At 71.8% G+C, this 115,213-nt stretch carries 96 protein-coding genes; 56 read left to right on the top strand and 40 right to left on the bottom strand.

Annotated elements, in window-relative coordinates; genetic code table 11:
• Positions 1-213: 213 nt before the first annotated feature.
• From IF67_RS0127340 to IF67_RS0127305, 8 genes are all read left to right on the top strand, one after another.
• Positions 214-1,260, top strand: a complete 1,047-nt coding sequence (locus IF67_RS0127340) for a polyprenyl synthetase family protein (RefSeq protein ID WP_051818656.1) — start codon at positions 214-216, stop codon at positions 1,258-1,260.
• Entirely contained in the window at positions 1,260-2,606 is a 1,347-nt protein-coding gene (gene ispH, locus IF67_RS39560) for a 4-hydroxy-3-methylbut-2-enyl diphosphate reductase (RefSeq protein WP_078889659.1), read from the top strand. Before IF67_RS0127340 ends, ispH begins: the two co-directional genes overlap by 1 nt.
• Positions 2,593-3,714: a flavodoxin-dependent (E)-4-hydroxy-3-methylbut-2-enyl-diphosphate synthase gene (ispG, locus tag IF67_RS0127330; RefSeq protein ID WP_030990036.1), complete on the top strand. Its 1,122-nt coding sequence runs from the start codon at positions 2,593-2,595 to the stop codon at positions 3,712-3,714. Before ispH ends, ispG begins: the two co-directional genes overlap by 14 nt.
• Positions 3,701-5,464, top strand: a complete 1,764-nt coding sequence (locus IF67_RS0127325) for a 1-deoxy-D-xylulose-5-phosphate synthase (protein WP_037839917.1) — start codon at positions 3,701-3,703, stop codon at positions 5,462-5,464. The genes ispG and IF67_RS0127325 overlap by 14 nt, the downstream gene beginning before the upstream one ends.
• Positions 5,465-5,541: 77 nt before the next feature.
• Positions 5,542-6,375: a 2-amino-3,7-dideoxy-D-threo-hept-6-ulosonate synthase gene (locus tag IF67_RS0127320; protein ID WP_051818651.1), complete on the top strand. Its 834-nt coding sequence runs from the start codon at positions 5,542-5,544 to the stop codon at positions 6,373-6,375.
• Between the two features lie 51 nt (positions 6,376-6,426).
• The gene (locus IF67_RS0127315; protein WP_030990029.1) at positions 6,427-7,533 is read left to right on the top strand and encodes a 3-dehydroquinate synthase II family protein; all 1,107 of its coding nucleotides are present in this window, start codon (positions 6,427-6,429) and stop codon (positions 7,531-7,533) included.
• A gap of 5 nt (positions 7,534-7,538) precedes the next feature.
• A complete protein-coding gene (locus tag IF67_RS0127310) occupies positions 7,539-8,729 on the top strand; it encodes an FAD-dependent monooxygenase (RefSeq protein ID WP_234341363.1) in 1,191 nt (396 codons plus the stop codon).
• A gap of 58 nt (positions 8,730-8,787) precedes the next feature.
• Positions 8,788-9,663, top strand: coding sequence for an arylamine N-acetyltransferase family protein (locus IF67_RS0127305; RefSeq protein ID WP_051818650.1), 876 nt, complete (start codon positions 8,788-8,790; stop codon positions 9,661-9,663).
• A gap of 79 nt (positions 9,664-9,742) precedes the next feature.
• Here the strand turns inward: IF67_RS0127305 and IF67_RS0127300 are convergent, their stop codons facing one another.
• Positions 9,743-11,167, bottom strand: a complete 1,425-nt coding sequence (locus IF67_RS0127300) for an OB-fold domain-containing protein (RefSeq protein ID WP_030990023.1) — start codon at positions 11,165-11,167, stop codon at positions 9,743-9,745.
• Positions 11,168-11,239: 72 nt separating this feature from the next.
• On the opposite strand from IF67_RS0127300, the gene IF67_RS0127295 reads away from it, so the two are divergent.
• Together IF67_RS0127295 and IF67_RS0127290 are read left to right on the top strand one after the other, a co-directional pair.
• The gene (locus IF67_RS0127295) at positions 11,240-12,484 is read left to right on the top strand and encodes an acetyl-CoA acetyltransferase (RefSeq protein ID WP_051818648.1); all 1,245 of its coding nucleotides are present in this window, start codon (positions 11,240-11,242) and stop codon (positions 12,482-12,484) included.
• A 14-nt stretch (positions 12,485-12,498) separates the two neighbouring features.
• Entirely contained in the window at positions 12,499-13,404 is a 906-nt protein-coding gene (locus IF67_RS0127290; RefSeq protein WP_030990019.1) for an SDR family oxidoreductase, read from the top strand.
• A gap of 32 nt (positions 13,405-13,436) precedes the next feature.
• On the opposite strand, the gene IF67_RS0127285 is transcribed toward IF67_RS0127290, so the two are convergent.
• The gene (locus tag IF67_RS0127285; RefSeq protein ID WP_037839915.1) at positions 13,437-14,153 is read right to left on the bottom strand and encodes a FadR/GntR family transcriptional regulator; all 717 of its coding nucleotides are present in this window, start codon (positions 14,151-14,153) and stop codon (positions 13,437-13,439) included.
• Positions 14,154-14,493: 340 nt separating this feature from the next.
• Here IF67_RS0127285 and IF67_RS0127280 point away from each other — a divergent pair, with 340 nt between their 5' ends.
• The 6 genes from IF67_RS0127280 (at position 14,494) to fdxA (ending at position 22,172) form a co-directional block, all read left to right on the top strand.
• Entirely contained in the window at positions 14,494-15,282 is a 789-nt protein-coding gene (locus IF67_RS0127280) for an SDR family NAD(P)-dependent oxidoreductase (protein WP_030990016.1), read from the top strand.
• Entirely contained in the window at positions 15,279-17,069 is a 1,791-nt protein-coding gene (locus tag IF67_RS0127275) for a CoA transferase (RefSeq protein ID WP_051818646.1), read from the top strand. Before IF67_RS0127280 ends, IF67_RS0127275 begins: the two co-directional genes overlap by 4 nt.
• 38 nt (positions 17,070-17,107) lie before the next feature.
• Positions 17,108-18,691, top strand: coding sequence for a class I adenylate-forming enzyme family protein (locus IF67_RS0127270; protein WP_030990012.1), 1,584 nt, complete (start codon positions 17,108-17,110; stop codon positions 18,689-18,691).
• A 167-nt stretch (positions 18,692-18,858) separates the two neighbouring features.
• Entirely contained in the window at positions 18,859-20,073 is a 1,215-nt protein-coding gene (locus tag IF67_RS0127265) for a beta-ketoacyl-[acyl-carrier-protein] synthase family protein (RefSeq protein WP_030990010.1), read from the top strand.
• A 117-nt stretch (positions 20,074-20,190) separates the two neighbouring features.
• Positions 20,191-21,813, top strand: a complete 1,623-nt coding sequence (locus IF67_RS0127260; RefSeq protein ID WP_051818645.1) for an MFS transporter — start codon at positions 20,191-20,193, stop codon at positions 21,811-21,813.
• A gap of 23 nt (positions 21,814-21,836) precedes the next feature.
• Positions 21,837-22,172 carry a ferredoxin gene (fdxA, locus tag IF67_RS0127255; RefSeq protein ID WP_030990007.1) on the top strand — a complete coding sequence of 112 codons (336 nt, stop codon included), beginning with the start codon at positions 21,837-21,839 and terminating at the stop codon, positions 22,170-22,172.
• 147 nt (positions 22,173-22,319) lie between these two features.
• Here fdxA and IF67_RS0127250 read toward each other — a convergent pair whose 3' ends face one another.
• Entirely contained in the window at positions 22,320-23,489 is a 1,170-nt protein-coding gene (locus tag IF67_RS0127250; RefSeq protein ID WP_030990005.1) for a glycosyltransferase, read from the bottom strand.
• Positions 23,489-26,335, bottom strand: coding sequence for a bifunctional glycosyltransferase/CDP-glycerol:glycerophosphate glycerophosphotransferase (locus tag IF67_RS0127245; protein ID WP_030990003.1), 2,847 nt, complete (start codon positions 26,333-26,335; stop codon positions 23,489-23,491). Before IF67_RS0127245 ends, IF67_RS0127250 begins: the two co-directional genes overlap by 1 nt.
• A 680-nt stretch (positions 26,336-27,015) precedes the next feature.
• On the opposite strand from IF67_RS0127245, the gene IF67_RS0127240 reads away from it, so the two are divergent.
• Complete coding sequence (locus IF67_RS0127240; RefSeq protein WP_030990002.1) at positions 27,016-27,879, top strand: Bax inhibitor-1/YccA family membrane protein; 864 nt, start codon at positions 27,016-27,018, stop codon at positions 27,877-27,879.
• Positions 27,880-28,011: 132 nt separating this feature from the next.
• Here the strand turns inward: IF67_RS0127240 and IF67_RS0127235 are convergent, their stop codons facing one another.
• Positions 28,012-28,239: a DUF4287 domain-containing protein gene (locus tag IF67_RS0127235; protein WP_030088455.1), complete on the bottom strand. Its 228-nt coding sequence runs from the start codon at positions 28,237-28,239 to the stop codon at positions 28,012-28,014.
• A gap of 98 nt (positions 28,240-28,337) precedes the next feature.
• Between IF67_RS0127235 and IF67_RS0127230 the strand changes: the two genes are divergently transcribed.
• Entirely contained in the window at positions 28,338-28,697 is a 360-nt protein-coding gene (locus IF67_RS0127230) for a hypothetical protein (RefSeq protein ID WP_030989999.1), read from the top strand.
• Between the two features lie 87 nt (positions 28,698-28,784).
• Here IF67_RS0127230 and IF67_RS0127225 read toward each other — a convergent pair whose 3' ends face one another.
• The 3 genes from IF67_RS0127225 to IF67_RS0127215 form a co-directional block, all read right to left on the bottom strand.
• On the bottom strand, positions 28,785-29,738 hold the full coding sequence (locus IF67_RS0127225; protein ID WP_030989998.1) for a hypothetical protein: 954 nt from the start codon (positions 29,736-29,738) through the stop codon (positions 28,785-28,787).
• Between the two features lie 757 nt (positions 29,739-30,495).
• A complete protein-coding gene (locus IF67_RS0127220; protein WP_030989996.1) occupies positions 30,496-31,716 on the bottom strand; it encodes an acetyl-CoA C-acetyltransferase in 1,221 nt (406 codons plus the stop codon).
• 204 nt (positions 31,717-31,920) lie between these two features.
• A complete protein-coding gene (locus tag IF67_RS0127215; protein WP_030989994.1) occupies positions 31,921-32,934 on the bottom strand; it encodes an SGNH/GDSL hydrolase family protein in 1,014 nt (337 codons plus the stop codon).
• A 203-nt stretch (positions 32,935-33,137) separates the two neighbouring features.
• Between IF67_RS0127215 and IF67_RS0127210 the strand changes: the two genes are divergently transcribed.
• Complete coding sequence (locus IF67_RS0127210) at positions 33,138-34,526, top strand: cystathionine beta-synthase (protein ID WP_030989992.1); 1,389 nt, start codon at positions 33,138-33,140, stop codon at positions 34,524-34,526.
• Between the two features lie 364 nt (positions 34,527-34,890).
• Here IF67_RS0127210 and IF67_RS0127205 read toward each other — a convergent pair whose 3' ends face one another.
• From IF67_RS0127205 to IF67_RS0127190, 4 genes are all read right to left on the bottom strand, one after another.
• Positions 34,891-35,313, bottom strand: a complete 423-nt coding sequence (locus tag IF67_RS0127205) for a hypothetical protein (RefSeq protein WP_037839913.1) — start codon at positions 35,311-35,313, stop codon at positions 34,891-34,893.
• Positions 35,314-35,354: 41 nt separating this feature from the next.
• The gene (locus tag IF67_RS0127200) at positions 35,355-36,767 is read right to left on the bottom strand and encodes a purine-cytosine permease family protein (RefSeq protein ID WP_030989988.1); all 1,413 of its coding nucleotides are present in this window, start codon (positions 36,765-36,767) and stop codon (positions 35,355-35,357) included.
• A 167-nt stretch (positions 36,768-36,934) separates the two neighbouring features.
• Entirely contained in the window at positions 36,935-37,492 is a 558-nt protein-coding gene (locus IF67_RS0127195) for a cysteine dioxygenase (RefSeq protein WP_030989986.1), read from the bottom strand.
• Positions 37,489-38,406, bottom strand: coding sequence for an amidohydrolase family protein (locus tag IF67_RS0127190; RefSeq protein ID WP_030989984.1), 918 nt, complete (start codon positions 38,404-38,406; stop codon positions 37,489-37,491). The genes IF67_RS0127195 and IF67_RS0127190 overlap by 4 nt, the downstream gene beginning before the upstream one ends.
• Before the next feature lie 232 nt (positions 38,407-38,638).
• On the opposite strand from IF67_RS0127190, the gene IF67_RS0127185 reads away from it, so the two are divergent.
• From IF67_RS0127185 to IF67_RS0127175, 3 genes are all read left to right on the top strand, one after another.
• On the top strand, positions 38,639-39,676 hold the full coding sequence (locus tag IF67_RS0127185) for a LacI family DNA-binding transcriptional regulator (RefSeq protein ID WP_030989982.1): 1,038 nt from the start codon (positions 38,639-38,641) through the stop codon (positions 39,674-39,676).
• 79 nt (positions 39,677-39,755) lie between these two features.
• The gene (locus IF67_RS0127180; RefSeq protein WP_158713174.1) at positions 39,756-40,166 is read left to right on the top strand and encodes a hypothetical protein; all 411 of its coding nucleotides are present in this window, start codon (positions 39,756-39,758) and stop codon (positions 40,164-40,166) included.
• A 261-nt stretch (positions 40,167-40,427) separates the two neighbouring features.
• On the top strand, positions 40,428-41,537 hold the full coding sequence (locus IF67_RS0127175; RefSeq protein WP_420708721.1) for a sigma-70 family RNA polymerase sigma factor: 1,110 nt from the start codon (positions 40,428-40,430) through the stop codon (positions 41,535-41,537).
• A gap of 149 nt (positions 41,538-41,686) precedes the next feature.
• On the opposite strand, the gene IF67_RS0127170 is transcribed toward IF67_RS0127175, so the two are convergent.
• From IF67_RS0127170 to IF67_RS0127155, 4 genes are read right to left on the bottom strand one after another with little or no spacing between them, the layout of a single operon-like run.
• The gene (locus tag IF67_RS0127170) at positions 41,687-42,619 is read right to left on the bottom strand and encodes an ABC transporter substrate-binding protein (RefSeq protein ID WP_030989976.1); all 933 of its coding nucleotides are present in this window, start codon (positions 42,617-42,619) and stop codon (positions 41,687-41,689) included.
• A 47-nt stretch (positions 42,620-42,666) separates the two neighbouring features.
• Positions 42,667-43,338 carry an ABC transporter permease gene (locus IF67_RS0127165; protein WP_030989975.1) on the bottom strand — a complete coding sequence of 224 codons (672 nt, stop codon included), beginning with the start codon at positions 43,336-43,338 and terminating at the stop codon, positions 42,667-42,669.
• A gap of 7 nt (positions 43,339-43,345) precedes the next feature.
• Positions 43,346-44,020 carry an ABC transporter permease gene (locus IF67_RS0127160; RefSeq protein ID WP_030088429.1) on the bottom strand — a complete coding sequence of 225 codons (675 nt, stop codon included), beginning with the start codon at positions 44,018-44,020 and terminating at the stop codon, positions 43,346-43,348.
• Positions 44,017-45,246: an ABC transporter ATP-binding protein gene (locus IF67_RS0127155; RefSeq protein ID WP_037839910.1), complete on the bottom strand. Its 1,230-nt coding sequence runs from the start codon at positions 45,244-45,246 to the stop codon at positions 44,017-44,019. Before IF67_RS0127155 ends, IF67_RS0127160 begins: the two co-directional genes overlap by 4 nt.
• Before the next feature lie 185 nt (positions 45,247-45,431).
• Here IF67_RS0127155 and IF67_RS0127150 point away from each other — a divergent pair, with 185 nt between their 5' ends.
• The 3 genes from IF67_RS0127150 to IF67_RS0127135 all read left to right on the top strand — a co-directional run bounded on the left by IF67_RS0127150 (position 45,432) and on the right by IF67_RS0127135 (position 49,389).
• On the top strand, positions 45,432-46,916 hold the full coding sequence (locus IF67_RS0127150; RefSeq protein WP_030989971.1) for an aromatic amino acid ammonia-lyase: 1,485 nt from the start codon (positions 45,432-45,434) through the stop codon (positions 46,914-46,916).
• Between the two features lie 402 nt (positions 46,917-47,318).
• Entirely contained in the window at positions 47,319-48,302 is a 984-nt protein-coding gene (locus tag IF67_RS0127140) for a MurR/RpiR family transcriptional regulator (RefSeq protein WP_234341369.1), read from the top strand.
• Between the two features lie 475 nt (positions 48,303-48,777).
• Positions 48,778-49,389 carry a hypothetical protein gene (locus IF67_RS0127135; RefSeq protein WP_030989968.1) on the top strand — a complete coding sequence of 204 codons (612 nt, stop codon included), beginning with the start codon at positions 48,778-48,780 and terminating at the stop codon, positions 49,387-49,389.
• Between the two features lie 222 nt (positions 49,390-49,611).
• On the opposite strand, the gene IF67_RS0127130 is transcribed toward IF67_RS0127135, so the two are convergent.
• From IF67_RS0127130 to IF67_RS0127110, 5 genes are all read right to left on the bottom strand, one after another.
• The gene (locus IF67_RS0127130) at positions 49,612-50,946 is read right to left on the bottom strand and encodes a diaminopimelate decarboxylase (protein WP_030989966.1); all 1,335 of its coding nucleotides are present in this window, start codon (positions 50,944-50,946) and stop codon (positions 49,612-49,614) included.
• Positions 50,947-51,124: 178 nt separating this feature from the next.
• Complete coding sequence (locus IF67_RS0127125) at positions 51,125-52,102, bottom strand: ABC transporter permease (protein ID WP_234341359.1); 978 nt, start codon at positions 52,100-52,102, stop codon at positions 51,125-51,127.
• Between the two features lie 11 nt (positions 52,103-52,113).
• Positions 52,114-53,169, bottom strand: coding sequence for an ABC transporter ATP-binding protein (locus IF67_RS0127120; RefSeq protein WP_078889654.1), 1,056 nt, complete (start codon positions 53,167-53,169; stop codon positions 52,114-52,116).
• Positions 53,166-53,549, bottom strand: coding sequence for a transcriptional regulator (locus tag IF67_RS0127115; RefSeq protein WP_037839909.1), 384 nt, complete (start codon positions 53,547-53,549; stop codon positions 53,166-53,168). The genes IF67_RS0127120 and IF67_RS0127115 overlap by 4 nt, the downstream gene beginning before the upstream one ends.
• Positions 53,546-54,052, bottom strand: a complete 507-nt coding sequence (locus IF67_RS0127110; RefSeq protein ID WP_199812790.1) for a hypothetical protein — start codon at positions 54,050-54,052, stop codon at positions 53,546-53,548. The genes IF67_RS0127115 and IF67_RS0127110 overlap by 4 nt, the downstream gene beginning before the upstream one ends.
• 243 nt (positions 54,053-54,295) lie before the next feature.
• On the opposite strand from IF67_RS0127110, the gene hutU reads away from it, so the two are divergent.
• The 4 genes from hutU to hutI are packed head-to-tail and all read left to right on the top strand — an operon-like array spanning position 54,296 to position 59,749.
• Positions 54,296-55,966 (top strand): urocanate hydratase, encoded by a 1,671-nt coding sequence (hutU, locus tag IF67_RS0127105; protein ID WP_030989955.1) that lies wholly within the window; start codon positions 54,296-54,298, stop codon positions 55,964-55,966.
• A 17-nt stretch (positions 55,967-55,983) separates the two neighbouring features.
• Entirely contained in the window at positions 55,984-57,201 is a 1,218-nt protein-coding gene (locus IF67_RS0127100; RefSeq protein WP_234341366.1) for an allantoate amidohydrolase, read from the top strand.
• On the top strand, positions 57,192-58,547 hold the full coding sequence (locus tag IF67_RS0127095; protein ID WP_030989951.1) for a formimidoylglutamate deiminase: 1,356 nt from the start codon (positions 57,192-57,194) through the stop codon (positions 58,545-58,547). The genes IF67_RS0127100 and IF67_RS0127095 overlap by 10 nt, the downstream gene beginning before the upstream one ends.
• A gap of 17 nt (positions 58,548-58,564) precedes the next feature.
• Positions 58,565-59,749: an imidazolonepropionase gene (gene hutI, locus IF67_RS0127090; protein ID WP_030989949.1), complete on the top strand. Its 1,185-nt coding sequence runs from the start codon at positions 58,565-58,567 to the stop codon at positions 59,747-59,749.
• Between the two features lie 177 nt (positions 59,750-59,926).
• On the opposite strand, the gene IF67_RS0127085 is transcribed toward hutI, so the two are convergent.
• Positions 59,927-60,739, bottom strand: coding sequence for an RNA polymerase sigma factor SigF (locus IF67_RS0127085; protein WP_234341365.1), 813 nt, complete (start codon positions 60,737-60,739; stop codon positions 59,927-59,929).
• 385 nt (positions 60,740-61,124) lie between these two features.
• Between IF67_RS0127085 and IF67_RS0127080 the strand changes: the two genes are divergently transcribed.
• From IF67_RS0127080 to IF67_RS0127055, 6 genes are all read left to right on the top strand, one after another.
• A complete protein-coding gene (locus tag IF67_RS0127080; RefSeq protein WP_018093152.1) occupies positions 61,125-61,493 on the top strand; it encodes an STAS domain-containing protein in 369 nt (122 codons plus the stop codon).
• Positions 61,494-61,664: 171 nt separating this feature from the next.
• A complete protein-coding gene (locus IF67_RS0127075; protein ID WP_030989943.1) occupies positions 61,665-62,165 on the top strand; it encodes an ATP-binding protein in 501 nt (166 codons plus the stop codon).
• Between the two features lie 256 nt (positions 62,166-62,421).
• Positions 62,422-63,135: an LPXTG cell wall anchor domain-containing protein gene (locus IF67_RS0127070; protein ID WP_030989941.1), complete on the top strand. Its 714-nt coding sequence runs from the start codon at positions 62,422-62,424 to the stop codon at positions 63,133-63,135.
• Positions 63,136-63,239: 104 nt separating this feature from the next.
• Positions 63,240-64,238, top strand: a complete 999-nt coding sequence (locus tag IF67_RS0127065) for a hypothetical protein (protein WP_030989939.1) — start codon at positions 63,240-63,242, stop codon at positions 64,236-64,238.
• A 122-nt stretch (positions 64,239-64,360) separates the two neighbouring features.
• Positions 64,361-65,458 carry a hypothetical protein gene (locus IF67_RS0127060; RefSeq protein ID WP_037839905.1) on the top strand — a complete coding sequence of 366 codons (1,098 nt, stop codon included), beginning with the start codon at positions 64,361-64,363 and terminating at the stop codon, positions 65,456-65,458.
• Positions 65,458-66,876 carry a hypothetical protein gene (locus IF67_RS0127055; protein WP_037839904.1) on the top strand — a complete coding sequence of 473 codons (1,419 nt, stop codon included), beginning with the start codon at positions 65,458-65,460 and terminating at the stop codon, positions 66,874-66,876. The genes IF67_RS0127060 and IF67_RS0127055 overlap by 1 nt, the downstream gene beginning before the upstream one ends.
• A gap of 777 nt (positions 66,877-67,653) precedes the next feature.
• Here IF67_RS0127055 and IF67_RS0127050 read toward each other — a convergent pair.
• Entirely contained in the window at positions 67,654-69,186 is a 1,533-nt protein-coding gene (locus tag IF67_RS0127050; protein WP_030989933.1) for a peptide MFS transporter, read from the bottom strand.
• A 502-nt stretch (positions 69,187-69,688) separates the two neighbouring features.
• Here IF67_RS0127050 and IF67_RS0127045 point away from each other — a divergent pair.
• Both IF67_RS0127045 and IF67_RS0127040 read left to right on the top strand, forming a co-directional pair.
• Positions 69,689-70,369, top strand: a complete 681-nt coding sequence (locus tag IF67_RS0127045; protein ID WP_030086430.1) for a response regulator transcription factor — start codon at positions 69,689-69,691, stop codon at positions 70,367-70,369.
• Between the two features lie 6 nt (positions 70,370-70,375).
• Positions 70,376-71,623 carry an ATP-binding protein gene (locus IF67_RS0127040; protein WP_030989931.1) on the top strand — a complete coding sequence of 416 codons (1,248 nt, stop codon included), beginning with the start codon at positions 70,376-70,378 and terminating at the stop codon, positions 71,621-71,623.
• Between the two features lie 64 nt (positions 71,624-71,687).
• Here IF67_RS0127040 and IF67_RS0127035 read toward each other — a convergent pair whose 3' ends face one another.
• The gene (locus IF67_RS0127035) at positions 71,688-72,197 is read right to left on the bottom strand and encodes a GtrA family protein (RefSeq protein WP_030989930.1); all 510 of its coding nucleotides are present in this window, start codon (positions 72,195-72,197) and stop codon (positions 71,688-71,690) included.
• Between the two features lie 155 nt (positions 72,198-72,352).
• Complete coding sequence (locus tag IF67_RS0127030; protein WP_234341358.1) at positions 72,353-72,784, bottom strand: protease inhibitor I42 family protein; 432 nt, start codon at positions 72,782-72,784, stop codon at positions 72,353-72,355.
• 165 nt (positions 72,785-72,949) lie between these two features.
• On the opposite strand from IF67_RS0127030, the gene IF67_RS0127025 reads away from it, so the two are divergent.
• The 3 genes from IF67_RS0127025 to IF67_RS0127015 are packed head-to-tail and all read left to right on the top strand — an operon-like array spanning position 72,950 to position 75,839.
• Positions 72,950-74,089: a 5-(carboxyamino)imidazole ribonucleotide synthase gene (locus tag IF67_RS0127025; RefSeq protein WP_037839902.1), complete on the top strand. Its 1,140-nt coding sequence runs from the start codon at positions 72,950-72,952 to the stop codon at positions 74,087-74,089.
• Entirely contained in the window at positions 74,086-74,655 is a 570-nt protein-coding gene (purE, locus tag IF67_RS0127020) for a 5-(carboxyamino)imidazole ribonucleotide mutase (RefSeq protein WP_030989927.1), read from the top strand. The genes IF67_RS0127025 and purE overlap by 4 nt, the downstream gene beginning before the upstream one ends.
• A complete protein-coding gene (locus tag IF67_RS0127015) occupies positions 74,652-75,839 on the top strand; it encodes a dipeptidase (RefSeq protein WP_030989925.1) in 1,188 nt (395 codons plus the stop codon). Before purE ends, IF67_RS0127015 begins: the two co-directional genes overlap by 4 nt.
• 18 nt (positions 75,840-75,857) lie before the next feature.
• Here the strand turns inward: IF67_RS0127015 and IF67_RS0127010 are convergent, their stop codons facing one another.
• On the bottom strand, positions 75,858-76,226 hold the full coding sequence (locus IF67_RS0127010) for a VOC family protein (protein WP_030989923.1): 369 nt from the start codon (positions 76,224-76,226) through the stop codon (positions 75,858-75,860).
• Between the two features lie 85 nt (positions 76,227-76,311).
• Positions 76,312-77,652, bottom strand: a complete 1,341-nt coding sequence (locus IF67_RS0127005; RefSeq protein WP_030989921.1) for a UDP-glucose dehydrogenase family protein — start codon at positions 77,650-77,652, stop codon at positions 76,312-76,314.
• A gap of 255 nt (positions 77,653-77,907) precedes the next feature.
• On the opposite strand from IF67_RS0127005, the gene IF67_RS0127000 reads away from it, so the two are divergent.
• Positions 77,908-79,083 carry an acyl-CoA dehydrogenase family protein gene (locus IF67_RS0127000; RefSeq protein WP_030989919.1) on the top strand — a complete coding sequence of 392 codons (1,176 nt, stop codon included), beginning with the start codon at positions 77,908-77,910 and terminating at the stop codon, positions 79,081-79,083.
• Between the two features lie 97 nt (positions 79,084-79,180).
• Here the strand turns inward: IF67_RS0127000 and IF67_RS0126995 are convergent, their stop codons facing one another.
• Entirely contained in the window at positions 79,181-80,470 is a 1,290-nt protein-coding gene (locus IF67_RS0126995; RefSeq protein WP_030989918.1) for an LCP family protein, read from the bottom strand.
• Positions 80,471-80,742: 272 nt separating this feature from the next.
• Here IF67_RS0126995 and IF67_RS0126990 point away from each other — a divergent pair, with 272 nt between their 5' ends.
• Positions 80,743-81,297: an acyl-CoA thioesterase gene (locus IF67_RS0126990; RefSeq protein ID WP_030989916.1), complete on the top strand. Its 555-nt coding sequence runs from the start codon at positions 80,743-80,745 to the stop codon at positions 81,295-81,297.
• On the opposite strand, the gene IF67_RS0126985 is transcribed toward IF67_RS0126990, so the two are convergent.
• The 3 genes from IF67_RS0126985 to IF67_RS0126975 form a co-directional block, all read right to left on the bottom strand.
• A complete protein-coding gene (locus tag IF67_RS0126985; protein ID WP_030989913.1) occupies positions 81,248-81,829 on the bottom strand; it encodes a VanZ family protein in 582 nt (193 codons plus the stop codon). The two genes, IF67_RS0126990 and IF67_RS0126985, sit on opposite strands and share 50 nt — an antisense overlap.
• Positions 81,830-81,903: 74 nt before the next feature.
• Positions 81,904-82,413, bottom strand: a complete 510-nt coding sequence (locus IF67_RS0126980) for a hypothetical protein (protein WP_030989911.1) — start codon at positions 82,411-82,413, stop codon at positions 81,904-81,906.
• Between the two features lie 70 nt (positions 82,414-82,483).
• Entirely contained in the window at positions 82,484-83,953 is a 1,470-nt protein-coding gene (locus IF67_RS0126975) for an LCP family protein (protein WP_037839900.1), read from the bottom strand.
• 275 nt (positions 83,954-84,228) lie between these two features.
• Here IF67_RS0126975 and IF67_RS0126970 point away from each other — a divergent pair, with 275 nt between their 5' ends.
• Positions 84,229-85,275: a glycosyltransferase family 2 protein gene (locus IF67_RS0126970; RefSeq protein ID WP_030989906.1), complete on the top strand. Its 1,047-nt coding sequence runs from the start codon at positions 84,229-84,231 to the stop codon at positions 85,273-85,275.
• A 324-nt stretch (positions 85,276-85,599) separates the two neighbouring features.
• Here the strand turns inward: IF67_RS0126970 and IF67_RS0126965 are convergent, their stop codons facing one another.
• From IF67_RS0126965 to IF67_RS0126950, 4 genes are all read right to left on the bottom strand, one after another.
• Entirely contained in the window at positions 85,600-87,294 is a 1,695-nt protein-coding gene (locus IF67_RS0126965; protein ID WP_030989904.1) for an LCP family protein, read from the bottom strand.
• 71 nt (positions 87,295-87,365) lie between these two features.
• A complete protein-coding gene (locus tag IF67_RS0126960) occupies positions 87,366-89,117 on the bottom strand; it encodes an LCP family protein (RefSeq protein ID WP_030989902.1) in 1,752 nt (583 codons plus the stop codon).
• A 224-nt stretch (positions 89,118-89,341) separates the two neighbouring features.
• Positions 89,342-90,568, bottom strand: coding sequence for an LCP family protein (locus IF67_RS0126955; RefSeq protein ID WP_420708720.1), 1,227 nt, complete (start codon positions 90,566-90,568; stop codon positions 89,342-89,344).
• Positions 90,569-90,736: 168 nt separating this feature from the next.
• Positions 90,737-91,498 (bottom strand): TIGR03089 family protein, encoded by a 762-nt coding sequence (locus tag IF67_RS0126950; RefSeq protein WP_030989899.1) that lies wholly within the window; start codon positions 91,496-91,498, stop codon positions 90,737-90,739.
• A gap of 129 nt (positions 91,499-91,627) precedes the next feature.
• Here IF67_RS0126950 and IF67_RS0126945 point away from each other — a divergent pair, with 129 nt between their 5' ends.
• The 3 genes from IF67_RS0126945 to IF67_RS0126935 all read left to right on the top strand — a co-directional run bounded on the left by IF67_RS0126945 (position 91,628) and on the right by IF67_RS0126935 (position 95,408).
• Entirely contained in the window at positions 91,628-92,977 is a 1,350-nt protein-coding gene (locus IF67_RS0126945; RefSeq protein ID WP_030989897.1) for a peptidoglycan recognition protein, read from the top strand.
• A gap of 367 nt (positions 92,978-93,344) precedes the next feature.
• Positions 93,345-94,427: a nucleotidyltransferase family protein gene (locus IF67_RS0126940; RefSeq protein ID WP_030989896.1), complete on the top strand. Its 1,083-nt coding sequence runs from the start codon at positions 93,345-93,347 to the stop codon at positions 94,425-94,427.
• 75 nt (positions 94,428-94,502) lie between these two features.
• The gene (locus tag IF67_RS0126935) at positions 94,503-95,408 is read left to right on the top strand and encodes a DNA-3-methyladenine glycosylase family protein (protein WP_030989894.1); all 906 of its coding nucleotides are present in this window, start codon (positions 94,503-94,505) and stop codon (positions 95,406-95,408) included.
• A gap of 91 nt (positions 95,409-95,499) precedes the next feature.
• Here IF67_RS0126935 and IF67_RS0126930 read toward each other — a convergent pair whose 3' ends face one another.
• The 3 genes from IF67_RS0126930 to IF67_RS0126920 are packed head-to-tail and all read right to left on the bottom strand — an operon-like array spanning position 95,500 to position 98,369.
• Entirely contained in the window at positions 95,500-96,831 is a 1,332-nt protein-coding gene (locus tag IF67_RS0126930; RefSeq protein ID WP_030989892.1) for a coenzyme F420-0:L-glutamate ligase, read from the bottom strand.
• Positions 96,828-97,787, bottom strand: coding sequence for a 2-phospho-L-lactate transferase (gene cofD, locus IF67_RS0126925; RefSeq protein WP_030989890.1), 960 nt, complete (start codon positions 97,785-97,787; stop codon positions 96,828-96,830). The genes IF67_RS0126930 and cofD overlap by 4 nt, the downstream gene beginning before the upstream one ends.
• Before the next feature lie 33 nt (positions 97,788-97,820).
• Positions 97,821-98,369: a cysteine dioxygenase gene (locus tag IF67_RS0126920; RefSeq protein ID WP_030989889.1), complete on the bottom strand. Its 549-nt coding sequence runs from the start codon at positions 98,367-98,369 to the stop codon at positions 97,821-97,823.
• A 684-nt stretch (positions 98,370-99,053) separates the two neighbouring features.
• Here IF67_RS0126920 and IF67_RS0126915 point away from each other — a divergent pair.
• From IF67_RS0126915 to IF67_RS0126905, 3 genes are all read left to right on the top strand, one after another.
• The gene (locus tag IF67_RS0126915; RefSeq protein WP_003983763.1) at positions 99,054-99,317 is read left to right on the top strand and encodes a WhiB family transcriptional regulator; all 264 of its coding nucleotides are present in this window, start codon (positions 99,054-99,056) and stop codon (positions 99,315-99,317) included.
• A 313-nt stretch (positions 99,318-99,630) separates the two neighbouring features.
• Positions 99,631-103,446, top strand: a complete 3,816-nt coding sequence (locus IF67_RS0126910) for a glycosyltransferase family 2 protein (RefSeq protein WP_030989886.1) — start codon at positions 99,631-99,633, stop codon at positions 103,444-103,446.
• Entirely contained in the window at positions 103,443-105,038 is a 1,596-nt protein-coding gene (locus IF67_RS0126905; protein WP_030989885.1) for a DUF5719 family protein, read from the top strand. Before IF67_RS0126910 ends, IF67_RS0126905 begins: the two co-directional genes overlap by 4 nt.
• Before the next feature lie 33 nt (positions 105,039-105,071).
• On the opposite strand, the gene IF67_RS0126900 is transcribed toward IF67_RS0126905, so the two are convergent.
• A complete protein-coding gene (locus tag IF67_RS0126900; protein ID WP_199812789.1) occupies positions 105,072-105,530 on the bottom strand; it encodes a metallopeptidase family protein in 459 nt (152 codons plus the stop codon).
• A gap of 259 nt (positions 105,531-105,789) precedes the next feature.
• Between IF67_RS0126900 and IF67_RS0126895 the strand changes: the two genes are divergently transcribed.
• From IF67_RS0126895 to IF67_RS0126870, 6 genes are all read left to right on the top strand, one after another.
• Positions 105,790-106,236 carry a DUF3499 domain-containing protein gene (locus IF67_RS0126895; protein WP_078889653.1) on the top strand — a complete coding sequence of 149 codons (447 nt, stop codon included), beginning with the start codon at positions 105,790-105,792 and terminating at the stop codon, positions 106,234-106,236.
• Positions 106,237-106,413: 177 nt separating this feature from the next.
• Positions 106,414-107,772, top strand: a complete 1,359-nt coding sequence (locus IF67_RS0126890; RefSeq protein ID WP_030989879.1) for a phosphomannomutase/phosphoglucomutase — start codon at positions 106,414-106,416, stop codon at positions 107,770-107,772.
• 200 nt (positions 107,773-107,972) lie between these two features.
• A complete protein-coding gene (locus IF67_RS0126885) occupies positions 107,973-108,203 on the top strand; it encodes a Trm112 family protein (protein WP_030989877.1) in 231 nt (76 codons plus the stop codon).
• A 76-nt stretch (positions 108,204-108,279) separates the two neighbouring features.
• On the top strand, positions 108,280-109,416 hold the full coding sequence (locus IF67_RS0126880; RefSeq protein ID WP_030989876.1) for an SIS domain-containing protein: 1,137 nt from the start codon (positions 108,280-108,282) through the stop codon (positions 109,414-109,416).
• A gap of 79 nt (positions 109,417-109,495) precedes the next feature.
• A complete protein-coding gene (manA, locus tag IF67_RS0126875) occupies positions 109,496-110,713 on the top strand; it encodes a mannose-6-phosphate isomerase, class I (protein WP_030989874.1) in 1,218 nt (405 codons plus the stop codon).
• A gap of 321 nt (positions 110,714-111,034) precedes the next feature.
• Positions 111,035-111,994, top strand: coding sequence for a cation diffusion facilitator family transporter (locus tag IF67_RS0126870; RefSeq protein ID WP_030989872.1), 960 nt, complete (start codon positions 111,035-111,037; stop codon positions 111,992-111,994).
• A 382-nt stretch (positions 111,995-112,376) separates the two neighbouring features.
• Here IF67_RS0126870 and IF67_RS0126865 read toward each other — a convergent pair whose 3' ends face one another.
• Positions 112,377-114,605, bottom strand: a complete 2,229-nt coding sequence (locus IF67_RS0126865; RefSeq protein ID WP_234341364.1) for a fructose-specific PTS transporter subunit EIIC — start codon at positions 114,603-114,605, stop codon at positions 112,377-112,379.
• Between the two features lie 524 nt (positions 114,606-115,129).
• On the opposite strand from IF67_RS0126865, the gene IF67_RS45245 reads away from it, so the two are divergent.
• Positions 115,130-115,213, top strand: an 84-nt coding sequence (locus IF67_RS45245; RefSeq protein ID WP_234341066.1) for an adenosylhomocysteinase, incomplete at its 3' end; no start/stop codon positions are given.

Genomic DNA, 115,213 nt, shown 5'->3' with positions numbered 1-115,213 from the left:
TGGCGGTTCAGCATGCGCGGGGTGGCCTGGAAGGTAATGGCCGGCGGACTCTGCGCCGGGTGGCGTTGGGTGAGAAGGGGTTTTGGGAGCAGTGCCCGACCCTGCGTTACGCCGATTTCAAAAACCAGCAGAACACCGCCGCGTAGACCGCGTCGCGCCGTCGCTCACCTTTCTGTCGGATTTCCGTCGGACCGAACCAAGAGGAAGAGTTCAGTGCACGCTGACACAGTCCAGCCCCTCGAGAGCAGTGTCGACCTGGCCCACCGCAACGCCTCGCGGGCCGCCGGCCTCGTCACGCCCGCCCTGCGGGCCACCGTCGACACCTTCGACAACCGCATCCGCCCCATCGTCGCCTACCACTTCGGCTGGATGGACACCAGCGGACGCCCCACGGCGAACAGCGGCGGCAAGATGATCCGGGCGGCACTGACCATCCTTGCCGCCGAGGCCTGCGGCGGCGACGCCCAGCAGGCCGTACCCGGCGCCGCCGCCGTCGAACTGGTCCACAACTTCTCGCTGTTGCACGACGACGTCATGGACCGCGATCTGGAGCGGCGCGGCCGGCCCACGGTATGGAGCAAGTTCGGCACCCCCGCGGCGATCCTGGCGGGCGACATCCTGCTGGCGCGCGCCTGCGGCATGTTCGACGAGGCCTCCGGCCACCAGGGCTGGGCGACCAAGGCCCTGATCGACGCGATCGCCGAGCTGGCCGCGGGCCAGATGGCCGACCTCGCGCTGGAGCGCCGCGCCACGGTGACCCTGGAAGAGGCCCTCACCGTCTCCGAGCAGAAGACCGCGGCGCTGCTGCGCTGCGCCTGCACGCTGGGCGCGGGACTCGTCGGCGCACCCGACGGGACCAGCCGCCGCTTCGGCGCCTTCGGTATGCACCTGGGCATGGCGTTCCAGCTGGTCGACGACGTACTCGGCATATGGGGCGACCCGGCCGTCACCGGCAAGCCGGTCCGCTCCGACCTGCACAACAAGAAGAAGAGCATTCCCGTCGTCGCCGCCCTCCACAGCGGCCGGCCCGGCTCCGCGGAACTGGCCGCGCTCTACGCGGACACCGACCCCATGACGGAGGACGGCGCCCGGCGCGCCGCCGAGCTGGTCGAGCTGGCCGGCGGCCGCGCCTGGACCGAGAGCGAGATCGAGCGGCACCGCGGCCTCGCCGTGGCGCAGCTCGACGCCCTCGGGCTGACGGAGGCGCAGCGGGCACCCCTGCTCGCCCTCGCCGACTACGTCGCCTTCAGGAAGCACTGATGACCGCCGCCATCGTGAGTGTCGCCGCCCGCCCGCTGAGCACGGCGGTGCGCCACGGCGACGTGGTGCTCGCCGACCGGCTGCACCTGGCGTCGGGCGCCCGCGAGGGCCGGGTCCACCGGCTGCTCGCCGGGGCCCTCAGGGCACAGGGGCTGACGGTCCACACCGGCGGGGCCGCCGTCGCCGGCGCCGAGGCACCCCAGGGCGCCGACGCACCGCTGGTGGAGATCGCCGCGCCGGTCCGGCTCCCGGAGGCGGACGGTGACGCGCTGCTGTGCCTGGTGCGCGACGACACCGGATCGGACGCCGTCGACCGCGCCGAGGAGGCCCTGGCCCGGGTCCTGGGCGACTGGGAAGCCGCGAAGGGGGACCGAGCGGTGGCCCTGGCCGCCCCCCGGTCGTTCTGCGCCGGTGTGGACCGTGCCATCGAGATCGTCGAACGCGCCCTCGACCAGTACGGCGCCCCCGTCTACGTACGCAAGCAGATCGTCCACAACCGGCATGTCGTCGAGGACCTCGCCCGCCGCGGCGCGGTCTTCGTCGAGGAGCTTGACGAGGTGCCGGAGGGCGAGCTGGTCGTCTTCTCCGCCCACGGGGTCGCCCCGGCGGTACGTGACGCGGCGGGCGAGCGCGGTCTGCGAGTGATCGACGCGACCTGCCCGCTGGTCACCAAGGTCCATGCCGAGGCCAAGCGGTTCGCGGGCCGCGGCGACACCGTCGTCCTGATCGGGCACGCCGGTCACGAGGAGGTCGAGGGCACGCTGGGCGAGGCGCCCGACCGCACGGTGCTGGTGCAGAACGCGGCGGAGGCGGCGCGCCTGGAGGTCGAGGACCCCGAGGCGGTCTCCTTCCTCATGCAGACCACGCTGGCGATGTCCGAGGCCACCGAGGTGGCCCAGGCCCTGGCCGGCCGCTTCCCGTCGATCAAGGCACCGCAGTCCGAGGACATCTGCTACGCCTCGACCAACCGGCAGCGCGCCGTCGAGGAGATCGCCGGGCGGGTCGATCTGCTCCTGGTGGTCGGATCGCCCAACTCCTCCAACTCCGTACGCCTGAAGGAACTCGCGGAGCGGATGGGCACCCCCGCCCAGCTGGTGGACGACGCCTCGTACGTCGGTCTGGAGCAGCTGCACGGGGCCCGGCGGATCGGCCTGACGGCCGGCGCCTCGGCCCCGGACACCCTCGTCCAGGAAATCGTCGCCAATCTCCGTGCCCTCGGACCCGTCACGGTCACCGAGCACCAAGTCGCGACGGAGAACGTCACCTTCCAGCTGCCCAAAGAGCTGAGGAGCGCCCGGAAAGACCGCGCCCGCAAAGACTTGGAGAAGACCGTTGACAGCTGTTGACCTTGCCGTGCCGACGACACCGCTGCGTCGTCCCACCCGGCAGCTGATGCTCGGCGGCATGGGCGTCGGCAGCCGCCACCCCGTCTCGGTGCAGTCGATGACGACCACGGTGACGGCCGATGCCCAGGCCACCCTTCAGCAGATAGCCGAACTCACCGCGGCGGGCTGCGACATCGTCCGGGTCGCCTGCCCCAGCCGGGACGACGCCGAAGCCCTCGCGGAGATCGCCCAGAAGTCGAAGATCCCCGTCATCGCGGACATCCACTTCCAGCCGCGCTATGTCTTCGCCGCGATCGAGGCGGGCTGCGCCGGTGTCCGGGTCAACCCGGGCAACATCAAGGAATTCGACGACAAGATCAAGGAGATCGCGCAGGCCGCGAAGGAGGCCGGCACCCCGATCCGCATCGGGGTCAACGCGGGCTCGCTCGACCCGAGGATCCTGCGGAAGTTCGGCAAGGCGACCCCGGAGGCCCTGGCCGAATCGGCGCTGCGCGAGGCGGAGCTCTTCGCGGAGCACGACTTCCACGACTTCAAGATCTCGGTGAAGCACCACGACCCGATGGTGATGATCCGGGCGTACGAGCTGCTGGCCGCGCAGTGCGACTACCCGCTCCACCTCGGCGTCACCGAGGCGGGACCGGCCTTCCAGGGCACGGTCAAGTCCTCGGTGGCCTTCGGCGCGCTGCTGCGCCAGGGCATCGGCGACACCATCCGCGTCTCGCTGTCCGCACCGCCCGTGGAGGAGGTCAAGGTCGGCATCCAGATCCTCCAGTCGCTCGGCCTGCGCCCCCGGCGCCTGGAGATCGTCTCCTGCCCGTCCTGCGGCCGCGCCCAGGTGGACGTCTACAAGCTCGCCGAAGAGGTGAGCGCCGGGCTCGAAGGGCTTCCGGTGCCGCTGCGGGTCGCCGTCATGGGCTGTGTCGTCAACGGTCCCGGCGAGGCCCGCGAGGCCGACCTCGGTGTCGCCTCCGGCAACGGCAAGGGGCAGATCTTCGTCAAGGGCGAGGTCGTCAAGACCGTCCCCGAGTCGAAGATCGTCGAGACCCTCATCGAAGAGGCACTGCGCCTCGCGGACGAGATGGGGGTGGACCTCGATGAGACTGGCTGACCTCACCGGTCCGGGCGATCTCGCCGCACTGACGGAGGATCAACTCCAGGCGCTGGCCGCGGACATCCGCTCCTTTCTCGTGGAGTCCGTTTCGAAGGTCGGCGGACACCTGGGCCCCAACCTCGGCGTCGTCGAGCTCACCCTCGCCCTGCACCGGGTCTTCGAGTCCCCCAAGGACACCCTGCTCTTCGACACCGGCCACCAGGCCTACGTCCACAAGCTGCTCACCGGCCGGATGAAGGCCTTCTCGACGCTGCGCCAGGAAGGCGGGCTCTCCGGCTATCCCGACCGCAGCGAGTCCGAGCACGATGTCATCGAGAACTCCCATGCCTCCACGGCCCTTTCGTACGCAGACGGCATCGCCAAGGGCTTCGGCCTGGCCGGCGCCGCGCACCGCAGGGTGGTCGCCGTCGTCGGCGACGGCGCGCTGACCGGCGGGATGAGCTGGGAGGCGCTCAACAACATCGGCGGCGCCCCGGACCGCCCGGTGATCATCGTCCTGAACGACAACGGCCGTTCCTACGCCCCCACCGCCGGCGCCCTCGCCACCCACCTCGGCGAGCTCCGGGCGGGCCGCGGCGGGGCCGGTCTCTTCGCGAACCTGGGCCTCGCCTACCTGGGCCCGGTCGACGGCCACGACCGCCCGGCACTCGAGCGCGCACTGCGCCGGGCGGCCGCACTCGACCGCCCCGTGGTGGTGCACTGTGTGACGCAGAAGGGCCACGGTTACGCACCGGCCGCCGAGGACCCCGACGACTGCTGGCACGCGGTGGGCACCTTCGACCCCGAGACCGGCGGCAAGTCCGCTTCCGGCGGCCGCTCCTGGACCGCGGTGTTCGGTGCGGAGATGACGGAACTCGGTGCGCAGCGGCCCGACGTGGTCGCCCTCACCGCCGCGATGCTCCAGCCCGTGGGCCTGGCCGACTTCGCCCGCCGCTTCCCCGACCGGGTCTTCGACGTCGGCATCGGCGAACAGCATGCCGCCGTCTCCGCCGCCGGGCTGGCGCACACCGGGCTGCACCCCGTCGTGGCCGTCTACTCCACCTTCCTCAACCGCGCCTTCGACCAGGTGCTGATGGATGTGGCGCTGCACCGGCAGCCGGTGACCTTCGTACTCGACCGGGCGGGTGTCACCGGCCCCGATGGCCCCAGCCATCACGGGATCTGGGACGCCTCCTGGCTGTCGCTGGTACCGGGGCTGCGCCTGGCGGTGCCGCGCGATGCCGAGGAACTCAGGACGCTGCTGCGGGAGGCGGTCGCCGTCACGGACGGGCCCACCGTCCTCCGCTTCCCGAAGGCACAGGCCGGCCCGGCCGTGCCGGCGCTCCGCCGGGAGGGGGGCATGGACGTGCTGCACGAGGCGCCCGGCGCCCGGGTGCTGCTGGTCCCGACCGGTCCGCTCGCCGACCCGTGCCTTCAGGCCGCGGCCGCGCTGGACGCCCTGGGCATCCCGTCGACGGTGGTGGACCCGCGCTGGTCCGTCCCCGTACCGGAGGGGCTGCCGGAGCTGGCCGCACGGCACGAACTCGTGGTGACCGTCGAGGACAACCTGAGCGACGGCGGGCTCGGCGCGCGCCTGCTGCGACAGCTGTCCGAGGCCGGCACGCCCACCCCCGTACGGACCGTCGGCCTGCCGACGGAGTTCCTTCCCCACGGCAGCAGGACGGCCCTCCTGCGCCGGCATGGGCTCACCGCCGACGGCCTGGTCGCACGGGTCGGCGGATGGCTGCCACAAGCGGCCCCCCGCTGACCCGGGAGCCCGGGCGGCCATCCCTCGCCCACATTCGGCCACATGGCGTCAAGCCAGCCTGTAAGGAGTCGTATCCCATGCCTTCGCACCTTCCTTTCGCACGTCAGCTCAGGCTGCGGCGGCTTCACCGGCACGATGACGACAGACTCGTGATCGTGCCGCTCGACCACTCCGTCACCGACGGTCCGATCACCGGCGGGCGCCATGTCGACCGGCTCATCGGGGAGTTGGCCGTCAGCGGCGTCGACGCGGCCATCGTCCACAAGGGGACGCTGCGCTGTATCGACCCCATGCGCTTCACGCAGATGTCGCTCATCGTGCACCTGAGCGCGAGCACTGTGCACGCCCCCGACCCCAACGCCAAGTACCTCGTCGCCGGCGTCGAGGAAGCGGTGCGGCACGGTGCCGACGCGGTCAGCGTGCACGTCAACATCGGCTCCGACGAGGAGAAGCAGCAGATCGCCGACCTGGCCGCGGTGGCTGAGGCCTGCGACCGGTGGAACGTGCCGCTGCTCGCGATGATGTACCCGCGCGGCCCCCGTATCGACAACCCCCGTGACCCCGGGCTGATCGCCCATGCGGCCTCGCTCGCCGCGGACCTGGGTGCCGACATCGTCAAGACCCTCTACACGGGCTCGCCCGACACCATGGCCGAGATCACGGACCTGTCCCCGCTGCCGATCCTGGTCGTCGGCGGCCCGCAGCGCAGCGGCCTCGACGCGACCCTGTCGTACGTCGACGAGGCGCTGGGGGCGGGCGCCGCGGGCGTGGCCATGGGCCGCAACATCTTCCAGGCCGACGAACCGGGCAAGGTCGCCCGCGCGGTCGTCGAACTCGTCCACGACGGCTCCTCCGCCGGATCCCGCCTCGAAGCGGACATCCAGGTCCACGAGCTGTCCCTGCCCGTCTGACCGCACCGGTGTGCCGTCGACCTTGCCTCACCATATTTGTGGAGAAATAACATGAAGCTGAGCTGGCTGGACGTCCGAGCGGTCGGGGACGCGAAGGAAGCGATCCTCCAGGAGGCGCTGCACCACCGCATCGAGGGCATCGTCACCGATGACCTCGCGGACCTCGAAGGGCTGCCGCCCACCCTCACCAAGGTGCTGTTCCCCGCGCCGGGCGCGGTGCCCGAGGAGCTGGGGCGGGCCGATGCGGTGATCGTGGACCCGGTACGCCATGGCATCACCCCGGCCGAGCTGGCGATCCGTCACCCCGAGGTGACCTTCGGCCGCTTCGTGGAGATCGTGGACGCGGACAGCCTCGAGCTGGCGTGTGAGTCCGCACGTACCGAGCAGCTGAGCCTGCTGCTCTTCCGCGACCCGACCAAGATTCCGCTGGAGATCGTGATCGCGGCCGCCGCCAAGGCCACCGGCAGCCTGATCACCGTGGCGCAGGACGCCGAGGAGGCCGAGATCATCTTCGGTGTCCTGGAGCACGGTTCGGACGGCGTGCTGATGGCCCCCAAGGGCGTCGGCGAAGCGGCGCACCTGAAGGCCGCGGCCCAGCTCGACACCCCGAACCTCGGCCTGGTCGAGCTGGAGGTCACCGCGACCAGCCACGTCGGCATGGGCGAGCGGGCCTGTGTCGACACCTGCACCCACTTCCGCGAGGACGAGGGCATTCTCGTCGGGTCGCACTCCAAGGGCATGATCCTCTGCGTCAGCGAGACCCACCCGCTGCCGTACATGCCCACCCGGCCGTTCCGCGTCAACGCCGGTGCCATCCACTCGTACACCCTCTCCAAGGACGAGCGGACCAACTACCTCAGCGAGCTCAAGTCCGGCAGCAAGGTGCTGGCCGTGGACGTCAAGGGCAACACCCGGCTGGTCACCGTGGGCCGGGTGAAGATCGAATCCCGTCCGCTGATCTCCATCGACGCGGTCGCGCCCGGCGGCCAGGCGGTCAATCTGATCCTCCAGGACGACTGGCACGTACGGGTGCTCGGCCCCGGTGGCGCCGTGCTCAACAGCACCGAGCTCAAGCCCGGCGACCGCGTCCTCGGCTACCTGCCGAGCGCCGACCGCCACGTGGGCTACCCGATTGATGAGTTCTGCCTGGAGAAGTGACACAGGTGACGCACATAAGCAATAACCGGCCCCGGATCGCCGTGATCGGCGGCGGGATCGCCGGTCTGACGGTGGCCGCGTCGCTGTTGCGGGCCGGCATCGAGTGCACCGTGTACGAACAGGCCACGGTGTTCGCCGATGCCGGCGCGGGGATCCAGCTCGCCCCCAACTCGGCCCGCATCCTGCACCGCCTCGGGCTCGCCGGCGCACTGGAGAGGCGGGCCACCCGGGCGCACGCCATCGAGACGCGCCGCTGGCAGGACGGCGCGCCGCTCGCCAGGACGGAGCTCGGCGCGTCCTGCGCGGAGCGGTACGGCGCGCCGTACTACCTCATCCAGCGGGCCGATCTGCACCGCAGCCTGCTGGAGTTGCTGCCGCCCGGGGTCGTCCGGCACAGCGCCGCATGCACCGCCGTCGAGGAGCGCCCGGACGGGGTCACCCTGCGCTTCGCCGACGGCACGAGCGAGGAGGCCGGGGTCGTCGTCGGCGCGGACGGCATCCACTCGGCGCTCCGCAACACCCTCGTGGGCGACCGTCCCCGGTTCTCCGGGCACACGGTCCACCGCGGCCTGGTGGCGGCCGGCCGGCTGCCGTCCCTCTTCGAGGTGCCGAAGGTGCTCTTCTGGCTGGGGCCGAACGGCCATGTGACGAGCTATCCGATCGCCCGGCACGGTCTGGTCCACTTCAGCGCGGTGATCACCTCACCGGAGTGGGACCCGGAGGTGTGGTCGGCGCCGAGCCGCCCGGAGGAGGCCGCGGCCGCCTTCGCCGGCTGGAACACCGACGTCGCCGAGCTGATCCGGGCCGCGGAAGGAACCCACCACTGGGCCCTGTTCGACCGCGACTGCGTGGGCGGCTGGAGCACCGGCCGGATGACATTGGCGGGCGACGCGGCGCACCCGATGGTGCCCTATCTGTCCCAGGGCGCCAACCAGGCCATCGAGGACGCCTGGGTGCTCGCGGATCTGCTGAGCGCCGCGGACGTCGATCCGGGGCCCGCGCTGCGGCGGTACGAGGAGCTGCGGCTGCCCCGCGTACGCGAGGTGCACCGGCGCTCCCGGGAGCGGGGCCATGAGTTCCACCTTCCCGACGGCCCGCAGCAGCGCCTGCGCGACCGGTCGATGCCCACGGCCGAGCGGCTGGACGACTACGCCTGGCTCTACGGCTTCGAGGCCGTGCCGGTCGGGAGCCGGTAGCCGCCGGCGGCCGCCGGTGAGCCCGTAGCAACCTGTGGAACGAAGGGGAGATACCTCGGTGGACCAGAGCACACTCGACGCATATCTGCGCCGCCTGGGCATCGAGCGTCCGCGGCGTACCGACGCCGGGACGCTCCGGGTGCTCCAGGAACGTCATCTGGTGTCGGTGCCGTTCGAGAACATGCACATCCGGTCGGGGAAACCCACCGCACTCGGCCCCGCGGTGATCGACAAGATCGCGCACCGCCACCGCGGCGGCACCTGCATCGAACTCGCCAGTGCCTTCGAGCAGTTGCTGCGCGCCCTCGGCTACCCGGAGGTGACGGTGCTGGGCGGACGCATCTTCCACGCCGGCCGCTTCATGGCACCGGTGGTGCACTACGTGCTGAAGGTGGAGACCCCCGAGCCGTGGCTGGTGGACGTGGGCTTCCTGCGCGGCAGCCGCTATCCGCTCCGGTTCGACGTGCGCGCGCCCCAGCAGGACCCCGAGGGCGTCTTCCAGCTGGCCGACACGGACGGCGGCGGCATCGAACTGCGCCGTGACGGGGTGCCCCAGTACCGGCTGGACCCCACCCCGCTGCGCTTCGAGGACTTCCCGCCCACCTGGTGGGCGTGGACGCTCCCCGAGCTGCCCATGTCGCATCTGCTGGTGGCCTCGATCCTGGACGCCACGGGGCGGACGACGATGGTCGACCAGCGCCGGCTGCTGGAGGTGTCGGGCGGGCGGACCTCCGAGCGGATCCTCGACGGTGCCGCCGAGGTGCTGGAGGTGTACCGGAGCCGGTTCGGGATCGCGCTGGACGAGGTCCCGGCCCCCGGGCCGGGCCCTGAGGAGGACGATCCGGTGGTGCTGGAGCAGTACCGTGCATGGTTCCGTGCGCAGTACGGAGACCCCGGGGTGTCTCCGGTGGCGGGTGGCTTCCCGATGCGGTAGCGGCCCGCGGACAGCGGCCGGGCGTGCGGCCGGAACCCTCCGGTTCCGGCCGCACGCCCTCGGCGTCTCCCGGCGGCCCTCAGCGCACGGGCCGTGCCTTCCAGAAGTAGTTGTGCACGCCGTCGGCGGTGAGCAGCCGGCGGAAGGACATCGTGACCCGCATCCCGGCGTGCACCTCCTCCTCGGCCGCATCGGTGAGCTCGCACCGGAACCGGCCGCCGCCGTCGAACTCGATCACCGCCAGGATCAGCGGCGGGTGCGGGGTGAAGCCCAGATGGTCGACCGTGTAGGTGACGACGGTCGCCGGCGTGCCGTCGAGCCGCTCCTCGGTCATCTTGTCGATCGTCCGGCAGCTGGTGCACACCCGGGCGGGAGGCAGCTGCCGGGTCCCGCAGTCCGTGCAACGGCTCGCCACGAAGCCGTACTTCCACCCCGCCCGGCGCAACGACGGTGCGGCGGCGGGCGGTTGCGGCTTCGGCCGGGCGGTCGGCTGCCGGTCGAGGAACCCGCGCCAGGTCAGATAGTCCCCGTACGAGAGCCGGTCGCTGCCGTCCGCCGCCGGTGCGGCGGCCGGGACGGCGGCCCGCCGCGCGGTCAGTGCGGCACAGGTCCGCAGGACGAGGACGGAGACGCCGTCACCGATGACGACCAGGGCGAGGGTCTGCCCCGGCTCGGCGCGGTCGAGTGCGTCGGCGAGCAACAGGCCCGGCTGGGCGGTGCCCGGGTTGCCGACGGCCTTGGCGAGGCCGTCCGCGTTCCCGTCCGCGGCCTTCCCGGTACGGGCGGACAGCCGGCCGGCCACCGACCGCAGGGCGCGCTGGTGCAGTCCGGCGACGGCGAGGTGGTCGAGCTGTTCCGCCCGCAGCTGCGCCCGCTCCAGCGCGTCGTCGAACGCGGCATCGGCCAGCCGCGTGTAGACCTGCTCGGTGAAGCGCTCCTCCGACGTCGTGGAGACCGGGGAGTCCGGTGTGCGCCGGCGGTCGAGGATCTCGGCGGTCACCGAGGCATGGGCGATCACTTCGGCGAGCGGGGGGAGTTCGGGCCGGGTGCTGAAGAGGAAGGCCGCCCCCGCGTCGCCCCCGTCGCGTTCGTCGGCGCTTCCCGGCAGTCCCGTCCGTACGTCCGCGAGCACCACCAGGGTGTCCTCGGCGCTGCCGCTCGCCAGGTGCAGAGCGCCGGCTCCGGACCGCACCGCGCCGGCCATGTCGACGGCCATGGCCTCCGGGGCGAGGCCGAGCGCCGCATGGATCGCCGCGGCATTGGTCTTGTCCAGATACGGCGGGGTGGCGGTGGCGAAGAGCAGGCTGCGGACGCTCCCGCGGGCTTCGGGGACGGCGGCCAGTGCGGCGCGGGCCGCCTCGACGCCCAGCGTCGTGCTGTCCTCGTCGTAGGAGGCGACCGCACGGGTTCCCCCGGCAGCTCTCCCGCCGAGCACGGTGGCGATCGCGCTTCGCCGGAGCCGGAAGTACGGCACATACGCGCCGTAGGCGACGAGCGAGGTCAAGTGACCCTCCCGGTAAAAGAGTAAGATCCGTATGATGATCTAACTGTATCGGCTCTAGGGGAGGGGGAGACCGTGCCGTCACACGGCATCCGCGACAAGGTCGCGATCGTCGGTATGGGGTGCACCACGTTCGGGGAGCACTGGGACGCCTCGGCGGACGACCTCGTACTGGAGGCGGTCCGGGCCGCCTGTGCGTCGGGCGGGGTCAGCGACGTCGAGGTCGACGCGTACTGGCTGAGCACCCTGGCGTCGGGGAACTCCGGCCTGGCACTGTCCCGCCCGCTGCGCCTGCCGTACAAGCCCGTCACCCGGGTGGAGAACTACTGCGCCGGCGGCTCGGACGCACTGCGCAACGCCTGCTACGCGGTGGCGAGCGGCGCGTACGACACGGCCATGGCCGTCGGGATGGAGAAGCTCAAGGACTCCGGCATGTCCGGGCTTTCGGCCCCCGCCGTCCCCGGCGACGGCACCGAACCCGACCTCACCGCGCCGGCCGCCTTCAGCCTGCTCGCCCGGGCGTACGGGCACAAGTACGGCCTGGCCGACGGGACGCTCCGCGACGTGCTGGACCGGATCGCGTGGAAGAACCACGCCAACGGCGCGCTGAACCCGCGGGCGCACTTCCGCCGGGCGGTGTCGAGGGAGACCCTCCGCAAGGCCCCGCGGGTGGCGGGCGAGTTGGGCGTCTTCGACTGCTCGGGTGTGAGCGACGGCGCGGCGGCGGCACTGGTGGTACGGGCCGAGGACGCCTACCGCTACACCGACCGGCCACTGTTCGTGAAGGCGCTCGCGCTCGCCGTCGGCCCGGCCACCGGCACCGCCGACCCGGAGTACGACTTCACCTCCTTTCCCGAGGTCCGACGCTCGGCCGCGGACGCCTACCGGCAGGCCGGGATCACCGACCCGGGGGCCGAACTGGCGCTGGCGGAGGTGCACGACTGCTTCACGGTCACCGAGCTGGTGCTGATGGAGGACCTCGGCTTCGCGCCGCCGGGGGAGGCCTGGCGCGCGGCCCTGGCCGGCGCCTTCGACCGGGACGGTGCCCTGCCGGTGAATCCGGACGGCGGGCTGAAGGCCTTCGGGCATCCGATCGGGGCCTCGGGGCTGCGGATGCTGTTCGAGTGCTGGCTGCAACTGCGCGGGGAAGCGCCCCAGGAGCGCGCCCTGTCCGCGTCCGCCCTCGGGCGGGGGCTGGCGCTCACCCACAACCTCGGCGGCGGTCCGGGGGAGTGCCTGTCGTTCGTGTCTGTCGTCGGGGTCGAGCCCCCGGCGCCGGCGAAGCGTCATCACACCAGCGCCGTCACACGGACGGCATGAGGGGGAGGAACAGCATGGCGAAGATCTGTGCCGGCCGGGTCGTCGTGATCACGGGCGCGGGCAACGGGATCGGCCGCGCGCACGCCCTGGCGTTCGCCGCGGCCGGCGCCCGGGTGGTCGTCAACGACCTCGGCGGGGCCAGGGACGGTGCCGGCAGCTCGACCGCCGCCGCCGAGACGGTGGCCGCCGAGATCCGGGCCGCCGGCGGCGAGGCCGTGGCCAACTTCGACGACATCTCGGCCTGGGACGGTGCCCGGCGGCTGATCGGCCAGGCCGTCGAGCGGTTCGGCAGGCTGGACACCCTGGTCAACAACGCCGGGATCCTGCGGGACCGGACGCTGGTCGGTATGACCGAGCAGGACTGGGACGCCGTGGTCGCCGTCCACCTGAAGGGCACCGTCGCCGTGCTCCACCACGCCGCCATCCACTGGCGTCAGCGGTCGAAGGCGGGCGAGGAGGTGGCCGGCCGGGTCATCAACACCACGTCCACCTCAGGGCTCTACGGCAATCCGGGGCAGTCCAACTACGCGGCGGCGAAGGCCGGTATCGCGGCCCTGACGATCAGCGCGGCGCAGGAGCTGGGCCGGTACGGCGTGACCGTGAACGCGGTCGCCCCGGCCGCCCTGACGCGGATGACCGAGGATCTGAGCGTCATGCCGGACCTGGCCGCACGGCATGATCTGGCGCCGGAGAGCGTGCCGCCGGTCGTCGTCTGGCTCGGCAGTCCGCTGTCCGGGCATGTCACGGGCCGGGTCGTCACGGTCTTCGGCAGGCGGATCTCGGTGGCGGAGGGCTGGGTGGACGGCCCCGCCGCTGTCGGTGCGGAGCGATGGGAGCCGGAGACTGCCGGCGAGGCGCTGGACGAGCTGGTCGAGCGGGCGGCCCCCAATGCCGATGCGTTCGGTAAGCGCTCCGAGTGACGGTCCGGAGACCGCTCCGGCCGGGCTGACGCTCAGTCGAGGAGTTCCAGACGGGTATTGGCGCCGCTCGCATTCAATTCCTTCTCCATACGGGAAATGTGACGGCGCCAATGGGTCTCGGCCTCGTCGGCCTCGCCCGCCTGGATCAGCTTCACCAACTTCACATGCTCTTCATGATCACGCCGGGTGCCGGTCTTTCCGCCGGTCGCAATATGCGGACTCTTGGCCTGGTAGAAGATGCATTGCAGCGTCTCGTGCAGCGCCAGCATCGCCCGGTTGCCGGTCAATTCGACCAGAGTCGCGTGAAATGCTGCCTTGGCCTCGGCGAGTGCGGCGGGGTCGTCCTTCGCCTCTTCCTCCGTGGCGAGCGCCTCGTGCAGCCGGCCGATGCCGGACGGGGTGTGCCGGCTGGCGAGCTGTCGTGCGCAGGGCGGCTCGATCGAGGCGACGAGCTGGAACATCTCGCCCAGGGTGGTCCCGCGGTACTCCAGGATGAGCCCGAGGTAGCGGCCGGCCACCATGGGATCGGGGGCGTTGACCCGGGCACCGCCGTGCACGCCGCGGCGGACGCTGATCAGCGCCTCGGACTCCAGGACGCGAATGGCCTCGCGCAGGGTGGGGCGGGAAATGCCGAACTGCTCCATCAGGGCCGATTCCGGCGGGAGTGCGTCGCCCGGCTCCAGTTCGCCCCGGATGATGACCCGGCGCAGGCTTGCCGCCACCAGTTCCGCGGTCTTCGGGACACGCACACGAAGTGCCGCCCCGTTTCGCTTATGAGGGCCCTTATTCACCGCTCGGGTTGCTTCAGTCAAGGCCGCTTCCTCCTAGGTGGCGCGCATCGACGACGCGGTGCGAGCGAAATTGCAGTGAGCACCTTTACGCCCTGTTGAGTCGATTGCTTTAAATGAATCAATCAGGATTACTGAGTGTAGCAAGGCTGCGCGCCGAAATGTGGACCGTCCGTGATCGGACGGTAACTCAGCTGTGACCCTGGGTGGATGGGGCGGGCGCGAGTGGCCGGATGACAGTGCCGCAAGGGGGATGGTAGCGTTAAATCAGTTAACTAAGTTATGCCTTAGGGGGTGGGGTGTGGGCAGGCTTGAGGGGAAAATCGCCATCGTCACCGGTGCCGCGTCGGGCATCGGAGCGGTCACCGCGGAGCGGCTCGCCGCGGAGGGGGCCCGGGTGGCGCTCGCCGACCTGGACGAGGCCGGCGTGAGAAGTTTGGCCGAGAAGATCCGGGGCGCGGACGGCACGCACGCGATCGGCATCACGGCGGACCTGGCGGACCCGGCATCGGTGCGCGCCATGGTGGCCGCCACCGTCAAGGAGTTCGGCGGTCTGGACATCCTGCACAACAACGCCGCGGCGACCGCCCTGGCGTCCTCCCTGGACGTGCCGGTGGCCGACGCCGACCCCGAGGTCTGGGACCGGACCATGCGGGTCAACCTCAGCGGCGCCATGGTCGCCACCCAGGCCGCGCTGCCGCATCTCATCGCGCGCGGCGGCGGCTGCGTCATCAACACCTCCTCGGCCGCCGGGCTCTCCGGCGATCTGAGCCACCCGGCGTACGCGGCGTCCAAGGCCGCCCTCATCAGCCTGACGCGTTCCGTGGCGACCCAGGCGGGCCGAAGCGGCGTGCGCTGCAACGCGATCGCACCCGGCCTCATCATCACCAGGCCCGAACGCGAGGCCGCCTACCGGGTGATGCTGCCCCACCACCTCACCACGCGACTGGGACGGCCCGAGGACGTCGCGTCGGCCGTCGTCTTCCTCGCCTCCGACGAAGCCTCGTTCATCACCGGACAGACCCTCGTGGTGGACGGCGGACTGCTCGCCCACCAGCCGTACTACGCGGATCGGAGGGCCGAGACGTGAGCGGCGGCCCGGACCTCGCCCACCGCACCGCCCGCACCCGGCTCCGGCCCTGGCTCGGTTCCGTCCCCGACCCGGCGGCGGGACCGGCCACCGCGGCCGCCGGTGGTGTCGAGATCGGCCTGACCTGGCACGGCGGCGCGGACCTCGATCCCGCCCGGCCCGGCAGTGAGCCGGTGGTGCAGGCCCTGTGCGGGCTGATGCACCTCCACGGGCAGGAGGCGGGACGACCGCGCCGGCTCGGGCTGGAAGCGGCCTCTGCCGCGGCCGGAGTGCTGGCCGGCCAGGGCGTCCTCGCCGCTCATGTGGGGCGCGCCCGTGGCATCCCGGTCGACGCCGTGGAGACCTCCGTACTGCGCGCCGGCACGTTACTCGCCGGGCAGTACACCGCCGAAGCCACCTCCCCCGACCCGTGGGGACCCTCGGTCAAGGGGGACGGCGGCCCGCCGCCGTTCCGCAGCGCCGACGGACCCCTCTTCGAGATCGAGACCTTCGACCCCGCCCGGTGGCTCGCGTTCTGGCGCAGCCTCGGCGCGGACACCGCCGTACTGGGCCGCGCCTGGACCGCCTTCCAGCACCGCTACCTCAAGGGCCACTGCCTGCTGCCCGCCGCACTGCACACGGCCGCGGCCGGCACGCCCTGGCCGCGGATCGTCGCGGCCGCACAGGAGCACGGGCTCAGCCTGTCGGCGCTGCGCGGCTACCGGGACGTACTGGCCGAGCCGGGCTGGTCGCCGGGCCAGCCCCGGCTGACCCCGCTGCCCGCGCGCTGCGGTGGCAGGCCGGTCACCGCACCGCAGAGCGCCGGAGCGGGCCGCACCGGCGACCTTCCGCTGGCCGGGATCCGGGTGGTCGAGGCCACCAGCCGGGTCCAAGGACCGCTCGCCGGGCAGCTGTTGACCATGCTCGGGGCCGACGTGACCTGGGTCGAGCCGCCCCAGGGCGACGCGAGCGGGATGGGCTCCCTGTACCACCGCGGCAAGCGGCGCACGGGCCTGGACCTGGGCCGTCCGGCCGGCCGGGACGCGCTGCGCGAACTCATCGCGGAGGCGGATGTCTTCCTGCACAACTGGCGCCCCGGAAAGGCCGCCGAGTGGGGCTTCGCCCCCGAGGAACTGGCCCGTACCAACCCGCGGCTGGTCTTCGGCGAGGCGTCGGGATGGGGTCCGCACCTGGACCGGCGCGAGGTGATCGGCACCGAATTCATGGTGCAGGCCTACGCCGGGGTGAGCGAGGGCAACACTCCGCGACACGAGCGCCCGGCCACGACCCGGGTGCTGCTGTGCGACATGTTCGGTGCGCTGGTGGCCTGCGAAGGGGTGCTGGCCGGGCTGTACCGGCGGGAGCTGTCGGGCCACGGCTGGACGGCCGAGTCCTCGCTGCTGACCGGAGCCATGGCGCTCCAGTCCCATGTCGTCCTCGGCCGGGCCACCGGCGACGAACCCGGGCGCAGCGACGGCCGCCCGGTGTGGGGCGCGATCGACGAGCCGGCCGGGACCGCGGACGGGTACCTCATGGTGAGTGCCGACGACGACCCCGCCCACCAGGCGCTGTGCGAGGTGCTGGAGGTACCGCCCGGCCGGCGCGGCGAGCGTGACGACCAGCTGACCGCGCGCCTGCGCGAGGCCCCGGCGGCGCAGTGGGAGAAGCTGCTGACCGAGGCCGGTGTGCCGGCCGCCGCGGTCTGCCGGGACCTGTCCGACCCGCCGCGGGATCCGCGCCTCGCCCCGCTCTTCGAGCCGTTCGCCGGTGGCGGGCAGGCGCCTGTCGCGCCCTGGCTCTTTCACTGACGACCGGCGTGCGCGGCCTCGCGCATGGAAAGGCAGACATGGAATCTGTGAGTGAACTGATCAAGGCATTGCGGGAAGCCTGCCGGAAGTGGCCCGAGCGCCCGGCGATGACCTTTCAGGGCCGCAGTCTGACCTACGGCCAGTTCTGGGACCGCGTGGAGGCGCTGGCCGCCTCCTATCGCGGGCTGGGCGTGAAGGACAAGGACCGGCTGGTCTGCCAGCTCTCCAACTCGCCCGAATATCTGGTGGCGTTGGTCGCGGCCTGGGAATGCGGGGCGACCTTCGTCGGGGTCGACCACGATCTCACCGGACCGGAACTGGTATCGATCACCGGGCGCACGGACGCGGCGGCCCTGCTGTACCAGCCGCGGTACGGGAACGACACCCCCATGGCGCCGCTGGACGACGTACGCGCCGCATTTCCCGACGTCCACCTGATCGTGCACGGTGGCGGCGACGCCCTCCCGCCGGAGGCCCACCGGCTGGCGGACCTGGCCGACGGATCGCGGCCGCATTCCGCGATCGGCCCGGAATCGCCGGGTGTTCCGGATTCCCGTACCGCGCTGCTGCTGCTGACCTCGGGAACCACCGGGCTGCCGAAGTGCGTCATGGAATCCTTCAGCGCACTGTGGGCGAAGATCGAGTGCTTCACCACGGCCTTCGAGCCGGACGAGCGCGATGTGCATCTGCTGTATCTCCCGCTGGCCCACGCCCTGGGACTGAAGATGTCCATGGTGGCCCTGACCCGCGGGAGCCGGCTGGTGCTGATGGACCGCTTCTCGCCCGCCGGGGCGCTGCAACGCATCACGGACGAGCGGATCACGGTCCTGCCGGGCACCCCGGCGCACTTCCAGCTGATGCTCGACCATCTCGAACCCGGCGCACACGACTTGAGCTCCCTGCGCTGGGCGGTGGCGGGCGCCGCGACCTTCCCCGGGGCGCTGTTGCAGCAGATGTACGCCACCTTCGGCGTGCAGCTCTTCTACATCTACGGTTGCAGCGAAGGGTTCCTCTGCTACACCACCGACCGCGCCGAGATCGAAACGGGTTCGGTGGGGCACCGGGTGTTCGAGGGCCCCGCCGATACGGCTCCCGACGGCCGTCTGGAGATCTTCGCCAGAGACGGCTCCGAGATCCTGGGACGCGGCGTCGTGGGCGAAATCGTCTTCGGCGCCTCCCGCCCCGTCCGCTACTGGGGACAGGACAGCGTCGCGCAGGACGGCTGGTACCACACCGGTGACCTCGGGCTGATCGACGACGAGGGGCGGCTCCATGTCAGGGGCCGTATGAAGGAACTGGTGAACCGCGGCGGGCTGAAGGTCTCGTGCAGCGAAGTCGAGTCCGCTCTCACCGCGCTTGTGGGCATAGTCGACGCCGGGATCTTCCCGGTGCCGGACCGGATTCTGGGAGAGGCCATCGGCGCCTGTGTCGTCCTGGCGGACCCGCAGGACGACCTCGGGCTGGAAGAACTGCGGGCGCGGCTGCGGCATTCCCTCGCGCGGCACAAGCTGCCGGACGCGCTGTGGGTGGTGGACGGTGTGCCCCGCACGAAGATCGGCAAGGTGGACCGGGCGGCGCTGCGGCTGATCGAGCCCGGAAGCGTGGCGCAACCCACTGGCTGACGTAGGGCCAGGCCTGCCGGGAGCGGACGCGCGGTTGTGGAAGAGGTACAACTTACCGGCGCCGAATCGGTCTGCTTCCGGCCTGTTTGGCAAGCTGATTGCTGGCATGATCGCTGTGAGATCGTCAGAGATCTTGTGCGGTTCCTACGAGATCAGAGGAGACGGAGATGGCCGAGAACGGTCAGGTGCTGGTGACGGGTATCGGAGCGATGACGCCGGTCGGCGCCGATGCGTCCTCGTCCTGGTCGGGGCTGCTGGCGGGAAAGTCCGGTGTCCGTGCGCTGGTGGAGGAGTGGGCCGCCGACCTCCCGGTAGGCATCGCGGCCGGACTCACCGAGGACCCGGCCGCCGCGCTGCCCCGTACACAGGCACGGAAGCTGGACCGCGGTGAGCAGCTCGCGATGCTCGCCTCCCGGGAGGCCTGGCAGGACGCCGGCGCGCCCGAGGTCGAGCCCGAGCGGCTGGCCGTGGTCATCGGCACGGGTACCGGCGGTGTGCTCACCACCCTCGGCCAGGACGACATCTTCGAGGAGTCCGGGGCGCGCCGGCTCTCTCCGTTCGCGGTCCCCATGCTCATGCCCAACGGACCGGCCGCCTGGGTGAGCATGGACCTGGGCGCCAAGGGCGGCGCCAGGACGCCCGTCAGCGCCTGTGCGTCCGGTGCCGAGGCGCTCGCGATGGGCCTCGACCTGCTCCGCGCCGGGCGGGTGGACGTGGTGGTCGCCGGCGGCGTCGAGGCCTGTCTGCACCCGTTCACCATCGCCGCCTTCGCCCAGATGAAGGCGCTCTCGACGCAGATCGAGAACCCGGAGTCGGTGTCCCGCCCGTTCGATGTGGCCCGCAGCGGCTTCGTCATGGGCGAGGGCGCGGGAATCATGGTCCTGGAGCGCGCCGAGTTCGCGCGGGCCCGCGGCGCCACGACGTACGGCACGCTGGCCGGCAGCGCCGTGAGCTCCAGCGCGAACCACATCACGGCGTCCGACGCGGCGGGCCAGGTCCACGCCATCGAGCTGGCCCTGCGGGATGCGGACCTGACCCCGCGGGACATCGGCCATGTGCACGCCCACGCCACCTCCACCGAGTCCGGTGACCTGGCGGAGGCCGAGGCGATCGGCCGGGCCGTGGGCACCCATGCCTCGGTCACGGCCACGAAGTCGATGACCGGTCACATGCTGGGTGCCTCCGGGGCGGTGGGCGCGATGGCGGCGCTGCTGGCGCTCAAGGAGGGCGTGGCGCCCGCCATCCGCAACCTTGACGCACTCGACCCGAGGATCGACCTGGACGTGGTGCAGGGCGAGAACCGGACCGGGGAGTGGAACGCCTCGCTGGCCAACTCCTTCGGATTCGGCGGACACAACGTGAGCCTGGTGTTCACCAAGTGACCACGGCCGTCCGGCCGGTCGTCCCGCGGCGGCAGGGCCCTGGGGGCCCGCCCGGTGCCCGATGGGGCTCCTTGCCGCACCGCAGGGCGTGACACAACAGAGGGGGATACGGGGGAGATGACGGTGGACGGTGCCGATGCCGCGCACACGGCGGGGACGGCGGGCACGACGGTGGAAGGGGACGGGGGCAGGTCCGGGGACCGGCGGACGGCCGCCCGCCCGGCGGGCGGATGGCGGGGGCGGCCCTGGCTGAGCGTCTTCACCCTCTCCCTCGCCGCGATGATGGTCTCGCTCGACGGCACCATCGTCGCCGTGGCGCAGCCCGTCATGCAGCAGCGGCTGCATGCCTCGCTCACCGAGATGCAGTGGGTGACGAACGGCTATCTGCTCGCCGTCGCCGTACTGCTCATCGTGGCCGGCCGGGTGGGCGATCTCTTCGGCCACCGGCAGGTGTTCCTGGCCGGCACGCTGGGATTCACCCTCGCCTCCGCGGCCATCGGGCTGTCGACGGACATCGGTGCGGTGATCTGCTTCCGGGTGCTGCAAGGCGTGTTCGGCGCGCTGATGCAGCCGGCGACCCTGGCACTGATCATGACGGCGTTCCCCGCGGACCGGATGAATCTGCCGATCGCCGTACGCAGCAGTGTCATCGCCGTCTCCATGGCGCTCGGCCCCATCGCGGGCGGACTGATCGTCCACTACGCGAGCTGGCAGCTGGCCTTCTTCATCAATGTGCCGCTCGGGGCGCTCACCGTCCTGCTGGGGCTGGTCGTACTCCGCGACGCGAAGGAGGAGGGCGCCGCCCGGGGGCTGGACGTACCGGGACTGCTGCTGCTGAGCGCCACGCTGAGCGCCCTGGTCTGGGGACTCACCGCGGTGTCCGGCCGCGCCTGGGGCGACCCGGCGGTGTGGGCCCCGCTGGCCGGCGCGGGCGCGCTGGCCTGCTGCTTCGTCGGGTGGGAGCGGCGGGCGGCGAACCCGGTGATTCCGATGCCACTCTTCCGGTCCCCGCTGCTGTCCGTCGGTGTGCTGCTGCTGATCGTCAATGCGTTCAGCCTGTTCGGTACCTCGTTCTTCCTCGCCTTCTATCTCCAGCACGTCCGCGGTCTGACGCCGATGGAAAGCGGGCTGCAAGTCCTGCCGCTCACGGTGATGATGGTGGTCGGCGCCCCGTTCGTCGCCCTGTGGATCGGCAAGGCGGGCCCGCGGATCCCCGCGGCGCTCGGCATGCTGATGAACGCGGTCGCGCTGTTCGGCATCTCCCGGCTCGACGGCCACGAGGGAAGCGGGCAGCTCGGGTTCTGGCTCTTCGTGATGGGCCTGGGGTTCAGCCCCATCATGGTCGGGGCGACCAAGCTCGTCCTGGGCAATGCGCCGCAGGGGTTCTCCGGAGTCGCCAGCGGCATCCAGCAGACCGCCATGCAGGTCGGCGGCAGCCTCGGCGTGGCCGTCCTCGGCGCCCTGATGGCCTCCGGTGTCAGGGACGTCCTGTCCCGTCGGCTGGCCGCGGACGGCACCCGCTTGTCCGCGGCGCAGTTCGATCATGCCGTGCAGTCGGTGTCCGTCGGTCTGCACGGGCATTCCGCGCAGCTGTCGGGGCTGCCGTCCTCGGTGTTCGAACAGGTCAGCCGTGCGGCGTTCCGGTCCGGCATGGGGACCGCCCTCACGGTCACCTGTCTGGTGGCACTGTGCGCGGCGGTCGCCGGACTGCTCGTCCGTACCCGGCAGCCCGGCAAGTAGCGGAAAACATCCTGGAGTGAGTGATGACGTACGTAATCGCGCAGCCCTGTGTCGACCTCAAGGACAAGGCGTGCATCGAGGAGTGCCCGGTCGACTGCATCTACGAGGGCAAGCGGTCCTTGTACATCCACCCGGACGAATGCGTCGACTGCGGTGCCTGTGAGCCGGTCTGCCCGGTCGAGGCCATCTTCTACGAGGACGACACACCGGAGGAGTGGAAGGACTACTACAAGGCGAATGTGGAGTTCTTCGACGAGCTCGGCTCGCCGGGCGGCGCCGCCCGGCTCGGCCTGATCGACCGCGACCACCCCGTCGTCGCGGCGCAGCCGGTCCGTACGGCCGGAGCCGCGGGCGAATAACGCGCTCCGCCCGGCTCCGGTGCGAGGGCTCCGGGCCCGCCGGCCGGGGACGCGCCAGGAGCCGCAGCACGACGAAGGGCCGCCGGAGAAAGTCCGGCGGCCCTTCGTCGTGCGCCGGGTGAAGCCGGCTCAGCGCCCCCGGAACGGTCAGCGCTCCACCAGCGTGAACAGGCTCTCCCAGCGGCCGACGATCTCCTCCGTGGAGAACCGCTGGATGTTCGCGCGGGCCGTTTCGCCCATCGTGTCCCGCAGATCCTTGTCCGACATCAGGGCGTCGAGATGCCGGGCGAATTCGGTGACATTGCCGGGGGGCGCGAGGAGCCCGTCCACACCGTCCGAGATGATCTCGTGGACGCCCGGCGCCACATCGAACGCCACACACGGCACCGCGGTCGCCATCGCCTCCATGGGCGCCAGCGGGAAGCCCTCGCCGCGCGAGCTGAGCGCGAAGACCGCGCTCTCCCGCAGCGCGCCCGGGACATCGCTCGTCCGGCCCATCCAGGCGACCGTGGCGGCGATCCCCAGCTCCGCGGCCTGCTTGCGCAGCGCCTCTTCCTCCTCGCCGGAGCCGTAGATCCGCAGCGTCCAGTCGGGGTGCTGCGGCGCGACCTTCGCCCAGGCCTCCAGCAGCAGGTCCACGCCCTTCTCCTCGTGGAGCCTGCCGATGCTGACCACACACTTGCGGGAGCGGTCCGAGGGGACGTCAGGGAAGAACGGCAGCGGGTTCGGCATGAAGCCGACGTTGTCCATCCGCTGCCGGATCCAGCGGTCGGCGTCCTCCCGGGTGAGTGTCAGCATCCGGTCGACGTCTTCGTAGAACCGCTTGACCCGGCCGAAGCGGGACGACTTGCGGCAGGTGTCGAACGATTCATGGCTCATCCCGATCACCGTCAGCCCCGCGGTGTCGGCCAGCGCGACCCACTCCATCGCCCACACCTGCGTGACGATCACCACCCCGCCCGGCTTCGCCGCCCGGAACAGCGCACTCATCTTGGCCGCCTGCTCCTGCATCCCCGCCTCGCGGGCGGCCCGGCGGCGCTGCTCGGCGAGGTTGAGCTTGTCCTTGAGACCGCGCACGGGGCGGACGGACGGCGGGTGCGCGGCGTAGAGCGTGGTGGTCTTGAACGGCAGGTCGGCCGCCAGCTCATGGACCCGTCCCTCGGGGGGCGGCACCACGCCGACGATGTGCACCCGGTGGCCCCGCTCGCTGAACAGACGCGCCATCTGGTGCGACCAGCTGGTGATGCCGCCCATCTCGTTGACGCTGTTGGAGACGAAGAAGATGTCCCGCGGCTCGGCTGCGTACGACTTGGTCATCAACGGCTCCACTGCGCGAAAAACTGCTCGACGATGCTCTGGGCGGCGTTGCCCCGGTCGTATTCTCCGAACTTGGCGACGAATTCCTTGCGGCTCTTCGCGTATTCCAGCCCCTGCGACTCGAACGACTTGATCGTCTCGTGGAAATCGTCCTCGGTGCGGACCACCGGGCCCGGTGCGTGCTCCAGCAGATCGAAGTAGGTGCCACGGCCCTCGTGCACGTACTCGTCGTAGTCGTAGGTGAAGAACACCAGCGGCCGGTCGAGCAGCGCATAGTCGAACATCACCGAGGAATAGTCCGTGATCAGCCCGTCGGCCAGCTCCAGCAGCGGCGTCACATCGTGGCGCGCCGAAACATCGATGACCCGGCCCTCCACGGTCGGCGGCAGCACCACATGATTGAGGTAGTGCGAGCGCACCAGGAGCACATAGCGGTCACCGAACTGATCGGCGAAACGCTCCACGTCGAAGGGCAATTCGAAGCGCCCGTGCCGGCCGCCCGCCTTGCGGAACGTCGGCGCGTAAAGCAGCACCGTCTTGTCCTCGGCAATGCCCAACTCGGCGGCCAGCGGCCCGCGTTCCCGCGCGCCCAGCGCCGCTTCCCGCTGCCGGGCGCGGACCAGTGCGTCATTGCGCGGGTAACCCACCCGCAGCAAGGTCTTCTCCTTGAGCCGGAAGGCCTTGGCCAGGGTGTGCACATCGTGCTCGGAGCGGATCAGGAACCGGTCGAAGCGGTCCAGCGAACGCTGCTGCTCCGCCTGCTGCTGCCGGGTCTGCGCCTTCAGCGCCGGCTGGTCGAAACCCATGTTCTTGAGCGCCGAGCCGTGCCAGGTCTGGAGGTAGGTGGTCTCCGGACGCTTGGTGAGCTTGAGCGGGTAGCTCTGGTTGTCCACCCAGAACTCGGCCTGCGCCAGCGCCTTGAGATAGGGCAGCGACCAGCGCTTGACGAGCGTGACGCCCTTCGGGAAGTCCTTCGGGGACCCGGCGTACGACCAGATCGCCTCGAACTCCAGGCCCTGCCGGCGCATTTCCTCGTAGATCGCGCGCGGGCTGTCGCTGTACTGCTTGCCCAGGTGGCTCTCGAAGACCACCGTGCGCTTCTTGACCGGCAGCCGGCTGAAGACCTCGTGGTAGGCGCGGAGCTTGTTGTCACCGGAGGTGACCTTCTTGCGCAGCTCCTTCGCCTTGCGGTAGCCGGTCTTGGCCAGCGTCCCCGGCCTGCCGCGCACCCCGCGGGTGATCAGTTCCTGTACACGCTCGGCGTTACGGTTCTCGCTGACCAGGCGGAACGCCAGATGCCCCTTGGCCGAGACATGCGGTTCGAGACGGTCGGCGACCATCCGCGACAGCCGCGGCCGTACCGGCAGCCCACCGGACAGCCCGGTGTCGGCGACGGTGAGCCGGCTCGTGGTGCGCACCCCGTCCACGTCCAGGCGCAGCCGGACGTCCCAGATGGTGTCGACGATGCCCAGCGGGCGCAGCTTCGCGGTGAGGTCGGCGACGGCCTCCCAGTGGATGGCGTCACCTTCGTGGCGCAGCACCCGCACCGGGAAGTGGAAGGTCTGGAGGCTGCGCCGCCGGGCGCTGAACTCCAGCTCGCCCTTGAGCTGCGCGCCGGGTGGGATGACGCCGAGCGGATTGTTGATCCGGCCGGTCAGCGAGACGGACCTGCCGGACTCGCCGAAGCGGGTGAGCTGATTGCGCAGGAACAGCTGGTTGACCGGCTTCTCGTGATAGCCGATGTCGGTCACGTCCAGCACATCGCGGCCGAACGGATCGTCGGTGTAGCCGTCGCACCAGTAGATCCGGCCGTCGTGCTCGGCGAGCGGCGAGGAGACCTTGTCGCGGTTGATGAGCGTGTCGACCGCCGGGATCAGGTGGTCCCAGTCACCCTGCTGGAGCAGGTACGCACAGATGGCCTGTATCGGCTGCACGCGCTCGTACGCCTCGGGGGCGATGCTCGCGAGGTACTCCCGGGAGAGCTCGGCGAACTCCCGGCGGTAGGACGCGTCGCGGAACGGCAGATCCCGCAGATGCAGCACCAGGTCGTGCTTGAGGAATTTGACGTCCTTGGCGAGCTTCATCTCGGCCAGCCCGCGCTCCGCCAGCATGGCGTCGATACGCCGGTGGATTTCCAGCCGGTGGGAGAAGTTGCTCATTTCGTGCCGCCGGTTCGTCACCGACTTCACGGCGGCCTGCTCGTGGACGTGCCAGAAGTAGACCTGATTGGGGATCAGGGTGATGCGCTGGGCCGCAAGATAGGCCTCGGCGATAAAGACCAGGTCCTCGTAGAACATTCCCTTGGGAAAGAGGAGATTGTTCTCGACGAGGAATTCCCGGCGATAGCACTTATTGGTGCACAGAGTGTCCCAGACGAACAGGTCCGGCAATTCCGTGACGGATTCCAGTGTGCGGGTGGTGGAATACAGCCAGGCGTACCACTCGTCGCGCTTCTGGTTCCGGGTGTCCTTGTGCAGCCGGACGGTCAGACCGGAAACGATATCCGACCCGGTTTCCTCCGCCGCCTCCAGCATATTTCTGCACGCATTGAGTTCCAGGACGTCATCGCTGTCCAGGAACATGACGTACCGGCCCTGGGTGTGCTGGATGCCGACGTTCCGCGGCTCGCCTCCCGCACCGCTGTTCTCGGGCAGCTGGAAGGCTCTGACCCGCCCGGGATGACCGGCCGCGAGTTGCTGCGCCACTTCGAAAGAACGGTCGGTGCTGCAGTCGTCGACGATCACCACCTCGACGTCCCGGAGCGTTTGATCCAGTACGGACTGGACCGCGGTCGGCAACCGGTCGGCGTCGTTGTAGACGATGACGACTACTGAGACGTCAGGCACAGGCACCTCAACCCTCTTTCGATACTGTTTCCCGCCAGAATAGCCCTATCTGCCCCCTCGGATTACAACCGATCGCGCCCATGGCGCTACGGACAGTGGGTCACGGGAGCATCGGGAAGGCGTACTCCGGCGTTCGGATCTTGACCATGCGTCAGCCCTGTAGATCCACCCGCCGCGGCAGGCTCCGGCCGGGAGGGAAGACGGGTGCCCCCGCGAATCGGTTGCCTGTCGCGTCGTGTCACGTCCGTTGCGATCAGACATTTATCGGATTCCGTGCGAAGGGCAGTGGGAAGCAGCGGGAAGGGACCCGTAGCGGGGCAGCCGGAAAGGGCACTCCGCGCACGGCGTCCGCATGCGACGACAACAGGCAACAACAGACGACGGCAAGAGCGCGGCGAGGCAACGGCAAGAGCACAACAAGAGCACAACGAGAGATCGAATACCCGGAATGCCGGGGACGTGGCGACGCGGCGGTGTAACGGCCGCGCCGTCAACCGGCCTCGCGCGCCGGGTGCCCGGGCCCCGCTCCGGGCACCTCTGCGCCCGCTCATACGTCCTCCCCATGGAGGAGGTGTCCTCGCGAGTTCAGGGAAAGATCCTGCTCAAGAACTAGCGACGCGCCTTTGCCAAGCTATTACGCTTGCCGTCAAGGCCGCGCACGGCGGCCATGGAGGAGTGAGATGAGGAGCAGCAACCCGGTCTTCTCGCGACGTGGGTTCAGCCGCGACACCGGCTACGCGGGCTTCAACGCGCCGCCGCAGGCCGGGGGCCCCGCCGCGAACCCGTACGCCGGAGCAAACCCCTACGCGCAGGGCGGCAACCCGTACGCCCAGGGCCAGCAGGACGTCACCCAGGCACCACCGCAGTACACGCCGCAGACCCGCCCGATGACGATGGACGATGTCGTCGCGCGCACGGGCATGACGCTCGGCACGGTCATCGCGGGCGCCACCGTCGGCTGGCTCTTCCTGACCCAGAGCCTCGGCTTCGCCATCGGCGCGGGCCTGGTCGCGATGGTGCTGGCGCTCGTCCAGTCCTTCAAGCGCAAGCCGTCGCCCGTGCTGATCCTGGCGTACGCGGCGCTGGAGGGCCTCTTCCTCGGCGCGCTGAGCGGCTTCATCAACGGCCTGCCGAACATGAACGGCGCCCCCATGCAGGCGGTGCTGGGCACGATGGCGGTGTTCGTCGCCATGCTGGTCGCCTACAAGACGCGGATCGTGCGGGTCACCGCCCGCTTCACCCGCTTCGTGATGATCGCGGCCATGGGCTTCGTCCTGCTGTCGCTGGTCAACGTGATGTTCATGGCGTTCGGCGGCGGTGAGGGCCTCGGCTTCCGCAGTGGCGGCCTGGGCATCGTCTTCGGCATCGTGGGCGTGGTCCTCGGCGCGCTGTTCCTGGCCCTGGACTTCAAGCAGGTCGAGGACGGCATCGCCTACGGCGCTCCGCGCGAGGAGTCCTGGCTGGCCGCGTTCGGCCTCACGCTGACGCTGGTGTGGATCTACATGGAGATGCTGCGGCTGATCTCGATCCTCCGGGGCGACTGACCCCGCACGACACGGGCGCCGAAGCGTCCACGCGCCGTACGAAGGGCCCGCCGGCACAGTGCCTGCGGGCCCTTCGGCGTGATGCACGGTGAGAGTCCTGAACCGGACCGGGGCGGAGCCCGTCACCCGGTATCAGAACTTGCGCGCGGCGCGCCTGAGGTCGTGTTCATGGACGATTGCCTTGGCGTGCCCGTAGGCGAGATTGTGCTCGCCGCGGAGCCAGCTGACCTTTTCGTCGAAGCGGAAGAGAGCGGGGCCTTCCTCAACGGTGCGGAGCCAGTCGGAGATTTCCCGGCCGGTGCAGTGCGGGATACGGGAGAGCATGTTCCGGTGGGTCTCTTCGGAGAAGAGCTGAGACATCGGCGCCTCCGGACGCGGTCGATGCTGGTACTTCAGCCCACCGTGCCTGAGCGTTCGGGCGTTGGCAACCACCCCGGGGTGGCGCATAGGCTCACGTCGTGCTTGACGTGACCCCCTTGCAGACCGCCGTTGACGCCCTCGCCGACCGCCTCAGATCGCTGCCGCAGAGCAGGCTCGGCCAAGGTGCCGCGGGCGAAGCACTCGCGCTGGCACGACACTTGGCGACCCGGGCGCAGTTGATCGAGCGGCCGGAGGAGTCCCCGTACGAGCTACCGGACGCCGGAATGTTCGCGGCCGGCGACCAGCTCGCGGTGGCCGGACACGACCTCGTCGAGGCGCTGCGGGCCGCGGCGGTGCGGATGGCCGACCGAGCGGGGGATTCTGACGCGAAAGTGGCCCCCGCCGAAGAACTGGCGGAGGCCGTGCGATGCGTCCGGGCGGCGGCGGCACGCTGCTAGAGCCTGTCGTCCGGATCAGGCCCCAGCTGTCGTCGTGCGCCCGTCAGGAGTGACGGGACAGCCCCGGGGGCTTGCCGCCGCGCCGGGTCAGAGCGAGGCGATCACGCGGTCGGCGAGGATGTAGACGCTCTCCTCGCGGCTCTCGCCCCAGGCGAAGGTCAGCGCATACGCACCGGAGATACCGGAGCCGCCCAGCAGCACGGGGGCGTGCCCCGCGTGGAGTGCGCCGGCCACGCGCTCCGCGGTCTCGCGCTGCCCGGGGGTCAGGCAGAGCGTGGTGCCGTCGGTGAAGACGTAGACATCCAGGGTGCCCAGCGGGCCGGGGCGTACGTCCGCGAGCGGGGTCGCCTGCTGCGCCAGCTCCTCCAGGCGCGCCACGGTGCGCTCGTGATCGCTGATCACCGGGGACGGGGAGAAGTCGGGGTGCGAGGGGTGGCGCCGGCGCGCGGCGGCCAGTTCGGCGGACTCGGTCTCCTCGACCGGCTCCAACTCCGGCGCGTCCAGGGCGTCCATGGACTCCAGTGCGTCCATCGCCTCCATGGCGTCCGAGCCCAGCAGCGGCTCCAGTCCGGCCAGGTCCGCCTGACGGGGCAGGAACGGCTGGATGTCGAGCCGGTCGGGCTCCTGGCGCTCGGGCAGCTCGCGGTCGGCACGGGCGTCCAGCAGGCCCTCGTCACCGAGGCCGGCCAGGCCGCCCAGCAGCGACGGGGCGTCGGCGGCGTCCCTGGCCTCCTGCGCGGCCCAGAAGGCGCGGGCCTCGGCCAGTTCGCGCTCCCGCTCCTCGGCCAGGGCGTCGGCGACGGCGGCGCGTATATCGGCGAGCGGGGTCTCGGCGGCCGGAGTGGGGCGGGCGGCCGGGATGGTCGCGACGGCCGGGCGCACCGCCTCGGCACCTGCGACGGCGTCCTGACGGGCGGCGGTGAGCTCGGCGTGCAGCTCGGCGATCTGGCGGCGCAGACCGCGGGTGGTGTGCAGGGCGGCGGCGCCCAGTGCCACGGCGACGGCCGCGGCACTCAGCAGGACGACAGTGGTGACGCTCATGCCGAAACCTCTCTTCGTTCGGTCTCGCATGCGCGAGACGCGCGCTGCTCGATGACCTGCCCCCGGCTTTCGGCCGGGGGTACCCCCATGCGGCGCTCGCTCATGCGTCCTCCCCACTTCGCTCGGCGGCCCTCTTCGCGCGGGCCGCGCACAGGTACGCGGACTTCCCCCGGCCGTCGGGCGGGGTGACCCCCCTGACGCACTCACTCACGGGATCACTCCTGGTAGCGGCTCACTCACCGGCGTACTCCCGTTAGCAGAATGTTCTCCGACTTCCTACATCAGCCTGCCGGTCCTCGGCGACCGCTCCCGGTGCGCTATGTCCCGAAAAGGAGGGGGCGCAGAGCCCCGTACGTACGAGTGACCCCATGCTGACCTGCAAGAACGCTTCTCCTCCAGGGCGTTGGTCACAATCCTGGGGGGGATTGGGTCGCGATCTCGTTAACGAGTGACGCGGGTCACGCCGTGTCGCCGCCGGTATCCGCACGACAGCGAAGGGTGTGCGCCCGGCGGGAGTTGGTCCGTTTTGTCGCGCTCCCCTTCGAGCTGCGGGGGGCGGCGGCCGGGCTGAGCTTCGCCGCCGGTGGGGACAGGAGCAGGGGCCGGGGCGCTCGTTCCTGAGCCCCGGCCCCTACTCTCCGCTACGCCGCGGCTCAGCTCAGCCGCTCGTGCTCATGGTCGCGCTTCGCTTCGCTTCCGCTGCGGGCAGGTGCCGGGCACTCGTACCTCGCGCCCGACCCCTACCCTCCGCTACAGCTCAGCTCAGCCGCTCGATGACCATCGCCATGCCCTGGCCGCCGCCCACGCACATCGTCTCCAGGCCGAACTGCTTGTCGTGCCACTGGAGGGAGTTGATGAGGGTGGTGGTGATGCGGGCGCCGGTCATGCCGAAGGGGTGGCCGACGGCGATGGCGCCGCCGTTGACGTTGAGGCGGTCCAGGTCGATGCCCAAGTCGCGGTAGGACGGGATCACCTGGGCGGCGAAGGCCTCGTTGATCTCGACCAGGTCGATGTCGGAGACCGAGAGGCCGGCCCGCCGCAGCGCCTGCTTGCTGGCCTCGACCGGGCCGTAGCCCATGATCTCGGGCGACAGGCCGGAGACGCCGGTGGAGACGATCCGGGCCAGCGGGGTCAGGCCCAGCTCGCGCGCCTTGGTGTCGGACATGATGACCAGCGCCGCGGCACCGTCGTTCAGCGGGCAGCAGTTGCCGGCGGTCACCAGGCCGTCGGGGCGGAAGACCGGCTTGAGGCCGGAGACGCCCTCGACGGTGACGCCGGCGCGCGGGCCGTCGTCCTTGGAGACGACCGTGCCGTCGGGCAGCGTGACCGGGGTGATCTCCCGCTCCCAGAAACCGTCGTTGATCGCCTTCTCGGCAAGGTTCTGGGACCGCACGCCGAACTCGTCCATGTCCTGGCGGGTGACGCCCTTGAGGCGGGCGAGGTTCTCCGCGGTCTGGCCCATGGAGATGTACGCGTCCGGGACCAGGCCGTCCGCGCGCGGGTCGTGCCAGTCGGCGCCTTCCTGCTCGGCGCGCGCCGCGGTACGGGCCTCGGCGTCGGCGAAGAGCGGGTTGTGGGTGTCCGGCAGGCCGTCGGAGCTGCCCTTGACGCTGCGCGAGACGGTCTCGACACCGGCCGAGATGAAGACATCGCCCTCACCGGCCTTGATGGCGTGCAGTGCCATGCGGGTCGTCTGGAGGGAGGAGGAACAGTAACGGGTGATGGTGCAGCCCGGGAGGTGGTCCATCCCCATCTGGACGGCCACGATGCGGCCGAGGTTGTGGCCCTGCTCGCCACCGGGGAGACCGCAGCCCAGCATCAGGTCGTCGATGTCCTTGGGGTCCAGCTCGGGGACCTTGGCGAGGGCGGTCTCGATGATCTTCGCGGTCAGGTCGTCCGGACGCAGATCCTTGAGCGAGCCCTTGAAGGCGCGGCCGATCGGGGAGCGGGCGGCTGAGACGATCACGGCTTCGGGCATCACACGGCTCCAAGTGCGCGGGAAAAGGGCGGACTGTGAGGGAAGTTACCTGCACGTAGTGCTGAGGTCACGGGGTCCGCGCTGTGATGCGGGCCTCTTTTCTAAGCGGGCGCTTATGGGAACGGGGAGGAGCCGCACGGTATTCCCGTACGGCTCCTCCCCGTTCGTTCCGTGCCGCCCGGGGCACGCCCGCCGGCCGCCCCGTCAGCGCGTGACCGACGAGGGGTCCGTCGGCTCCGGCGCCGGCAGCTGGCGGCGCCTGCGGTGCTTGAGCAGCGCCCAGGGCGCCCGGGAGGCGGTGACCTCCGTGCCGCTCTCGGCGGCGGCCTCGGCGGCCGCCTGCTCTACCGGCAGCAGCCCCTCGCCGCGGGCGGGCTCCGGCTGCTCCTTCTCCGGCCACAGGCCGAGCGAGGCGCACAGCGTCGGCAGGACGGCCATCGCGGCGGTGGCGTAGCCCTCGGCCGACGGGTGGTAGTTGTCCGGTCCGAACAGCTCCCGTGGATGCGCCTCGAACTCGGGGCCGAGCAGATCGCCGAGCGAGACCGTACGGCCGCCGCACTCGACCACCCCGATGGTCTGGGCGGCGGCGAGCTGCCGGGAGAGCCGCCGGGCCACCCAGCGCAGCGGCTGGTAGACCGGCTCGATGGTGCCCAGATCGGGGCAGGTGCCGACGACCACCTCGCAGCCTGCCGCGCGCAGTCTGCGCACCGCCTCGGAGAGATGGCGTACGGACTGGGCCGGGGGCATCCGGTGGGTGACATCGTTCGCGCCGATCATGATGACGCACACGTCCGGGGTCTGGCTGCCGTCCGCGAGTATCAGCTCCACCTGGCGCTCCAGGTCGTCCGACTGTGCGCCGGGCAGTGCCACATTGCGGAAGTCGACGGGCAGCTCGGAGAGCGCGGCCAGACCGGAGGCGAGCAGCGCGCCGGGGGTCTGGCGGGCGCGGTGGACGCCCTGGCCCGCCGCGGTGGAGTCGCCGAGAAAGCCGAGCCGCAGCGGCGGGTGGTCGGTGCGGTGGTCGAAGGCGGCGCCGTAGCGGCCGTCGGCGCACGGCGGAATGTCGCTGGAGCCGCCGACCGTGCGGCGTGCCAGCCGGACCTCGGTCAGCAGCACCCCGACCGTGGCCACCCCGAGCAGCCCGATCCCGCCGCCGCCGAAAGCGGCGGCGGTCGCGATCCGTCGCGCCACTCTGGCCCTGGACATCGTCATCGGCATGGGCCGGGCTCCTCCCCGCGCAGTGCAGGCGCGCCCTGGGCCCGCTGCGGGCCGGACGCGCTCGTGAATCGGCAAGAACTCCTACAACAGGGTGTTGCCCGTTCCTGCACGGAACGCAACTCATCCCTCCTCTAACGGACCCGGGCAATAGGCTGGCCGCACGGGCGCAGGAGAGCGTGCCGCCCCCTACCGCGGAGACCACCGTGCAGTTTTACGATTCGATGATTGAGCTAGTCGGCAACACCCCGCTCGTGCGGCTCAACAACGTCACTCGAGGAATCCAGGCCACCGTCCTGGCGAAGATCGAGTACTTCAACCCCGGCGGATCGGTCAAGGACCGGATCGCCGTGCGGATGATCGAGGCCGCCGAGCAGTCGGGTGAGCTCCAGCCAGGTGGCACCATCGTTGAGCCGACCTCCGGCAACACCGGCGTGGGCCTGGCGATCGTGGCCCAGAAAAAGGGTTACAAGTGCATCTTCGTCTGCCCGGACAAGGTGTCCACGGACAAGATCAATGTGCTGCGGGCCTACGGCGCCGAGGTGGTGGTCTGCCCGACCGCCGTGGATCCCGAGCACCCGGACTCGTACTACAACGTCTCGGACCGTCTGGTGCGCGAGACGCCCGGTGCGTGGAAGCCGGACCAGTACAGCAACCCGAACAATCCGCGCTCCCACTACGAGACGACCGGTCCCGAGCTGTGGGCGCAGACGGACGGGCGGATCACCCACTTCGTGGCGGGCGTCGGCACCGGCGGCACGATCAGCGGCACCGGCCGCTATCTGAAGGACGCCAGTGACGGCAAGGTCAAGGTGATCGGCGCCGACCCGGAGGGCTCCGTCTACAGCGGCGGCTCCGGGCGCCCGTATCTGATCGAGGGCGTCGGTGAGGACTTCTGGCCGACGGCCTACGACCGCACGGTCGCGGACGAGATCGTGGCGGTCTCGGACAAGGACGCCTTCCAGATGACCCGGCGGCTCGCCAAGGAGGAGGGCCTGCTGGTCGGCGGCTCCTGCGGAATGGCCGTGGTGGGTGCGCTGGAGGTCGCCTCCAAGCTCGGCCCGGACGACGTGGTCGTCGTGCTGCTGCCGGACAGCGGCCGTGGCTATCTGTCCAAGATCTTCAACGACGAGTGGATGGCCGACTACGGCTTCCTGGAGGAGGGCGGCCCCGCGGCCCGCGTCGGCGAGGTGCTTCAGCACAAGGAGGGCGCGCTGCCCTCGCTGGTGCACATGCACCCGGAGGAGACCGTCGGCGAGGCGATCGACGTCCTGCGCGAGTACGGCGTCTCGCAGATGCCGATCGTCAAGCCGGGCGCCGGGCACCCGGACGTGATGGCCGCGGAGGTCGTCGGTTCGGTCGTCGAGCGCGAACTGCTCGATGCGCTGTTCACCCAGCGGGCCTCGCTGACCGACCCGCTGGAGAAGCACATGTGCCCGCCGCTGCCGCAGGTCGGCTCGGGCGAGCCGGTCGCCGATCTGATGGCGGTCCTGGAGAACGCGGACGCGGCGGTCGTCCTCGTCGAGGGCAAGCCGAAGGGCGTGGTGAGCCGGCAGGACCTGCTGGCCTATCTGGCGCGCGAGGCCGGCAAGTAGCAGTGGGCCCCGGCGGCCGGGGCGGGGGTGCAGCCGCTGCCCCGCCCCGGCCGCCGCCCGTTTCCGCACCCTTCGGGGCGTCAAGTGGCCGTCAGGAAACGGCCCGTCGACGCAAGGTGTACGTATGCGTCATGTGCACGCAGCACGGGCTTAACACGCGGCGGGCACAGTGTTGTCACGGCGATAAGGACCTCCGGAGCGGCTCCCGGACCTCCACGATCGCCACCGGATGCGACGACCGGCTCTGCCCGGTACGCGTCCCTTGCGGGGACCGCCGTCGTCCCGCCCCTGGCTTCGGCCGGGGTGCGGCGGTCCCCGCACATCCGGCTCCCGCCGGAGCCTTCGGTCCTCTGCCGGTCCCCTGTCAGTTGCCTGAGTCCGCTGCGCCGTCGCGGCGGTCCGTACGCGGGCGCAGCAGCTTGTGCGGGCCCCTGGCCTGCACGGCGTTGACGCCGACGATCCCGGCCCAGCACATCAGCAGCCCCGGCTGACCCGCCTGGCTCACGGCGATCGCGGACAGCGGGACGGCCAGCACCAGCGAGAGAGCGGCGAGCCCGAACCGTTCCCAGACCTCCTTGCCGCCGCCCCTGGGGCGCGGCGGCCGGGTGCCGCGGGCCACCTGGAGCTGCTGCTCGGCGAGTTGCCGCCGTACCCGCTGGTCGACGCTCCGGTCCAGCTTCTCCAGGAAGGACTCCAGGAGCTCCGACTCGTACTCCGGACCCAGCTCTTTGCGCGTCTGGAGGGTCGCGTCGAGGTCCTTGCGCAGGTCGGGGTCGTGTGTCGCCATGCCGCCGAGCGTACGGCCGCCGGGCGGGCGGCGCGGTAGGGCTAGCCCCCCAATTCGGCGGTCGCCTGGTCCTCGTGGGGCGCTGCCGGCTCCGCCGTGCGCGTGGTGTCGCGGCGGGCGCTCACCCAGTACAGGACGGCCGGCACGGCGAGCCCGACGAGCCAGGAGATGTCGGCGCCGCCGAGCGGTGCCACCAGCGGGCCGGTGAAGAAGTGCGTGGCCAGGAACGGGAGCTGGGCGAGCACTCCGAGGACGTAGACCGTCAGTGCCCGCACGTTCCAGGCGCCGTAGCGGCCGGCGGGGTCGCTGAGCGCCGGGATGTCGTAGCGCTCCTTGGAGATCAGGTAGTAGTCGACGAGGTTGATCGCCGACCAGGGCGTGAAGAAGGTCAGCAGGAACAGCAGGAAGTCCTTGAAGGACGTCAGGAAGGAGTCCTTGCCCAGGAGCGCGACGGCGGTGCCGGCCAGCATGATTCCGGCGATGTACGCGGAGCGGCCGCGCGGGCTGAGGGTGCGCTGCCCCCGGAACCCGCTGACGCTGGTGACCAGCGACATGAACCCGCCATAGGTGTTGAGGATGTTGATGGTGAGCTTGCCGAGGGCGATCGCGAAGTAGAGGAACGAGGCGATCAGTCCGGCGCCGCCGAGGCCGACGATATAGCTGACCTCGTGCCCCACGAACGCGGCGGGCGCCGCGGCGGCCGCCAGCGCGCCGAACGTCATCGACCACTGCGAGCCGAGCACCGAACCGGAGAGCGTCCACCAGAACGTGGCGCGCGCCGAGGTGTGCCGCGGGAGGTAGCGCGAGTAGTCGGCGACGTACGGGCCGAACGCCAGCTGCCAGGAGGCCGAGAGCGAGACGGCGAGCAGGAAGACCGGCAGCCCGAAGCGGTGGTCGGCCAGGAGCGTGCCGAGGTCGGTGCGCTCCAGCAGCCGGATGCCGAGGTAGACAAAGGCCAGTGCGCAGACCAGACCGGCGATCTTGCCGAGGGTGTGGATCAGGCGGTAGCCGACGGCCGCGGCGACCGCGGTGACCGCGGCGAAGAGGACGATCCCGGGGGTCTCGCCGAGGTGCGTCAGCTCTCCGACCGCCTGCCCGGCCAGCACGCTGCCGCTGGCGAAGAACCCGATGTACATCACGATGACCAGCGCCAGCGGGACCACCGCGCCGCGCACCCCGAACTGCGCCCGCGAGGTGATCATCTGTGGCAGGCCGAGCCGCGGCCCCTGGGCGGAGTGCAGTGCCATCACCGCACCGCCCAGGAGGTTGCCGAGCAGCAGCCCGATGAGCGACCAGAAGGCGTTCGCCCCGAAGACGACGGCCAGTGCGCCGGTGATGACGGCGGTGATCTGGAGGTTGGCGCCCAGCCAGAGCGTGAACTGGCTGACCGCGCTGCCGTGCCGTTCGTCGTCGGGGACGACGTCGATGGAGCGCCGTTCGACCACACCTGCCATGAGTCCGCCTCGCGTCGCCGCCTGTATGGATTCATGCAGGATCGATGGCGATGAATGGAAGGTCAATAGGCAGGGGTGAAATTCGTGGTCGCGGGTGCCCGGCCGCGGACGGCCGCGCCCCGCTGAGGAAGGGGCCCGGGGCCCGTGGTCCCGGGCCGTACGGCCGTTCAGGCCGCGGTCGCCCCGTCCATCGGCCGCAGCTCATCCGCGTACGAGACCGAGACCCGCCGCATCAGCCCGTCCCCGGTGATGTCGTACTGGCCCAGCCGCCACAGCGGCGGTGAGTACGCGTGCACCGACACCGCGTCGTCACTCGCGCCGGTGAGCCGGTGGATGTGGTCCGGGCCGAAGGAGAAGGAGGAACCCGTGCCGACCGCGGTGGCCAGGTGCTCGCCGCCGATGCGGGGGTTGGACTCGGTCAGGACGCCCTGGACGACATGGACCGCCCCGGAGGAGATGTCGTGATCGTGCCAGCCGGTGTCGTTCTGCCGGGTCCAGCACAGCAGCCAGACATCGACGAACTCGTCGCGGTGCAGGGAGGCGTAGTGGCGCTCGGTGTCGGAGAACGCGACCTGTTCGCGCCAGAGGTCCGGGCGGGTGGCGAGCTCGTCGACCAGCGCCTGGAGCTCGCGCTTGTCGAGGTTGCGCTCGGGCAGTGCGGTGAACGGCTCCTCGCCGTCGGGGACCTCGCGGGCGGTGTCGGCCAGGGAGGTGCGGTACGTCATGGGCGGGCTCCTTTCGTCGGGCCCAGCAGGCGGGCCGGGTTGGCGGTACGCAGGGCGTGGACGGCGGCCTGCGCGCCGAGGTCGGGGATGACGGGGGCGGCATAGGGGCGGTCGCTGCCGCTGACGACGACATCGATGCCGGTGGCCCGGACGAGCGCGTCGACCGCACGGGTCCCGTAGGAGGACGTCTCGTAGAACGCCTTGCAGTCCACCCGGCCCCGGTCCCCGCCGCCGCCGCGGGCGACCAGCCGCTCGCCGTGCAGCGGCGCCAGTCCGGCCAGGGCTGCGAAGCAGACCCGCAGGTCCGGGTGGCGCGGCCGGCCGAAGGCGCGGAAGGCGAACCAGGAGGCGTGCAGCTGTTGGAGGTAGGGGACCAGGGCGGGCCACCAGGCGGGCGCGTCCCCGTCGGCGGACGGCGCCGGGCCGGGGTGGATGAACAGCGGTGCGTCCTGCTCGGCGGCGGCGTCCAGCAGCGGTGCGCAACGGGCCCACCCGGCGGCGTCGAGCAGCGCGGTGGCGGGGAGCTGGACCCCCACGCAGCCGCGGGCCAGCTCGCGCCGCAGCGCCTCGGCGTCCGGCTCGGGCGCGGACAGGCAGACCGAGGCCCAGACGCCGAAGGGGGCGGGCAGGTCCAGTGCGCCGTCGTGGAACGCGGCGAGCAGCGGTGCGGCCTGGGCGGGCGGCAGATATTCGATGCCGAGCGGGCTGGAGAGCGACACCAGGGCCAGATCGAGGCCGTCGGCGCGCGCGAGCCGGGCGCGGGCCGCGATGTCGTGGTCGGCGGGGTCGACGGCGTACGGGGGCTCGCCCGGCAGGTGCAGCGTCCAGCCGTCCAGCCGCGGCGGCGCACTGCGCGAGCGCAGCAGCGCGACGAACTCGGGCGGCCAGATGTGCTGGTGGACGTCGGTGGGCACGGGCCTCCCTCGGGGCGCGGGGCGGTCGCACGGACGGCACACGGACCGCGTGGTCCGGCGCCTTGAACCGCTTCACTTAACCGCTTAACTGATGCGTTTAAGTGAAGCGGTTAACAGCAGGCACTGTCAAGGCCGTGCCGGAGCTGCCGGGCCTTTGCCCCCACCGGGAGAGCCGCCTCGGGAGCTCCGCATCATGGCCGGATGCCGCCCGCTCCTTGGGTAGGCTTCCGGCATGGCCAGGCCCAATAAGCGCACCACCCTCCGCGAGGTGGCCGAGGCCACCGGCCTCTCCACCGCAGCCGTCTCCTACGCGTTGCGCGGCAAGCACGTCTCCAAGGAAACCGAGGAGCGGGTGCGCAAGGCCGCCGCCGACCTCGGCTACGAGGCCGACCCGATCGCCCGCGCCCTCGCCAGCGGCCGTACGAGCACGGTCGGGGTGCTCGCCGGTGATCTCCAGGACCTGTGGCAGCAGCAGCTGATGGCGGCGATAGGGCGCGAGCTGCTGGCCGGCGACCGCTATGCGCTGATCCTCGACGCGGGCGGCGACCCCGAACGCGAGCTGACCCTCGCCAAGCAACTGCGCGACCAGCGGGTGGACGGCCTCCTGGTCTCACCCGTCGACCCGTCCGCCGAGGGCTGGTCGAAGATCGCCGATGCCGTGCCGGTGGTCTCCATCGGCGACGCCCTGAGCCGGGCCCGTACGGCGGGCGAGGTGCTCTTCGACAACCGGGCCGGCATCGACGCCGTCCTGGACTACCTCCGCGGGCTGGGCCACCGCCGGGTCACCGTGCTGACCCCCACCGGCCCCTCCACCCCCGACCGCCCCGCCGACGTCTATGTCCGCGAGGCCGCCGACCGCCTCGGCGTCGAGGCCGAAGTCCTGCCCTGTCCACAGGAGTTGGACGCGGCGACCGCGATGGCCCGCCGGGTCCTGGCCAACAGCCCGGACGGCCGCCGTCCGGCCGGGCTCGCCCCGCCCACCGCCGTCTTCTGCTTCTCCGACTCCATCGCCTACGGCGTCTACGCGGCAGCCGCCGAGGCCTCCCTCACCGTCGGCCGTGACCTCTCCGTCGTCGGCTTCGACGACCACCCCGTCTCCCGGGTCCTCACCCCGCCCCTGACCTCCGTCGACTGGGGCCTGGCGGCCATCGCCAAGGAAGCCGCCCGCCTCGCGGTCGCCGCCATCGAGGGCCGCCGGGTCCGCCGCAAACGCATCCTGTGCGCCCCGCGCCTCTCGGAGCGCGGGTCGGCGGTGGCGCCGCGGGAGTGACGCGGCGGGAACGGTGCCGCGGGAGTGATGTGGTGGGATCGGCGCGGCGGGAGTGGCGTCGTGGGAACGCATTGCGGGAGTGACGTCGTCGGCCCGATGGCCGGTGGGCGCCGCGCCGGTGGCGGGCCGTCAGTTCACCGTCGCCGGCAAGAAGCTGACGCTGGTCGGTCCCGGCCATCGGACGGTGGGCCGCCTGGGCACCGCAATCAAACTCAAGAACGGCAAAACGGCGCACGTCAGCTACCGCGCCAAGGGCGCCACGGTCACCGTGCGGGCGACCCGCAGTTTCCGGCAGCTCGGTGTCTCCGCGCGGGGCATGGCGGCCGAGAGCTACTCGAAGTGCGCCAACGACAAGATCCGGGACTATGTGGTGTCCGGCGGGATAGGCGGATGCATCGCCGGCGCCGAGACCGGGTGTGCCCCGGGCGCCACGGCCGGGGCTTTCGGAGGCCTGGTCTCCGGTGCGGTGCTCTCGCTCTCCGATTGCTGACGGTGGCCGGGTGATGCGGGACGGGCCGGGGCGGCGGAGCCCCGGCCCGTCCGTGTGCCGTGCGCCGGCCCCCGGCCCCCGCTGCAAAGCCCCGCGCCGAGGAGCAGACTGGGTGCCGGATGCTCCGGTAGCGTCGGGCGCGTGTGACGGTGGTCGGCCGACGGGTGGATGGGCGGGTCCTCAATGAAACGGTCCTCGACGAAACAGGCCTCGACGAAACAGCCCTCGACGAAACAGGCCTTGACGGGCGAAACCGTGGCGGTGGGCGAGATCACCGCGGCGGACGGTGCCGGGCGGGGCGCGCCGCAGGGGGAACCGGCGGACCGGCTGGAGGCCCACCGTACCGAGCTGACCGGCTACTGCTACCGCATGCTGGGCTCGGCCTTCGAGGCCGAGGACGCCGTGCAGGAGACGATGGTGCGGGCCTGGCGGAGCTACGACCGGTTCGAGGGGCGGGCGTCCCTGCGGTCCTGGCTGTACCGGATCGCCACGAACGTCTGCCTGGACCTGCTCAAGGGCAGTCGGCGCCGGGCCCGGCCGATGGATCTCGCCTCCCCGTCGAGCGTGGACACGCCGGTCGGCAGGGGACTGCCCGAGGCGACCTGGATCGGGCCCGTACCGGACGAGCGGGTGCTGGCGTCCGCAGGGGACCCGGCGGAGACCGCCGTCGCCCGGGAGTCGATCCGGCTCGCGTTCATCGCCGCGCTCCAGCGGCTGGCGCCCCGGCAGCGGGCGGTGCTGATCCTGCGGGAGGTGCTCAGCTGGTCGGCGAGCGAGGTCGCCGAGCTGCTGGGCAGCTCGGTCGCCTCGGTCAACAGCGCGCTCCAGCGGGCCCGCGCCACCCTCGCCGCGTCCGATGACACCGCCGACGAACCGCCGCGGCCCCTGGACGACGCACAGCAGGCGCTGCTCCAGCGCTATGTCGACGCCTTCGAACGGTTCGACATGGACGCGCTCACGGCGCTGTTGCACGAGGACTCCACGCTGTCCATGCCGCCGTACGAGCTGTGGCTGCGCGGCCGCGACGACATCCTGAAGTGGCTGCTGGGGCCGGGCGGTGGCTGCGAGGGGTCGCATCTGGTGCCGGTCACGGCGAACGGCCGGCCGGCGTTCGGGCAGTACCGCGCCGACGGTGAGCCCTGGGCGATCCAGGTCATCGAGACGGCGGACGGCCGGATCACCGCGCTCCAGTCGTTCCTGGACACCGAGCGGCTGTTCCCGCTGTTCGGACTGCCGCTCCGCTACGGCGGCCAGGTCACGGAGGGCGCGGTTCCGGAGGACGCGGTTACGGAGGGGGCGGTCACGGAGCGGGCGGGGGCGCCCTCGGGGGAGGGACAGCCGGAAGGATCTCGGCCAGCCCCGTCACCGTGAGCAGCAGGCCCAGCCCCTCCGGTACGTGACACATGCCGTGCCCCAGCCGCCGGGCGGGGAAACTCATCGCGCGGCGGCGGCCCGGCCGTCCGACGGCGAGGCCGGTGATCCGGCCGACCGCCCCGCCACAGCCGGGCTCCCGCCCCCTCTCAGCCCAGCTTGTGCTTCTTCAGCCAGGCGTCGGCCACCCGGTCCGGGTCCTGCTTCTCCTTGTCGACGAGGCGGTTGAGCTCGGTGAGGTGGGAGGTGGTGAGGGTGTTGCCCAGACGGGCGAGGGCCTTGCGGACCTTGGAGTCGGCCTTGCGGGCGGCGATCAGCGGGACGATGTGCTGGGCGGGGATGAGGTGCTTGGGGTCCTCCAGCAGGATCCAGCCGTTCTCCGCGGTGTCGACGTCGGTGGTGAAGACATTGGCGATATCGATGTCGCCCTTCTTCAGTGCGCCCTTGACCAGCGGCCCGGACGAGTCCAGCGCCTTGAACTCCTTGAATTCCACGCCGTACTGGTCCTTGAGGCCGACGACCCCGACGACCCGCTTCTTCATCTCCGCGGCCGCGCCGAACACCAGCTTTCCGTTGGCCTTGCGCAGATCGGAGAGCGTCCTGAGGCCGTAGCGATCGGCGGTCGCGCGGGTCAGGGCGAAGCTGTCGCGGTCCTCGGCGGCCGCGTACGGGAGGACTTCGAGGCCGTCGGGGAGAACCGTGGCCAGCGCGTTCTGCATCGCGCCCGCCTCGGTCTCGGTGGCCTTCTTGTCGAGGTAGAGCAGCAGGCTGCCCTGGTATTCGGGGAGCAGATCGATATCGCCGGAGCGCAGTGCGGGGACCACGATCTCGCGGGAGCCGAGGTTGGGCTTGACGGTGGTCTTGACCCCGGCGGCGTTCAGCACGCCCGCGTAGAGGTAGCCGAGGATCTGGTTCTCGGTGAAGTTGGCGGTGCCGATGACCAGTCCGCCGCTGCTGCTGCTGCTGCCGCTGTCGCCGCCGGCGCCGTCCCCCTTGAGCGAGGTGATGCCGGAGGAGCAGGCGGCCAGCAGCGGGGCCGAGGCGCCGGCGAGGAGAGTGGTCAAGACGGTACGACGGTTCATGGGCGGGACTCCTCGGGACGTACGGAGAGGGCGGGGGCGGCAGGTGCTCAGCGGGCGGCGGCCGGGCGGCCGCGGAACAGCAGCCGGGTGAGGCCGCCCAGGGCCAGGTCGGCGGCGACGGCGAGCACGGCGACCAGGGCCGCACCGCCGAGGACCTGCACCAGGTCGCGCTGCGCCAGCCCGTCGAAGACATAGCGGCCCAGCCCGCCGAAGCTGACATAGGCGGCGATGGTGGCGGTGGCGACGACCTGCACGGTCGCCAGCCGTACGCCGGTCATGATCAGCGGGAGCGCGAGCGGCAGTTCGACCTGCCAGAGGACCTGCCGGCCGCGCAGTCCCACGCCCTTGGCGGCGTCCTTGACCTCGGGGTCGACGGCGGCCATCCCCGCGTACGTATTGGTGATGATCACGGGCACGGCGAGCGCGACCAGCGACACATACACCGGCCACACGCTCAGCCCGCCCGCGAGGAACACCAGGGTGACCAGGCCGACGGTGGGCAGCGCCCGGCCGAAGGAGGAGAGGTTGACGGCGAGGAAGGCGCCGCGGCCGGTGTGCCCGATGAGCAGGCCGATGGGCAGCGCGATCACGGCCGCGGCGAGGGTGGCGAGCACCGAGTACTCCAGGTGCTCCAGGACGCGGGCGGCGATGCCCTCGGGGCCGGACCACTGGGCCGGGCTGGTCAGCCAGGAGAGGAGGTTCTTCAGGAGTTCGAGCATCGGCGCGTCACGCTGCCTTCCGCCACAGAGAGGTGCGCTGCCGGGGGGTGCCGCGCCGCCAGGGGGTGCACAGCCACTGGACGGTCACCAGCAGCGCGTCGGCGACCAGGGCGAGCAGCAGGGTCAGGGCCACACCGGCGATGACCGGGGTGGGGAAGTTGCGCTGGAAGCCGTCGGTGAAGAGCTGGCCGAGGCCGCCGTATCCGATGTAACTCGCCACGCTGACCAGGGAGATGGACATGACGGTGGCGACCCGTATGCCTGCCATGATCACCGGGAGGGCGAGCGGCAGCTCGACGGTGAGCAGGGTGCGCAGCGGCTTGGTCCCCATCGCCTTCGACGCCTCGCGGGCCTTGACCGGGACCGCGTCCAGGCCCTCGACGGTGTTCCGTACCAGCACGACCAGCGTGTACGCGGTCAGACCGACGATCGCGGTGGTGCGGGTGAGGCCGGTGACCGGCAGGAGGAGGACGAAGAAGGCGAGGGAGGGGATGGTGTAGAGGATGTTGGACGCGCCGAGGATGAAGCCGCGCAGCGGCCGTACCCGGTGGGCGAGGACCGCCAGCGGCAGCGCGATCAGCAGCCCGAGGAGGACGGCGGGCACGGCGGTGGCGAGGTGGTCCGCGGTCAGCCGGGCCATCTGATCGGCGTGGTCGGGGAACCAGCCCCATTCGACGGTCATGCGGGGCGCTCCGTCGCGGAGGCGGTCTTGCGGGGCGCGGGGGCGTCCCCGTTTGCGTCCCCGTCGGCGTCCCAGTCGGCGTCCTCGGAAGCGGGCGTCCCGGGGGCGGTGTGCCCGGACGCCGCCGCCCGGCCCGCCTCCGCGTGACTGCGGCCCGCCCGGTCGTGGATGGCGTCACGGGAGGTGAGGCCCGCCAGCAGCCCGTCCGCGGTGACCCGGGCGACCGCGGCGGCGGGGGAGGAGACCGCCTCGTTCAGCGCCGAGAGCAGCGAATCGGTGTCGCGCAGCGGCCGTACGGCCTCCAGGGGAGCCTCGCCGGCCGTCCCGCCGGCGGGCAGCGCGTCGGTGTCCAGCCACCCCAGCGGTTCCCCGCGCGGGGAGGTCACCAGGCGCCAGCGGCCGCCGTTGCGGGATATCTTGCCGACCGGTTCGTCCGCGCGTATCGCCTGGCCGGGCGCGTACGGAACGTCCGCGAGGGTGGTGAGCGAGAGCAGCTTGAGCCCGCGCTCGGCGCCCAGGAAGTCGGCGACGAAGTCATCGGCGGGGCGGGCCAGCAGCTCGGCGGGCTCGGCGCACTGGACGAGGCGGCCGCCGGTGCGGAAGACCGCGATCCGGTCGCCCAGCCGGACCGCCTCGTCGATGTCGTGGGTCACGAAGACGACGGTCTTGCGCAGCTCCTCCTGGAGCCGCAGCAGCTCGTTCTGGAGCTGGGCGCGGACGACCGGGTCGACCGCGCCGAAGGGCTCGTCCATCAGCAGGACGGGCGGGTCGGCGGCGAGTGCGCGGGCGACGCCGACGCGCTGCTGCTGGCCGCCGGAGAGCTGGTGCGGATAGCGCTTGCCCGAGTCGGCGGGCAGGCCGACCAGCTCCAGCAGCTCGGCGGCGCGGGCGCGGGCCTTGCGCCTGCCCCAGCCCAGGAGCAGCGGGACCGTCGCGATGTTGTCCAGGATCGTACGGTGAGGGAAGAGACCGGACTGCTGGATCACATAACCGATACCGCGGCGCAGCTCCGCGGCGTCCGCCTCCAGGATGTCGCGGCCGCCGACGCTGATCGTGCCGGACGTCGGCTCGACCATGCGGTTGACCATCCGCAGGGTGGTGGTCTTGCCGCAGCCCGACGAGCCGACGAGGACGGTGACACCGCCCTCAGGGAGGTCAAGGGACAGCTCGTCCACGGCGGTGGTGCCATTCGGGTATCGCTTGCTGACTGCGTCGAACTTGATCATCCGCTGCCCCTTGCCCGGCCTGCATAGTGTCATGCAGAGTCTTAGGCACGTGAATAGAAGTCAATAGGCAGAAGTAAATCGTCCGTTACATCGCCTGTTACTTCGGCTCACCGTACGGAACGAGGTGTCGGACTTCCGTCCACAAAGCGCGTTATAAGAGGGAGTTGAGCCCCTTGGTTTCTCACATGCTGGACAACGGTCCCCGCACCGGCCGGCGCATCACACTCGACGGCACCGGTCTGCACACCGACGGCATCGCCGCCCTCGCGGAGCGCACCGCCCACCCCACGGCCCCCGACCCCAAGGCCTTCGCCCGCGCCGAGGAATCCTGGGAGACCGCTCGCCGCCTCGCCGCCACCGGCCGGGTCTACGGGCGCAGCACCGGCGTCGGCGCCAACCGTACGGAGGACGTCGGGGCCGCCGACGCCGACCACGGACTGCGGCTGCTGCGCAGCCACGCCGGCGCGATCGGCGACCCGCTGCCCGCCCGCGAGGTCCGCGCCATGCTCGCCGTACGCGCCAATCAGCTGCTGGCGGGCGGTGCCGGCCTCAACCCCGCCGTCATCACCTCCCTCCTCGACGCGCTGGACGCCGGCGCCCACCCCGTCGTCAACGAACACGGCGCCGTCGGCACCGGCGACCTGGCCGCCCTCGCCCAGACCGGCCTCGCGCTGGCCGGCGAGCACCCCTGGCACTGTGCGGCAGGCGGCTGGGCCCCCGCCCCCCTCGCCCTCGACAACAACGACGCCCTCGCCCTGATCAGCAGCAACGCCCTCACCCTCGGCCAGTCCGCGCTCGCCCTCGACGAACTGCGCCGGCTCCTGGCCGCCTCCCTCCCCATCGCCGCGCTCTCCCTCCTCGCGGTCGGCGGTTCCTACGAGCCCTTCGCCGAGCCGGTGATGCTCGCCCGCCCGCACCCCGGCTCCGCGGCCGCCGCCACCCGGCTGCGCACCCTCTCCGGCGTCCCGCCCCGACCGTCCCCGCCCCTCGGCCGTATCCAGGACCCGTACGGCTTCCGCTGCATCCCGCAGATCCACGGCCCGGCACTGGACGCCGCCGACACCCTGGACGAGGTGCTGACGGTCGAGGTGAACGCCGCCGCCGAGAACCCCCTGATCAGCATCGAGGACCAGGCCGCCTACCACCACGGCAACTTCTACGCCGCGCATGCCGTGCTCGCCCTGGACGCCTTCCGGCTGGCCGTGCTCCAGACCGCCCGGCTGTCCACCGCCCGGCTCGCCGCGCTCTCCGAGCCCGACTTCACCCGGCTGCGGCCCTTCCTCGGCGACGCGGCGCCCGCCAGCTCCGGCGTCATGATCCTCGAATACGCGGCCGGTGCGGCGCTCGGCGAGATGCGCGCGGTCTCCCACCCGGCCTCGCTCGGCCACGCCGTGCTCTCCCGCGGGGTCGAGGAACAGGCCAGCTTCGCCTCCCTCGGCGCCCGCCAGACCCTGCGGTCCTGCACCTACTACCGCCAGATCCTCGCCTGCGAACTGGTCGCCGCCGTACGGGCGTTGCGGATGCGCTCCCTGGAGCCCGACCCCGGCCTCCCCCTCGCCACCGCCTACGCCCTCGCCGCCGACGCCCTCGACCCGCGGATGGAGGACCGCCCGCTGACCAACGACGTGGCGGTGGCATCGGGCCTGCTGGACGGGCTGGCGGAGCTGTGAGGGGCGGGCCGTTCGGGTACGGCGGCCGGGTGGCGGGGGGATGCTGTGCGGCTCCGGCTCCGGCTCCGGCTGCGGCTGCGGCTGCGGCTGCGGCTCCGGGCGGCGCGGCGTTCCCGCGTGGTCGCGGGGGGACGGGGGCCGGGGGCCGGGGGTGATCGCGTACGGCCGGAACGTGGCGCGTATCCCGGGCCGGACCGGGCCAGGAATTCCGTACAGTCGGTCGACACAGGACAAGGCCCCCGACCGGGCCGGGAAGAAGAGGCGATGAGCGGGGACGGGGACAACGGCAACGGCGTCGGCGGCACGGCGGGCGACGAGCCGAGGGACATCGGTGGCGGGCGCGGCGAGGACGGCGGGTACGAGGACGGCGCGCACGACGGTGATGGCGGGCACGACGGCGGCATGACGGACGGCGTCCCGACGGGCGATGGTGCCCCGGCGGGGGACGATGTCCGGGGTCGGGTCGGCGGGGCCCGGGGCGTGCCGGCCGGCCCGGAGGTTGCTGCCGCCGCCCGTCGGGACACCGTCGCGGAGACCGGCACCGCCGCCGGGGAGAGCGGCACCGCCGCCCGCCTCCAGAAGCTCTTCGAGGGCCACCGGCTGACACCCACCCAGCGCCGGATCGCCCACTGCATGGTGCGCCGGGCCGCAGATGCCCCCTTCCTCTCCAGCGTCGAACTCGCCGAACTGGCCGGCGTCAGCCAGCCGTCCGTCACCCGCTTCGCCGTCGCCCTCGGCTTCGACGGCTACCCGGCGCTGCGCCGCCATCTGCGCGAGGTCGCCCCCACCGACAAGCCCGGCGACACCGGCTCCTACAACGAGTACCAGCAGGCCGTCCAAGCGGAGATCGACAACCTCCGCCAGCTCGCCGCCGCCCTCGCCGACCCGTCGCCGGTGAGCGAGGCGGGCCGCCTCCTCGCCGCCTCCCGGCCGCTCCCCGTCCTCGGCCTGCGCGCCGCCACCGCCCAGGCCGCCGGCTTCAGCTACTTCGCCCGCAAGGTCCACCCCGACGTCCGCCTCCTGGACGAGGGCGGCACCATGCTCGCCGACCGCATCGACGCCGCCGTCCGGGCCGGCGCGAGCGCCCTGCTCTGCTTCGCCCTGCCCCGTCACCCCCGTGAGGTCGTCGACGCCCTCGACTACGCCCGGACGGCCGGGCTGACCGTCGTCACCGTCGCCGACAGCGCCTTCGCCCCCGTCGCCCACCACACCGACCTGCTCCTCCCGGCCCCCGTCGGCACCGGCCTCGCCTTCGACACGGCCTGCGCCCCCATGCTCCTGGGCCGCGTCCTGCTGGAAGCGATGTGCGACGCCCTCCCGGACGCCCAGGCCCGCCTGGAGGAGTTCGACGCGGGCGCGGCGGCGCGGGGGTTGTTCGTGGAGTGAGCCGCGGGGAGCGACACGGCGGGGGAGCAGAGCGGTGGGCCGGGGGTGCCGTGGCGGGGGAGGTGCCGTGGCGCGAGCGGAGGGGCTGGAGGTGATCCGTCCGTCCGGGGGCGCTGCACGTTCCGGTGTGTCCGCTGCACCGGGACGGGCGGAAGGTGATCCGTCCGGTTGGCCGCCGCACCTCCCGGCGGGTCCGTCGCTCCCCGGCACGGCCGGAAGCGGCCCGTCAGGGCGCCCGCCGCACATCCCCAGCACGTCCGCTGCTCCCCTGGGACGGCCCGGAGGCTGTCCGTCCGTCCGGATGGCCGCGCACAACCCGGCGTGTCCGCCGTTCCCCCGTCACCGCCCTCACGGCCTCGGCTGAACTCCCGCGCGCCGTCTCAGGGAATCCTCATCCGGGCTGGCTACGATCCGCCGCCGGCACAGGTGTGCCGGACAGGTGGGACGGAGCGGTCGCAGGGCGAGGAGGTCTGTCGTGGGGCACGGGGTGTATGCGCTGGCGCGGGTGGCAGTGGTGGTGCGGGCACCGGCGGGCCTGCTCTGGTGGCCGGGGCTGCTGGCCGCGGGGATCGGGGTGCTGGTGCCGGGGCTGACCGGGCGGACGGCCGGACTGTCGGCAGGGGCGGCGCTGTTCGTGACCGCCGCGTGCGTGGGGTGCGTGGCACGGCGCGGACGGTATGCGGCGCTGGCGCGCGACGCGTCGCGTGCCGGGAAGGCCGTCATCTTGCAGGATCGTTTGGTCACCCTCCGGATCTGGCGGCGGGCGCACCGCTGGTGGCTGCTGCTCGCCTTCCTGGCGGCGGTCGGCTCGTCGTTCGTGCTGCCGACGGCCGGCGGGCTGCTGATGGCCGGGTCCGCGCTCGGGCTGTGGGGCAAGGCGCTGTGGCTGGGGCGCTGGGAGCGGGAGCACGAGGCCCTGCTGTGGGTGCGTACGGAGGCGGCCGGGCGGGGCGGCGCGGCCGCCAAGGAGGTGCGTGGGTACCTCCTGACCGGGACAGCGGCCGGGGACGCGCGGCCCGGCGGGGCACGGGGCGGGGGAGCGCGAGCCGGCCGGCCGCGGGCCGGCGGAGCACGGGCCGGCCGCTGACCGGAGAGCGTGGGCCGGCCGCTGACCGAGGAGTACGGGCCGGCCGCTGGCCGAGGAGTACGGGCCGGCCGCTGGCCGAGGAGTACGGGCCGGCCGCTGACCGGCGCGTACTCGGCAGGTGATGTCTCTGCCGCCTCCGGCCTGCTGCCTATGTGCCTCCGGCCTACTGCCTACGTGCCTGCCGCCAACATGCCTACTGCCTACTGCCTATCGCCGCCGTGCTTACTGCTTCCCGAGGTCGCCCAGCGACTTCGCGTGTGCGCCGCCGCTCTCTTCGGTGAGGTCCTCCAGGGTCTGCGGGGTACGGACGGTCGCGAAGCGGACGGTGCCGTCCGCGTCCGTCGCGTAGCCGTAAATCCCGGGGCGCGGGAGGGAGTTGTAGGCGAAGTGGGTGGAGAAATAGTAGGCGCCGGTGTCCAGGAGGGCAGCGTGGTCGCCGGACTCCAGGAGGGGGAGCGGGCGGTTCTCGGCGACCAGGTCACCCGCGAAGCAGCACGGTCCCGCGATGTCCTGGGCAACCGGAGCGCCCGTCTTGGGGCGCCCGTCGGCGTCGTACGCCGCGACCCGGAGTGGCCAGGCCTCGGGCACGAAGACCGTACGGGTGGCGACCTGGGCGCCGGCGTGGGTGACCGCGATGGGCCGGCCGCCGGCCGACTTCGCGTACTCGACGCGGGCGAGGACCGTGCCGTGCTTGGCCAGCAGTGAGCGGCCGAACTCGGTGACGATGCCGTAGCGCCCGGACAGCAGGCCGGGGACGGTCGCGTGCAGCAGCGCGGCGTACTCGCGGTAGGTCGGAGTGGTGGCGTCCGAGGAGAAGTTCACCGGCAGACCGCCGCCGATGTCGAGGGTGTCGATCTGGCGCCGGCCGGCCTTCTCGTTGATCTCCTCGGCGAGGTCGTACAGGGCGCGTACGCCCGCGGCCATCAGCTCCAGCGGCATGCCCTGGGAGCCGACATGGGCATGCAGCCGGGTCAGCCACGGGCGGGTGAGGAAGGCCTGTACGACCCAGTCGCGGGCGCCCTCGTCACGTAGCCCGACACCGAACTTCGAGGTGTCCGTGGCGGTGCTCATCGCCCCGATGCTGCCGCCGCCGATCTGGGGGTTGACCCGCAGACCGATGGGTGCGCTGCTCGGCGCGGACGCCATCAGCGCGTCGATACGAGCCAGTTCCTCGGGGTTGTCGGCGTTCACGGCGATCCCGAGGGCCAGCGCCTCACGGAGTTCGGCGAGGGTCTTTGCGGGCGAGTCCAGCACGGTCCGGCCGACCGGCACCCCGGCGGCACGGGCCAGCGCCAGCTCGCCGGGGCTGGCCACCTCGCACCCGAGCCCCTCTTGCGCAAGCAGCCGCAATACGGGGACCAGCGAGGCGGCCTTCACGGCGAAGGCGTGCAGGACCGGGGCGCCGGGAGCGGTGAACTCCTCAAAGGCGGCGCGGAGTTCGGCCGCCGACCGGCGGATCCCGGCGATATCGAGCAGCCCGGCGACGGGCTCGCCGGGTCCCACCAGCCCGCGCGCTACGGCTGCCTCTACGGCACGGTCTCGCTCCGTGAAGTTCATACATCAACTCCATCATTGGGTGGGGGTGTCACGCCAACCGGGACCGCTGCCCCGGCGCCCCGGCAGCCTGCCCGCCACGCGGACTGTCCGACCTCTGACCGGACTGTCCAACCCCGCCCGGACCGTCCAACCCCCGTCCGGACCGTCCGGGCCGCCCGGCTCCCCGTCCGCTCCCGGCTCAGGCCGTTCCGCCGCCGTACCCCGCTTTGCGGTGGCGTTCGGTGAGGCGGGAGCCGGACTCGCGGCGGGCGGCGCGGCGCAGGAGCGGGACGGCCAGCAGGAAGCCGAGGACGGCCCAGGCGGTGAGTATCAGGGCCACGGTCGGCAGCTCCCAGGAGCCGGCCGGTTCCGCGGCGCGTGCGGCGTCCGGCAGGAGGGCCGAGCGCAGCCCCTGCGCCATCCACTTGAGTGGGAAGACGGAGGCGATCTTCTGGACCACCGCGGGCAGCGAGCTGAGCGGGAACATCGCCCCCGAGGTGACCAGCAGCCCCATCACGGGCAGCATGATCAGCGCCAGCGCCTCCCGGGGATTCGGCAGCACGGCGCCGAGGGCCGCGCCCAGCGGTACGACCGCGAGCAGCCCGAGCGCGCTGACCCACAGCAGCGTCAGCCAGCCACCGGGCCCGTGCGGCAGGGGGCCGTCCACCAGCAGGGCGGCGGCTCCCAGCAGGACGACGAGGGTCCCGAACGCCATGGCGACCACCAGCAGCGACTTGGCGACGAGATAGGCGGGTATGCCGCCGGGGGTGGCGCGCAGCCGCAGCAGGGCGCCCTCCTCGCGCTCGGTCACCAGGATCTGCGGGAGATTGACCAGCCCGATCTGGAACAGCAGGTAGGCGGCGAAGCCCGCGAGCGTCAGATGGGCCAGCGGGACATGGGTACCGGGCACCTTGGAGCTGATATAGCCGGCGAGCAGCAGCGCGACGACGACATTGAGCAGATGGCCGCTCATTTCCTTGGGGTTGCGGACGAGGTGGCGGAGTTCGATGCCCCCGCGCAGGAGACCGGCCCGCCAGTAGCGGCGGCGATGCCGCGAGGCGGTCTCCCCCGTGCTCGCAGCGGCCGTGCCCGGCCGCTCCGCCGTGTCCGGCCTCCCCGTCACATCGGTCCTCTGGTCGCTGCCCGTCGCCGCTGTCGCTTCTGTCCCGGCAGTCACTTCGCTCCCCCTCATGCTTGCTTCTCCCCGTCCGAGACCGCGGGCCCGTCCGAGACCGCAGGCCCTTCCGAGGCCGCAGGCCCTTCCGAGGCCGCGGGCCCGTCCGCGCTCCCGGGCCCGTCCGCACTCCCGGTACCGGTCCCGGTCCCCTCGCCCTGGTGGACCATGTGCAGGTAGGTGTCCTCCAGCGTCGGGCGGCGGACCTCCAGGTCGGCGACCGGTCCGCCCGTCTCCTGATGCAGCTCCCAGACCAGCTGGGAGGGGTCCTCGGTACGTTCCCGGCGGGAAGCGCCGTCGGCCGCCGTCCAGCGGACCTCGGCCTGTGCGGCGGCCCGCCGGGCGAGTTCCGCCGGGGTACCGCCGGCCCGGATCCGGCCGTTGACCAGCACCGCTATCCGGTCGGCAAGCCGCTCGGCCTCCGCCAGGTCGTGGGTGGTGAGCAGGATCGTGACGCCCTCGTCGCGCGCGAGCCGTTCGACCAGGTCGTGGAAGTCGCGCCGGGCCTCGGGGTCGAAGCCGGTGGTCGGCTCGTCCAGGAAGAGGAGTTCGGGGCGGCCGATGATCGCGAGTGCCACGTCCAGGCGGCGGCGCTGGCCGCCGGACAGCCGGTCGACCTGCTGGCCGGCCTGCTCCGTGAGGCCGACCAGAGCCAGCAGCCCGGCGGGGTCGCGGGGGGCCGGGTAATAGAGGGCGAAGTGCGTCAGCAGCTCGGCCACCCGCCAGCGGCGGTGGTCGCGCCAGGACTGGAGAACCAGGCCGATCCGTCCGCGCCAGGCGTCGTCGCCGTGCGCCGGGTCCGTGCCCAGTACGGCGACCTCCCCGCCGGAGCGCCGCCGGAAGCCTTCCAGGATCTCGACGGTGGTGGTCTTCCCCGCGCCGTTGGGGCCGAGCAGCGCGAAGATCTCGCCGCGGCGGATGTCCAGATCGATGCCGTGCAGGACGTGGGTGCTGCCGTACGACATCCTCAAGTCGCGCACCCGGATGACCGGTGGGGCGGATACGGCGGAGGCCGTGGCTGCCGAAGCGGCCGTGGCCGGGGGGAGGGGCAGTTGCCCGGTGGTCGTCATCGGCCCGCCTCCGCGCGCTGTTGCTGTTGCCCTGTCCCTGATGCCGCCGCGGCGGACTCCGTCGCCGGTGCGGCCGCTGCCGCGGGCCCCGCGCCCTCGACGATGGCGCGGAGTGCGGCCACATGCCCCTCGAAGGCGGTGCGGCCGCGGCTCGTCAGCCGTACTTTGGTGCGCCGTTTGCGGCCGCCGCCCTCCTTACGGATCTCCAGATATCCGGCCTCTTCCAGAGTGTGCAGCTGCTTGGAAAGCGCGGAGTCGCTGAGCGAGAGGCTGTCGCGGATGAACGGGAAGTCGGCCCATTCCGTGGCGGCGAGCAGCGCCACCACGGACAGCCGGGTGGAGGGGTGGATCAGTTCGTCGAAGCCGCTCGGGGTGCTCATCGGTTCGTCTCCTCGAGGCTCGCTCTCGCAGCGCGGTCGCGCAGCGAGCTGACCGCCCAGCGGTTCGCGGGGCCGACGAAGAGGAGGAATGCGCCCGCCGAGACGGTGGCCTGGATCAGGCTGCCGAACGGCAGCGCCAGCCAGTCGACCAGTGCGCCGGAGGCCAGGATGGTCACGGCGGTCACCGCCATGCCCGCGAGGAAGGTGGCGAACGACCGCCAGCTGTGACGCGAGCGGTGCAGCCGCATCCGGGTCCGGCGGTTGTAGATCACGGCCAGCGACCCGAGCAGGGTGATGTACGCGGTCAGCACCAGCCAGAACGCCCACCGGGGCAGATCGAGGCCCGATACGGCGAGGAACACCCACATGATTCCGGCCGTGGTGTACGTCGCCCCGGCGTCGCCATGGGCGCATCTCTCGATCTCGTCGTACACCCGCTCCTGCGGTACCCGAATGCGCTGTAGATCCTGCCAGGCCTGTTCGGCATCCACCGATGTGCTCATGGCCATCGCCTCCCCAAGGCGGTCCAGACGTTCCCCGTTGACTTGCCTACTAGGAAAGCTAGCGCAGACTTTCCCAGTGGGCAAGTAAAAATTCCGGAGCCGGTTCCCGAGTCGGTTCCGGGGCCGGCTGGCCGGTTCGTGCGGTTCGCGGCGAGCGGCTCGCCGGATCCTGTTGACTAGAGGTATTCAGCAGCTCCAATATGTGAATAGCTCAATCCATTCGACGTCAGGGAGGCACGGCCCATGTCGGGACCGCGACCCGTGCGGGCACCGCGCGGTACGGAGCTCAGTGCTCGGGGATGGCAGCAGGAAGCTGCGCTGCGCATGTTGCAGAACAACCTCGATCCGGAGGTGGCCGAACACCCGGACCAGCTCGTCGTCTACGGCGGCACGGGCAAGGCCGCCCGTGACTGGCGCTCCTTCGACGCGATGGTGCGCACGCTCACCACGCTCAAGCAGGACGAGACGATGCTCGTCCAGTCCGGCCGGCCGGTCGGCGTGATGCAGACGCACGAATGGGCGCCGCGGGTGCTCATCGCCAACTCCAACCTCGTCGGTGACTGGGCCAACTGGGAGGAGTTCCGCCGCCTGGAGGCCCTCGGCCTGACCATGTACGGGCAAATGACCGCCGGTTCGTGGATCTACATCGGCACCCAGGGCATCCTCCAGGGCACCTACGAGACCTTCGCGGCCGTCGCGGCGAAGAAGTTCCACGGCACGCTCGCCGGGACGATCACGCTCACCGCGGGCCTCGGCGGCATGGGCGGCGCCCAGCCGCTCGCCGTCACCATGAACGACGGCGTCGCCATTTGTATCGATGTCGACCCGCGGGCCATCGAGCGCCGGATCGAGCACCGCTATCTGGACGTGAAGGCGGACAGCCTCCAGCACGCGCTCCAGCTCGCCGTCGAGGCCCGTGACCAGCGCAAGCCGCTCTCCATCGGCCTGCTCGGCAACGCCGCCGAGCTGCTGCCGCAGATGCTCGCCGAGGGCGCGCCGATCGACATCGTCACCGACCAGACCAGCGCCCACGACCCGCTGGCCTACCTGCCCGTCGGCATCGACTTCGACGACATGGCCGCCTACGCGGCGGAAAAGCCCGCCGACTTCACCCAGCGGGCGCGCGAGTCGATGGCCCGGCACGTCGAGGCCATGGTCGGCTTCATGGACGCCGGCGCCGAGGTCTTCGACTACGGCAACTCGATCCGCGGCGAGGCCCAACTCGCCGGATACGAGCGGGCCTTCGCCTTCCCCGGCTTCGTCCCCGCCTATATCCGGCCACTGTTCGCCGAGGGCAAGGGACCGTTCCGCTGGGCCGCACTGTCCGGCGACGCCCGGGACATCGCCGCCACCGACAAGGCGATCCTGGACCTCTTCCCGGAGAACGAGTCGCTGGCCCGCTGGATCAAGCTGGCCGGCGAGCGGGTGCACTTCCAGGGCCTGCCTGCCCGGATCTGCTGGCTCGGCTACGGCGAACGCGACAAGGCCGGTGAGCGCTTCAACGAGATGGTCGCCGACGGCACCCTGCGTGCCCCGCTGGCCATCGGCCGCGACCACCTCGACTGCGGCTCCGTCGCCTCGCCCTACCGCGAGACCGAGGCCATGAAGGACGGCTCCGACGCGATCGCCGACTGGCCGCTGCTCAACGCCATGGTCAATGTCGCCTCCGGCGCCTCCTGGGTCTCGCTGCACCACGGCGGCGGCGTCGGCATGGGCCGCTCGATCCACGCCGGACAGGTCACCGTCGCCGACGGCACGGCGCTGGCCGGCGAGAAGATCCGCAGGGTGCTCACCAACGACCCCGGCATGGGCGTCATCCGGCATGTCGACGCGGGCTACGAGCGTGCCGACGAGGTGGCCGCCGAGCGCGGCGTCCGCATCCCGATGCGCGAGGGCGAAGGCGGGGGCGCGTGACCGCCTCGTTCCACGAGATGTGGGAGGAGCTGCGGCCCCTCGGCCGCGACTCCTCCTCCGGGGGCTACCGCCGCTACGCCTGGACCGGCGCCGACACCGACTGCCGTGCGTGGTTCCGGGCCCAGGCCGAGGCCCGTGGACTCACCTACGAACTGGACCGCAACGGCAACCAGTGGGCCTGGCTCGGCGCCACCGGCTATCAGGACGTGGCCCCCGGCGACGCCGTCGTCACCGGCTCGCACCTGGACTCCGTACCGGACGGCGGCGCCTTCGACGGCCCGCTGGGTGTCGTCTCCTCCTTCGCCGCGCTGGACGAACTCCGCCAAAGGGGAGCGGAATTCGGCAAGCCGCTGGCGATCGTCAACTTCGGCGACGAGGAAGGCGCCCGCTTCGGCCTGGCCTGCGTCGGCTCCCGGCTCGCCGCCGGTGCGCTGACCACCGAGGCCGCGCACCGGCTGCGCGACGGCGACGGCGTCACCCTCCCGCAGGCCATGGAGCGCGCCGGATACGACCCCGAGGCGATCGGCCCGGACCCCGAACGGCTCGCCAGGATCGGCGCGTTCGTCGAACTCCACGTCGAGCAGGGCCGGGCCCTGGACCTGTCCGGCGATCCGGTCGGCATCGCCTCCGCCATCTGGCCGCACGGCCGCTGGCGGTTCGACTTCCACGGCGAGGCCAACCACGCCGGCACCACCCGCCTCGACGACCGCCGCGACCCGATGCTCAGCTACGCCGCGACCGTGCTCGCCGCCCGCGAGCAGGCCCGGCTGGCCGGCGCCCTGGCCACCTTCGGGAAGATCAGCGTGGAGCCGAACGGGGTCAACGCCATCCCCTCGCTCGTCCGCGGCTGGCTGGACTCCCGTGCCCCTGACCAGGACACCCTGGACACCGTGATCACCGGGATCGAGCAGGCCGCCGCCGAGCGCGCCGCCCGCGACGGTGTGGACCTGACAGTCGTCCGCGAATCCTTCACCCCCGTCGTGGAGTTCCAGCACGCCCTGCGGGACGAGCTGAGCGCGATCCTCGGCAAGACGGGGGAGCGGACCGTTCCCGTCCTGGGCACCGGCGCCGGGCACGATGCCGGAATTTTGTCCGGAACCGTCCCCACCGCGATGCTGTTCGTCCGCAACCCCACCGGGGTGTCGCACTCGCCCGCCGAAGCGGCGGGGGAGGACGACTGCGCCGCCGGGGTCACCGCACTCGCCGACGTACTGGAAGGGCTGGCGTGCCACTGACCACGCAGGCAACACCGACGACGTACTGGCTCGAACACGCCTGGCTCGGCACCCACGTCGAGCCGGGCGTCACCCTGGACGTCGCGGACGGGCGGATCACGGCCGTCCGCACCGGGGCGGACACCCCGCCGCCCGGCGCCACCGCGCTGCGCGGTCTGACCCTCCCCGGCCTCGCCAACGCCCACTCGCACGCCTTCCACCGCGCCCTGCGCGGCACGGTCCAGGTCGGCACCGGCACCTTCTGGACCTGGCGCGAGATCATGTACAGCGTCGCGGACCGGCTCACCCCTGAGACCTATTACGCCCTCGCCCGCGCCGTCTACGCCGAGATGGCGCTGGCCGGCATCACCTGCGTCGGCGAATTCCACTACCTCCACCACGCGCCCGGCGGCACCCGCTACGACGACCCCAACGCCATGGGCGAGGCGCTGGTCTCCGCCGCCGAAGACGCCGGTATCCGCATCACCCTGCTCGACACCGCCTATCTCTCGGCCGGCTTCGGAGCCGCGCCCAACCACCACCAGCTGCGCTTCTCCGACGGCACCGCCGAGCGCTGGGCCCAGCGCGCCGACGCCCTCAAGGAGCGCGCCCACGCCCGCATCGGCGCCGCCATCCACTCCGTACGCGCCGTCCCCGCCGGGCAGCTCGGCACCGTCGCGGACTGGGCCCGCGAACGGCAGGCACCCCTGCACCTCCACCTCTCGGAGCAGACCGCCGAGAACGACGCCTGCCGCGACGCCCACGGCCGCACCCCCGCACAACTGCTGGCCGACCACGGCGCGCTGGGCCGGCGCACCACGGCCGTGCACGCCACCCACCTCACCACCGAGGACATCGAGCTGCTCGGTGACTCCCACACGGGCGTGTGCATGTGTCCCACCACCGAACGCGACCTCGCCGACGGCATCGGCCCGGCCGCCCGGCTCCAGGGCCGCGGCAGCCCGCTGTCCCTCGGCAGCGACAGCCACGCCGTCATCGACCTGCTCGAAGAGGCCCGCGCCATGGAGCTCGACGAACGGCTGCGCACCCGCACCCGCGGGCACTGGACGGCCGCCGCCCTGCTGCGCGCCGCGACCGCCGACGGGCACGCCGCCCTGGGCTGGGACGACGCCGGCGCCCTGGAGACCGGCACGCTCGCCGACCTCACCACAATCGCACTGGACTCCGTACGCACCGCCGGACCACTGCCCCGGCTGGCCGCCGAAACGGCCGTATTTGCCGCCTCCTCGGCGGACGTACGGCACACCATCGTCGGCGGCCGGCAGATCGTCCGGGACGGTGTGCACACCCTCGTCCCCGACGTACCCACCGCCCTCGCAGAGTCCATCGCCGCGGTACGCGGCTGAAGGAGAACACCCCCGCGATGACGACGACTTCCACGCCGACCACCACCGCCATCACCCACATCTCCCAGCTCGTCACCAACGACCCCTCCCTCGGTGAAGGCCCCCTCGGCCTGATCCAGGACGCCGCGGTCGTCATCGACGGCGACCGCATCGCCTGGGTCGGTGCCTCCAGCAAAGCACCTGCCACCGACAACGCCGTCGACGCGGGCGGCCGGGCGGGCCTCCCCGGCTTCGTCGACTCCCACTCCCACCTGGTCTTCGCCGGTGACCGCACCGCGGAGTTCAACGCCCGGATGTCCGGCCGCCCATACTCCGCCGGCGGCATCCGCACCACCGTCGCCGCCACCCGCGCCGCCACCGACGAGGCGCTGCACGCCAACGTCGCCCGCTATCTCGCGGAGGCGCTCCGCCAGGGCACCACCACCCAGGAGACCAAGTCCGGCTACGGACTCACCGTCGAGGACGAGGCCCGCGCGCTGCGCATCGCCGCCGAGCACACCGACGAGGTCACCTTCCTCGGCGCGCACATCGTCTCGCCCGACTACGCCGACGACCCGGCCGGCTACGTCGACCTGGTCACCGGCCCGATGCTGGACGCCTGCGCCCCGCACGCCCGTTGGGTCGACGTCTTCTGCGAGAAGGGCGCCTTCGACGGCGACCAGGCCCGCGCCGTCCTCACCGCGGGCAAGGCCCGGGGCCTGGTGCCGCGGGTGCACGCCAACCAGCTCGGCCACGGCCCCGGCGTCCAGCTCGCCGTCGAGGTCGGTGCCGCCTCCGCCGACCACTGCACCCACCTCAGCCAGGCCGACATCGACGCCCTCGCGCACTCCGACACGGTCGCCACGCTCCTGCCGGGCGCCGAGTTCTCCACCCGCGCCCAGTGGCCCGACGCGCGCCCGCTGCTCGACGCGGGCGCCACCGTCGCCCTGTCCACCGACTGCAACCCCGGCTCGTCCTTCACGAGTTCCATGGGGTTCTGCATCGCGCTGGCGGTCCGCGACATGGGGATGACGCCCGACGAGGCCGTGTGGTCGGCGACTGCGGGCGGTGCCCGTGCCCTGCGCCGCACGGACGTCGGCCGGATCGCCCCCGGCGCCCGCGCCGACCTCGCCCTCCTGGACGCGCCCTCGCACGTCCATCTCGCCTACCGGCCGGGAGTCCCGCTCGTCTCCGCCGTGTGGCACAAGGGAGTTCGCGTCTGACGGCCACGCGCGCAGGGTGACGTCCGCGCCGGCTTCACGGAGCCGGGCGCGGGCGCACTGCGCCGGCACAGCATGCGCCGGCACAGCAAAGGAGGGCCCGTCCCGAGCAGTCCCGGGGCAGGCCCTCTTTTGCGCGGGCGGCTGCCGGCCGTGTGGGCCGACAGGGACCGCGGTCCCTCACTCCTCGACCATCAGGCCCTTACGGAGCCGCACGAGAGTGCGGGAGAGCAGACGGGAGACGTGCATCTGGGAGATGCCCAGCTCCTCGCCGATCTCGGACTGCGTCAGATTGGCGACGAAGCGCAGCGAGAGGATCTTGCGGTCGCGCGGCGGGAGTTCGGCGATCAGCGGCTTGAGCGATTCGACGTACTCGATGCCCTCGAGCCCGTGGTCCTCGTAGCCGATGCGGTCCGCCAGCGCGCCTTCGCTGTCGTCCTCCTCGGGCTGGGCGTCCAGCGAGCTCGCGGTGTAGGCGTTGCTCGCGGCCATCCCCTCGACGACCTCGTCACGGGTGATGCTGAGGCGTTCGGCGAGTTCGAGCACGGTGGGGGCGCGGTCCAGCTTCTGCGCCAGCTCGTCGCCGGCCTTGGCGAGGTCCAGGCGCAGTTCCTGAAGACGCCTCGGTACCCGCACCGACCAGCTGGTGTCACGGAAGAAGCGCTTGATCTCGCCGACGATGGTCGGCATCGCAAACGTCGGGAACTCGACGCCACGGCTGATCTCGAAGCGGTCGATCGCCTTGATCAGGCCGATCGTGCCGACCTGGACGATGTCCTCCATGGGCTCGCTGCGGGAGCGGAACCGGGAGGCCGCGAACTTCACCAGCGCGAGGTTGAGCTCGACCAGAGTGTTGCGGACGTACGCGAATTCGTGGGTGCCTTCCTCGAGCGTTTCGAGCCGCTCGAAGAGGGTCTTGGACAGAGCCCTCGCGTCCACCGGGCCCACCTCGTCGAACGGCGGGATCTCGGGCAGCGCCTCGATCTCAGTCATTTCCGCCAGAGCTGATTCGGCGGGGAGCGACTGGGAAGGGATGTGCCCGGTCGGGTCGGACGGGGGTGTCGACGATGCGGGCTGCCGGGTGTCGTCGGTGCGCAGTTCGTCGAGCCGGGGTGACATGGTCTCCTCCATCGTTCTCGGCATATGGCTGCCGATGCCTCAACGTGAAGCTTCGGTGTGCGGCGCCTCCAAAGCCGGCCGTTTCGAATGTGTGCTTCTACGCCTACCTGGCTTTGCCTGAAGATGGCAAGTGCGTGTTGTCCGTATATTGAGCAATATGCGGATTGTTCGGCTACCGAGAGGCGTCAGGAGGGCGTAGGGTTCGCTGAGCGCAGTCGTAAGCAAACAGTTGTCTAGACAGCAAGAGGGGTGCGCGCGCATGGACCGCGGGACGGTCGGCAGTGCAAGCCGGGGCCGGCTTCATGTCGAGATCCGCCATCACGGCGCCAGCGCGGTCGTGACGGTTTCGGGTGAGTTGGATCACCACACCGCAGACCTGTTGCGTGAGTCACTCGAGGGCTGCGTGGACGACGGATATGCACGCCTGGTGGTGGACTGCTCACCCCTTGAGTTCATGGACTCCACCGGCCTCAATGTGTTGCTCGGCGCGCGCCTGAAGGCGGAGGCCGAGGGGGGCGGAGTGCATTTGGCCGGGATGCAGCCGGTGGTCGCCCGCGTCTTCGAGATCACTGGCGCGGAGGCGGTCTTCACGGTGCACGACTCTCTCGACGCGGCCCTGGCCGACTGACATGGCGGCGGTGTCCGGAACGTTGCATTCCGGGCACGTAGTCCGTGTCACAACTTCCGTACCCAAGAAGTGGGTGTTCTCACGGTCCGGTCGGGCAGGAGACATCTGAATCCGTTGAATCAGTCAGTATCTGTTTTCCGTGAACAGGCGAATCGGTGAGGTGAAGCGCTGATGAGCACCACCCGGCCGTACCCGCCGGGCGATCTCGGCCCGGAGTCGGGCGGCGCGGGCGCTTCCGCCGCTCCGGCTGCCGCCACCCCGGCGGGCCAGATCCGCCGGCTGCGCCTGGCGGGCACCCGAGGCGCCGTGGCGCGTGGCCGTGACTTCGCCCGGCAGGCCCTGCACGACTGGGGCTGGCTGCCGGCCGCCAGCGCCGACCGGCGTGCCGCGGCCGAGGACGTGCTGCTCGTCGTCTCGGAACTGGTCACCAACGCCTGTCTGCATGCCGAAGGGCCCGAGGAGCTGCGGCTGCGCTGCACTTCCAAAGTGCTGCGCCTGGAGGTCAGCGACCTCGGTGCGGGCTCGCCGGCGCCGCGCAGCCCGCACCGTCCGGGCCGCCCCGGCGGTCACGGCATGTTCATCGTGCAGCGCCTGTGTCTGGACTGGGGCGTGGTGCGTCACCCCGACGGCACGGGCAAGACCGTCTGGGCGGAACTCGCCGCGCCGTCCTGAAGGGCGGGCGGAGGGGTCGGAGAAGAGCTGAGCGCGGGCCTGTGGGCCCGCGCTTCGTCGTGTGCGGGCCCTGCCCCGTACGGCACCCCCGGGCCGCCGCGTACGCGGCCGGATTTCCCCTCAGTGCGGGCCCCGGGCCGATCGGGGCTGTGCATTGCCTTCCCTCGGCAAGGTCCCCGGCGTACCTTGAGCGGCCAATCTGATGTGCCGTCAGTAACATCCGGCGGTGCGCTCACCGGGAGAAGGGGAATCCGAGGTGGCCCGCTTCTACGAACAGCACGGCAGGCGCCCGGGGCGGGCGGCCGGCCTCGCCGCGGCCGTGGCGATGGCGGCGGGATCCGCGGTGATGCTCGCCGCGCCGACTGCCCACGCCGAGGTCGTCGACGTCAACTACCAGTGCAAAACGCCGATCGGCAACAAGGGTGCGGTGTCGCCCATCGACATCAAAAGCACCGCCGACGGTGGTGCGTACAAGCTCGTCATGTCGTTCCAGAAGGGCGTCTCCTCCAGCCCCGTCGAGCTGGGCAAGGGCGCCATGAAGCCGAGCGCGCTGATCAAGCTGGGCGGCGCGGGGAGCGGTACGGTGCCGGTCGCCGGGCCGCCGAACGACAAGGCGATACCGGCCAACACCCCCATCAAGATCAGTGACTTGAGCGGTACATACACGCCCAAGGGCAGCGGCAAGGTCACCTTCACGGCCGCCACGCTCACGATCAAGGCGCTGGGCACCACCACCACCTGCACTCCGAGCAACAACCCCAAGCCCTCGCTGACCCTCGATGTGAAGGGCTCGGGCGGCGCGTCCGGAAGCGCGGGTTCCGCCGCCGCGGGCGGCGGTTCCTCCGGCGGGCAGCTGCCGCAGACCGGACCCGCGGACTCCGCGATCGCGCTGGGCACCCTCGGCGGCACCGTGCTGCTGGCCGGTGCGGCCGGTGCGCTCTGGCTGACCCGCCGCCACCAGCGGGTGTGACGCGCCGCGCGGGGCGCCAGGACCCGCGGAGCGCACCCCCGCACCCCGCCCGACCCCTTGCCCGGCCGGCACGGGGAGGTACCCGCCTGCACCAGGAGCCGCCGATGCCGTTCCGTACCCGCACAGCGGTCAGCGGTGCGATCCTCGCCACCGCCGCCGTGCTGCTGTGCCCCGCCGCGGCCGTGGCCCGGCCGGCCGCAACGCCGGCACCACCGGGCTGGTCCGCGGCGCCCGCGCCCGGCGACGGGGCCGAGCCGCGGGCACAGGACCGCCCGTACTTCTACCTGGCGGGCGCGCCGGGCACCGTCATGAACGACCGGCTGACCCTGAGCAACCCCACCGGCCGCGCCGTCACCCTACGGCTGCGCAGCTCCGTGTCCGGCTCGTGGCTCACGCTCGCCTCGACGGAGGTGAAGGTGCCGCCGCGCACCCGGGCGAGCGTTCCGTTCACGGTGACGGTGCCGAGGGGCGCGGCCCCCGGCGACCACACCGGAGAGCTGATCGCGACCGGCGGGGGCAAAGAGGGCGGCGCGGGCGGACGGGACGCCGTACCGGTCCATCTGCGGGTGACCGGGCCGACGTTGTCCGCGCTGACCGTCGAGGACGTGTCGGTGAGCGGCCGTGGCGCCACGGCGGTCATCCGGTACACGCTGGTCAACCGCGGCAACACGGTGCTCGCGCCGCGGCTCGCGGTCCGCGCCGACGGGCTCTTCGGCCCGGTGCTGCGCCGCGCCGCCCGTACCCTCCCGGTCGGGCTGCGGCCCCGCCAGGCCATCGACCTGACGGAGAAATGGCACGATCCGCCCGATCTGGACCGGGTGGATGTGCGGCTCACGGTGACGGCGGACGGTGGTGCCCACGGGGTCGCCACCGCCACGTACACCGCGGCTCCCTGGGGTGTCGTGGCCGGGCCGGTGCTCCTCCTGGCGGCGGGCGCGGGCGGCCTGGCGGTCGTCCGTCGGCGACGCCGTGCCCAGGCCGTGAGCGGGGTACCGGGCGCGGACACCGCGCGGACTGCGGCCGATGAGGCGCCGCCGTGCGAGGACGGAAGGCCGGACGCGGCGGAGCAGTTGGCGAGCACCGGATCAGGAGCGCGATCGTGAACGGCGGGACGGGGGCGGGGACGGGAGAGGGTACGGGGACGGGTGCGGCGACGAGGGCGGGCAGGGGGGGCAGGGCGGCCGGCCCGGGGGCCCGCGCCGGGCGCCGTGTGCGGCGGCGGGCGGTGGCCGTGCTCGTGCTGTGTGTGGCGCTCGCTTCGACTCCGCTTCCGGGCGCCGTCGCGGTGCCTGCCGCCCCGTACGCCCCGGCTGCCGAGGGCAGGCCCACCGTCCACCTGTCCCAGACGGAAGCCGGCAAGGGCGGCAGCCTCACCGTGACCGGCCGCGGCTGGCGGCCCAAGGCGCTGCTCACGCTGCTGATCTGCGGACAGAACATGATCGGCGGCACCAATGCCTGTGCCAACGGCGACGGGCGGGCGGTCACCACCGACGCGCACGGTGCGTTCCACAAGAGACTCCCGGTCGCCGAGCCGCCCAAGCCCTGCCCCTGTGTGGTGCATGTGGCGACCGTGACCGGTGAGGCCGCCGACGCCGATGCCGCGTTCAAGGTGGCCGGCCACCCGGTGGCCCCGCTGCCCCAGGAGGGCACCGGCGGCCGGCTGACGGTGCTCGCCCAGCCGCGGCTGGCCGGCAGCAGCGGCCTGCTGACCTGGTTCGGTGCTCCCGCACAGCGCGAGTTGACCCTCACGGTCGGCAATCTCGGCTCGGCACCGGCCCGGGACCCGGTCTTCCAGGTCGGCACCTCGCACGGGGTCTTCGCGCCGAAATGGGAGGAGCAGCAGTGGCGGGGGACCGTACCCGCCGGGAAGAAGGCCGAGGTCAGGCTGCCGGTCGAACTGCCGGCCGGCGCGCACGGGGACTATCTGGTCTCCCTCGAATACGGCGGCAAGGTGCTGGCCGAGCAGCCCTGGGGGGTCGGCAGGCCCTGGGGCGTGACGCTCTTCTGGGTGCTGCTCTGCGTGGTCGTCCCGACGGCGGTGTTCCGCATCGGGATGGCCGTCGTGGACCGGGTGCGCCCGCGCCGGGCGGGCGGGACCCGCAGGCACAGCGCAGGACGTACGCACCCGGCCGGAGACACCCGCGCCGCCGGCCGGCCGCCCCGCGCGGCCGGCATCGGATCACGCATCAGAAACCGAACCGCGCGCTCCACGGACGGCCCCGGCACGCCGGGTGACTCCGCCGCGCTGCCGTGGTTCACCCCGGACACCGCACCGTCCACCACCACATCAACCGAACGACCGACGTCGAAAGGTTCAGCGTGATGAGGCAACGGAGGAGAGCTGCGGTGGCCTCGGCGGCCGCGCTGGTGCTCGCGGGTGCGGGCATCGTGGCAGCGGCCGGGACCGCCCGGGCAGCGGAGGTGGCGTACAAGACGGAGTGTCTGCCGCCGCCGATATCGGGGCTGCCGCCGATCCAGGGCACCACGAAGGTGGCGGTCAGCGCGCCCGCGACCGCGAAGGTCGGCGACGAGATCGAGGTGGTCTGGAAGACCGTCGAGGGGGCCTCCAAGAACCCCGACATCCTCGATCTGGGGGAGAACACCGTCCAGCCGACCGGCACGATCAAGGTGGCCGGCGCGCAGACCGGCGATCTGGCGATGCAGGGACCGCGCCAGAACCCGCCGATCCCCAAGGGCGGCGCGATGAAGCTGTCCGACATGAAGGGCAAGCTGAAGCTGGACAAACCGGGTGAGGTCACCCTGGCGCCCGGCTTCTACAACATCAACGTCAACAAGCCGATCTCGACCGACACCAAGTGCTCCCCCAAGGAGACCGTGCAGCCCGCGGTCACCATCAAGGTGACCGACGGCGGGGGCAGTTCCGGCGGCACCACGAGCGGGACGACCACCGGCACCACCACCGGCACCACTACCGGGACATCCGGCGGCACCACTGCCGGGACGACGGGCGGGACCACGTCGGGAACGACCAGCGGTACCACCGGCGGCGGCACCGACGGCGGTACGAGCGCCGGCCCGTCCGGAGGCACGACCACCGGTGGCTCCGGCGGCGACCCCGACGGCACCGCGTACCAGGGCAAGCAGGTGCAGGTTCCGTACGCCTGCAAGACGCCCATCGGGGACAAGAAGGCGACCTCCCCGGTCCAGATCAACGCCGTGAAGAAGGGCGGCAGTTACGACCTGACGGTGAAGTTCGCGAAGTCCGTCATGGACAGCCCGGCGGACATCCCCAAGGACTCGGTCAAGCCGTCGATGGACGTCAAGGTCGGCGGCGCGGACAAGGGATCGGTGAAGGCCGAGGGCCCGACGAACGCCGAGCCGATCAAGTCGGGCCAGCCGATCGCGATCCCCGACCTGAAGGGCACCTACAAGCCGGGCGCCACCGGCAAGGCCACGCTCACCCCGGGCGTGCTCACCGTCAACGCCCTCGGGACGACCACCACCTGCACCCCGGAGAAGGACCCGGGAGTCTCGCTCGCCCTGGACACCTCGGCGCAGCAGGGCGGCACCTCCGGCGGTACGACGGGCGGCGCGGCAGCCTCCGGCGGCAGCGCGGCTGGACCGGCCGGCGTGTCGGGCGGCAGCAGCGGCGGCCTCGCCGAGACCGGTGCGAGTGACCACGGCGCGCTGATGGCGCTCGGCCTCCTCGCCGGGACGGTCATCCTGCTGGGCGGCGCGGTCTTCACGTTCCTCCCGCGCTTGCGGGCACGGGTCCGCTGACGCGGCCCGTCCACGGGACGCACGAAGGGGGCGTCGCACCGGCCGGTGCGACGCCCCCTTCCGTGGTCCGGGGCCGGCAGACGTCAGTGTGCAACTCGCCCGCCCTGAAAGGGACTTCTCGGAGAATCTGTAACCGAAGAGCGCGATGGCGGACGGCTGGGGAGGCCTTCTGACCTTCTCGGGTGCCCCGGCGGAAAGCCGTCGGGGACGTAGGGCAGGAAGGCTTGGGGAGTGAGGGCTTTCTGATCTTGCTGATGGGGTGAAGGGCGTGCAAAGATCCATGCGTCGCCCAAATGGCGGCATAATTAAGTGAAGAATGCAATATGAGGTGCATGCGTGCGTAGGTGGAAAGCAACTCTGTCGGTCGTTCTGCTGACTGGCGCAGTGACTCTGGGCGGTGTGACCAGCGCGAGTGCCGCAGGTTACGGGGAGCACAGCCCTGGCAAGATACAAAGCGGCCAGGCCGGGTACCAGGCGGGCTGCGCCCTCGCGCAGTGGCTCTTCCATACACACTGCAAGCCGTAGTTTGCGGTTCGGCGCTGCCACCGAAGGCGCCGGTGAAGGGGCTGTGACTCAGCGAGTCACAGCCCCTTCGCTTCGATTGCCACGGACCGCTTTCGGGGGGCGAGTCACTTGAAACGCTCGGCCGGGAAACCCCGGCCGAGCGCCTGCACAACTACTGCGGCCTGGACAACCGGCCACGTGTGGCAACGACCGCTGGAAACCGCCGTGCAGTGCGGCGGCCCTTCGCTTGTTGGCCGCTGTTGACCGATGAGGTCAGTGCACACCGCCCATGAGCGCCACGATCCTCTTGCGGTACACGTACACCGCGAGGCCGGCGAGCACCGCGAGGGCCGCCTCCACTCCGATCACGGTCGTACCGCTGAGGTCCACGCCGCCGATGGAGAGCAGCGACGTGATGCAGTCGCCGGCCGTGACCGCGAGGAACCACACGCCCATCATCTGGCTGGCGTACTTGCCGGGCGCCAGCTTGGTGGTGACGGACAGGCCGACGGGGGAGAGGCACAGCTCACCGATCGTCTGGACCATGTAGATCGACACCAGCCACATCGGGCTGACCTTGGTGCCGTCCGAGGCCATCATCATCGGGACCACGAAGACGAAGAAGGACGCGCCCACGGCCACCAGGGCCATGCCGAACTTCACCGTCGTGCTGGGCTCCTGGTTCTTCCGGGCCAGCCACAGCCACAGCCACGCGAACACCGGCGCCAGCGCCATGATGAACAGCGGGTTCAGCGACTGGAACCAGGTCGCGGGGAACGAGAAGCCGAAGACCGTGCCGGCGGTGGAGCCCTTGGCGAAGACGGCCAGCGTGGACCCACCCTGGTCGTAGATCATCCAGAACACGGCTGCGGCCACGAAGAACCAGATGTACCCGCTCATCTTGGTCTGTTCGCTGTCCGACAGGTCCTTGTCGCGCTTGATGCGGACCAGCACCGCCGTCGGAATGACCAGGCCGAGCACCGTGATCGGGATCAGGGCCCAGTTGAGCGTGAAGTGACCGGTCGCGGCGACCACGCCGTAGAAGGCAGCGATGCCGAGGAGCCAGATCAGGCCCTTGCGCATCCAGGCCGTGCGCTCCTGGGCGGACAGCGGGTTCGGGACCACGCTGCTCTTGGGGTTCAGGTTCTTGGTGCCCAGCAGGAACTGGACGACGCCGAGACCCATGCCGAGGCCGGCGAGCGCGAAGCCCAGGTGCCAGCTGACGGTCTCGCCGACGGTGCCGATGACGAACGGCGCGACGAAGGCGCCCAAGTTGATGCCCATGTAGAAGACCGTGAAGCCGCCGTCACGACGCGGGTCCTCGGGACCGTCGTAGAGGTGGCCCACCATCGTCGAGATGTTGGACTTCAGCAGGCCCGAGCCGATCGCGACGAGCGCCAGGCCGACGAAGAACGCCGGTGCACCCGGAATGGCCAGCGTGAGGTGACCCACCATGATCACGCCGCCCGCGATGGCGACTGTCTTGCGCGGGCCCCAGACACGGTCTCCGAACCAGCCGCCGGGCATGGCGAGCAGGTAGACCATCGCCAGGTAGACCGCGTAGATGGAGGACGCCGCGGCCGCCGTCATGGCGAGGCCGCCGGTGTGCAGTCCTTCCTTGACGCCGTCGGCGCCGCCCGAGATCAGGTAGTACACGAGCAGGGCCCGCATGCCGTAGAAGCTGAAGCGCTCCCACATCTCGGTCATGAAGAGCGTGGCCAGTCCGCGGGGGTGGCCGAAGAAGGTCTTGCCGCCGTCTACAGGGTTCCCCTGCTGGGCCGCGTCCTTCGTCAGGCTGGACGCCATGGATGCTTCCTTGCTGCTACGGGACGCGTTCGCACGCCGTACGCGCCCGGGTCGGGGGGAGTGACCGGTACCGGCGTAACTCCGCCCGCCCCCCGTCCGGGAGGTTCGGCTCCCCGCGGGGGGTCGGCAGGACGGTCGTACACCGGGATCCACGCCCCCCGTGCTACAAGCGCGGTGGAACCGGTCGACATGTCGATCACTGCGTAGCGGGACTGGTGATTCCAGCCCTGCACACAACGAGGGACCGTTGACGTCAGTTGAGAGTCAAAGGTCCCGAAGGTTGAGCGATGGACGTCCTGCCACCATACGTCTCGTCGCACCGCCGTTGGGCAGCGTGAGACAACGCTCACACTGCAACGGGGAACTACAGGCGCCCCTCCGTGCGACCGCGCGCTCTCGCGCGCGCCGACGCTTGTGCAGCTCAGGGTGCAGGAACGGTCCGTCGTCGGCCATCCGCGCTGGTCCGCCCCTCGGCCCGGATGCATCGGACTACCATCGGGCCATGACCCGTGTACTGCTCGCCGAGGATGACGCGTCCATCTCGGAGCCGCTCGCCCGCGCACTGCGCCGCGAGGGTTACGAAGTCGAGGTGCGCGAGGACGGCCCGACGGCGCTCGACGCCGGTCTCCAGGGCAATATCGACCTCGTCGTCCTGGACCTGGGGCTGCCCGGTATGGACGGCCTGGAGGTCGCCCGCCGGCTGCGCAACGAAGGCCACTCCTTCCCCATTCTGGTGCTGACCGCCCGCGCCGACGAGGTGGACACCGTCGTCGGCCTGGACGCCGGCGCCGATGACTACGTCACCAAGCCCTTCCGGCTCGCCGAACTCCTCGCCCGCGTACGGGCGCTGCTGCGCCGCGGCTCCACCGCCGAGCCCCAGCAGCCGCCCGCCACCCACGGCGTACGGATCGACGTCGAGTCGCACCGCGCATGGATGGGGGACGAGGAACTCCAGCTCACGGCCAAGGAGTTCGACCTGCTGCGGGTCCTGGTGCGCGACGCCGGCCGGGTCGTCACCCGCGACCAGCTGATGCGCGAGGTCTGGGACACCACCTGGTGGTCCTCCACCAAGACGCTCGACATGCACATCTCCTGGCTGCGCAAGAAGCTCGGGGACGACGCCGCCAACCCCCGCTACATCGCCACCGTCCGCGGAGTCGGCTTCCGCTTCGAGAAGAGCTAGGGGCCCGTGCGCCGTCGCCTGATCAACTCCACGCTCGCCGTGGTGCTCGTCGTGATCGCCGTTTTCGGTGTCTCGCTCGTCATCGTCGAGACCCGCACCATCCAGGCCGGCGCCCAGGAGAGTGTGGCGTCCGAGGCGGTCCGGCTGGTCGGGATAGTGGAGAGCCGGCTGGGCAGCGGCGAGAAGATCACCCCGGACATCCTCTCCGAGCAGATCACCGCCAAGCGGTACGCGCAGATCAAGGTGCCCGGCAAGGAGCCGATCGAGATCGGCAAGCGGCCCACGGGCGATGTCATCCAGTCGCAGGTGCGCGGCGACCGCGGCGAGTCCGTCACGGTCAAGGCGTCCCGCTCCATGGTCAGTGCGGAGATCGGCCGGACGCTGCTGGTCATTCTGGCCGTGGCGCTGCTGGCGATCATTGCGGCCGTCATCCTGGCCGTCCGCCAGGGACGCCGGCTGACCGCGCCGCTCACGGACCTCGCCGAGACCGCCGAGCGGCTCGGCTCCGGCGACCCCCGCCCGCGCCACCGCCGCTACGGCGTCCAGGAGCTGGACCGGGTCGCCGATGTGCTGGACGCCAGTGCCGAGCGGATCGCGCGGATGCTGACCGCCGAGCGGCGGCTGGCCGCGGACGCCTCCCACCAGCTGCGGACGCCGCTGACGGCGCTGTCCATGCGGCTGGAGGAGATCACCCTCACCGACGATCCGGACACCGTGAAGGAAGAGGCCACCATCGCGCTGGCGCAGGTGGAGCGGCTGACGGATGTCGTCCAGCGGCTGCTGACCAATTCCCGGGACCCGCGCAGCGGCTCCGCGGTCGCCTTCGACCTCGACGAGGTGGTCAAGCAGCAGATCGAGGAGTGGCGGCCGGCCTACCGCAGTGCGGGGCGGGCCATCGTGCGCTCCGGCAAGAAGGGGCTGCGGGCCGTCGGCACTCCGGGCGCGGTCGCCCAGGTGCTGGCCACCCTCATCGAGAACTCGCTGATGCACGGCGACGGGACAGTCGCGCTGCGTACCCGCGTCACCGGCAACCAGGCGGTCGTCGAGGTCACCGACGCCGGCCCGGGGGTCCCGCCGGACCTCGGCTCACGGGTCTTCGAGCGGACGGTGTCCGGCCGGAACTCCACCGGGCTCGGGCTGGCCGTCGCGCGCGATCTGGCGGAGGCGGACGGCGGGCGGCTGGAGCTGCTCCAGCAGCATCCGCCGATCTTTGCGCTGTTCCTGGCCCGGGAAGCCGATTCCGTCGACGAGTGAGCCCGCGGGGGCCGGTGCGCCCTGCGGGGCCCGGCGTGCCCTGCGGGATCCGGCGTGCCCCTGGCTACTTCCGGGAGGCGCTGCGCGGGCGCGGTGAGCGGTCGGTGAGGAAGGACTCGGCGGTCTCCACGGCCTCCCGCGCGGGCAGCGCACGAAAGACCCAGGTGCGGTAGGACCAGAAGCGGAAGAGCGTGGCGACGCCGATGCCGACGAACTTGAAGATGTTGCTCTGGAGCGGGCTGTCCCAGCGGAACCCGTACGTCGCGACGTAGAGCAGTCCGTTCTCGATCACCAGGCCGATCGCGCTGAACAGCAGGAAGAGCGTCAGCTCCTTCGTCCGGCCCTGCTTGTCGCGGTCACGGTAGGTGAAGTAGCGGTAGCCGAGATAGTTGGTGCCGGTCGCCACGACGGTCGCGATGATGCTGGCCCGGACGACGGGTACCTCGGTCAGATGCCGCACGAGGTTGAACACCGCGAAGTTGACCACGACACCCGCGCCGCCGACCGCGCCGAACTTCGCCACTTCGCGAACCAGCGCCTCCAGCCTCGACCGCAGCGCGCTCCGTTCACTCATGGTGATCGTTCAGCTCCCGTCGTGGGCGGTGTCCGCGGCCGTCATCCTGGTCCGCTCCCTCATGCTAACCAGGGGTGGAGAGCCGTGCCTGCCATCTGTCCTGTCCGTGCGCAAGGCCTCGCGGTCCGAACGGGTCAGCCGACAGTGACCACCGATCAGCCGACGGTGACACGGAAGTTGAGGCTGCGGGCGCCCTTCTCGTCGGCCGCACCGGTGCCGCAGCGCCGGCAGCGCAGCAGCCGTAAGTCCGTACGGCCCGGGCGGACGGCCTCGAAGGAGAGGTAGCGGGCGGTGCCGGAGCCGGTCGGGGGCGGGCCGGCGGTGACCACGCGCCCGCCGGCGGCCTTGAGGACCGAGGGGTCGGGGCGGGGTTCGGCGATGATCCAGCGATAGCCGTCGGCGGGGTCGTCGGCGACCTTCACACTGAAGCGGTCGCCGGCGGATACCGTGATCTCGGTGTCGTCCGCGTCATAGACCTCGGGCGCCGATAACTGGCTGAAAACGGAGTACAGGGCGATCAGCAGCGCGGCGATCGCGACGGCGATCACCAGCGTCCTGGAGCCCCTCGATATGCCACTGTTCTCCATCCGGCCTCCCCTTTGCCGGGCCCCTATCCGGGCACCGGTCCCGCCCCGAAACCCGAGAGTAACCGCCGCTTTCGATCTTCCACCGACGATCTTCGAACGTGCGCACTCAGAGGATCATCCAAGCCCGCGTCGGGGCCGGCGGTGACGTACGGATACCCTGGGGGCGTGACGTTCCCGGTAGTCGGCATGGTCGGCGGCGGTCAGCTCGCCCGTATGACCCACGAGGCGGGTATCCCCCTCGGCATCAAATTCAAGCTCCTCAGCGACACTCCGCAGGATTCGGCGGCTCAGGTGGTCGGTGATGTCGTCATTGGCGACTACCGCGATCTGGACACGCTGCGTGCCTTCGCCCGTGGCTGCGATGTGATCACCTTCGATCACGAGCATGTTCCCACCGAGCATTTGCGGGCACTGGAGGCCGACGGGATCCCCGTACGGCCCGGCCCCGATGCGCTGGTGCACGCCCAGGACAAGGGGGTGATGCGGGCGAAGCTGGACGCGATCGGCGTGCCCTGCCCGCGGCACCGCATCGTGTCCGATCCCGCCGATGTCGAGCGGTTCGCGGCGGAGGGTGCGGGCTTCCCCGTGATCCTCAAGACCGTCCGCGGCGGCTATGACGGCAAGGGCGTCTGGGTCGTGCGATCCTCCAAGGAGGCCTCCGAGCCGTTCCGCGCCGGGGTGCCCGTCCTTGCGGAGGAAAAGGTCGATTTCGCCCGCGAACTGGCCGCCAACATCGTCCGCTCCCCGCACGGCCAGGCCGTCGCCTACCCGGTCGTGGAGTCCATCCAGGTCGACGGCGTCTGCGACACCGTGATCGCGCCGGCACCCGGCCTCGACCCGGAGCTGGCGGGCCAGGCCCAGGAACTGGCGCTGCGCATCGCCCAGGAGCTGGACGTCGTCGGTCATCTGGCCGTCGAGCTCTTCGAGACCGCCGACGGCCGCATCCTGGTCAACGAGCTCGCCATGCGCCCGCACAACTCCGGCCACTGGACCCAGGACGGCGCGATCACCTCGCAGTTCGCCAACCACGTCCGTGCCGTTCTCGACCTCCCGCTCGGCGATCCGCGCCCGCGCGCCCGCTGGACGGTCATGGCCAATGTCCTCGGCGGCGACTACCCCGACATGTATTACGCGTACCTCCATTGCATGGCGCGGGACCCGCAGCTGAAGATCCATATGTACGGCAAGGATGTGAAGCCCGGCCGTAAGGTCGGCCACGTCAACACCTACGGCGACGATCTGGCGGATGTGCGCGAGCGCGCCGCGCACGCCGCCGGCTATCTGCGAGGAACGATCACCGAATGACGTCCAGCGCAACGACCGCCGACGCGACCCCCGCCGACCCGTCCCCCGTGGTCGGCATCGTCATGGGTTCCGACTCCGACTGGCCCGTCATGGAGGCCGCCGCCCAGGCCCTCGCCGAGTTCGAGATCCCCTACGAGGTCGATGTCGTCTCGGCGCACCGCATGCCGCGCGAGATGATCGCGTACGGGGAGGAAGCGGACGGGCGCGGCCTGAAGGCGATCATCGCGGGCGCCGGCGGCGCGGCCCACCTCCCCGGGATGCTCGCCTCGGTCACCCCGCTGCCGGTCATCGGTGTCCCGGTCCCGCTGAAGTACCTCGACGGGATGGACTCGCTGCTGTCCATCGTGCAGATGCCGGCCGGGGTGCCGGTCGCCACCGTCTCCGTCGGCGGAGCCCGTAACGCCGGGCTGCTGGCCGCCCGGATCCTCGCCACCCAGGACCCCGAACTCCTCGGCCGGATGCGGGAGTTCCAGCAGGAGCTGAACGACCAGGCCACCGAGAAGGGCAAGCGGCTGCGCAACAAGGTCGCCTCCCCGGCCGGTTTCGGCTTCGGGGGCGGCAAGTGAGCTCCTCCCTGGACGCCGCCCGGGATCTGCTCGCCCGCTGGCCCGTCGTCGACGGCCACAACGACCTGCCCTGGGCGCTGCGCGAGCAGGTCCGCTACGACCTCGACCGGCGCGATATCGCCGCCGACCAGTCCGCGCACCTCCACACCGACCTGCCGCGGCTGCGGACCGGCGGCGTCGGCGCGCAGTTCTGGTCGGTGTACGTACGCGCCGACTACGCGGGCGACAAGGCCGTCAGCGCGACCCTCGAACAGATCGATGTGGTGCGGGAGCTGGTCGCCCGCCACCCCGAGGCGCTGCGCCTCGCGTTCACCGCCGACGACATGGAGGCGGCCCGGGACGAGAGCCGGATCGCGTCCCTCATGGGGGCCGAGGGCGGCCACTCCATCCACAACTCGCTGGCCACCCTGCGTGCGCTGCACCGGCTGGGCGTGCGCTATATGACGCTCACCCACAACGACACCCTCGACTGGGCGGACTCCGCGACCGACGAACCGCGCCACCACGGGCTGTCGGCCTTCGGTGAGGAGGTCGTCCGTGAGATGAACCGCTGCGGCATGCTGGTCGACCTCTCGCACGTCTCGGCCGACACCATGCGCGACGCACTGCGCGTCAGCACCGCGCCGGTGATCTTCTCGCACTCCTCCGCGCGGGCCGTCTGCGACCACCCGCGCAACATCCCCGACGACGTGCTGGCGCAGCTGCCCGCCAACGGCGGTGTCGCGATGGCCACCTTCGTGCCGAAGTTCGTGCTGCCCGCGGCCGTCGAGTGGACGCTGCGCGCCGACGAGAACATGCGGGCCCACGGTCTGCACCACCTCGACACCACCGAGGCGGGCATGCGGGTCCAGCGGGACTTCGAAGCCGCGCACCCCCGCCCGATGGCCACCGCGGCCACGGTCGCCGATCACCTCGACCACATGCGCGAGGTTGCCGGTGTCGACCACATCGGTATCGGCGGCGACTTCGACGGCACCGCCTTCACCCCGGCCGATCTGGCTGATGTCGCCGGCTACCCGAACCTGATCGCCGAGCTGCTGGACCGCAAGTGGTCCGAGGCCGACCTGGCCAAGCTCACCTGGCAGAACGCCGTCCGCACGCTGCGCGCCGCCGAGGACGTGGCGCGCGCCGAGCAGCAGCGGCGCGGCCCGTCCCACGCGACGATCGAGCAGCTGGACGGCTGACGCACCGGGCCGGGGCCCTCACCTCAGACAGAGGCAGAACGGGTGCCCGGCCGGGTCGAGATAGACCCGCCAGTCGCGCTTGCCGTCGTCGTGCTGGACGAGCTCGGCCCCCAGCGCGACGATCTTGCGCTCGGCCTCGTCGATCTTCGCTCGCGGTACGTCGAAGTCGAGGTGCAGCTGCTGCGGCACGTCCTGGCCGGGCCACCGCGGCGGCCGGTAGTCCGCCACCCGCTGGAAGGCGAGGGCCCGGCCGTCCGGTCCGGCGACCTCGACCCATTCGTCGTCCCCTCCGGTCACCTGCCAGCCGAGCACCCCGGCGTAGAAACCGGCGAGCGCATGTGGATCGGGACAGTCCAGTGCGACAACACCGAGTGTGATCAGGCTCATGGCGTCACGATAGCTGCGCCTGGGGTGGCTTCCGACGTTTTTGGCTGTCCCGCCGTGGGGCTTGCGGCGCCGCGTACGTGGGGAACTAGGCGCGCGGGCGCCCCAGCGCCCGATACGTCCAGCCCGCCTTGCGCCACAGCTCCGGGTCGAGGGCATTGCGGCCGTCCAGGATGCGGCGTTCGGCGACGACGTCGCCCAACGCGGCCGGGTCCAGCTCGCGGAACTCGCGCCACTCCGTCAGATGCAGCACCACGTCCGCGCCGCGTACCGCCTCCAGCGCGCTGTCCGCGTACGCCAGCGTCGGGAAGAGCCGCCGGGCGTTCTCCATGCCCTTGGGGTCGTACACCGTCACCTGGCCGCCCTGGAGGTGGATCTGGCCGGCGACATTGAGCGCGGGGGAGTCCCGGACGTCGTCCGAGTCCGGCTTGAAGGTCGCCCCCAGAACGGCGACCCGCTTGCCGAGGAAGCCGCCGCCGACCGCGTCCCGGGTCAGCTCGACCATGTGACCGCGGCGGCGCATATTGATCGAGTCGATCTCGCGCAGGAACGTCAGCGCCTGGTCGGCGCCCAGCTCACCGGCGCGCGCCATGAAGGCCCGCAGGTCCTTGGGCAGGCAGCCGCCGCCGAAGCCGATCCCGGCCCGCAGGAACTTCTTGCCGATCCGGTCGTCGTGCCCGATGGCCTCGGCCAGCTTCACCACATCGCCGTCGGCCGCCTCGCAGACCTCCGCCATGGCGTTGATGAAGGAGATCTTCGTCGCCAGGAAGGAGTTGGCGGAGGTCTTCACCAGCTCGGACGTCGGGTAGTCCATGACGATGAAGGGGGAGCCCTCGGCGATCGGGGCGGCATACACCTCGCGCAGCAGCTCCTCGGCCCGCTCACCGGCCACGCCCACGACGATCCGGTCCGGGTGCAGGGTGTCCTTGACGGCGAACCCCTCGCGCAGGAACTCCGGGTTCCAGGCCAGCTCGGCGGCGGCACCCGCCGGGGCGGCCGCGGCCAGCCGCTCGGCGAGCCGGGCCGCGCTGCCGACCGGCACCGTCGACTTGCCGACCACCAGCGCGGGCCGGGTCAGATACGGCGCCAGCGAGTCGAAGGCGGTCTCCACGTACGACATGTCACAGGCGTACTCGCCGTGCTTCTGCGGAGTGTTCACACAGACGAAGTGGACATCGCCGAAGGCCCCGGCCTCCTCGTAGGAGGTGGTGAAGCGCAGCCGGCCGGTCGACCCCTCGATCCCGTCGACATGGCGGCGCAGCAGCTCCTCCAGGCCGGGCTCGTACATCGGGACCTCGCCCCGCTGAAGCATCTCGATCTTCTCGGGGACCACGTCCAGCCCCAGCACCTCGAACCCCAGCTCGGCCATGGCCGCGGCGTGGGTCGCGCCGAGGTAGCCGGTGCCGATCACGGTGATCTTGAGGGCCATGGATGCTCCAAACAGGCAGTGCGGCGCGGGGCGCCGGCGTCGAGGGGCGGGGTCGGGTGACGGGACGGGGGAAAACGGCGCTGACCGAGCATAGTCGGGCCCGGTAGGACCTCCGCCGGGCCGTGGCGGGCAGCTCTGTAACTGTCGGCAACCTCACGTATCCGCAGGCCCGGTCAGGCCCCTAGAATCCGGAGAGGTAAAGAGTTACTTAACGGTAGTTAGCACTGCCGACAGCTCACAGGGGAGTGAGAAAGCGTGGCGGGAACCGCTGATTTCGATCTGTACCGGCCGTCCGAGGAGCACGACATGCTCCGCGAGTCGGTGCGCTCGCTCGCCGAGGCGAAAATCGCGCCGTTCGCCGCCGCGGTGGACGAGGAGGCCCGCTTCCCCCAGGAGGCGCTCGACGCGCTGGTCGCCAACGACCTGCACGCCGTCCATGTACCGGAGGCCTACGGCGGTGCCGGCGCCGATGCGCTGGCGACCGTCATCGTCATCGAGGAGGTCGCCCGCGTCTGCGCCTCGTCCTCCCTCATACCGGCGGTCAACAAGCTCGGCTCGCTGCCGGTGATCCTCTCCGGCTCCGAGGAGCTGAAGGCGAAGTACCTGGGCCCGCTGGCCAAGGGCGACGGGATGTTCTCGTACTGCCTGAGCGAGCCGGACGCCGGTTCCGACGCGGCCGGGATGAAGACCAAGGCCGTCCGCGACGGCGACCATTACATCCTCAACGGCGTCAAGCGCTGGATCACCAACGCCGGCGTCAGCGAGTACTACACGGTCATGGCCGTCACCGACCCCGAGAAGCGCTCCAAGGGCATCTCGGCCTTCGTCGTCGAGAAGAGCGACGAGGGTGTCTCCTTCGGCGCCCCGGAGAAGAAGCTCGGCATCAAGGGCTCCCCGACCCGCGAGGTCTACCTGGACAACGTCCGGATCCCCGCCGACCGCATGATCGGCGCGGAGGGCACCGGCTTCGCCACCGCCATGAAGACCCTGGACCACACCCGCATCACCATCGCGGCCCAGGCGCTCGGCATCGCCCAGGGCGCCCTGGACTACGCCAAGGGCTACGTCCAGGAGCGCAAGCAGTTCGGCAAGCCGATCGGTGACTTCCAGGGCGTCCAGTTCATGCTCGCCGACATGGCCATGAAGGTGGAGGCGGCCCGGCAGCTCACCTACGCCGCGGCGGCCAGGTCCGAGCGGATCTCCGCCGGCGGCAAGGGCGAGGACCTCACCTTCTTCGGCGCCGCGGCCAAGTGCTACGCCTCGGACGCCGCCATGGAGATCACCACGGACGCCGTCCAGCTGCTCGGCGGCTACGGCTACACCCGTGACTACCCGGTCGAGCGGATGATGCGGGACGCCAAGATCACGCAGATCTACGAGGGCACCAACCAGGTCCAGCGGATCGTGATGGCGCGCAACCTGCCGCAGTAAGCGGGCGCGGGCGCGGAAAGCGCACGGAAGAGCACAGCAGAGGGGCCCCGGACCGCAGTGGCGGTCCGGGGCCCCTCTTGGTGCGGTGGGCCGCCGGTCAGTTGCCGGAGACCGTGACCTTCTCGTCGTTGTTCAGCTGCTGGACCAGCTGCCGGAGCTTGGCCTTGTCCCAGACCAGGTTGCCGCCGGTGCTGCCGGAGATCGGCATGTTCATCGACTTGCCCTCGCCGCCGGTCACGCCCTTCATCGCGAAGAACATGTTGCCCAGGGACCACAGGCCCATGTCCTTGTCGACGGTGAGGGTGTCCAGGCCGGCGCTCATCGTCGGGTAGAGCTTGAACGGGTTGAGGACGGTGCCGGGGGTGGCGGTCTGGCTCGCCAGGGTCGCCAGGAACTTCTGCTGGTTCTTCGTCCGGTCCAGGTCCTGTCCGGCGAAGGCGTGCCGGGTCCGGACGAAGGCGAGCGCCTGCTGGCCGTTCAGCGTCTGCTTGCCGGCCGGGAAGTCGGCGCCGGAGCTCTTGTCCTTGAACGCCTTGGGGATGTCCATCTCGACGCCGCCGATGGCGTCCACGATGTTGGCGAAGCCGGCGAAGCCGATCTCGACGTAGTGGTCGATGTGCAGCTTGGTGTTGAACTCGACGGTGCGCACCAGCAGCTCGGGGCCGTCCTCGGCGTACGCCGCGTTGAGCTTGGTGTGCCGCCCGGTGCCCGGGTACTTCTTGCCGGAGTCCGAGCCGACGAACGAGGGTATTTCCACGTCCGAGTCACGCGGCAGGGATATCAGCGTCGGGCCGTTGCTGCCGTCGTGCAGGATCATCATCGAGTCGGTGCGCTTGCCCTCGGCGGAGCCGGTGTGCAGCTTCTGCTTGTCCGCGGCGGACATGCCCTCGCGGCTGTCCGAGCCGACGATCAGGTAGTTCGTGCCGTCGCCCGTCACGGGCCGGTCGATGACCTTGCTCAGGTCCACCTTGCGGCGGAGCTTGCCGTCGGCCCAGAAGTAGGTGGCCACCGAGGTGACCGCCAGCACGGCGACCAGGGTGATGACCGTCCACTTGATGCGCTTGCCCCAGCGGGGGCGCGGCCGGCCGCCGCCGGGACCGTCGCCGTAGCCGTCACCGCCACCACGGCCGCCGCCGTAGACCTGGCCGGTGTTGTAGCCGTTGTCGTATGCGTCGTCGTAGCCCTGGGACTGCTGCGGCGGCACGGCCGCGCCACGGCGCGGGGACATCGACGGCGGCAGCGGGGGCTCGTGCCGCTGATAGCCGGGGCCCGCGTCGCGCTGCACCCGTGGCATCGCGCGCGCCCCCTCCGGCTCGGCACTGCCGCTGCCGTGTCCGTACCGGTTGCCGCTCTGGTCGCCGGACCACCCATTGGGCCACTCATTCATACGGGGAAGTGTGCATGCCGCAGAGGGGTACTCCATAGAGCGGGTGCGGGATCGGGCCACGGCTGTTGCAGAGCTGATGCAAAGCTACGGCGGCCTTCCGCCGCATACCGCAAGCGGCCGTGACCATTCCGACCTGCATGAATGGAAGCAATCATTCCGGATGGTTTCCGGCGAGGGGCGTGAGACCTGTGTCACGGACCTGCGCAAACGGCGAGACCAGTCTCACGATCGGCGCGGGTCGGTGCCCTTCGGCCGACACTTAGGCTGGCTGCATGACCGAACTCGTCACCGACAACCCCGAGGGCGAGGTTGTGGGCAAGCCCACGTCCGTATCCCGCATCACGCTCAGCCACATCATGACGGCCGGTGACACGAACCTGCTGGGAACGGTGCACGGCGGCGTGATCATGAAGCTCGTCGACGATGCGGCGGGCGCCGTGGCCGGACGCCACTCCGGCGGGCCCGCCGTGACCGCCTCCATGGACGAGATGGCCTTCCTCGAACCCGTCCGGATCGGCGACCTCGTGCATGTGCGCGCCCAGGTCAACTGGACCGGCCGCTCCTCGATGGAGGTCGGCGTACGGGTCCTGGCCGAGCGCTGGAACGAATCCCTCCCGCCCGAGCAGGTCGGCTCCGCCTACCTGGTCTTCGCCGCCGTCGACGAGCAGGGCAAGCCGCGCCGGGTGCCGCCGGTGCTCCCCGAGACCGAGCGGGACAAGCGCCGCTACCAGGAGGCGCAGATCCGCCGGACGCACCGCCTCGCCCGGCGACGCGCGATCATGGAGCTGCGTGAACGGCGCGCCGCGGAAGGCCTCGACGACGCATAGCGGCGACCGCCAGTTGCCCGAGCAGCGCCAGTCCCGACCCGATGACCGTGCCGGCCGCCGCGCAGATCACATCGTCGATATCGGCGATCCGGCCGGCCCGCATCAGCACCTGCGCCGTCTCGGTGACCAGACACAGTCCCACGCCCAGCAGGAACGCCACGGCGGCCGACGCTCGCGGGGCCGCGAACCTCAGCAGCAGCGACAGGGGCACGAACAGCGCGGCATCGGCGACCTGCCGCCGCACCAGCATCGTCAGCTCCCCGGGCTCCAGCTGGGCCCCCAGATCGAACAGCCCCTCACCGGGCCGCCACCACACCGTCGCGTCCGTGGAGCCGATCGGCTGGCTCGGCGCGAGCGTCACCACCAGGAGCAGCAGCAGCCACCCGGCGAGCGCCGTCCGGGCCGCGGTGCGCGGCGCGGCACTGCCGGGGGCGAGCGCCGTCCACAGGGCGAGCGCCATGGCCACCGCCAGGGACAGCACCACGAAGAGCGCCACCGTGGTGGGGGTGACGCCCAGCACAACCTGCCACACGATGCGCCCCTTTCAGGAAATCCAGAACATCCGGAGCACCCGGAACAGCCACAGCACGAAGGACCTCCTGGACGTCAGCTACAGCTCCACTTGGTGACATAGACCGTCTCGCCACGCTCCATGACGCCCCGGATGCATTCATCCGCGAGCATCTCCACCCGGCCGCTCAGCACGACGGTGCCGCCCTGTGTCCGCCGGGTGCCGAACCAGCCCGGGAAGGCGGTGATCCGGTCGTTCTTGCGCTGATACCCGAGCCGCACGGTGATCGCGTCCCGGCCGGCCGCCCGCCCGTCGCCCGCCACCGCCCCGGCAGAAGTCGCCTCGCGCCGCTCCGGCACGCCATACCGCCGATAGGTCGCGGTGTACGTACCGTCGGCCCCCACCGGACCGCGCAGACACAGCTGACCGCGCACCAGATCCCCGCAGCCGGTCGGCTCGGCGGGCGCCGCCGGTGCCGTGGCGGCGGTGGCCGCGACCAGGCACATCGCCGCGACGGCCACCGCGATCCGGCGTGCGTCGCGACGTGGGTCCGGACGGCGCGCGGGCGGCCTGGCCGCGGTGCGACGGGGCGCGGGGACGCTCATGCCGCACCCTCGCTTCGCCCGGTCCCGCGCTCGCGAGGCGCGCACCCATCCCTGCTCCCGCTGCGCTCGCTCATGGGCACACGGCCTCGTCACCGGTGATCGCCGAGATCCCGCCCGGCTTCTGCGGCGGCTCCTCGGCCCGTACCCGCTGCACCGCCTGGCGGCCCTGGCCGACCGTCACCTGCATCACCGGCCCCCGCCCGGCCACCGGGCGCAGCTCGGCGCCGGGCAGCGCGACGGCCAGCGAGCGGGCCGAACGGTCCCAGCGCGGGTCGTAGGCGATGACCGTACGGGGCGGCGTGCCGGGAGAGGGGGCGGTGGCGGTAGCGGGGGTGGCCGGGGCGGCGAAGCCGGTGGCGCGCAGGGCGCTGGTCACCGTGGCGGCCGGGCCGGGCCGGTCGCTGCCGTCGCCGACCTGCACCTGGACCTGTCCCGGCGGTACGTCCACGACCCTCGCCCGCGGCTCCTTGCGGTCCCGGTGCATCGCGATCGGCTTGTCCTCGCGGATCGCCTGGAAGAGCTTCGGTGCCTGCACCGGATCCCACCGCACGGTCGAGCCGACCCCCGGCACCGGCTGGGCCACATTGCCCAGGGGGACGGAGGTGAACTCCGAGGACGAGGGGGTGAAGCCACGCATGGCCTGCCCGAGATCGACCAGGTCATTGGCCTCGAAGCCCGAGTCGGCCCGTACCGACTTGAGCATCGTGTCGGCGACGTCCCTGAAGCGGATCGGGTTCATCAGCACTCCGGAGGAGGTGATCTTGTGGATGAGGGCGGCCAGGAAGCGCTGCTGGCGCTGCATCCGGCCGAGGTCGGCGGAGCCGTCGATATGCCGTGAGCGCACGTACTGGAGCGCCTGGCCGCCGTTGAGCTCCGACTTGCCGACCGGCAGATCCAGGCCCGTATAGCTGTCGCGCAACGGCCGTACGGTGCAGATCTCGACCCCGCCGACCGCGTCCACGCTGCGCATGAAGCTGGTGAAGTCGACCTCCAGGTAGTGGTCGATATGCACCCCCGTCATGTGCTCGACGGTCCGCACGGTCAGGCTGGGGCCGCCCTCGGCGTAGGCCGCGTTCAGCTTGATGGCGTGCTTCGCGCGCTGCCCGCCGGTCACCGCGTCCGTATGCGCGGGGACCTCGGCATAGGAGTCGCGGGGGAGGCTGACCACGCTGGCGCGGTCCCGGTCGGCGGAGAGGTGCACCAGCATCAGGGTGTCGGTGCAGTGACAGGGCGCGCCGCCCAGGTGGTACTTCTGCTTCTCCGCGGGGGTGAGCTTGTCGCGCCCGTCCGTGCCGACGACCAGGAAGTTCAGGCCGTCGCCGCCCCCGGGCCGGTCGCTCATGCCCTTGAAGGCGTCCACCCGGCCGATACCGCTCTCCACACCGGTGACCACGGCGTGCCCGACGCCGCTCGCGGCCAGCACCAGCACGGACGTGACGGCGCCGATCCGCAGCCCCCAGCGCGGGCCCGGCGGTCGCCGGCGCGGGCCGGACCGGGCCCGGCGCCTGGCCGGACGGGGGGAGCGGAACGGCGCGGTCACGGGGGACACCTCCGCGGCTGGACGGGCGTGATCGGTGCCCGGCGGGGGGAGCGGATCGGGGCGGGCAGGGGACGATCGGGGGCGAATGCGGCGAGAGCAATGTAAGTCCATATGATCGGATGCAAAGCGTCACACGCCGGACATCTGTTTCCGGCCCACCCGGCTGCGTCCGACGCCGTCCCCCATTCGCGGTAACGTGAGGCGCGATTCTGCAGTCTCCCGGCGGGCGCTGCCGTCGCTGGCGGCTCCGCCGCGGGCCGTACCCCTGAGGAACCATGCCGCAGCAGCAGCCCCCGGCCGTCTCCGTGATCATGCCGGTGCTCAATGAGGAACGACACCTGCGCAACTCGGTCCGGCACATCCTGGAGCAGGAGTACGCCGGTGAGATGGAGGTGGTGATCGCCCTCGGCCCGTCCGCGGACCGTACGGACGAGATCGCCGCCGAGCTCGTCGCCGAGGATGCCCGGGTGCACACGGTGCCGAACCCCACCGGCCGTACCCCCGCGGCGCTGAACGCCGCGATCAAGGCGTCCCGGCATCCGATCGTGGTCCGCGTCGACGGCCACGGCATGCTCTCGCCGAACTACATCGCCACCGCCGTGCGCCTCCTGGAGGAGACCGGCGCCGCGAACGTCGGCGGCATCATGCACGCCGAGGGGGAGAACGCGTGGGAGGACGCGGTCGCCGCCGCGATGACCTCCAAGATCGGTGTGGGCAATGCCGCCTTCCACACGGGCGGGCAGGCCGGCCCCGCCGAGACCGTCTTCCTCGGCGTCTTCCGCCGCGAGGTGCTGGAGCAGCAGGGCGGCTACAACGAGGAGTTCATCCGTGCCCAGGACTGGGAGCTGAACTTCCGTATCCGTGAGGCCGGCGGGCAGATCTGGTTCTCGCCCGAGCTACGGGTGCAGTACCGCCCGCGGCCGAGCGTGAAGGCGCTGGCCAAGCAGTACAAGGACTACGGCAAGTGGCGCCACGTCGTCGCCCGTTACCACGCCGGTTCGATCAACCTGCGCTATCTCGCGCCGCCGACCGCGGTGTGCGCCATCGCGGCGGGCCTGGTGGTCGGCGCGGCGGTCACCCCCTGGGGCCTGGTCGTGCCGGCCGGCTATCTCGCGGCCATCACCGCGGGGTCGTTGCCCGCCGGCAAGGGCCTGTCCCTCAAGGCCCGCGCCCAGATCCCCCTCGCCCTGGCCACCATGCACCTGACCTGGGGCATCGGCTTCCTGACCAGCCCCCGCTCGCTCGCCAAGAAGGTCATCGCCAGCCGCCGCCCGGCGGTCATGACCCCGGCGGCCGGGGCGGAGCGGGCCGGAGCGGAATAGGGCACGGCGGAGCAGGCCGGGCAGGCCGGGCAGGCCGGGGCGGAGCAAAGCCCGGACTGAGTTGGACCGGACGCTCCGGCTAACCTCCCCTCCACACCCGCCCACCCCCCGAAGGGGGGTGGGCGGCGGGGAAAAAACCCAACAGAGCCGCCGACAGCCCCAGTAGGCGCCGGCCCCGTCAGGCGCCGGCCCCGTCAGGCGTGAGTCCCGTCAGATGTCACCCCTGGCCGGCCTGTCGGCCCTTCAAGGCGTCCGGCCTGGGTGTCAGCCCTCCAAGGCGTCAGACAGGGCGCCGGCCCCGGAAGGCCGGCCAGGGTGCCGGCCCTAGAAGCTGTACTGCGGATTCACCTTCATGCAGGCCTTGGAGTCCTCGCCGTTGAGCGCATCCGCGCTGTCCGGGGCCTTGTCGGCGGCCTTCTCTTCGCCCGACTTCTTCGGGTACGCCGAGCCGTTGCGCCAGTCGTTGCCGACCACCAGCCGCATCCCGGTGGCCGAACTGGACTCCCGTACCGCGCTCTTGGGCAGTCCGAGCGCCTTCGCCAGCGCCAGGGCGTCGCCGCGCTGCCCCTTGTCCCGGTACGTGAGGGTGGTGTCGGCCTGGGTGGTGAGCGCGGAGTCGGTGCCGGCCGCGGAGTAGCCGAGGCCGGACAGCCGCTGCTGGACGACCGAAGCGCGGCCGGAGACCGGCCCGCTCACCGTGCTGTTGGTGCCGTTCTGCACCACAACCTTCAGCTGCCCCTTGGGAGTCGACGGCTCGGGGTCCGGCGTCGCCTTCTTCTTCTTGTCCTTGCCGTCCAGCGCGGTGTCGTTGCGCAGCAGCCCGAAGGTCGCCTCCGCGTCGCCGGGCTTGGGCATGACATACGACTCGTCGGGGCTGTACTGCCAGGGCATGGTGACCATCGTGATGCGCTTGGTCGGCACCCGGCTGAGGTCGCCGCCCAGGTCGTAGAGCTTCTTGACGGTGTCGAGGCCGTCGTCGACGGTCAGCGCCCTGGTCGCGGCCTCCGCCAGGTCACGCAGCTGCCCCGGGTTGGAGAGCTTGGTGCCCTTCTTCAGCTGACGGACCATCGAGTTCATGTACATGTGCTGAGCCTTGGCCCGGCCGATGTCGGTGTTGTCCTCGAAGCCGTAGCGGGTACGCAGCCACTGGAGCGCCTGCACGCCCTTGACGGGATGGGTGCCCTTCTCCATCCGCAGCCCGCTGCCGTGGCCCTTGCTGTCGTGCGAGTAGACGTTTCTGTCGACGCAGACCGGGACACCGCCGATGGCGTCCGCCATGTCCACCACGCCGGAGAAGTCGACCATCATGAAGTGGTCGACGTAGATGCCGGTCAGCTCCTGCCAGGTGGCGAGCGTGCAGCCCGGACCGCCGTGCTGGAGCGACTCGTTGATGGCCGCGGAGCTCTGCGGATAGACCTTGTGGGTCTTCGGGTCGGTGCACTCGGGGATCGTCACCCGGGTGTCCCGGGGTATGGAGATCACCGACATGTTGCTGCGGTCGGCGGAGACATGCAGCAGCATCTGCACATCGGCGAGCGGTTTGCGGTCCGCGTCCTGCCGGGCGCCGCCGAGCTCGATGTTCTTCTTGCTGTTCCGGCCGTCCGAGCCCAGCAGCAGGATGTTCAGCGGGCTCTGCCCGAAGGCATTGGGGTCCGGCTTCTTCAGACCGCCCCCGCCCAGGGACCGCGGTGCCTTGCGGAGGTTCGCGTTGAGGTGCTCGTAGTACCAGTATCCGGCGCCCGCGCCGCCCACTATCAGGACGGCGACGGTGAGGGCGGTCCAGCGCAGCACCTTGCGGCCCTTGCCGCCGCGCGGCCGGCCCCCTTTGCGGTGCCCGCCCCCCTCGGCGGGCCCGTCCCCGTCACCGGAGGACACGGCACCGCCCGCGGGGGGCGTCCAGCCGGGTGCGTCCGGCGGCAGCCCCTGGTCCTGGTACGGACCGTCGTCGCAACCCGGCTCCTGTGCATCCGGTTGGCGTCGCCTGCGTGATCGGTCACCACGCACACTGCTCTGCCGCATTGGGCTCTCTCCCCGTTTTCGGTCCGGTGGTGCGCTCGGCGCCTCATCGGGGCGGCCGGATCCCGCTCAGGTCACTTCGCGCAGACGTTCTTGTCATCTGCATTGACGTTCTGCACCCCGTCCGGGGTTTCGGTCGGCGCCTCGATCGGTGAGCCCGGTGCCTTGAAGTCCTTGCCGAGGGTGAGCTTCATCGGTACGCGGTCACCGGCGTTCTGCGAGGACTTCTTCAGCGCGCTCTTGGGCAGCCCCATCCAGTCGGCCAGGGTGGCGGCCTGGCCGGCCTGGTTGGGCGCGTATTCGAGGCGGGTGGCGGCCAGCTTCGCCGGCGCGTTGCCGGCGTTGGTGGAGAGCTTGGCGGCCTTGGTGTTCTGGAGCCAGTCCACGGTCTCCTGGGCCGAGCCGATCGGCCCGCCGCCGTTGGTGACGTCGACCCGCACCTGCTCGGGCGGAGCCTTCTTCGCCGGAGCGGACTTCTTGCCCTTGCCCTTCTTGCCCTTGGCCAGCGCGTGGTCCGCTCGCACCATCGCGAACAGCGGGTCCGCCGCAGTCTTGTTGAGGATGACGGTGGCCGGGTCGTCGGGGTTGTCCAGCACCGGCACCGTGGCGAAGGTGACCTTGTCGATGTCGACCTTCTTGAGGTCGGTACCAAAGTCCAGCAGCTTGTTCGCGCTGCCGATACCGGTGTCGACGGTGAGTGCCTTGGTCGCCGCCTGGCTGACGTCGTAGAGCTTGCCGGGGCTGCTGAAGGCGCTGGACTTCAGCTTGCGGATCAGGGAGCTGAGGAACTGCTGCTGCATCTTGATCCGGTCGAGGTCACTGCCGAATCCGATGGCGTGCCGGGTACGGACGAAGGCCAGTGCCTGCTCGCCCTTGACGATGTGCCGGCCGGCCTTCAACTTCAGGTGCGACTTGGGGTCGTTGAGGTCCTTGCCCGCACACACCTCGACGCCGTCGACCGCGGTGGACAGCGACTTGACCGCATTGAAGTCGGCCATCATGAAGTGGTTTATCTTCAGGCCGGTCAGCTTCTCGACGGTGCGCCAGGTGCAGCCGGGGTCCCGGCCCTCCTGGCCCAGGCTCGTGTTGAAGCGCACCCCGTGCTCGCCGGGGATGTTCTTCGTCGAACCGTCCTTCTGCTTCGTCGGGCAGGTCGGGATGTCCGTGATCATGTCGCGCGGGATGCTCAGCGCGGTGGCGTTCGACCGGTCCTTGGAGATGTGCATCAGGATCGTGGTGTCCGCATGCCCCACGCTGCCGGCGTCGCCGTAGCCGGAGTTGCCCTTCCCGGAGCGGGCGTCCGTGCCGATGATGAGGACGTTGACCGGGCCGTCGGAGACCGCGTCGTTCTCCACACCGACGTCGACCTTGGAGATGTTCCCGTTCAGCTGCTGGTAGAGGTAGAACGCGCCACCGCAGCCGGCGACGAGGACAAAGCCCACCACACCGGCCGTCCAGTACAGCGCCTTCTGCTTGCCGGACTTCTTCGGCTTGCGCTTACGACGGCCGGCCGGGCCCGCCGCCGCTGCCGCAGCACGGCTGCCGGCCGCCCGGCGGGACGCACGGCCGCCGCCGGGGCGCTCGTCGGCATCGGCGCTCTCGTCCCCGCGCGCACGCTGGGTCGGCAGCGGCCGGGTGTCGGTGTCGCCGCCGGACCTGCCCGCGGCGCGTCTGGAGCCGGCCGTTTTGCGGTCGGCGGGGCGAGCGGGGGCTTGACCTGCATGGTCAAGCCGCAGCTCGTAGTTGCCGGTGTTCGGGTCGAACACCCACTGATCGGCGGGATCGACATTGTTGTCGCCCGCCCGCCCACGGCCTTGCGCGTCCACGGTGCCTTGAGTCCTCCGTCGGTGCCACGCGGCGCCATCCCCTCAAGGCGCTCGGTCGGTCGATCGTGCATTGCATGGTTCATCGGTCAGCTGGTCCTGCGACCGGATCGCTCACACTATCCGCCCAGTTCAGCGCCCCGCGACGCTCGTGACAAATTCCACTTGCCTACAACTGGGCAATCCGCCCAATCCATTCGAGTCACCGGCTGTACTTTGCGGCATCTTTATTCGCAGATCCCGTGTTCCGCCGTCGTTCCGGGAAAGGCGGGGCCCGAACTCGGGGACGGCGAGGGCGGTCCGGCCGCCCGGCCGGCCGGTGATCCGTCTCCCGTGCGGACCGGCTCCTCCTTGGTGCCGGGCGGGGGCTTCACCGACACCGGAAGATCCCTGTGCAGCTGTCCGAAGAGCCGGCCGGCGTCCGGCTGGAGCAGCTCGTCGCGGTTGGGGTCGTAGCGGTACTCCCGGCGCGGCACGGTCATGAACTGGACCTGGTCGGTGGGAATGCTGCGGGTACTGCGCACCAATTCGTACAGCCCCTTCAGGGAAGCCAGCGCGGCGTCCGTGGTCAGTGAACTGGTCGCGGCATCCAGCACCGGATACAGCCGGGTCGGATTGAGCAGGACACCATTACTCTGCACTTTCTTCACGAGAGCGCCAAGAAAGTCTTGTTGCCGCTGCATACGCTGGGTGTCGCTGCCGTTGCCCAGGCTCTTACGGGCCCGTACGAATCCGAGCGCGGCCTCGCCGTGCAGCGTCTGCCGGCCCGCGGGCAGGGAGAGCTCCGCCTCGCGGTCGTCGACGGGCCGGGTCAGACAGATCTCGACGCCGTCCACCGCGTCCACCATCTTCTTGAAGCCGACGAAGTCGATGATCAGGTAGTGGTCGACACGGATACCGGTCAGCGTCTCGACCGTCCGGATCGTGCAGGCCGCGCCGCCGAGCGCGAACGCCTCGTTGAACCGGGTCGTCCGCGGTTCGGTCTCCGTGGCGTCCGGGTTCTTGCAGTGCGGAACGGTCACCACCAGATCGCGCGGGATGCTCACCACGGTCGCGCTCCTCCGGTCCGAAGCGAGGTGCAGCAGCATCGTGGTGTCCGAGCGCTGGCCGGTGCTGCGGCCGTATTGGCGGTTGTCGCCCTTACGGCTGTCGGAACCGAGCAGCAGTACGTTCTCGGCGTTCGGCGGGCCCGCGGGGGGCCGCTCGGACTCCCACTTGCGCAGCTCTTTCTCGGTGGCGCTGTCGGTGTGGATATTGCCGTTGAGCTTGGTGTACACCGCCCAGCCGGTACCGGCCCCGCCCAGCAGGAAACCGGCGGTCCCCAGTGCGGCCCAGCGCCGCCAGCCCCACCGGTGGGGCGGAATGCGCGGCGGTCCCGGCCGGTCCGAACCCGGCCCCCGGGCGGGGCGCTCGCCCCAGCCGGTGAACCTGGGGGGTTCGGGGGTCTCGGTCACCTGTGCGTCCATCCCTCACGGAGTCGGCGTCGCGCCCGCACACGGGCCCGGACGGAACAAGAGACGGACGAAACCCGCGCAGGGTTGTACGTACTCAAGATCATGGACCGAAAAGGGCGAACCGGCCCGCCGCGGGCGCCACCGGTCCGCCGGACGGGGGAGTGCCGTTCAGTGCGGCAGCGGCGCCCTGAACGTGATCTTCTCGCTGCTCTCGCGGGTGGCCGTGGCCGGTGCGTCCAGCTGGTCCAGGTGGCGGCACAGCACCACGGAACCGCCGGTCGCCAGCGGCGCGTACAGCCCGTACGACAGGCCCTGCCAGGTGTCGTACGGCAGCCCCGACAGCACCCGGGGCGTCTCGGGCAGCCCGGCCGCGTCCGCGTCGGCCAGCGCGCGTGCCACGATCCCGGCACCGGTCAGCTCCTCGCCGCCGACGACCAGGGCCGCGGCCCCCGGGTCCACCGGTACGAACGGCGCGAACCGGTCGCCCTGGCCCGGCACCTCGACGGCGTAGTCCGCGAAACCCTCCGGCGGCTGCGGGAAACGGCCGCCCAGCGGGCGCAGCGCCAGCGCCACCCGCTCCCCGGAGCAGCCGCGCCCCGCATCGAGCCGGTCCGGCCCGGCGACGACGAGATCGGCGGCGGCCGGATCGCCGTCCACCTCCGCGACCACGCCCACCGACGAGCAGGCCAGCAGCCAGACGGCGGTCTGCCAGTGCGCGGGCAGCAGCAGCGCGAGCCGGTCGCCGGGCTCGGCGGCCAGATCGCCCTGGAGGTAGTTGGCGGTCTTGGCCACCCAATTGGCGAAGGTCGCGACGGACAGTTCCACGCGCTCGCCGGTGGCGTCGTCGTAGAAGGTCACCAGCGGGCGGGCCGGGTCCGCGGCGAGCGCGGAACTCAGCAGGTCGGCGGGGGTGCGATCGGTGGCGTTCATCGCGGCCAGGGTACGCGCGGCGGCGGCCGGCGGCGGGCCGGGCACAGCAGCCTTCGGCCACCGGATCGGCCGATGCCCCGTCAGGCCACCGTTGGCGCGTTCGGTCCGCCCATGTCCAGGATTTTGTCCATGCGCCCCTTCCTCGTGACCTGCCTCGGCGCCGTGTGCACCGCCGCCCTCGCCCTCTCCCTCGCGCCGACGGCCGGTGCGAGCGCCGCCCCCGCCCCGGCCGCCGTGCCGGGCGCCACGAGAACCGGTGATCTGCCGGGCAGCACCCAGTCCCTGCCGGTGGCGACGCTCGGCGCACCCGGCCCGCACACCACCGACCGCGACACCACCACGGTGCCCACCCCCGGGACGCTGGGTCTGCCGGCCCGCACCGTACGGCCGTTCTCCCTGCTCGGGATCGTCTGGGACGACGCCGCCGCCGAGCTGCGGGGCCGGGTCCAGGTCCGCACCCGCGCCACCGGCGGCCACTGGTCCGACTGGCAGGACGTCCAGGTCCACAACGACGACGCCCCCGACCTCGGCTCCGCCGAGCGGCACGGCAGCGGCGTACGGGGCAGCACCGCGCCGTTGTGGGTGGGCGACTCCGACGCCGTCCAACTGCGCATCACCCCCGAGACCCACGACCGCGCACCGGCCACCGTCCCGGCCGGGCTACGGCTGGAACTCGTCGACCCGGGCAGGAAACCGCGCTCCGTCCGCGGCGCGTACGCCGACCCCCCGACCCCGGTCAGCGCCGAGGCCGTCGCGGCCTCCGCCGCCAACGAGGGGCTCGCCCCGCTCGGTGCCACCGAGATCCCGGCCCTCGACCAGGCCGCCTCCGAGGCCGACATCGCCGCGGCGGGCGGGCCGCCTTCGGCCCACCCCGCCATCGGACCGCGCCCCCGCATCGTCACCCGGGCCGGCTGGGGCGCCGACGAGCACCTGCGCGAAAAGGCCTTCACCTACACCCGCACCGTCCGCGCCGCCTTCGTCCACCACAGCGGCTCCGGCAACAACTACACCTGCGAAGAGGCCCCTGCGCTGATCCGCGCCATGTACCGCTTCCACGTCACGAGCAACCACTGGCGGGACATCGGCTACAACTTCCTCATCGACAAGTGCGGAACGGTCTACGAGGGCCGGGCGGGCGGCGTCGCCAAACCCGTCATGGGCGCCCACACCCTCGGCTTCAACTCCGACAGCACCGGCATCGCCGTCCTCGGCGCCTTCACCGACACCGAACCGCCCCGGCCCGCCATCGACGCCATCGCCCGTCTGACGGCCTGGAAGCTCGGTCTCTACGGGGTCGATCCGCGCACCATGACGAAGCTGCTGTCCGCCGGCGGAAACCGCTTCCCCAAGGGCGCCAAGGTCCCGCTGCACGTCATCTCCGGCCACCGGGACGGTTTCACCACCGACTGCCCCGGCCTCCACCTCTACAACAAGCTCGCCGCCACCCGCCTCGCCGCGGCCGGCCTTCAGGGCCGCTGACCTGCTCCGTCGGGCCGGGGCAGCACCCGGGTTTGCGGGCGTCCGGCACGGTGCATGTTGCAGGGACCACTGAACCGTTCCTGTCGTTGGCACGTCTTGGCGACCACGACGTGTGCGCTCCCGGCCCGCGCGGCCCCGTGATCCGAACGGCACGGGGCACCCCCCACCGCCGAGGGCGCCTGCCGGCCCGTCTGCCTACACTGGTCCGCCGATCGGCCGACCCCAGCAGGAAGCAGAGAAGACTCCGTGAGCGTCGTACGTGCAGCCGCCGGGCTGTGGTCGACGACGAGAGCCGCACCGTTGCTCCCTCCTTGCCCGCTATCGGGCAGGAGAGGCCCAGCGGGCGGAGAAGTGAACAGAGGTCACAGTGACTGAAGCGATCCTCCTGGTCGGCGGCAAGGGCACGCGGCTGCGTCCGCTGACGGTGCATACGCCCAAGCCCATGGTCCCGGCGGCCGGTGTGCCGTTCCTCACCCATCAGCTGGCCCGCGCCCGGGCCGCGGGCGTCGAGCACATCGTCCTCGCCACCTCCTACCTCGCCGAGGTCTTCGAGCCGTACTTCGGCGACGGGTCGGCGCTGGGCCTGCACCTGGAGTACGTCACCGAGCACGAGCCGCTGGGCACCGGCGGCGCCATCCGCAATGTCGCCTCGCGGCTGCACTCCGGCCCCGACGACCCGGTACTGATCTTCAACGGCGACATCCTCACCGGCCTGGACATCGCGGCCCTCGTCGGCACCCACCGCACCTCCGGTGCCGATGTCTCGCTGCACCTCACCCGGGTCGAGGACCCGCGCGCCTTCGGCCTCGTACCCACCGACGACACCGGCCGGGTCACCGCCTTCCTGGAGAAGCCGCAGACCCCCGAGGAGATCGTCACCGACCAGATCAACGCCGGCGCCTACGTCTTCAACCGGTCCGTCATCGACACCATCCCGGACGGCCGCCCGGTCTCCGTCGAACGCGAGACCTTCCCCGGCCTGCTCGCCGAGGGCGCCCACCTCCAGGGCATGGTCGACTCCACGTACTGGCTCGACCTCGGCACCCCGCAGGCCTTCGTCCGCGGCTCCGCCGACCTGGTCCTGGGCCGCGCCCCGTCCCCGGCGGTGCCCGGCCGCCGCGGTGACCGGCTGGTCCTGGAGACCGCCGAGGTCGCCCCCGACGCCAAGCTCACCGGCGGCACCGTCGCCGGAGCGCGCACCGTCATCGGCTCCGGCGCCCGGATCGACGGCAGCGCCGTCCTCGAAGGCGCGGTCATCGAGGAGGGCGCCCAGATCCGTGACTCGCTGATCGGCGCCGGCGCGCACATCGGGGCCCGTACGGTCCTGGACGGTGCGGTCATCGGCGACGGCGCGCGGATCGGCGCCGACAACGAGCTGCGCGGCGGCATCCGCATCTGGTGCGACGCCGACATCCCGGCCGGTTCGGTGCGCTTCTCCTCCGACCAGTAGGCCGGTCACGGGGGCCGTGACCGTGCTTGTCCACAGGGCCCGGTCCGCCCCGGCCGCATCGCCTAACCTGGCCGCATGCCCGCCCGTACCTGGCTGCCGCCCGGCCCGTTCGACCTGCACCGCACGCTTGGTGTGTTGCAGCGCGGTCCCGGCGACCCCGCGTTCGCGGTGCGCGGCGGCGAACTGTGGCGCGCCTGCCGTACGCCCCAGGGCCCCGGCACGCTGCGCGTCGCGGCCCGCCCGGCCGCCGGCGGCGTCGAGGCGGAGGCCTGGGGGCCGGGCGCCGACTGGCTGCTGGCGTACCTCCCCGACCTGCTGGGGGAGTCCGACGACCCGGCGCAGCTCACCGCCCGGCACCGCATCGTCCATGAGGCCCGCCGTCGCCACCCCGGCGTCCGGCTGGCGAGGACCGGCCTGGTCCTGGAATCGCTGATCCCCTCGGTCCTGGAGCAGAAGGTCACCAGCGACGAGGCCTACCGCGCCTGGCGGCTCCTGCTCCAGCGGCACGGCGAGCCCGCCCCCGGCCCCTGGGAGCGGATGCGGGTGATGCCGGACCCGCGCGGCTGGGCGCTGATCCCCTCCTGGGAGTGGCACCGCGCAGGCGTCGACGCCAAGCGCTCGTCCACGATCCTGCGCGCGGTGCGGGCCGCCCGCCGGATGGAGGAGGCCGCGCGGATGGATCTCGCGGACGCCACCCGCCGGCTGACGGCGATACCGGGCATCGGCCCGTGGACGGCCGCCGAGACCCTCCAGCGCACCCTCGGCGCGCCGGACGCGATCACGGTCGGCGATCTCCATCTGCCGAAGATCATCGGCTATGCCCTCACCGGCCGCCGCGGCACCACCGACGAGGAGATGCTCGAACTCCTCGCCCCCTACGAGGGCCAGCGGCACCGCGCGGCCAGGCTGATCCTGCTGTCCGGCCGCGTCCCGCCGCGCCGCGCCCCGCGGTTCCCCGTGGGGGACATCGCCCGGCTCTGACTCCGGAGCGGCGGCGCGGTCCGGCGCACGAGGACGGATCAGCACACGTTCACGGATCCGCACACGAGACGGATCAGCGCACGACGACGGATCAGCGCACGATGACGAAGTCGTCGGCGTCCCGCGCCGGACGTGGCGCCGGTGCCGCCGCCGGATGTCCGACGGCCACCGCCCCCATCGGCTCCCAGTCCCCGGGAAGCCCGAGCACGTCGCGGACCACGTCCCGGCAGAACATCGTCGACGAGATCCAGGCGGAGCCCAGACGTTCGCCCGCCAGCGCGACCAGGAAGTTCTGGATCCCCGCGCCGTGGGCCACGACGAACATCTCCCGCTCCGCAGCGCTCCGCCGCGCGTCGGGGTAGTCGTGCGACCCGTCCAGCACCATGCACGGCACCGCCAGATACGGCGCGCTGCGCAGCACCTCGCCGCGCCGCACCCGCTTGGCGACGGACTCCTCCGACTTGCCGTCGCCGCGCAGATCCGCGATCCAGGCGTCCCGCATCGCGTCCAGCAGCCGCGCCCGCGTCTGCGGCGACTCCAGGAGGACGAACCGCCACGGCGTGGTGTGATGCGGCGCCGGGGCCGTGAGCGCCGCCGCCACCGCGCGCCGGACCGCCCCCGGATCGACCGGCTCACCGGTGAAGGCGCGGACCGTACGCCGCGTCGTCACCGCTTCGCGTACGGCCTCAGAGGTGCCCAGCCGGAACATGTCGTCCTCCGCGCCGCGCACCATCGCGCGGGCCCCGGCGCCGTCGCCCGCCTCCTCGACGACATGGGGCAGGCCGCGCACCACTGCGACCGGCAGCCCGGCGGCCTTGCCCTTCACCAGGTCGCCCGCGGCGGCCAGTTCGTCGGCGGTGGCCACGACCGTCGCGCTGAGCGGATTGCCGTACGCATCCGTCCCGCCGCGCAGATCGTCCAGCACCCGCACCCCGGCCGCCCCGATGGCGACATCGGTGAGGCCGTTGCGCCACGGGCGCCCGAAGGTGTCGCTGATGACGACGCCGACCTCGACGCCGAGCGCGGTGCGCAGGCCCGCCCGCAGGGCGCGTGCCGAGGCGTCCGGATCCTCCGGCAGCAACAGCACCGTCCCCGAAGGGGTGTTGGAGGCGTCGACGCCGGCCGCGGCCATCACCAGGCCCTGCCGGTTCTGGACGATCCGCAGCGGGCCGCGCCGGGCCACCACCCGCACCGTCTCCCGGTCGATCGCCGCCTCGCGGTCGGTGGCCTCGACCACCCGGCCCTCGGCCTTGCTGACGATCTTCGAGGTCACCAACAGCACGTCGCCGTCGGCGAGTTGGGGCAGGCCGTCGGCGGTCGCCGCCGCGACGATCAGCTTGACGAGGTCATCGCCCGGCTGCACCTCGGGCACCCCCGGCAGCGCCCACACCCGGTACGCGGGCACCTGGGCGGCGCCGTTCACGCCCGGACCTCCTCGGCCATGGCCAGCGCCTCGCGCACCATCGCGGTCGTCGCGTCCAGGTCCGTCATCATCAGCGGCACGGCCCGGCAGCGAATCCCGGCCTCCTCGACCTCTGCCACAGCGTCCGCGTCCACGGTGTCGACCAGCCAGCCGTCCAGCAGCCCGGAGCCGTAGTGGCGTGCGACGGCCGAGGCGGTCGCCTCCACACCCACCGCCGCCAGTACCTTGTCCGCCATCCCGCGCACGGGGGCGTCGCCGACGATCGGCGAGAGACCGACCACCGGCACCCCGGCGTCCGCGATGGACTCACGGATGCCCGGCACCGCCAGGATCGTCCCGATGCTGACCACCGGGTTGGACGGCGGGAACAGCACCACATCCGCCTCGGCGATGGCCTCCAGCACACCCGGTGCGGGCTTGGCCTGGTCCGCGCCGACCGGCACCACGGCATGCGCCGGCACCGAGGCGCGCAACCGCACCCAGTACTCCTGGAAATGGACCGCCTTGCGCTCGCCGTCCTCGTCGTCGATCGCTACATGGGTCTCGACCCGGTCGTCGGACATCGGCAGCAGCCGGACGCCGGGCTTCCAGCGCGCGCACAGCGCCTCGGTGACGGCGCTGAGGGGGTATCCGGCGCCCAGCATCTGGGTCCGCACGATGTGGGTGGCGAAGTCCCGGTCGCCGAGCCCGAACCACTCGGGGCCGACGCCGTAGGCGGCCAACTCCTCCTTCACCCGGAAGGTTTCGTCGGTCCGGCCCCAGCCCTGCTCCTCATTGATGCCGCCGCCGAGCGTGTACATCACGGTGTCGAGGTCGGGACACACCTTGAGCCCGAACAGATGGATGTCGTCGCCGGTGTTGCCGATGACGGTGAGGTCCGCGTCCGGAGCCGCTGCCTTCAGTCCCCGCAGAAAGCGGGCGCCGCCGATACCGCCGGCCAGAACCACGATTCGCATGGCCCCAGCATGGCAGGGGCCGGCGACCGGGTGTCAGGGGGCCAGTACCTCGGACGGGGCGGCCGCGCCCCCGGAGACCGTGGCCTGGCTGGGGTGCATCGGCATATTGGTCAGGCCCGGGAAGTAGACGTGCAGGCTGACCGCGGGCGCCAGCGCGTCGTTGACGACCTCGTGGACGTAACCGGGGGCGAACACCCGCTGGGCGCCGGCCGTGAGCGTACGGGGCCCGGCCTCGGTGTGCTCGGTCAACTCGCCTTCCAGGATGGTCAGCACACCGGAGGACGCCCCGTGGTCGTGCCGGCCGCTGCCCTGGCCCGGCACCCAGCTCAGCAGCCACACCTCGTAGCCGATTGGGGTCTCCCCTGCTCGAGCGGAGCCGAGAGCTTGGGGAACGGTGCGCAGCCGGTGGTACCAGCGGGTGGTGGTGTCGTAGCGGACGAGCGGGGCCCAGGCGGCGCGGTCGGCGGCGAGCGAGCGGGCCAGTCCCGCGAAGCCGGCGACGGTGGCCGGGTGGGCGGGCACGGGCGGCAGCAGGTGGGGGAGGGCGAGCGGGTCGCCGGCGATCTGGACGTCGCTGTTCATGGGGTTTCGGGTTCCTCGGCAAAAGGCTGGGGGAGGGCTGCGGCACGGCGCGGGCGCTCCCTGTGGGGGGCGCGGCGCGGCGACGCGGAGCAGAAGCGCTGCGGGGGTGGTGCGAGCGAAAAGGCTGGAGCTCAGTGGCTTCAACAGCTGGAACAGCGACAGCGAGCCTGCGCAGCGCAGAGCGACCCGTAGGCACGGGTCAGTCGGAGCGCGGGGGTCACTGGCATGGGGTCAAGGAGACCGGGTTCGCGCGGCGATGTCAACTGGATGACTGGTTTGCCGTAAATCTTTCACCTCATCCGGTTACTCCGCCCGGAGAAAGGTTTGTGCAGTCGTTGGCACGGAGACATCGACCGGCAACCGCACCTTCAAACGCCGTTGCGGTCCCGTGATCCATCTGTGATCTCCCCCGCTTCGGCGCGCGGGGTGCAACGTGAATGCCGCCTGATTGCGTCTTGGTGAGCAACGAGGATGTGCCAGGTGGCACGCCCTGGGAAGTGTCCTGGTTTTTACTGATTTGAACACTTTCCGCATACGCTTGGTTCCGCCGAGTGAATAAGAGGCCCAATAGCAGATCTCGGCTTGACTGGCCCGGATCACCACACTTGTAATTTCACTCGTGTCGTTCAGCCGAAATCGATCACGGCTTGATCACGGGGACGTAAAGACAGACGAGGGGCGCACATGACCGAGCTGTTCCAGGAATTGCTGGTCGAGGAGGCGGATGAGGAGCTCGGCTGGCAGGAGCGCGCACTGTGCGCCCAGACCGACCCCGAGTCCTTCTTCCCGGAGAAGGGTGGCTCCACCCGCGAGGCCAAGAAGGTCTGTCTCGCCTGCGAAGTCCGCTCCGAATGCCTTGAGTACGCGCTCGCCAACGACGAGCGCTTCGGTATTTGGGGCGGCCTGTCCGAGCGCGAGCGGCGCCGGCTGAAGAAGGCCGCCGTCTGACGATGACAGTGCAGCCGGCCGGACCGACCGGGCGCGGCCACACGGACCACGCGGCCGTACCACCCCGACTCCCCATATCCCCCTATAGCGAACACTCCGCCTCCAGCGACTCGTGCGCCGGAGGCGGACTGCTGTGCACGGACCCGGTCGGGGCACCGGCGCGAACCATTAGTGTGGGGCCCCGTCCGAGATGCGCCGCCGCCCTACAGTGCGCGCGCGTCGCCTCGTAGTCCGTCGCAGTGTCTTCCGGGGGCGGGGGCCCAGACTTCGCCGCGGGCCTTCGAACTCCCGGGTCCGGAGGGCCCGTACCTCGATGTCCGTGCACAGCCAGTCGGCGGCCCAGGCCGCCTCATATGCAGCCGCCACCCCAGAGTTCCCGCGGCACGTCGTCACCGCCGTGATCGTCTCCCATGACGGTGCCCGCTGGCTGCCCGACGCGCTCGGCGGCCTGCTCGGCCAGGAGCGCCCGGTGCAGAACGTCATCGGCGCCGACACCGGCAGCGCGGACCACTCCGCCCAGCTGCTCGCCGAGGCCATCGGGGACCAGCGGGTGCTGCACCTCGCCCGCCGCTCCGGATTCGGCACCGCCGTCGACGAGGCCGTCCGCACGGCCCCCGAGCTCACCCCCGACGATCTGCCGTACCTGCGCCGGCCCAGCGGCTGGGACCCGGTCAGCCGGACCTGGCGCGACGAGGCGTACGACATGCCGGAGTTGCCGCACGGCGAACCGGTCCAGTGGCTGTGGCTGCTGCACGACGACTGCGCGCCCGAGCCGGACGCGCTCGCCGAGCTGCTGCGGGTCGCCGACGCCAGCCCGTCCACCGTCATCGTCGGCCCCAAGCTGCGCAGCTGGTACGACCGCCGGCAGCTGCTCGAAGCCGGGGTCAGCATCGCCCGCAGCGGCCGCCGTTGGACCGGCCTGGACCGCCGCGAACAGGACCAGGGCCAGCACGACCAGGTCCGTCCCGTGCTGTCCGTCTCCACCGCCGGCATGCTCATCCGCCGTGACGTCTACGAGGAGTTGGGCGGCTTCGACCGCCGGCTGCCGCTGATGCGCGACGACGTCGACCTGTGCTGGCGCGCCCAGGCCGCCGGACACCAGGTCCTGGTCGCGCCGGACGCGATCCTGCGGCACGCCGAGGCCGCCGCCCGCGAGCGCCGCCCCATCGACTGCGTCGGCCGCTCGGTCGCCAACCCGCACCGCGTCGACAAGGCCGGTGCCGTCTACACGCTGCTCACCAACACCCGCGGCGCGATCCTCCCGTACGTCCTGCTGCGGCTGCTGCTCGGCACCGTCCTGCGGGTCATCGCCTACCTCGTCGGCAAGGTCCCGGGCCAGGCGCTCGACGAACTCGCCGGGCTCTTCGGCACCCTGCTGCGGCCCGGCAAGATCCTCGCCGCACGCAAGAAGAGAGGCCGCCCCGCGGTCGATACGAGCGAACTGCGGCCGCTCTTCCCGCCACCGGGCGCGACCGTGCGGGCCACCGTCGAGCAGGTCGCCGGCAACCTCGCCGGGCGGGCCGCACCGGATGTGGCCTCGGCCGGCCGGCACGGCGCGGTCGAGTCCGGGCCCGGTGGCGACGACGCCGACTTCCTGGAGATCGAGCAGTTCGCCCGGCTCAAGCGGATCGCCCGCAAGCCCGCACCGGTGCTCTTCGTCCTGCTGCTGCTGGTCTCGCTGGTCGCCTGCCGTGGACTGCTCGGCGCCGGCGCGCTGACCGGCGGTGCGATGCTGCCCGCGCCCGGCAGCGTGTCCGACCTGTGGTCGGCGTATCTCGACAGCTGGCATGCGGTCGGGGTCGGCGGCAGCGCCTCCGCGCCGCCCTACCTGGCGATCGTCGCCCTGGTGTCGAGCATCTTCTTCGGCAGCACCGGCTTCGCCGTGACCCTGCTGCTGGTCTGTTCCGTCCCGCTGGCCGGCCTCACCGCCTACTTCGCCTCCCGCCCGCTGGTCGCCTCCCGGCTGCTGCGGGCCTGGGGGAGCATCGCGTACGCCTTCCTGCCCGCGGCCGCCGGTGCGCTGGCCGGCGGCCGGCTGGGCACCGCGGTGCTCGCCATCCTGTTGCCGCTGATGGCGCGTGCCGCCGTCGCGGCGAACGGACTGCGGCTGCCGGCGGGCGTGCGGCCCAGCTGGCGCGCCACCTGGGCGTATGCGCTGCTGGTCACCTTCACCATGGCCTTCACCCCGGTCGTCTGGCCGGTCGCGGTGCTGCTCGGCATCGGGCTGCTGGTGCTGCGCTTCCTGGATGGCAGCCGCGATCAGCTGGCCGCCCACGGGCTGCGCTTCCTGGTCGTGCTCCTCGCCCCGCTCGTCGTGCTCGCCCCCTGGTCGCTGTCGCTGCTGACCCAGCCGTCCCGCTTCTTCCAGGAAGCCGGGCTCGACTACGGCGCCGGCTCCGCCTCCGTGCTCGACCTCATCGGGCTCAGCCCCGGCGGCCCCAAGGCCGTCGGCGGGGTGCTGCTCTTCGGCATCGTGCTGGCCGCGCTCGCCGCGACGCTGCGCGACGAGCGGCAGCGCGCGATCCGCACGGCCTGGGCGGTGGCCCTGACCGGGCTGCTGCTCGCGGCGCTGGGCAACGGCTCCGGCTGGACCGGGCCCGCGATGCTCGTCTACGGCCTGGCGCTGCTGTGCGCCGCCGCGATCGGCGCCGAGGGCATCCGCACCCGGATGGCCAACCTCGGCTTCGGCTGGAAGCAGCCGGTCGCCGTGCTGATCGCGCTGGCGTCCGTGCTCGCCCCGCTCGTCGCCGCCGTCAGCTGGATGATCACCGGCGCGGCCGGACCGCTGGAGCGGCGCACCCCGGAGCAGGTCCCGGCCTTCGTCGCCGAGGAGTCGGGCACCGCCGACCGGGCCCGCACCCTGGTCCTCGACGGCAAGCCGGGCCATGTCGACTACTCCCTCGTCCGCGGCTCCGGCGCCCGGCTCGGTGACGCCGATCTGGCCGCCGCGGCGGGCGAGGACAAGCGGCTCGGCGGCATCGTCGCCAACCTCGTGGCCGGGTCCGGCGCCGACCAGACCAACCAGCTCGGCGGCTACGCGGTGCGCTACATCCTGGTCAGGGACGGGGCGCCGCGCGAAATGGGCCGGGTGCTCGACTCGACCCCGGGGCTGACCCGGCTCAGCCAGGACGACGGCAGCGCCCTGTGGCGTGTCGACCGGCGGGTCTCGCGGGTCTCGATCGTCGCGGGCGAGGCCAAGGACGGCACCAGCGCGGGCGAGGCAGCCGCGCCCCTCGCCGTACCGTCCGGCCCCGTCGAGGCGCACACCAAGGTGCCCGACGGCGCCGACGGCCGGGTGCTGCGTCTCGCGGACGCCGCCGACGAGGGCTGGCAGGCCACGCTCAACGGCACCCCGCTCAAGCCGCTGAAGGTCGACGGCTGGGCCCAGGGCTTCACGCTCCCCGCGGGGGGCGGCACCCTCGACCTCACCCACGAGAACCCGGTCGGCCACACCCTCTGGCTGTGGGCGCAGGGGCTGCTCGCCCTCGTCCTGGTGGTCCTGGCGCTGCCGGGCCGGCGCCGGGAGATCGACGACGACCTGCCCGAGGACACGGCCGCCGCGCAGGCCGCCGCGGTGACCGGCGACGGCCGCCGGGCGCGGCGTCTGCGGGCCCAGGCCGAGGCCGCCGGCACCCCCGAGGCGGCCGGGCCCGGCATCCCCGCGGCCCGTGCGGGCGAGCAGCCGCTCGACCCGGCCGGCCCGATGGACGCCGCGGTCCCCGGCCAGGGGGCCGAGGGCATGCCGCAGGCCGTTCCGCCCATGGGGGACGCCGACCCGTACGGGGCGGTGCCGCAGCAGCAGTCGTACGACGACTGGCAGGCCGCCCAGCAGGGCGGGCCCGTCCCGCCGGCCCACCCGGCCGACCAGCAGCCCTACGCGCCCGCCGAGCCCTACCAGGCCGGGCAGTACGGCCAGCAGCCCTACCCGCAGGCCGGCCCCTACCAAGCCGCCGACCCGTACGCCGCGGACCCCTACCAGGCGGGCGCCTACGACCCGTACGGGTACGGGCAGCAGCAGTACGGCGACGGCGAACCGCAGCACCAGCAGCCCTACGACGACGGCACCGAGTACCCGGGGTACTCCGGCTCCTACCCCGAGCCGCGCCGTGACGGGAGCGACCAGCAGTGAAGCGCACCATGATGTCCCTGATCGGCGTGGCCGTCGCGCTGGCCGCCGTCACCGGCGTCGCCGCCGTGGCCGGCCCGGACGGCGGCAGCCAGGACGCGCCCCGCGGCAGCACCCGGCTGCCCGTCCAGCGCTCCGCGCTGCTCTGCCCGGCCCCGACCTCCTCGGAGGTCGGCGAGACCGCCTACACCGCCTTCGCGCCCAAGGGAGCCGCCGCCGGCGCGGACGGCAAGAAGGGCACCGCCCAGCTGCTGCCCGCCGGGACCGTCCAGGACGCCGCCGGAGCCGGGGACGGCAAGGGCAAGGGCAAGAAGAACCCCAAGGGCGGCAAGAGCAGGGGCAGCGGTGCGGACTCCGCCGCCGGGCAGGCCGTCCCGCCCCGGGACACCAAGCCCGTCGTGCCCCTCCGGGAGGCCGGCCGGCCGGTCACCGCGACCACCGATCGGCCCGACGCCCCCGCCCTCGTGGGAACGGCGGACGGCGCCCTCGCCCCCGGCTGGACGGTCCAGCAGACCACCTCGGTCGCCGCCGGCGCGGGCCGCGGCCTCCTCGGCCTGAGCTGCACCACCCCCGACACCACGTTCTGGTTCCCCGGCGTCAGCACCGCCACGGACCGCCAGGACTATGTCCACCTCACCAACCCCGACTCGACCCCGGCCGTCGTCGACCTCGAACTGCGCGGCAAGGACGGGGCGTTGGGGGGCTCGGCCGGCGAGGACATCTCCGTCCCGCCGCACACCACGGTCCCCGTCCTGCTCTCCACCCTGACCGGCGCCCCCACCACCAACGCGTCCCTGCACGTCGTCGCCCGCGAGGGCCGGATCGGCGCCGCCGTCCAGGCGAGCGACAGCAAGCTCGGCAGCGACTGGCTGCCGGCCGCCGCGGACCCGTCGCCGAGCGTGGTGCTGCCCGGCATCCCCAAGGACGCCACTTCCGTACGGCTGGTCGCGCTCGCCCCCGGCGAGGCCGATGCCGACCTCAAGGTGCAACTGGCCACCCCGACCGGAATGATCACCCCCGCCGGTGTGGAGACCCTGCACCTCAAGAGCGGGATGACCACGGCGGTGGACCTCAAGGACCTGACCAAGGGCGAGGCCGGCTCACTGGTGCTGACGCCCTCCGACAGCGGCTCCAAGGTCCCGGTCGCGGCTGCGCTGCGGGTGACCCGCGGCAAGGGCGACAAGCAGGAGATGGCGTTCCTCCCCGCGACCCGGCCGGTCGAGAAGCGTGCCACCGCCGTCGACAACCGCGGCAAGGACAGCACCCTTTCGCTGGTCGCGCCCGAGAAGGGCAAGGACGCCAAGGTGAAGGTCACCGCGTCGGCCGGCAGCGGCGGCGGGAGCCCGGCCACGAAGACGTACACGGTCAAGGGCGGCACCAGCCTCGACATCGCCCCGCCCCGCCCGGCGGGCGTGAAGGGGAGCTACGCCCTGACGGTGGAGCCGGAATCCGGCAGCGGTCCCGTCTATGCGGCCCGCATGCTCGCCCGGCCCCAGGGCGGACTGCCCGCCTTCACCGTCCAGCCGCTGCCCGACGACCGGGGCTCGGTCCTCGTGCCGACCGCCGGCCAGGATCTGTCGGTCCTCACGAACTGACCGCAGCCGCCTCCACGGACCCGCGCGGCGGCCTCAGTCCTGGCCGTAGCGCGGGTCCACCGACTCCGGGGCCAGCCCGAGCAGTTCGGCGACCTGCTCGACCACCACCTCATGAACCAGCAGCGCCCGCTCGTCACGGCTCTTCGTACGGATCTCCACCGGCCTGCGGTAGATCACGATCCGGTCGCGATATCCGCCCGCGGCCGGCACCACCCGCCCCAGCGGCACCGTCTCCTCGTCGGTGTCCGCGTCCGCCCCGTCGTCCGGCCCAAAACCGGGCACCTCCAGGACCAGGAAGTCGACCTGGGAGAGCTGCGGCCAGCGCCGCTCCAGCCGGTCCCGGGAGTCATAGACGAGATCCACGAACGCGTCGGCACGGGTCACCGACAGCGGCACCTGGGGCGGCGCGATGGGGCCGCGCATGCCGCGGCCGTGGCGGTCGCGGCGGCGGGTCCGCGGCTGTGCCGGTCGGGGAGGTACGGGACTGTCCATCAGGATCGAGCGTAGCCGTCGAGCACCGCCCGGCACCGGGGAGCGCGGCAAGACGTGGCATGTCGCCGGCTGACCGGACCTGTCCGCGTCGAGTTCGTTTGCCTCCCCGCATGAGATCGCAGACCGACGCCGGAATGGCAGGAAATGCATCGAGTCGTGACGGGATTCTTCGCCGCGCGCCGTCCGTCCCGGCGCGCCCGGCTCAGGTCAGGTCGAGCGGGTGCAGGTCAGACGCATCGGACGAAGCGGGACGACACGGTTGGGTGAGCCTGGGCAGAGTCGTCGCGGCCCGCTCAAGAGTGCGGTACCGTCCAACGTCGTGAGCCCTGTACGTCGCTGTTCGCGCACTGCGTGCGGCCGCCCCGCCGTCGCAACGCTGACGTACGTCTATGCGGATTCGACCGCCGTGCTCGGACCGCTCGCCACTTACGCTGAACCACACTGCTACGACCTGTGCGCCGAGCACTCCGAGCGGCTGACCGCGCCCCGCGGCTGGGAAGTTGTCCGCCTCGCCCTCGACTCCGGCCCGCCCCGTCCCAGCGGCGACGACCTCGAAGCCCTGGCGAACGCCGTACGCGAGGCGGCCCGCCCCCAGGAACGCGCCGCCGGCGCGGGCGGCGCCTCCCGCCCCGGCGACCGCGACACCCACCCCATGGAAGTCGCCCGCCGAGGCCATCTACGGGTGCTGCGCTCGCCGGACTCCTGAGCGGGGCGGCCCTCTTGGGCCCGCTCGCGGCCCCGCGGGGACGGCCCGCCGCCCGCCCCGCACGGCGGACCCGACCGGCAGCGGCGCCGCGCCCGGCAATGGCAGAGATGCACGGCCCGCTGGCGGAGCAGCCCGGGTAGGTTGGAAGTCCGTAGAGACTCTCCAGGAGGGCTGGCTGTGACTGATCTGTCGCAGATCGTGAAGGCGTATGACGTGCGCGGCGTCGTCCCCACCCAGTGGGACGAGGCGCTGGCCGAGCTGTTCGGGGCGGCCTTCGCCGAGATCACCGCCGCGGACGCGATCGTGATCGGGCACGACATGCGGCCCTCCTCGCCCGGCCTGTCCGAGGCCTTCGCCCGCGGCGCCGCGGCCCGCGGCGCGGACGTCACGGAGATCGGTCTCTGCTCGACCGACGAGCTGTACTTCGCCAGCGGCGCACTGGGCCTGCCCGGCGCCATGTTCACCGCCTCGCACAACCCCGCCCAGTACAACGGCATCAAGATGTGCCGGGCGGGCGCGGCGCCGGTCGGCCAGGACACCGGTCTCGCCGACATCCGCGCGCTGGTCGAGCGGTGGTCCGACGAGGGTGCCCCGAAGCCGGCCGCCCAACCGGGCACCGTCACCCGGCGCGACGTCCTCGGCGACTACGCCACCCACCTGCGCGGCCTGGTGGACCTGAGCGGCATCCGCCCGCTGAAGGTCGTGGTGGACGCGGGCAACGGCATGGGCGGGCACACCGTACCGACCGTCTTCGAGGGCCTGCCGCTCGAACTGGACGCGATGTACTTCGAGTTGGACGGCTCGTTCCCCAACCACGAGGCCAACCCGCTGGATCCCAAGAACATCGTCGACCTCCAGGCACGGGTGCGCGAGACCGGCGCCGACCTGGGCCTCGCCTTCGACGGCGACGCCGACCGCTGCTTCGTCGTCGACGAGAACGGCGACCCGGTCCCCCCGTCCGCGATCACCGCCCTGGTCGCCGCCCGCGAGCTCGCCAAGCACCCCGGCGGCACGGTCATCCACAACCTGATCACCTCCTGGTCGGTGCCGGAGGTCGTCAAGGAGAACGGCGGCAAGCCGGTCCGCACCCGCGTCGGACACTCCTTCATCAAGGAGGAGATGGCCAGGACCGGCGCGATCTTCGGCGGCGAGCACTCCGCGCACTACTACTTCCGCGACTTCTGGAACGCCGACACCGGCATGCTCGCCGCGATGCACGTCCTGGCGGCCCTCGGCGGCCAGGACGGACCGCTCTCCCAGCTGGTCGCGCAGTACGACCGCTACGCGGCCTCCGGCGAGATCAACAGCACCGTCGACGACCAGGCCGGCCGGCTCGCCGCGATCAAGGCGGCCTACGAGAACCGCGAGGGCGTCACCCTCGACGAACTCGACGGACTGACCGTCACCGCCGACAACTGGTGGTTCAACGTCCGCGCCTCCAACACCGAGCCGCTGCTCCGGCTGAACGTCGAGGCCCGCGACACCGCGACCGCCGAACGGGCCCGCGACGAGGTACTGGCGATCATCCGCGCCTGAGTCCCGGCACCGGCCGCGCCGGGCCGGGCCGGGCGCCGGGCGCCGGGCCGGAGGCCGGCTCCGGTGGGCTCCGGGCGGCAGGAGCACCGTCCCTGCCGCCCGGCACTCCTCCCACCACCCCGAATCCCGCCGAGCACGCCCCGGCCCCCGGTCCGGCGGTACGCTGGCCAAGCCGTAACCACCCCGAAGGAGCAGTCTCCATGCCGGTCGACGCCAGCCTGATCCAGATCCTTGCCTGCCCGGCGTGCCATGCTCCCCTCGAGGACCGCACCGGAGACCCTGCGGATTCCGCCGCCGAGCCCGAGCTGCTCTGCACCTCCGGCGACTGCGGCCTCGCCTACCCCGTCCGGGACGGCATCCCCGTACTCCTCGTCGACGAGGCCCGCCCCCATGGCCCGCAGGGCATGGGCGGCACCCCCAGCCCCGCCTGACCGGGCGCCGCCGGGCCCGTCCCGGCACCGCCCGGCGTTCCCCCGCCCGTACCGGCGATCGGAGGCCGCGCCCACCATGCTCGACGAGTCACTCCTCGACACCCCTGACGCACTGGCGGGCGCAGACCGCTTCGGTCTGCTGCGCGGCGTCGCCGAATCCGGCGCCCGGGTCCGTACCGCCGCCCGCAGCGCCGTCGAATCCGGCATCCCCGAACTCACCCCCGACGGGCGGCCGCGCGCCGTGCTCGTCGCCGGGCCCGGCCCGGCCGCGGCCGGTGTCGCCGACCTCCTCAAGGCCCTCGGCGGCGGCAGCTGCCCGGTCACCCTCATCTCGCCCACGGGCGTCGCGCCGCTGCCCGGCGCGCTGCGCTGGACGCTGCCCGGCTGGGCCGGACCCCTGGACCTGCTGCTGCTCCCCGGCCCGGACGCCGCCGACCCCGGCCTCGCCGAGCTGGTCGAGCAGGCCTACCGCCGCGGCTGCGCCGTCGTCGCCGTCACCCCGGCCGGCGGCCCGCTCGCCGACGCCGTCATCCAGGCCCGCGGCCTCGCCGTCCCGCTGGCGACCACCCCCTACGACGCCGAATTCGACGTCGAGGGCGCCCCGCCGGCCGCTCCCGGCACCCTCTGGTCGGTGCTCATCCCGCTGCTCGCGCTCGCCGACCGGATCGGCCTGCTCAGCGCCCCGCCGGAGCACCTGGGCAAACTCGCCGACCGCCTCGACCAGCTCGCCGAACGCTGCGGCCCGGCCATCCCCACGTACACCAACCCCGCCAAGACGCTCGCCGCCGAACTCGCCGACTCCTTCCCGCTGATCTGGACGGAAGGCACCGTCGCCGGCGCCGTCGGCCGGCACTTCGCCACCGAGCTGGCCGGGCTCGCCGGACGCCCCGCCCTCGCCGCCGAGCTTCCCGAGGCGCTCACCACCCACCGCACCCTGCTCGCCGGCGCCCTGGCCGCCGGCGCCGACCCGGACGACTTCTTCCGCGATCGTGTCGAGCAGCCCGCTGCCATGCACGCCAGGGTCGTGCTGCTGCGTGAGCAGGAACCGGGCCCGCTGTCCGCCACCCGCGCCGCGCAGGCGCTCGCCGAGGAGCGCGGCACCGCCGTCAGCGAACTGGAACCGGACTCCGGCAGCGATCTGGAGAAGGCCGCGGAACTACTCGCCATCGTGGATTTCGGCGCCGTTTACCTGGCGCTCGCCGGCACCGAGTGATCATTGACGGCCGGTCCGCACCCGCGGACCGGCCGCATCACTCCGCAGCCACGTACGACCCTGAGGAAGCAGCAGCCCCATGGACCGCCTCGCCAACACCGTGCGCCCCTACGCCTGGGGTTCCACCACCGCCCTCCCGGAGCTCCTCGGCACCGCACCGACCGGCGAACCGCAGGCCGAGATGTGGATGGGCGCCCACCCCGGCGCCCCCTCCCGCATCGACCGCGGCGCGGGCCCCGTTTCCCTGGCCGAGGTGATCGACGCCGCCCCCGAGGCCGAACTCGGCGCCGACGCCGTCCGCGCCTTCGGCCCCCGGCTGCCCTTTCTGCTCAAGCTGCTCGCGGCGGGCTCGCCGCTCTCCCTCCAGGTCCACCCCGACCTGGCGCAGGCCAAGGAGGGCTTCGCCGACGAGGAGCGCCGCGGCGTCCCGATCGACGCCGGCCACCGCAACTACAAAGATGCCAACCACAAGCCCGAGCTGATCGTCGCGCTCACCCCCTTCGACGGCCTGTGCGGCTTCCGGCACCCGGCGCAGGCCGCGGACCTCCTGGCGGGCCTGGGCGTCGACGACCTCAAGCCGTACGTCGACATCCTGCGCGCCAGCCCGGAGGAGGACGCGCTGCGCGAAGTGCTCACCGCCGTGCTGAGCGCCGAGCACCACGCGATCGCCGACACCGTCGAGCGGGCCGCCGTCGCCGCCGGCCGGCTGGCGGCCGAGGGCGGCCCGCACGCCGACGACTACGCCGCGTACGCGGGCATCGCCCACCACTACCCGGGCGACCCCGGCGTGCTCGCCGCCATGCTGCTCAACCACGTCCAACTCCAGCCCGGCGAGGCGCTGTTCCTCGGCGCCGGCATCCCGCACGCCTACCTGAACGGCCTCGGCGTCGAGCTGATGGCCAACTCGGACAATGTGCTGCGCTGCGGTCTGACCCCCAAGCACGTCGACGTACCGGAGCTGCTGCGGGTGGTCCGCTTCGAGGCCGGCGACGCGGGCGTGCTGCGCCCCGAGGCGGTGGACGGCGAGGAGATCTACGAGACCCCCATCGACGAGTTCCGGCTCTCCCGCTTCGTCCTGGCCCCCGGCGCCGCACCGCGCCCGCTGGTCTCCCGTACGCCACAGATCCTGCTGTGCACGGCGGGCACGGTCCGGCTGCGGGACGGCGGTGGCGGTGCCGGTGCCGGTGCCGGTGCCGAACTGACTCTGGCGCCCGGTGAGTCCGCCTTCGTACGGGCCGGCGAGCACCTCACGCTCACCGGGGACGGCACGCTCTTCCGCGCGACGGTGGTGGCGTAGGGGGTTCTCCCCAGGGGGCGCACTCGTCAGGCTCGGCGGCCGCTGCCGAGGAGCGGGACAGGCCGACGGCCGTTACCGGGGGACCGGGACGGGGCAGGCCGGCGGACACAGAGGGCACAGACGGGCACGTATCGGGGCCTGCGGGCACAGACGGGTACGCATCGGGAGGGCTACCCGCTCACCGGAAGCGCGCGCCGGGTGCCGGAAGCTGTCCGTCAGGTGGCCTCATGGCGGCTGCCGGGGACCGGGCTGCAACAATGACCGCCGCAGCAGCATTAAAGCGGCGGTAAAGCCGGACGACGGAAGGGACATGCGGCACTTATGAGCGCATCAGGCGGGACAAAGGCGATCGTTGCGGCGCTGGGCGCCAACCTGGCGATTGCCGCAGCGAAGTTCGTGGCGTTCGCCTTCAGCGGCTCGTCCTCGATGCTGGCCGAAGGTGTGCACTCCATCGCGGACTCCGGCAACCAGGGCCTGCTGCTGCTCGGAGGCAAGAAGGCGAAGCGCGCGGCGACCGCCGAGCACCCCTTCGGGTACGGCCGCGAGCGCTACATCTACGGCTTCCTCGTCTCCATCGTCCTGTTCACCATCGGCGGCGTCTTCGCGCTCTACGAGGGCTACGAGAAGATCCACGAGCCGCACAAGCTGGACAACTGGTACTGGCCGGTCGGCGTCCTGGTCTTCGCGATCATCGCCGAGGGCTTCTCGTTCCGTACGGCGATCAAGGAGTCCAACGAGCTGCGCGGCAAGCAGACCTGGACCCAGTTCGTACGCCGCGCCAAGGCCCCCGAGCTGCCGGTCGTCCTGCTGGAGGACTTCGGCGCACTGGTCGGTCTGGTGCTCGCGCTGGGCGGCGTCGGCCTCACCCTCGCCACCGGCGACGGCATCTGGGACGGCATCGGCACGATGTGCATCGGCGCGCTGCTGGTGCTGATCGCCCTGATCCTGGCCGCCGAGACCAAGTCGCTGCTGCTGGGCGAGGCCGCCGGCCCCGAGCAGATCGCCCAGATCCGTGCCGCGGTCGTCGACGGCGATGTCGTCACCCGTGTCATCCACATGCGCACGCTCCACCTCGGCCCCGACGAGCTGCTGGTCGCCGCCAAAATCGCGGTCAAGCACGACGGCATCGCCACCCAGATCGCCGAGGCCATCAACGCCGCCGAGGCCCGCATCCGCGAGGCCGTGCCGATCGCCCGGGTCATCTACCTGGAGCCGGACATCTACAACGAGGCCACGGCCGCCGCGGGCACCGACCCGTCGAAGACGCCGAGCGGGCACTGAATCACCCGCGACCGAACGGCCCCCGCACTCCTGACGAGCGCGGGGGCCGCTGCCGTAGGGCGCCGCCAAGCGGATCGATCACGACTGCCGTACGGTGCCAAGCCGATCGACCACGACCCGTCGATCGCGCGATGAGCCACGATCGCGCAGTGAGCCACGGGAATGCCGCTCACATGTGGGCCCACAGGGATGTCGCTCATGTGGCCGGGCACAGGGGGTGTCGCTCACGCCGTGAGCCGCGGGGCTGTCGCTCACGTGTCGGCCACAGGAACCGGGAATACCGCCCCCGGACCACCGCGTTGTGGCCCCGAGGGGGCGCTCGCAGCCCCTACGGGATGTGTTCGCCCCCGCCCTAGTGGATCTCGCGGATGCCCGCCCAGCCCTAGCGGATCTCACCGAGCACGCGCAGAATCGCCGCCTTGTCCTCCGCGCTCTGGAGCCGCGTCCGGAAGTGCGCATCCATCAGCTTCCGGGACAGCAGCGCCAGGATGCGCAGATGCTCGTCCCCGGCCGCCGCCTCCGGTACCGAGATCATGAAGACCAGCTTGGCGAGCGTGCCGTCCAGCGAACCCCAGTCGATTCCGTCCGCCGACCGCGCGAAGCCGACGACCGGCGCGGTCACCGCGTCCGTTTTGGCGTGCGGGATGGCGATCTCCTCGCCGAGCCCGGTGGTGCCCTGCGCCTCACGCGCCAGCGCCACCCGGACCAGCTCGTCGACGTCCGCCACCTTGCCGGTGCCGGCCGCCAGTTCGGCCATCTCGCGGATCGCCGCCTCCTTCCCGTCGGCGTCGAGCTGCGTCTTGACGGTCTGCTCGGTCAGATAGCCGGAGAGAACCTCGGCGGAGGGGGCGCTGTCGCTGTCGCTGTCGGCGCCGTGGCCGTCGCCGCTGACATCGTTGCCATCGGTCTCGACGCCATCGATGTCGACGGCCTCACCGTCCGAGCCCTGCCCGGGTGCAGCGGCCGGCCCGGGTACCGGGGCAACCGCCACCGCCGTACGGGACGCGCCACCGGCCACGGCCTCAGCCCCGGCCCCCGCGCCGACCCCGGCAACCACGGGTCCCGCAACTACCGGCTCCGCTACCACCGGCTCCGCCACCCCGGCCTCCGCCACCACCGACGACGCCCCGCCGGCCGTCACCGCGGCGTCAGCGCCGGCCATGACCTCGCCACCGCCTCCGGCACCGGACCGCGCCCCGCTCTTCCTCCGCTCCGCGACATCCACCAGCGCCACCGTCGTCAGCGCCGTCACCACCGCTCCGATCACCACGGCGACGAAGAACACCGGCACCCCGTCGACCGCACCCAGCACCGCCACGATCGGCCCACCGTGCGGCACCGCGTCCGCCACCCCGGCCATCCCCGCGAGGGCACCGGCCACCGCGCCACCGAGCATGTTCGCCGGAATGACCTGCGCGGGCCGCGCCGCGGCGAACGGAATCGCGCCCTCCGAGATCCCGAAGAGCCCCATGAACAGCGCCGCCATCCCCGTCTCCCGCTCCTGCTCGGAGTACAGGTGCCGACGGATCAGCGTGGCCAGCCCCTGACCGAGCGGCATCACCGGGATCGCTGCGGCGCACATGCCCATGACCGTCTGGTTTCCGGAGGCGATCAGACCCGAACCGAACAGAAACGCCGTCTTGTTGACCGGCCCGCCCATGTCGAACGCGATCATCAGGCCGAGGATCGCCCCCAGCACGATCGCGCTGGTCCCGGTCATGCCACTGAGCCAGCCGGTGAGATGGGTGAACACCCAGGAGATCGGCTTGCCGAGTACGTAGATGAAGAAGAGCCCGAGCGCGGTCGTGGCCGCGATCGGGATCACGATGATCGGCATGATCGGCTGGGCGAACCTGGGGACCTTGACCTTCTTGATCCATACGACCAGGTATCCGGCCAGGAAGCCCGTGACGATGCCACCGATGAAGCCGGCGCTCGCGTCCTTCATGCCGTACAACTCGCCATGCGTGGCGATCCAGCCGCCGATCATGCCCGGCACCAGCGCGGGCCGGTCGCCGATCGCATAGGCGATATAGCCGGACAGGATCGGCACCATCAGCTGGAAGCCGATGGTGCCGATGTTGTTGACGTCCTCCCAGAAGGAGCCCGGAGCGATCTTCAGCCCCTCGGGCGTCGGATGACCCCCCACCGCCAGCGAGATCGCGATCAGCAGGCCGCCGACCACCACGAACGGGATCATGTAACTGACGCCGTTCATCAACGCCTTGTACGCGACGCTGCGCTCCTTGCCGCCACCGGTGCCGCCGCCCCCGGAAGCCGCAGCCGCGCCGCCGCCGGCCCCGTCGCCCGGCTCGCCCCCGTACACAGGCGCACTCTGCACGCGCTCGATCAGCTGCTCGGGATGCCGGATGCCCTCCGCGACCCCGACGGCCAAGACCTTCTTGCCGACGAACCGACTGCGGTCGACATCCTTGTCCGCGGCGATGATGACGCCGTCCGCCTCTCTGACATCGTTGTCAGACAGTACATTCTCAGCCCCGATGGAGCCCTGCGTCTCCACCTTGATCTCATGCCCGAGGGACCGGGCGGTCTGGGCCAGCTTCTCCGCGGCCATGTACGTGTGGGCGATACCCGTCGGGCAGGCGGTCACTGCGAGCAGCTTCAGACCTTGCCCGCCCCTCCCCGTGCTCGTGGGGGGATCGGCTGGACTGGTGGTCACGTGGTTCTCCTTACGAACGTGCGCGCGGCCGGGCAGATGTTCCCGCGCTCCGAGGCATCCTGCATGACGTCCCGGCGCGAGCAAACCCCTCCGGAGCAACGGCCCCCAGCAGCGGGAACGCCGGTCGCCGGCGCCCCGGCCCCCGGGAATCACCGGCCGTTTCGCCACCCCTCCCTGGCCGGTACCGCACCGCATCGCCCCTCCGGGCTGGGGTTCGCTGGGCCGATCGGTGTAGATTCGTGACCAGTGCCAGACGTCGCTGCTGATGGCGGTCGGGCGGCCCGCACCGCGGACCGGCCGAGGGAGAGAGGGCCTCCGACGGACTGCGCTGCGGCCAGGGGGAGGGGTGCGTCCGCTTCCGCGTACGCTCGTATTCGCCCCGGTTGTTGCCGGGGACCTCGGCCCGCGCCGCAGACTGCCAGCCCATCCACCTCGACGCTCGAGGAGCAGCCCGCATGACGACAGCAGCCACCGGCCAGGACTTCAAGGTCGCTGACCTTTCCCTTGCCGCTTTCGGCCGCAAGGAGATCACCCTGGCC

The sequence above is a fragment of the Streptomyces sp. NRRL S-1813 genome (genome assembly GCF_000719605.1).
Taxonomy (GTDB): Bacteria; Actinomycetota; Actinomycetes; order Streptomycetales; family Streptomycetaceae; genus Streptomyces; species Streptomyces decoyicus.
The sequence above is the reverse complement of the archived record's forward strand: the minus strand, read 5'-3'. Positions and strand labels throughout refer to the sequence as shown.

Coding starts and splice junctions, on each gene's coding strand:
- ispH (WP_078889659.1), top strand. CDS start 1,260: ATGACCGCCGCCATCGTGAGTGTCGCCGCCCGCCCGCTGAGCACGGCG.
- IF67_RS0127325 (WP_037839917.1), top strand. CDS start 3,701: ATGAGACTGGCTGACCTCACCGGTCCGGGCGATCTCGCCGCACTGACG.
- IF67_RS0127320 (WP_051818651.1), top strand. CDS start 5,542: ATGCCTTCGCACCTTCCTTTCGCACGTCAGCTCAGGCTGCGGCGGCTT.
- IF67_RS0127315 (WP_030990029.1), top strand. CDS start 6,427: ATGAAGCTGAGCTGGCTGGACGTCCGAGCGGTCGGGGACGCGAAGGAA.
- IF67_RS0127290 (WP_030990019.1), top strand. CDS start 12,499: ATGGCGAAGATCTGTGCCGGCCGGGTCGTCGTGATCACGGGCGCGGGC.
- IF67_RS0127270 (WP_030990012.1), top strand. CDS start 17,108: ATGGAATCTGTGAGTGAACTGATCAAGGCATTGCGGGAAGCCTGCCGG.
- IF67_RS0127265 (WP_030990010.1), top strand. CDS start 18,859: ATGGCCGAGAACGGTCAGGTGCTGGTGACGGGTATCGGAGCGATGACG.
- IF67_RS0127260 (WP_051818645.1), top strand. CDS start 20,191: ATGACGGTGGACGGTGCCGATGCCGCGCACACGGCGGGGACGGCGGGC.
- fdxA (WP_030990007.1), top strand. CDS start 21,837: ATGACGTACGTAATCGCGCAGCCCTGTGTCGACCTCAAGGACAAGGCG.
- IF67_RS0127250 (WP_030990005.1), bottom strand. CDS start 23,489: ATGACCAAGTCGTACGCAGCCGAGCCGCGGGACATCTTCTTCGTCTCC.
- IF67_RS0127240 (WP_030990002.1), top strand. CDS start 27,016: ATGAGGAGCAGCAACCCGGTCTTCTCGCGACGTGGGTTCAGCCGCGAC.
- IF67_RS0127235 (WP_030088455.1), bottom strand. CDS start 28,239: ATGTCTCAGCTCTTCTCCGAAGAGACCCACCGGAACATGCTCTCCCGT.
- IF67_RS0127225 (WP_030989998.1), bottom strand. CDS start 29,738: ATGAGCGTCACCACTGTCGTCCTGCTGAGTGCCGCGGCCGTCGCCGTG.
- IF67_RS0127220 (WP_030989996.1), bottom strand. CDS start 31,716: ATGCCCGAAGCCGTGATCGTCTCAGCCGCCCGCTCCCCGATCGGCCGC.
- IF67_RS0127215 (WP_030989994.1), bottom strand. CDS start 32,934: ATGCCGATGACGATGTCCAGGGCCAGAGTGGCGCGACGGATCGCGACC.
- IF67_RS0127205 (WP_037839913.1), bottom strand. CDS start 35,313: ATGGCGACACACGACCCCGACCTGCGCAAGGACCTCGACGCGACCCTC.
- IF67_RS0127200 (WP_030989988.1), bottom strand. CDS start 36,767: ATGGCAGGTGTGGTCGAACGGCGCTCCATCGACGTCGTCCCCGACGAC.
- IF67_RS0127195 (WP_030989986.1), bottom strand. CDS start 37,492: ATGACGTACCGCACCTCCCTGGCCGACACCGCCCGCGAGGTCCCCGAC.
- IF67_RS0127185 (WP_030989982.1), top strand. CDS start 38,639: ATGGCCAGGCCCAATAAGCGCACCACCCTCCGCGAGGTGGCCGAGGCC.
- IF67_RS0127170 (WP_030989976.1), bottom strand. CDS start 42,619: ATGAACCGTCGTACCGTCTTGACCACTCTCCTCGCCGGCGCCTCGGCC.
- IF67_RS0127165 (WP_030989975.1), bottom strand. CDS start 43,338: ATGCTCGAACTCCTGAAGAACCTCCTCTCCTGGCTGACCAGCCCGGCC.
- IF67_RS0127160 (WP_030088429.1), bottom strand. CDS start 44,020: ATGACCGTCGAATGGGGCTGGTTCCCCGACCACGCCGATCAGATGGCC.
- IF67_RS0127155 (WP_037839910.1), bottom strand. CDS start 45,246: ATGATCAAGTTCGACGCAGTCAGCAAGCGATACCCGAATGGCACCACC.
- IF67_RS0127150 (WP_030989971.1), top strand. CDS start 45,432: ATGCTGGACAACGGTCCCCGCACCGGCCGGCGCATCACACTCGACGGC.
- IF67_RS0127140 (WP_234341369.1), top strand. CDS start 47,319: ATGACGGACGGCGTCCCGACGGGCGATGGTGCCCCGGCGGGGGACGAT.
- IF67_RS0127130 (WP_030989966.1), bottom strand. CDS start 50,946: ATGAACTTCACGGAGCGAGACCGTGCCGTAGAGGCAGCCGTAGCGCGC.
- IF67_RS0127120 (WP_078889654.1), bottom strand. CDS start 53,169: ATGACGACCACCGGGCAACTGCCCCTCCCCCCGGCCACGGCCGCTTCG.
- IF67_RS0127115 (WP_037839909.1), bottom strand. CDS start 53,549: ATGAGCACCCCGAGCGGCTTCGACGAACTGATCCACCCCTCCACCCGG.
- IF67_RS0127110 (WP_199812790.1), bottom strand. CDS start 54,052: ATGAGCACATCGGTGGATGCCGAACAGGCCTGGCAGGATCTACAGCGC.
- hutU (WP_030989955.1), top strand. CDS start 54,296: ATGTCGGGACCGCGACCCGTGCGGGCACCGCGCGGTACGGAGCTCAGT.
- IF67_RS0127100 (WP_234341366.1), top strand. CDS start 55,984: ATGTGGGAGGAGCTGCGGCCCCTCGGCCGCGACTCCTCCTCCGGGGGC.
- hutI (WP_030989949.1), top strand. CDS start 58,565: ATGACGACGACTTCCACGCCGACCACCACCGCCATCACCCACATCTCC.
- IF67_RS0127085 (WP_234341365.1), bottom strand. CDS start 60,739: ATGACTGAGATCGAGGCGCTGCCCGAGATCCCGCCGTTCGACGAGGTG.
- IF67_RS0127080 (WP_018093152.1), top strand. CDS start 61,125: ATGGACCGCGGGACGGTCGGCAGTGCAAGCCGGGGCCGGCTTCATGTC.
- IF67_RS0127075 (WP_030989943.1), top strand. CDS start 61,665: ATGAGCACCACCCGGCCGTACCCGCCGGGCGATCTCGGCCCGGAGTCG.
- IF67_RS0127065 (WP_030989939.1), top strand. CDS start 63,240: ATGCCGTTCCGTACCCGCACAGCGGTCAGCGGTGCGATCCTCGCCACC.
- IF67_RS0127055 (WP_037839904.1), top strand. CDS start 65,458: ATGAGGCAACGGAGGAGAGCTGCGGTGGCCTCGGCGGCCGCGCTGGTG.
- IF67_RS0127050 (WP_030989933.1), bottom strand. CDS start 69,186: ATGGCGTCCAGCCTGACGAAGGACGCGGCCCAGCAGGGGAACCCTGTA.
- IF67_RS0127045 (WP_030086430.1), top strand. CDS start 69,689: ATGACCCGTGTACTGCTCGCCGAGGATGACGCGTCCATCTCGGAGCCG.
- IF67_RS0127035 (WP_030989930.1), bottom strand. CDS start 72,197: ATGAGTGAACGGAGCGCGCTGCGGTCGAGGCTGGAGGCGCTGGTTCGC.
- IF67_RS0127030 (WP_234341358.1), bottom strand. CDS start 72,784: ATGGAGAACAGTGGCATATCGAGGGGCTCCAGGACGCTGGTGATCGCC.
- purE (WP_030989927.1), top strand. CDS start 74,086: ATGACGTCCAGCGCAACGACCGCCGACGCGACCCCCGCCGACCCGTCC.
- IF67_RS0127010 (WP_030989923.1), bottom strand. CDS start 76,226: ATGAGCCTGATCACACTCGGTGTTGTCGCACTGGACTGTCCCGATCCA.
- IF67_RS0127005 (WP_030989921.1), bottom strand. CDS start 77,652: ATGGCCCTCAAGATCACCGTGATCGGCACCGGCTACCTCGGCGCGACC.
- IF67_RS0126995 (WP_030989918.1), bottom strand. CDS start 80,470: ATGAATGAGTGGCCCAATGGGTGGTCCGGCGACCAGAGCGGCAACCGG.
- IF67_RS0126990 (WP_030989916.1), top strand. CDS start 80,743: ATGACCGAACTCGTCACCGACAACCCCGAGGGCGAGGTTGTGGGCAAG.
- IF67_RS0126980 (WP_030989911.1), bottom strand. CDS start 82,413: ATGAGCGTCCCCGCGCCCCGTCGCACCGCGGCCAGGCCGCCCGCGCGC.
- IF67_RS0126970 (WP_030989906.1), top strand. CDS start 84,229: ATGCCGCAGCAGCAGCCCCCGGCCGTCTCCGTGATCATGCCGGTGCTC.
- IF67_RS0126965 (WP_030989904.1), bottom strand. CDS start 87,294: ATGCGGCAGAGCAGTGTGCGTGGTGACCGATCACGCAGGCGACGCCAA.
- IF67_RS0126950 (WP_030989899.1), bottom strand. CDS start 91,498: ATGAACGCCACCGATCGCACCCCCGCCGACCTGCTGAGTTCCGCGCTC.
- IF67_RS0126945 (WP_030989897.1), top strand. CDS start 91,628: ATGCGCCCCTTCCTCGTGACCTGCCTCGGCGCCGTGTGCACCGCCGCC.
- IF67_RS0126935 (WP_030989894.1), top strand. CDS start 94,503: ATGCCCGCCCGTACCTGGCTGCCGCCCGGCCCGTTCGACCTGCACCGC.
- cofD (WP_030989890.1), bottom strand. CDS start 97,787: ATGCGAATCGTGGTTCTGGCCGGCGGTATCGGCGGCGCCCGCTTTCTG.
- IF67_RS0126920 (WP_030989889.1), bottom strand. CDS start 98,369: ATGAACAGCGACGTCCAGATCGCCGGCGACCCGCTCGCCCTCCCCCAC.
- IF67_RS0126915 (WP_003983763.1), top strand. CDS start 99,054: ATGACCGAGCTGTTCCAGGAATTGCTGGTCGAGGAGGCGGATGAGGAG.
- IF67_RS0126910 (WP_030989886.1), top strand. CDS start 99,631: ATGTCCGTGCACAGCCAGTCGGCGGCCCAGGCCGCCTCATATGCAGCC.
- IF67_RS0126900 (WP_199812789.1), bottom strand. CDS start 105,530: ATGGACAGTCCCGTACCTCCCCGACCGGCACAGCCGCGGACCCGCCGC.
- IF67_RS0126885 (WP_030989877.1), top strand. CDS start 107,973: ATGCCGGTCGACGCCAGCCTGATCCAGATCCTTGCCTGCCCGGCGTGC.
- IF67_RS0126880 (WP_030989876.1), top strand. CDS start 108,280: ATGCTCGACGAGTCACTCCTCGACACCCCTGACGCACTGGCGGGCGCA.
- manA (WP_030989874.1), top strand. CDS start 109,496: ATGGACCGCCTCGCCAACACCGTGCGCCCCTACGCCTGGGGTTCCACC.
- IF67_RS0126870 (WP_030989872.1), top strand. CDS start 111,035: ATGAGCGCATCAGGCGGGACAAAGGCGATCGTTGCGGCGCTGGGCGCC.